Origin of the sequence: Pseudomonas zeae (assembly GCF_014268485.2) — a bacterium.
Classification (GTDB): domain Bacteria; phylum Pseudomonadota; class Gammaproteobacteria; order Pseudomonadales; family Pseudomonadaceae; genus Aquipseudomonas; species Aquipseudomonas neuropathica.
The window spans coordinates 6,230,172-6,345,514 of sequence record NZ_CP077090.1; the positions used below are offsets into that span (position 1 = coordinate 6,230,172).

General features: G+C 58.0%; 95 protein-coding genes (2 of these 95 cut by a window edge). 50 read left to right on the top strand and 45 right to left on the bottom strand.

Annotation, left to right across the window (positions count from 1 at the left end; translation table 11 throughout):
* From HU754_RS27510 to HU754_RS27530, 5 genes are all read left to right on the top strand, one after another.
* Positions 1-1,288, top strand: partial view of a bifunctional diguanylate cyclase/phosphodiesterase gene (locus tag HU754_RS27510; protein WP_186619906.1) — the final stretch only. It extends 2,459 nt beyond the left edge of the window; the window shows 1,288 of its 3,747 coding nt (coding positions 2,460-3,747); its start codon lies beyond the left edge, outside the window; it ends in the stop codon at positions 1,286-1,288.
* A 736-nt stretch (positions 1,289-2,024) separates the two neighbouring features.
* Positions 2,025-3,572: a class I SAM-dependent DNA methyltransferase gene (locus tag HU754_RS27515; RefSeq protein ID WP_186619913.1), complete on the top strand. Its 1,548-nt coding sequence runs from the start codon at positions 2,025-2,027 to the stop codon at positions 3,570-3,572.
* On the top strand, positions 3,565-5,283 hold the full coding sequence (locus HU754_RS27520) for a restriction endonuclease subunit S (protein WP_186619920.1): 1,719 nt from the start codon (positions 3,565-3,567) through the stop codon (positions 5,281-5,283). The genes HU754_RS27515 and HU754_RS27520 overlap by 8 nt, the downstream gene beginning before the upstream one ends.
* An 11-nt stretch (positions 5,284-5,294) precedes the next feature.
* Positions 5,295-6,878 carry an AAA family ATPase gene (locus HU754_RS27525; protein ID WP_186619922.1) on the top strand — a complete coding sequence of 528 codons (1,584 nt, stop codon included), beginning with the start codon at positions 5,295-5,297 and terminating at the stop codon, positions 6,876-6,878.
* Positions 6,878-7,687 carry an HNH endonuclease family protein gene (locus tag HU754_RS27530; protein ID WP_186619924.1) on the top strand — a complete coding sequence of 270 codons (810 nt, stop codon included), beginning with the start codon at positions 6,878-6,880 and terminating at the stop codon, positions 7,685-7,687. Before HU754_RS27525 ends, HU754_RS27530 begins: the two co-directional genes overlap by 1 nt.
* Positions 7,688-7,907: 220 nt before the next feature.
* On the opposite strand, the gene HU754_RS29715 is transcribed toward HU754_RS27530, so the two are convergent.
* A complete protein-coding gene (locus HU754_RS29715) occupies positions 7,908-8,354 on the bottom strand; it encodes an HAD domain-containing protein (RefSeq protein ID WP_186619926.1) in 447 nt (148 codons plus the stop codon).
* A gap of 258 nt (positions 8,355-8,612) precedes the next feature.
* Positions 8,613-9,254 carry an Xre family toxin-antitoxin system antitoxin gene (locus tag HU754_RS27540; protein ID WP_225919951.1) on the bottom strand — a complete coding sequence of 214 codons (642 nt, stop codon included), beginning with the start codon at positions 9,252-9,254 and terminating at the stop codon, positions 8,613-8,615.
* Positions 9,255-9,527: 273 nt separating this feature from the next.
* Between HU754_RS27540 and HU754_RS27545 the strand changes: the two genes are divergently transcribed.
* The 13 genes from HU754_RS27545 to HU754_RS27605 all read left to right on the top strand — a co-directional run bounded on the left by HU754_RS27545 (position 9,528) and on the right by HU754_RS27605 (position 26,284).
* The gene (locus HU754_RS27545; protein WP_186619928.1) at positions 9,528-10,835 is read left to right on the top strand and encodes a tyrosine-type recombinase/integrase; all 1,308 of its coding nucleotides are present in this window, start codon (positions 9,528-9,530) and stop codon (positions 10,833-10,835) included.
* Entirely contained in the window at positions 10,819-13,896 is a 3,078-nt protein-coding gene (locus HU754_RS27550) for a hypothetical protein (protein WP_186619930.1), read from the top strand. The genes HU754_RS27545 and HU754_RS27550 overlap by 17 nt, the downstream gene beginning before the upstream one ends.
* A complete protein-coding gene (locus HU754_RS27555) occupies positions 13,889-14,452 on the top strand; it encodes a hypothetical protein (protein ID WP_186619934.1) in 564 nt (187 codons plus the stop codon). The genes HU754_RS27550 and HU754_RS27555 overlap by 8 nt, the downstream gene beginning before the upstream one ends.
* 904 nt (positions 14,453-15,356) lie before the next feature.
* Positions 15,357-15,818, top strand: a complete 462-nt coding sequence (locus HU754_RS27560) for an Lrp/AsnC family transcriptional regulator (RefSeq protein ID WP_186619936.1) — start codon at positions 15,357-15,359, stop codon at positions 15,816-15,818.
* 223 nt (positions 15,819-16,041) lie between these two features.
* Positions 16,042-17,724 (top strand): flavin monoamine oxidase family protein, encoded by a 1,683-nt coding sequence (locus tag HU754_RS27565; protein ID WP_093429957.1) that lies wholly within the window; start codon positions 16,042-16,044, stop codon positions 17,722-17,724.
* A gap of 12 nt (positions 17,725-17,736) precedes the next feature.
* Positions 17,737-18,531, top strand: a complete 795-nt coding sequence (locus HU754_RS27570; protein WP_093429956.1) for a carbon-nitrogen hydrolase family protein — start codon at positions 17,737-17,739, stop codon at positions 18,529-18,531.
* A gap of 38 nt (positions 18,532-18,569) precedes the next feature.
* Positions 18,570-20,984 carry a pyrroloquinoline quinone biosynthesis protein PqqF gene (pqqF, locus tag HU754_RS27575; protein ID WP_186619938.1) on the top strand — a complete coding sequence of 805 codons (2,415 nt, stop codon included), beginning with the start codon at positions 18,570-18,572 and terminating at the stop codon, positions 20,982-20,984.
* Positions 20,985-21,140: 156 nt separating this feature from the next.
* On the top strand, positions 21,141-21,215 hold the full coding sequence (pqqA, locus tag HU754_RS27580) for a pyrroloquinoline quinone precursor peptide PqqA (RefSeq protein WP_003422658.1): 75 nt from the start codon (positions 21,141-21,143) through the stop codon (positions 21,213-21,215).
* 81 nt (positions 21,216-21,296) lie between these two features.
* On the top strand, positions 21,297-22,208 hold the full coding sequence (gene pqqB / locus HU754_RS27585; protein ID WP_108225161.1) for a pyrroloquinoline quinone biosynthesis protein PqqB: 912 nt from the start codon (positions 21,297-21,299) through the stop codon (positions 22,206-22,208).
* A 142-nt stretch (positions 22,209-22,350) separates the two neighbouring features.
* On the top strand, positions 22,351-23,103 hold the full coding sequence (gene pqqC / locus HU754_RS27590) for a pyrroloquinoline-quinone synthase PqqC (protein ID WP_186619940.1): 753 nt from the start codon (positions 22,351-22,353) through the stop codon (positions 23,101-23,103).
* Entirely contained in the window at positions 23,100-23,375 is a 276-nt protein-coding gene (gene pqqD / locus HU754_RS27595; RefSeq protein ID WP_007910068.1) for a pyrroloquinoline quinone biosynthesis peptide chaperone PqqD, read from the top strand. Before pqqC ends, pqqD begins: the two co-directional genes overlap by 4 nt.
* A complete protein-coding gene (gene pqqE, locus HU754_RS27600) occupies positions 23,368-24,507 on the top strand; it encodes a pyrroloquinoline quinone biosynthesis protein PqqE (protein ID WP_016983158.1) in 1,140 nt (379 codons plus the stop codon). The genes pqqD and pqqE overlap by 8 nt, the downstream gene beginning before the upstream one ends.
* Positions 24,473-26,284 (top strand): S9 family peptidase, encoded by a 1,812-nt coding sequence (locus tag HU754_RS27605; RefSeq protein WP_186619942.1) that lies wholly within the window; start codon positions 24,473-24,475, stop codon positions 26,282-26,284. The genes pqqE and HU754_RS27605 overlap by 35 nt, the downstream gene beginning before the upstream one ends.
* A 133-nt stretch (positions 26,285-26,417) precedes the next feature.
* On the opposite strand, the gene HU754_RS27610 is transcribed toward HU754_RS27605, so the two are convergent.
* From HU754_RS27610 to HU754_RS27625, 4 genes are all read right to left on the bottom strand, one after another.
* Positions 26,418-26,576, bottom strand: a complete 159-nt coding sequence (locus HU754_RS27610) for a YqaE/Pmp3 family membrane protein (RefSeq protein ID WP_003228885.1) — start codon at positions 26,574-26,576, stop codon at positions 26,418-26,420.
* A gap of 109 nt (positions 26,577-26,685) precedes the next feature.
* On the bottom strand, positions 26,686-27,006 hold the full coding sequence (locus HU754_RS27615) for a helix-turn-helix domain-containing protein (RefSeq protein WP_186619944.1): 321 nt from the start codon (positions 27,004-27,006) through the stop codon (positions 26,686-26,688).
* On the bottom strand, positions 26,999-27,355 hold the full coding sequence (locus HU754_RS27620) for a type II toxin-antitoxin system RelE/ParE family toxin (protein ID WP_186619946.1): 357 nt from the start codon (positions 27,353-27,355) through the stop codon (positions 26,999-27,001). Before HU754_RS27620 ends, HU754_RS27615 begins: the two co-directional genes overlap by 8 nt.
* Positions 27,356-27,607: 252 nt before the next feature.
* Positions 27,608-28,891 carry an aspartate aminotransferase family protein gene (locus HU754_RS27625; RefSeq protein WP_186619947.1) on the bottom strand — a complete coding sequence of 428 codons (1,284 nt, stop codon included), beginning with the start codon at positions 28,889-28,891 and terminating at the stop codon, positions 27,608-27,610.
* Between the two features lie 169 nt (positions 28,892-29,060).
* Between HU754_RS27625 and HU754_RS27630 the strand changes: the two genes are divergently transcribed.
* Entirely contained in the window at positions 29,061-29,975 is a 915-nt protein-coding gene (locus HU754_RS27630; RefSeq protein ID WP_186619948.1) for a LysR family transcriptional regulator, read from the top strand.
* Positions 29,976-30,202: 227 nt separating this feature from the next.
* Here the strand turns inward: HU754_RS27630 and HU754_RS27635 are convergent, their stop codons facing one another.
* The 11 genes from HU754_RS27635 to bioB all read right to left on the bottom strand — a co-directional run bounded on the left by HU754_RS27635 (position 30,203) and on the right by bioB (position 45,025).
* The gene (locus tag HU754_RS27635) at positions 30,203-31,981 is read right to left on the bottom strand and encodes an acyl-CoA dehydrogenase C-terminal domain-containing protein (RefSeq protein ID WP_093429949.1); all 1,779 of its coding nucleotides are present in this window, start codon (positions 31,979-31,981) and stop codon (positions 30,203-30,205) included.
* 212 nt (positions 31,982-32,193) lie between these two features.
* Positions 32,194-33,990 carry an acyl-CoA dehydrogenase C-terminal domain-containing protein gene (locus tag HU754_RS27640; RefSeq protein WP_186619949.1) on the bottom strand — a complete coding sequence of 599 codons (1,797 nt, stop codon included), beginning with the start codon at positions 33,988-33,990 and terminating at the stop codon, positions 32,194-32,196.
* Between the two features lie 90 nt (positions 33,991-34,080).
* Complete coding sequence (locus tag HU754_RS27645) at positions 34,081-35,370, bottom strand: GGDEF domain-containing protein (RefSeq protein ID WP_093429947.1); 1,290 nt, start codon at positions 35,368-35,370, stop codon at positions 34,081-34,083.
* Between the two features lie 198 nt (positions 35,371-35,568).
* Positions 35,569-37,671 carry a cytochrome-c peroxidase gene (locus tag HU754_RS27650; protein ID WP_099757345.1) on the bottom strand — a complete coding sequence of 701 codons (2,103 nt, stop codon included), beginning with the start codon at positions 37,669-37,671 and terminating at the stop codon, positions 35,569-35,571.
* A gap of 273 nt (positions 37,672-37,944) precedes the next feature.
* Complete coding sequence (locus HU754_RS27655) at positions 37,945-39,750, bottom strand: phenylacyl-CoA dehydrogenase (protein WP_007910048.1); 1,806 nt, start codon at positions 39,748-39,750, stop codon at positions 37,945-37,947.
* A gap of 273 nt (positions 39,751-40,023) precedes the next feature.
* Complete coding sequence (locus HU754_RS27660; RefSeq protein WP_093429944.1) at positions 40,024-40,320, bottom strand: pyrroloquinoline quinone biosynthesis protein PqqE; 297 nt, start codon at positions 40,318-40,320, stop codon at positions 40,024-40,026.
* A 107-nt stretch (positions 40,321-40,427) separates the two neighbouring features.
* On the bottom strand, positions 40,428-41,108 hold the full coding sequence (gene bioD / locus HU754_RS27665; protein WP_095050294.1) for a dethiobiotin synthase: 681 nt from the start codon (positions 41,106-41,108) through the stop codon (positions 40,428-40,430).
* Positions 41,105-41,914, bottom strand: coding sequence for a malonyl-ACP O-methyltransferase BioC (gene bioC / locus HU754_RS27670; RefSeq protein WP_186619950.1), 810 nt, complete (start codon positions 41,912-41,914; stop codon positions 41,105-41,107). The genes bioD and bioC overlap by 4 nt, the downstream gene beginning before the upstream one ends.
* Entirely contained in the window at positions 41,907-42,638 is a 732-nt protein-coding gene (locus tag HU754_RS27675; RefSeq protein ID WP_186619951.1) for an alpha/beta fold hydrolase, read from the bottom strand. Before HU754_RS27675 ends, bioC begins: the two co-directional genes overlap by 8 nt.
* Entirely contained in the window at positions 42,631-43,809 is a 1,179-nt protein-coding gene (gene bioF, locus HU754_RS27680; RefSeq protein WP_186619952.1) for an 8-amino-7-oxononanoate synthase, read from the bottom strand. The genes HU754_RS27675 and bioF overlap by 8 nt, the downstream gene beginning before the upstream one ends.
* A 160-nt stretch (positions 43,810-43,969) precedes the next feature.
* On the bottom strand, positions 43,970-45,025 hold the full coding sequence (gene bioB / locus HU754_RS27685) for a biotin synthase BioB (RefSeq protein ID WP_007910031.1): 1,056 nt from the start codon (positions 45,023-45,025) through the stop codon (positions 43,970-43,972).
* A 91-nt stretch (positions 45,026-45,116) separates the two neighbouring features.
* Here bioB and HU754_RS27690 point away from each other — a divergent pair, with 91 nt between their 5' ends.
* The 5 genes from HU754_RS27690 to rarD all read left to right on the top strand — a co-directional run bounded on the left by HU754_RS27690 (position 45,117) and on the right by rarD (position 51,011).
* Positions 45,117-45,851 (top strand): ComFC family protein, encoded by a 735-nt coding sequence (locus HU754_RS27690; protein WP_186619953.1) that lies wholly within the window; start codon positions 45,117-45,119, stop codon positions 45,849-45,851.
* A gap of 185 nt (positions 45,852-46,036) precedes the next feature.
* Complete coding sequence (locus HU754_RS27695; RefSeq protein ID WP_186619955.1) at positions 46,037-46,801, top strand: TOBE domain-containing protein; 765 nt, start codon at positions 46,037-46,039, stop codon at positions 46,799-46,801.
* Positions 46,802-46,871: 70 nt separating this feature from the next.
* A complete protein-coding gene (locus HU754_RS27700) occupies positions 46,872-48,773 on the top strand; it encodes a PhoX family protein (RefSeq protein WP_116254369.1) in 1,902 nt (633 codons plus the stop codon).
* Positions 48,774-48,943: 170 nt separating this feature from the next.
* Positions 48,944-49,918, top strand: coding sequence for a serine/threonine protein kinase (locus HU754_RS27705; protein WP_093429937.1), 975 nt, complete (start codon positions 48,944-48,946; stop codon positions 49,916-49,918).
* Positions 49,919-50,123: 205 nt separating this feature from the next.
* On the top strand, positions 50,124-51,011 hold the full coding sequence (gene rarD / locus HU754_RS27710) for an EamA family transporter RarD (protein WP_093429936.1): 888 nt from the start codon (positions 50,124-50,126) through the stop codon (positions 51,009-51,011).
* A gap of 223 nt (positions 51,012-51,234) precedes the next feature.
* Here the strand turns inward: rarD and HU754_RS27715 are convergent, their stop codons facing one another.
* Positions 51,235-51,753 carry a glycine cleavage system transcriptional repressor gene (locus HU754_RS27715; protein ID WP_093429935.1) on the bottom strand — a complete coding sequence of 173 codons (519 nt, stop codon included), beginning with the start codon at positions 51,751-51,753 and terminating at the stop codon, positions 51,235-51,237.
* Positions 51,754-52,206: 453 nt separating this feature from the next.
* Here HU754_RS27715 and HU754_RS27720 point away from each other — a divergent pair, with 453 nt between their 5' ends.
* The gene (locus tag HU754_RS27720) at positions 52,207-54,384 is read left to right on the top strand and encodes a malate synthase G (RefSeq protein ID WP_186619956.1); all 2,178 of its coding nucleotides are present in this window, start codon (positions 52,207-52,209) and stop codon (positions 54,382-54,384) included.
* 400 nt (positions 54,385-54,784) lie between these two features.
* Here HU754_RS27720 and HU754_RS27725 read toward each other — a convergent pair whose 3' ends face one another.
* Positions 54,785-55,231: a response regulator gene (locus tag HU754_RS27725; RefSeq protein WP_034155034.1), complete on the bottom strand. Its 447-nt coding sequence runs from the start codon at positions 55,229-55,231 to the stop codon at positions 54,785-54,787.
* A gap of 259 nt (positions 55,232-55,490) precedes the next feature.
* On the opposite strand from HU754_RS27725, the gene HU754_RS27730 reads away from it, so the two are divergent.
* The 8 genes from HU754_RS27730 to HU754_RS27765 all read left to right on the top strand — a co-directional run bounded on the left by HU754_RS27730 (position 55,491) and on the right by HU754_RS27765 (position 64,767).
* The gene (locus HU754_RS27730) at positions 55,491-57,425 is read left to right on the top strand and encodes a putative nucleotidyltransferase substrate binding domain-containing protein (protein ID WP_302473218.1); all 1,935 of its coding nucleotides are present in this window, start codon (positions 55,491-55,493) and stop codon (positions 57,423-57,425) included.
* A complete protein-coding gene (locus HU754_RS27735; RefSeq protein WP_186619960.1) occupies positions 57,422-58,129 on the top strand; it encodes a 3'-5' exonuclease in 708 nt (235 codons plus the stop codon). The genes HU754_RS27730 and HU754_RS27735 overlap by 4 nt, the downstream gene beginning before the upstream one ends.
* A 353-nt stretch (positions 58,130-58,482) precedes the next feature.
* Positions 58,483-58,959 (top strand): RNA polymerase sigma factor, encoded by a 477-nt coding sequence (locus HU754_RS27740; RefSeq protein WP_189661312.1) that lies wholly within the window; start codon positions 58,483-58,485, stop codon positions 58,957-58,959.
* Positions 58,956-59,930 (top strand): FecR domain-containing protein, encoded by a 975-nt coding sequence (locus HU754_RS27745; RefSeq protein WP_186619962.1) that lies wholly within the window; start codon positions 58,956-58,958, stop codon positions 59,928-59,930. Before HU754_RS27740 ends, HU754_RS27745 begins: the two co-directional genes overlap by 4 nt.
* Before the next feature lie 208 nt (positions 59,931-60,138).
* Positions 60,139-62,574, top strand: a complete 2,436-nt coding sequence (locus HU754_RS27750) for a TonB-dependent siderophore receptor (RefSeq protein WP_186619964.1) — start codon at positions 60,139-60,141, stop codon at positions 62,572-62,574.
* 74 nt (positions 62,575-62,648) lie between these two features.
* Positions 62,649-63,779, top strand: a complete 1,131-nt coding sequence (locus tag HU754_RS27755) for a PepSY-associated TM helix domain-containing protein (RefSeq protein ID WP_186619966.1) — start codon at positions 62,649-62,651, stop codon at positions 63,777-63,779.
* Entirely contained in the window at positions 63,776-63,955 is a 180-nt protein-coding gene (locus tag HU754_RS27760) for a hypothetical protein (protein WP_186619968.1), read from the top strand. The genes HU754_RS27755 and HU754_RS27760 overlap by 4 nt, the downstream gene beginning before the upstream one ends.
* Before the next feature lie 182 nt (positions 63,956-64,137).
* Positions 64,138-64,767: a glutathione S-transferase gene (locus tag HU754_RS27765; RefSeq protein WP_093429925.1), complete on the top strand. Its 630-nt coding sequence runs from the start codon at positions 64,138-64,140 to the stop codon at positions 64,765-64,767.
* Between the two features lie 208 nt (positions 64,768-64,975).
* On the opposite strand, the gene creD is transcribed toward HU754_RS27765, so the two are convergent.
* The 4 genes from creD to rloA2 all read right to left on the bottom strand — a co-directional run bounded on the left by creD (position 64,976) and on the right by rloA2 (position 69,197).
* The gene (gene creD / locus HU754_RS27770; RefSeq protein ID WP_186619973.1) at positions 64,976-66,346 is read right to left on the bottom strand and encodes a cell envelope integrity protein CreD; all 1,371 of its coding nucleotides are present in this window, start codon (positions 66,344-66,346) and stop codon (positions 64,976-64,978) included.
* Positions 66,347-66,521: 175 nt separating this feature from the next.
* Positions 66,522-67,940, bottom strand: a complete 1,419-nt coding sequence (creC, locus tag HU754_RS27775) for a two-component system sensor histidine kinase CreC (protein WP_186619974.1) — start codon at positions 67,938-67,940, stop codon at positions 66,522-66,524.
* Complete coding sequence (gene creB / locus HU754_RS27780; protein ID WP_186619975.1) at positions 67,940-68,620, bottom strand: two-component system response regulator CreB; 681 nt, start codon at positions 68,618-68,620, stop codon at positions 67,940-67,942. The genes creC and creB overlap by 1 nt, the downstream gene beginning before the upstream one ends.
* A 73-nt stretch (positions 68,621-68,693) precedes the next feature.
* The gene (rloA2, locus tag HU754_RS27785) at positions 68,694-69,197 is read right to left on the bottom strand and encodes a retropepsin-like aspartic peptidase RloA2 (protein ID WP_007909997.1); all 504 of its coding nucleotides are present in this window, start codon (positions 69,195-69,197) and stop codon (positions 68,694-68,696) included.
* Positions 69,198-69,503: 306 nt separating this feature from the next.
* On the opposite strand from rloA2, the gene yihG reads away from it, so the two are divergent.
* On the top strand, positions 69,504-70,391 hold the full coding sequence (gene yihG / locus HU754_RS27790; RefSeq protein ID WP_116254358.1) for a 1-acylglycerol-3-phosphate O-acyltransferase, YihG family: 888 nt from the start codon (positions 69,504-69,506) through the stop codon (positions 70,389-70,391).
* A gap of 1 nt (position 70,392) precedes the next feature.
* On the opposite strand, the gene HU754_RS27795 is transcribed toward yihG, so the two are convergent.
* Positions 70,393-70,950, bottom strand: coding sequence for a DUF2780 domain-containing protein (locus HU754_RS27795; protein WP_099757364.1), 558 nt, complete (start codon positions 70,948-70,950; stop codon positions 70,393-70,395).
* A gap of 150 nt (positions 70,951-71,100) precedes the next feature.
* Here HU754_RS27795 and HU754_RS27800 point away from each other — a divergent pair, with 150 nt between their 5' ends.
* The 4 genes from HU754_RS27800 (at position 71,101) to HU754_RS27815 (ending at position 73,425) form a co-directional block, all read left to right on the top strand.
* Complete coding sequence (locus HU754_RS27800; protein ID WP_093429918.1) at positions 71,101-71,736, top strand: RNA polymerase sigma factor; 636 nt, start codon at positions 71,101-71,103, stop codon at positions 71,734-71,736.
* The gene (locus HU754_RS27805; protein WP_186619977.1) at positions 71,733-72,407 is read left to right on the top strand and encodes an anti-sigma factor; all 675 of its coding nucleotides are present in this window, start codon (positions 71,733-71,735) and stop codon (positions 72,405-72,407) included. Before HU754_RS27800 ends, HU754_RS27805 begins: the two co-directional genes overlap by 4 nt.
* 532 nt (positions 72,408-72,939) lie before the next feature.
* Positions 72,940-73,125 (top strand): hypothetical protein, encoded by a 186-nt coding sequence (locus HU754_RS27810; RefSeq protein ID WP_186619978.1) that lies wholly within the window; start codon positions 72,940-72,942, stop codon positions 73,123-73,125.
* Between the two features lie 69 nt (positions 73,126-73,194).
* Positions 73,195-73,425, top strand: a complete 231-nt coding sequence (locus tag HU754_RS27815) for a cold-shock protein (protein ID WP_186619979.1) — start codon at positions 73,195-73,197, stop codon at positions 73,423-73,425.
* A 56-nt stretch (positions 73,426-73,481) separates the two neighbouring features.
* Here the strand turns inward: HU754_RS27815 and fdhA are convergent, their stop codons facing one another.
* The 8 genes from fdhA to HU754_RS27855 all read right to left on the bottom strand — a co-directional run bounded on the left by fdhA (position 73,482) and on the right by HU754_RS27855 (position 83,630).
* Positions 73,482-74,681, bottom strand: coding sequence for a formaldehyde dehydrogenase, glutathione-independent (gene fdhA / locus HU754_RS27820; protein WP_093429915.1), 1,200 nt, complete (start codon positions 74,679-74,681; stop codon positions 73,482-73,484).
* 203 nt (positions 74,682-74,884) lie between these two features.
* Positions 74,885-75,742 carry a formyltetrahydrofolate deformylase gene (gene purU, locus HU754_RS27825; protein WP_064589552.1) on the bottom strand — a complete coding sequence of 286 codons (858 nt, stop codon included), beginning with the start codon at positions 75,740-75,742 and terminating at the stop codon, positions 74,885-74,887.
* 226 nt (positions 75,743-75,968) lie between these two features.
* Complete coding sequence (locus HU754_RS27830) at positions 75,969-76,601, bottom strand: sarcosine oxidase subunit gamma (protein WP_008086919.1); 633 nt, start codon at positions 76,599-76,601, stop codon at positions 75,969-75,971.
* Between the two features lie 143 nt (positions 76,602-76,744).
* Positions 76,745-79,762 carry a sarcosine oxidase subunit alpha gene (locus HU754_RS27835; RefSeq protein ID WP_186619980.1) on the bottom strand — a complete coding sequence of 1,006 codons (3,018 nt, stop codon included), beginning with the start codon at positions 79,760-79,762 and terminating at the stop codon, positions 76,745-76,747.
* Positions 79,759-80,088: a sarcosine oxidase subunit delta gene (locus HU754_RS27840; protein ID WP_007913119.1), complete on the bottom strand. Its 330-nt coding sequence runs from the start codon at positions 80,086-80,088 to the stop codon at positions 79,759-79,761. The genes HU754_RS27835 and HU754_RS27840 overlap by 4 nt, the downstream gene beginning before the upstream one ends.
* A gap of 14 nt (positions 80,089-80,102) precedes the next feature.
* A complete protein-coding gene (locus HU754_RS27845; RefSeq protein ID WP_034155011.1) occupies positions 80,103-81,353 on the bottom strand; it encodes a sarcosine oxidase subunit beta in 1,251 nt (416 codons plus the stop codon).
* Positions 81,354-81,373: 20 nt separating this feature from the next.
* On the bottom strand, positions 81,374-82,627 hold the full coding sequence (locus HU754_RS27850) for a serine hydroxymethyltransferase (protein WP_007913117.1): 1,254 nt from the start codon (positions 82,625-82,627) through the stop codon (positions 81,374-81,376).
* Between the two features lie 274 nt (positions 82,628-82,901).
* Positions 82,902-83,630 (bottom strand): TraX family protein, encoded by a 729-nt coding sequence (locus HU754_RS27855; protein WP_186619981.1) that lies wholly within the window; start codon positions 83,628-83,630, stop codon positions 82,902-82,904.
* 126 nt (positions 83,631-83,756) lie between these two features.
* On the opposite strand from HU754_RS27855, the gene HU754_RS27860 reads away from it, so the two are divergent.
* Both HU754_RS27860 and HU754_RS27865 read left to right on the top strand, forming a co-directional pair.
* The gene (locus HU754_RS27860) at positions 83,757-84,797 is read left to right on the top strand and encodes a threonine aldolase family protein (RefSeq protein ID WP_186619982.1); all 1,041 of its coding nucleotides are present in this window, start codon (positions 83,757-83,759) and stop codon (positions 84,795-84,797) included.
* A 203-nt stretch (positions 84,798-85,000) separates the two neighbouring features.
* Positions 85,001-85,825, top strand: coding sequence for an SDR family oxidoreductase (locus HU754_RS27865; protein ID WP_186619983.1), 825 nt, complete (start codon positions 85,001-85,003; stop codon positions 85,823-85,825).
* A 209-nt stretch (positions 85,826-86,034) separates the two neighbouring features.
* Here the strand turns inward: HU754_RS27865 and gbcB are convergent, their stop codons facing one another.
* Positions 86,035-87,135 carry a glycine betaine monooxygenase reductase subunit gene (gene gbcB, locus HU754_RS27870; protein ID WP_093429907.1) on the bottom strand — a complete coding sequence of 367 codons (1,101 nt, stop codon included), beginning with the start codon at positions 87,133-87,135 and terminating at the stop codon, positions 86,035-86,037.
* A 297-nt stretch (positions 87,136-87,432) separates the two neighbouring features.
* Here gbcB and gbca point away from each other — a divergent pair, with 297 nt between their 5' ends.
* Positions 87,433-88,728, top strand: coding sequence for a glycine betaine monooxygenase oxygenase subunit (gene gbca, locus HU754_RS27875; RefSeq protein WP_093429906.1), 1,296 nt, complete (start codon positions 87,433-87,435; stop codon positions 88,726-88,728).
* A gap of 96 nt (positions 88,729-88,824) precedes the next feature.
* On the opposite strand, the gene HU754_RS27880 is transcribed toward gbca, so the two are convergent.
* The 9 genes from HU754_RS27880 to HU754_RS27920 all read right to left on the bottom strand — a co-directional run bounded on the left by HU754_RS27880 (position 88,825) and on the right by HU754_RS27920 (position 104,528).
* On the bottom strand, positions 88,825-90,069 hold the full coding sequence (locus tag HU754_RS27880; protein ID WP_116254353.1) for a metallophosphoesterase family protein: 1,245 nt from the start codon (positions 90,067-90,069) through the stop codon (positions 88,825-88,827).
* Positions 90,070-90,093: 24 nt separating this feature from the next.
* Positions 90,094-91,962, bottom strand: coding sequence for a c-type cytochrome (locus HU754_RS27885; RefSeq protein WP_186619984.1), 1,869 nt, complete (start codon positions 91,960-91,962; stop codon positions 90,094-90,096).
* A gap of 164 nt (positions 91,963-92,126) precedes the next feature.
* Positions 92,127-95,579 carry a GMC family oxidoreductase gene (locus HU754_RS27890; RefSeq protein WP_186619985.1) on the bottom strand — a complete coding sequence of 1,151 codons (3,453 nt, stop codon included), beginning with the start codon at positions 95,577-95,579 and terminating at the stop codon, positions 92,127-92,129.
* 1,144 nt (positions 95,580-96,723) lie between these two features.
* The gene (etfB, locus tag HU754_RS27895) at positions 96,724-97,494 is read right to left on the bottom strand and encodes an electron transfer flavoprotein subunit beta (protein WP_186619986.1); all 771 of its coding nucleotides are present in this window, start codon (positions 97,492-97,494) and stop codon (positions 96,724-96,726) included.
* Positions 97,495-97,503: 9 nt separating this feature from the next.
* Entirely contained in the window at positions 97,504-98,724 is a 1,221-nt protein-coding gene (etfA, locus tag HU754_RS27900) for an electron transfer flavoprotein subunit alpha (protein ID WP_186619987.1), read from the bottom strand.
* Positions 98,724-100,673, bottom strand: coding sequence for a dimethylglycine demethylation protein DgcB (gene dgcB, locus HU754_RS27905; RefSeq protein ID WP_186619988.1), 1,950 nt, complete (start codon positions 100,671-100,673; stop codon positions 98,724-98,726). Before dgcB ends, etfA begins: the two co-directional genes overlap by 1 nt.
* A gap of 164 nt (positions 100,674-100,837) precedes the next feature.
* The gene (dgcA, locus tag HU754_RS27910) at positions 100,838-102,898 is read right to left on the bottom strand and encodes a dimethylglycine demethylation protein DgcA (RefSeq protein ID WP_099757377.1); all 2,061 of its coding nucleotides are present in this window, start codon (positions 102,896-102,898) and stop codon (positions 100,838-100,840) included.
* Positions 102,899-102,913: 15 nt separating this feature from the next.
* Positions 102,914-103,444, bottom strand: a complete 531-nt coding sequence (locus tag HU754_RS27915) for a DUF5943 domain-containing protein (protein ID WP_005792152.1) — start codon at positions 103,442-103,444, stop codon at positions 102,914-102,916.
* A gap of 106 nt (positions 103,445-103,550) precedes the next feature.
* Positions 103,551-104,528 (bottom strand): dipeptidase, encoded by a 978-nt coding sequence (locus tag HU754_RS27920; RefSeq protein ID WP_093429898.1) that lies wholly within the window; start codon positions 104,526-104,528, stop codon positions 103,551-103,553.
* 234 nt (positions 104,529-104,762) lie between these two features.
* On the opposite strand from HU754_RS27920, the gene HU754_RS27925 reads away from it, so the two are divergent.
* Both HU754_RS27925 and HU754_RS27930 read left to right on the top strand, forming a co-directional pair.
* Positions 104,763-105,164 (top strand): lysozyme inhibitor LprI family protein, encoded by a 402-nt coding sequence (locus HU754_RS27925; protein WP_186619990.1) that lies wholly within the window; start codon positions 104,763-104,765, stop codon positions 105,162-105,164.
* A gap of 102 nt (positions 105,165-105,266) precedes the next feature.
* Positions 105,267-105,590, top strand: coding sequence for a helix-turn-helix domain-containing protein (locus HU754_RS27930; RefSeq protein WP_186619991.1), 324 nt, complete (start codon positions 105,267-105,269; stop codon positions 105,588-105,590).
* 63 nt (positions 105,591-105,653) lie between these two features.
* On the opposite strand, the gene HU754_RS27935 is transcribed toward HU754_RS27930, so the two are convergent.
* A complete protein-coding gene (locus HU754_RS27935; RefSeq protein WP_186619992.1) occupies positions 105,654-106,619 on the bottom strand; it encodes a tyrosinase family protein in 966 nt (321 codons plus the stop codon).
* A 229-nt stretch (positions 106,620-106,848) separates the two neighbouring features.
* Here HU754_RS27935 and HU754_RS27940 point away from each other — a divergent pair, with 229 nt between their 5' ends.
* Positions 106,849-107,265, top strand: a complete 417-nt coding sequence (locus tag HU754_RS27940) for a DUF3010 family protein (protein WP_186619993.1) — start codon at positions 106,849-106,851, stop codon at positions 107,263-107,265.
* 140 nt (positions 107,266-107,405) lie between these two features.
* Here HU754_RS27940 and HU754_RS27945 read toward each other — a convergent pair whose 3' ends face one another.
* Entirely contained in the window at positions 107,406-108,350 is a 945-nt protein-coding gene (locus HU754_RS27945) for a GlxA family transcriptional regulator (protein ID WP_093429895.1), read from the bottom strand.
* Between the two features lie 206 nt (positions 108,351-108,556).
* Here HU754_RS27945 and HU754_RS27950 point away from each other — a divergent pair, with 206 nt between their 5' ends.
* From HU754_RS27950 to HU754_RS27975, 6 genes are all read left to right on the top strand, one after another.
* Positions 108,557-109,501, top strand: coding sequence for a choline ABC transporter substrate-binding protein (locus tag HU754_RS27950; protein ID WP_186619994.1), 945 nt, complete (start codon positions 108,557-108,559; stop codon positions 109,499-109,501).
* Positions 109,502-109,610: 109 nt separating this feature from the next.
* Positions 109,611-110,498 carry a 3-dehydrocarnitine:acetyl-CoA trimethylamine transferase CdhC gene (cdhC, locus tag HU754_RS27955; RefSeq protein ID WP_129395840.1) on the top strand — a complete coding sequence of 296 codons (888 nt, stop codon included), beginning with the start codon at positions 109,611-109,613 and terminating at the stop codon, positions 110,496-110,498.
* Positions 110,499-110,639: 141 nt separating this feature from the next.
* Positions 110,640-111,605 carry an L-carnitine dehydrogenase gene (locus HU754_RS27960; RefSeq protein WP_116254346.1) on the top strand — a complete coding sequence of 322 codons (966 nt, stop codon included), beginning with the start codon at positions 110,640-110,642 and terminating at the stop codon, positions 111,603-111,605.
* Between the two features lie 337 nt (positions 111,606-111,942).
* Entirely contained in the window at positions 111,943-112,419 is a 477-nt protein-coding gene (locus tag HU754_RS27965; RefSeq protein ID WP_186619995.1) for a thioesterase family protein, read from the top strand.
* Positions 112,420-112,442: 23 nt separating this feature from the next.
* Positions 112,443-113,606, top strand: a complete 1,164-nt coding sequence (locus tag HU754_RS27970; RefSeq protein ID WP_186619996.1) for a gamma-butyrobetaine dioxygenase — start codon at positions 112,443-112,445, stop codon at positions 113,604-113,606.
* Positions 113,607-113,993: 387 nt separating this feature from the next.
* Positions 113,994-114,257 (top strand): hypothetical protein, encoded by a 264-nt coding sequence (locus tag HU754_RS27975; RefSeq protein ID WP_095050250.1) that lies wholly within the window; start codon positions 113,994-113,996, stop codon positions 114,255-114,257.
* A gap of 125 nt (positions 114,258-114,382) precedes the next feature.
* On the opposite strand, the gene gbdR is transcribed toward HU754_RS27975, so the two are convergent.
* On the bottom strand, positions 114,383-115,343 hold the 3' portion of the coding sequence (gbdR, locus tag HU754_RS27980; protein ID WP_007949927.1) for a choline metabolism transcriptional regulator GbdR. 143 nt of this gene lie beyond the right edge of the window; 961 of the gene's 1,104 nt are visible here — the last part of the coding sequence; its start codon lies beyond the right edge, outside the window — the gene reads right to left on this strand; its stop codon occupies positions 114,383-114,385.

Sequence of the window (115,343 nt, forward strand, 5' to 3'; positions counted from 1 at the left end):
GCTGTTCGAAAACCGCTTGCTGATGGCACTGAACAGCCAGCAGGAAAACGGCAGTCAGGGCGCCGTGCTGTTTCTCGATCTCGACCGCTTCAAACACATCAATGACAGCCTCGGCCACCCGGTCGGCGATCTGCTGCTCAAGGGCATCGCCGTGCGCCTGAAGGAGCAATTGCGAGACATCGATACCGTGGCGCGTCTGGGCGGTGACGAATTCATCATTCTGTTACCCGGCCTGCAACAGGCCAGCGACGCCGATAACATCGCCACCAAACTGCTCAACTGCTTCGGTGCGCCATTCCAGGCCGGTGAACATGAATTCTTCATCAGTGCCAGCATCGGCACCAGCCTCTATCCTCGAGACGGTTGCGACGTCGCCACACTGGTGAAAAACGCCGACGCGGCGATGTACCGCTCCAAGGCCAAGGGCCGCAACCGCGTCGAGAGCTACACCCGCGACCTCACCGCCCAGGCCAGCGAGCGCATTGCGCTGGAGCATGAACTGCGTCGGGCCATTGAACGTGATGAACTGTTCCTCTACTACCAACCGAAAATCAGCCTCGACGATCATCGCCTGGTCGGTGCCGAGGCGCTGATCCGCTGGCGTCACCCGACCTTCGGCGACGTGCCGCCAGAGCACTTCATTCCGCTGGCCGAAGAGAACGGCATGATCCTGCAGATTGGTGACTGGGTGCTCGAGACGGCGTGCCGGCAAATGTTCGAATGGAGTCAGGTCTACGACAGCCTCGGCCCGCTGTCGGTGAACCTCGCCGGTGCGCAATTGCGTCAGCCGAATCTGCTCGGACGCATCGAACAGCTGCTCAACGACAACCGCCTGCAGCCGGATTTACTGCAACTGGAAATTACCGAGAATTTCATCATGAGTCAGGCCGAAGAGGCGTTGGCGGTGTTACACCAGCTCAAACACCTTGGCGTTCAATTGGCGATTGATGACTTCGGCACCGGATATTCTTCGCTCAGTTACCTCAAACGGCTGCCGCTGGACATCCTCAAAATCGACCAGTCGTTTGTCCGCGGACTGCCCGATGACCCCCACGATGCAGCCATCGTCAGGGCGATCATCGCACTGGGCCGGAGCATGCAATTCACGGTTATCGCCGAAGGTGTGGAAACCCAGGCACAACAACAATTTCTCGCCGCCGAAGGCTGTGAACAGATCCAGGGCTACATCGTCAGCCTGCCGCTGCCGCCAGAAGAATTCGCCGCGACGTTTCTTCGTGTAACCGTATCGGATTTTTCGGATAGCACAGCCGAGAAACCGTCGCTATAATCCGCGACCTACTGAGGGCCTATAGCTCAGTTGGTTAGAGCAGAGGACTCATAATCCTTTGGTCCACGGTTCTTATGTTGACTTGATTTTTTGTGCACGTATCCTACCGACCCGTGCCACAAAGTAGTATTTTGGGCCTCTAGCTCATGTTGGTTAGAGCAGCGGACTTAACGGTTTTGAACCTAACCTCCCAATGGAGCATGGTGATAAACAGATGGGTTGCCTTGGGGTAAGTTCGCTCTGTCCCTTGGTAGAATCGCTCAAATTCGGGGAAGCCTCTGCTGAAGCGTGGTAATCCCGAGCCAAGCCTTGAGAAATCAAGGAAGGTGTAGAGACTGTACGGGCGAGCCGAAAGGTAAGAGACAGTCCAGACCACAAACTCGAAAGGGGCAGTGAAAACTGAAGTGGTACGCATAATCCGTTGGTGCCCGGTTCGACTCCGGGGAGGCCCACCATTTTTAAGCCAGACCCATTAGGTCTGGCTTTTTTGTTTCTATTACGGTGGCTTTGCCATTATTCCATTGCTCAGCGAGAGCTGCGAAAGTACATAGGCACAAAGCTCACGCTGGTTCAGAGAAAAATCGCTACTGCCGCGAGCCGGAAATGACCTGAACGAGCTTTCTGCCAGATCAGTACCCAATTTCTAGCACCTCCCTGGCTTAATTGAGCTGTAAGCCCTCGAGCCAGCCCAATATGGGAGCTGCTTAAGCCTTGTAACATATTTTTGAGCGCCAGAATGACTAACAGCGACATCGTCCAGAAGCTCTGGAATCTATGCGACGTCCTCCGCGACGACGGCATCAATTACAGCGACTACGTCACTGAATTGGTTCTCCTACTTTTTATCAAAATGGAGTACGAGCAAGTCCAGAATAATGACAGCTTTAGCCATAAGCTCCCAGAGGGAGCGCGCTGGCCCGATCTGTCCGGAAAATCGGGTAGCGAACTACTGGATTACTATCGGCAAATGTTGCTCGACTTGGGAACAAACAAGGATCGTGTGATCGCAGCGATCTATGCTGACGCCCAGACACGCTTGAAAGAACCGCACCATCTAGAGCATTTGATAAAAAGCCTTGATGGCATCGACTGGTTCAGCGCTCGAGAAGACGGTCTCGGAGATCTTTATGAAGGGTTGCTTGAGAAAAATGCCAACGAAACGAAATCAGGCGCAGGCCAGTATTTCACGCCGCGCCCGCTTATCGACAGCATTATCAAATGTATCAAACCCCAACCTGGGGAGACCATTCAAGACCCCGCTGCTGGAACTGCTGGATTCTTAATCGCCGCTGACACTTACATTAAAAATAATGCGGATAGTCAGGGCAAGCCCTACGAAAAAGCCCGGACCTTTCAGCGTAATCAGGCATTCATTGGAGTCGAGCTGGTACCTGGTACACGCCGCCTCGCATTGATGAATACAATGCTACATGGAATGGAAGGTGAAAAAGACGGTGTAGTACGGCTGGGAAACGCTTTGGGCGAAGTCGGCGCGAACCTTCCTAAAGTGGACCTAATCCTATCCAATCCGCCATTTGGTACAGCGAAAGGTGGAGGCGGGCCAACACGTACAGATCTTCCATACAAGACGAGCAATAAGCAGCTGTCCTTCCTGCAACACATCTACCTAGGCCTTAAACCAGGGGGCCGAGCAGCTGTCGTGCTGCCCGACAACGCTCTGTTTGAAGGTGGCGTCGGTACTGAAGTTCGGCGAGATTTACTCGACAAATGCAATTTACACACGCTACTCCGGCTTCCCACAGGGATTTTCTACGCCCATGGCGTGAAAACCAACGTTCTCTTTTTCCAGAAAGGCAGCCAAGCTAACCCGCGCCAAGAAACCGACTGCACAAAACGTGTCTGGGTTTATGACATGCGCAGCAACATGCCAAACTTTGGCAAGCGCTCACCTTTCAACGCCGAACACCTATCTCCGTTTGAATTAGCTTATGGCGAAGATGCGAACGGTAATAGCACTCGCAGCGAAAATGTCGGCGGCATAGGCGACCAAAGTCGTTTTAGGGTATTCACTAGGGATCAAATACGTGATCGTTCAGACTCACTAGATTTGAGCTGGCTTAAGGATTCTAATAGCCTCAATGTCGACGAGCTCCCTTCTCCTGAAGCTCTTGCCAGCGAAGCAATGGCGGAACTTACAGACGCACTGCGCGAACTCGAACAGCTTATGAACGCGTTGGGAGCAAAAGATGAAGCCGAGGCGCAAAAGCATATTTTGGCTGACGTGCTAGGCTTAACCGTAGCTCAGGAGATTATGGATGAGTGAGTTACCTGGCGGATGGATCACTGCAACCCTCGGAGACGTAGCAGAGTCAATCCTAGGAGGGGGAACGCCTTCGAAAAATGTCGCAGGTAATTTTTCTGGTGATATTCCCTTCATGACTGTAAAAGACATGAAGACTTCTAGACCTTCAGATACACAGGACAAGATTACCAATGAAGCGCTCCTGTCTTCATCTAGCAATTTAATACCTGCTGGCACTCCAATCGTCTGTACTCGAATGGGATTAGGAAAAATTGTCGTCGCAGATTTTCATACTGCGATCAATCAAGATCTAAAAGCAATATTCCTGAATCAAGATGTAATACATAGAGATTATTTCGAGTATTGGTATAGAAGCATTGCTAAAGAACTTGTAGCAATGGGCACCGGAACAACGGTTAAAGGCATCACGCTAAAACAACTCAAGTCAATTGAACTGCCAGTTCCTGCCTTAAATGAGCAAATTTACATCGCAAGCAAACTTGAAGATCTACTTGCGCAGATAGGCTCTATCAAGTCTCGAATCGACGAACTTCCGAGTCTAATCAAACGCTTTCGTCAATCAGTATTTGCTGCGGCTGTATCGGGGCGTTTGACTGCCGAATGGCGCCTAAGCAATCTCGAACAAGCAATTGAATTAGATGAGCTATGCGATGTGCCAAAGACAAGGCGCGGCGTTCCGGACACAGTAAAATTCCCAGAAATTCTGGATGAGTTAGAAATACCTAATACTTGGGTATGGGCTCCGGCAGCCAAGCTATTAAAAAAAGGAATACTTCTCGACTTGAAAGACGGGAACCATGGCGCTAACCATCCTAAAACCAGCGAATTTTCCGCCGAAGGCTTGCCATTTATTACCGCTGCGAATGTTTCCAGACTGGGAAGCATAGACTATCTTAATGCTCCAAAAATCTCTGGAGATGCATTAGCAAGATTACGAGTAGGTTTTTCCGAGCCAGGTGACGTAATTTTCACTCACAAAGGAACGGTGGGCCGAGTCGCAATAAATACAAAAGAGTGCGTTCTCACGCCTCAAACGACTTACTACAGAACAAATAAAAAAATACTTTCAAATGAATACTTGTGGATTTTTCTACAATCCGACAGATTCCAAATCCAGACCAATGAAATAAAATCACAAACCACTCGCGACTTTATTCCGATCACCGCTCAATATGAACTTTTTCATTTAATCCCCCCAATTCAAGAGCAACTTGAAATAGCTAAACGAGTCGAATTTTTATTTACAATTTCTAACGAATTAGAAATTAGAATAGACAACGCTCTAAAACTACTGAACAAGTTACCACATAGTACCTTATCCAAAGCATTTCAGGGGCATCTTTCAGCTGATTGGCGTACAGCAAACCCGTCACTCGTTAGTGGCGACAACTCGGCCAGCTCTTTATTGAGCAAATCAAAAGGTCAAACATTAACTCGTGCACAATCTATAAATGGCACGGAGAAAATATCAAAACAGGCGAAGGGTCTTCCGATGGCCAAAGGTATAATTAAAATATCTGCAGCTCTTGAAGCTGCGGGAAAACCTCTTAGTGGCCAAGAATTGTTAGAGGCCGCCGGTTACCCAAGTGATAGCGGAATAGATTCATTAGAGTCTTTTTTCTTAGATATCAGGGAGTCGCTAGAAGAGGGAGCAATTATAAAACTCCCTCGTGACGAAGATAGCCAAGATTGGTTCGCCATCAGTAAGTAAAAGGGAAAAAAATGAAAGTTGATAAACTTCATATTCGGTCACGTTTTAAGAACCTTGAAAACGTGACAATCGATTTCGATGAACACAACCTTATGACCGTAGTCGTAGGTCGAAACGGCTCAGGAAAATCGAACGTATTAGAGGCTTTAGTTTCAATCTTTCGCAACCTTGATCTTGGTGAAGCCCCTCCCTTTTCATATCACCTCACATATCGTCTAGGTCAAAAGAATACAAATTCTTGGCAGGAGATTCAGGTCGATGCAGATCCATCACGCGGCAGTTTAGCCAAACAATACGAAATCAAGACCAAAGACCTGAACGCCAAAGACGATGAACAACCTGAGGGCTCCCTCTCAAACTGGAAATCCGTTCCTTTTTCACAAGTTAAGAGGGATAAAGAAAGTCATGCCTCTTATCTTCCAAACTATGTTTTTGCATATTACTCCGGCCCAAGCGACCGACTAGAAAATTACTTTCGTAAGCATCGAACTGACTTTTACCGAAAACTCCTCAAGGAGGAGTTAGACTTAAAAGGTGAAATCAGACCGCTTTTTTATGCAAAGCCACATCACAGCCAATTTGTACTTTTAGCATTTTTCTTATCTGAGCAAGACAGCGTTGAAAAAGATTTTTTACGCGAGCACTTAGGAATAGTGGGGCTCGATAGCATTCACTTTGTAATGCGCCAACCAGGCTGGGCTAGGCAAAAAGGAGAATTATTTTGGGGAGCGCGCGGCGTAGTACGTAGATTCTTAGATGATTTGATTAAGCATACAATAGCTCCGGTCAAGGTCACACGATTCGAAAATGCCTCATTGACGGGAAACAGCATTCGCAACGAATTTCTTCATCTATTTTTACCAGACCTTACGTCTCTGCGCTCCTTTGCGAAGGATCTCAGCCCTGACGAACTCTTTAAAATGCTAGAAAGCACATTACTTTCAGAGATTATATCTGAGGTAAGTATTCGAGTTAAGGTAGCTCGTAGTGATGTTCCCCTAACCTTCAGAGAATTGAGCGAAGGCGAGCAACAATTGCTAACGGTTCTCGGCTTGTTGAAATTCACAGGAGGAAAGGACTCGTTATTTCTACTCGATGAGCCCGATACTCATCTGAATCCATCGTGGGCTGTCAAATACTTAAGCTTCCTAAGAAAGTTTGTACCAAACCATGAAACAAGCCATCTTCTGATGGTTACACACCACCCATTGGCGATCGCTGAGCTAGAAAAGCAGCAAGTACAAGTGATGTGGTCAGATCCTGAAAATCAAGTTTACGCTAAGGAGCCAGATGAAAGTCCAAGAGGCATGGGAATAAACCTAATTCTTCGCAGCGATATGTTTGGACTTCGTACCACGCTTGACGACATCACTCAAAACAAACTGGACGCCCGAAACAAGCTCGCAAGCAAGGAAAAACTATCAACTGAACGTATTCAGCGAGAGCCGAACCAAGAACCAGAGACAGAGCTTGAATATTTAACAAGGATAAATGTTGAGCTTGCGGGGCTTGGTTTCAAATTATCCACTGACGACGCAGACTTCATGGATTACCTAAAGAAGAAGTATCACCAGCCTTCGGATGAGGTGCAATAATGCGATGGATCTGCAAGGATGACGTTGAACTTTGTCTCACTCAGGCATGGAGGGACTCTGCCCTACTAGCGAAGCAAAAACTTCTGAACGAGCAGGATCCTAAAGAAAGAAAAAAAATATTAGAAAAAGCTTCTTCTTCTAATGTTTGGCGTGCGTTCTATGCCCTATTATCAGAAAATCTCAAGAAAAAATGCTGGTACTGTGAAATCGAAGATGTCCGGGCGGATACTCCTGTTGATCATTTTCGCCCAAAAAACAAAGTAGATACTGAGCTAGAACATCAAGGTTACTGGTGGCTAGCATTCGATTGGGAAAATTACAGATGCGCCTGTAATTTTTGCAACAGCAGACGAGTCTTTGATGAAACGGAGGGAGGAAAAGCTTGTAAATTTCCTTTAGTCAATCCTGACACGAGAGCGTTCAACCCAACGGAAAATCAAAAGCTGCTTGATGAAATTCCAGACTTTCTGGATCCATTTAATCCAGACGATGAAAAACTATTGTGGTTTGACGGTGATGGTAAGCCGGTACCAAAACCCGAAGCTACAGAAGCCGAAGTTAGAAAAGTCATAAACTCTATAGATATTTTTCATTTACATGAAACTCGCATAGCAAGAGCCAGAAACAAAATCAGAATTGATATTGAAACAGAAATAACAAACATTAGAACAGGCAAAGATGTAATATTAGCCAAAACCAAATTGCGCAAAATGGTACGCACTAGCGAAGAGTTATCTCGAGCAGCTGTAGTTTATCTAAGCCTTCACCGCGACTTAGTAGAAGTCCAAGAAATCTTACAGATTTATTAGATCACAATTGCGACCACAGTCTGGCTTCACTATTAGCCAGACTTTATACCAAGCCAAAAACCACTATCAGCTAATCAGCTAGCCTCACAAAAATACATTACCACCATTGAAACACACTGCAGTGAATTAACGATATATTTCATTACTAATGCAATACTCTCTACAAGATCTACTCAGCTAAAACCACTTCCTCAGCTGAAGCACTAGCAGTACAACGGAGTCAGCTATCTAACAACTCGTAGCTAAGAGCACAACGGAGTTGAGCGTCCTCTTCACTGCGAAAACCGTCATTACAAAAAATCAGTTTTGACATACTAAACCAACAAACAGCGCAATCATCCAAAGCGATCCAGCTTTTGTGTTCGGGGTGGGAATCTAGCCAACTCATTGCCTCAGCCTCACGACCGCCTGGTCGACGAGAGTCAGGAAAAGATGGAGTTGCTCCTATGATTTGAGATTGCAGATCTTGGGGGAACAATGATCGGAGCTCGTCCAGAGTACGACGAACGCGCCAGGTACTACTGATCACGACCTTCGTAGATGGGAAATCACGAAGCACCGCTGAAAATCGTGGCAGATATGCAAGCGGTTCGGATTCGCTGGGAGGTCGATCTCGACGAGGGAAGAGAGGATGCAGAACACCGTCAATATCTAGAAAAATTATCACTTTGACGTCCTCCAACGGTAGCAACCGATCTAAAAAGTATGAAAACGCTTCGGTACGCTAAGCGTAGTGAGACCAACCGAGAGTCATATCGTCTATCTGCCTTTCCCAAGCTCAGCTCCTATCTGTGCGGTTCGAATTGGGCTTACTAGCCCAGACTCCGCCCCTTGGATCAATGGCACTACGTTTCGTCTTGAATACGCCCTACCTGTGCATCCAGGTGTGGGGAACCGCTGGTTGTTGATAGCTTACCTTTTAGACTTAAAAGGCCATGCCTTCAGCTATCTGAATCAGCATTCTCTCAACCTGCTGTAATCCAGGCGTGGAGGAGAGCAACCTGTAGGGACATTTGTCTGAAAAACGTACTTTAGGGGTAGATAGCCAGTGCTTTGCTTTATCCATCTCACCAAAGATCACCTCTGCGAGCGCATAAATGTGCACAAAACGAAATAGGCGATCACTCTCATCGCTGCTCAAACGTTGTTTAGATACTTTTTTCTTCGCGAGGACTTTGGGATTAATAATTACCTCGCATTCTTTAGCACTTATATCATGAACGCGACAAAATACAGCAAGCTGCTTTACTGAAAAGCCAACTTCAATCAATTGATGAACAATATCATCTGATGCATGAGGCGGAATATTAAGGAACGTTTCGAGTCTCCCTTGATAATGGCTTAAGTCTTCATCGCACATTGCTCCAGCGAGCACTGCGCGCGGTGCTAATGAGCATCTTGAAGGTGCCAGCATAATCGCGTCACCCGTAAACGAAACTATCAGCTCGTCGCCTATAACAACTCCGATTTCGGATATTAGATCTGATGGAAGTGAAACGACAACGCCGCCGTTTTTGTCGTTAATTCCCAAGCACTTAACTCGCCATGTTTTACGCCTGACCATCATCGCAGCCTCAGTTGATATTTCAATAATCAGTGGCTCTACGTCGCCTTAGCTGATGGCTACTCAAAGCCATATCATACCTACACCAATAATATGACTCATAACAAAGTAATGCGCACGTCATTATCATTTCTATTCGATATAATATACCAATACCAGATCTATAAACCCTATTCGTTGGCAAGAGTTTGCTAACCGATGGAAGGCAACATCGTGACTTTTTTGCTTATTGCTTAACCGTCATCTAAGGTGTTTATAGGCTGGCGGAGAATACCCATGAAGCTGCTCACACTAGTTGGAAAACCAAGACGACAGAAACTCCTCAATCCGACAGGAGAGGAGCTTGCTTTTTTTTCTCAATTTAGAGATGAGCTGTTCACAAACTCGGGACTTTCAAACAATACAATAAAATCATACTTAGGACACATCGCTCGATTCATCGAGTTCATACATGCCTGTCAAATTGTTTGTACAAGAAAAAATGAATCAATTAACGCGATACTTCCTGCTTTTGAGGAATACCTGCTTGGGCCTGTACACATGAGCACCAGTCCTGCCCTTCAAGCACGCGAACTAACCCGACGCACATCTAAAGCCAAACCAATAAGTTTGATACCTGTGGAGGCTGCAATTCACCGTTTCCTATGGTATGCGGGTATTTCATCAGATCGCAGCTTGAGGCTAGACCATTATATTGACACAGCAAATCGTACTCGCGAATTTACTCAGCATGAAATCTGCGCATTAAGAAACAAATCAGAATCATATGGATTGTACTCAAACAGAAAGGATTCCGGTGGAAAAAAAGCTCGGCGAAATATATTCATATTCAAATCCACTTCGCTCATTGGTCGTAACCATGATGAACTTGCTTGGGTTCCCCAAAAGGCAATGCCCACTGAAAAAATCGCTAGGTTTATTGACGCACTTCCTACTTATCGTGATAGAGCGATAGCCTGTCTGAAAATAGCATCAGGTATTCGCTCTCATGAAGCACTACAACTAACAGACGATGAAATCGATATCGCGAGCCGGACTGTATGGATCATAAGTGATGTGAGTAACAAGAGAGTAGGACTAACCGCCGCCGATCTTGATAAATATGCAAATAAGGGCAGAGAGACTTCTGAAACATGGTGCCATGAACCTTGGATCTCTTGGTTTTTCGAGAATTTATTAGCGTACACAAAATTTGAGCGTTTACCTGGTGTGGGTCATAAGTTCTGTTTTCAAATCTTGCACGGTGTAAACAAAGGGAGGCCGCTTTTCACTGCTCATCGTTCTTCATTAAATAGAATATTTCACCGAGCGGCAAAAGCCGCCGAAATTATTTTAGTTCCGGGTATAGCCGAACATTCAATGCGCCATCATTATGGTGTTTGGTGTAAACATTTTGCCCCTACGCTTGCAGGTAATGGGTTTCCAGAGTTAGTTGTACAAACATACATGGGACATAAAAGCCTCAGCAGCACCAAAAAATACATAAAAAAAACGGATCGTGAATGGCTTGACACTAGTAACGAGATCATAAATCGAACCAATACGAAAATACGCATTGGAGATGTAAATGAATCTCACGAATAAAATAAAATTCATGATCGATGACACTGAACTAAATATCGCCATCAAATGTGCATTAAAGAAAACTTGCAATCATATTTTTACTCAGTCGTTTCCAGAACAGGACATACTTTCCTATGATAGGAATCAGATTACCGCGAACAATCGCAACCCACACTCCAAACTATCTTTTCTAAGATTCTTTTTAGGCAGCGAGAATAATTATGATCGAGATTGGGTTGAGAAAGTTCACCACAACCTCACCTCTTATGATCGTAGATATATCTACGATAATGGCAGAACAATCCTGAATTCGCTTGATATTTATACTACACCAGAACCGCCAAAAAATATGGCATTCATTGCGATTCGTGACTTACATATTTTTCTAATTGCACTATGGGCTGCTAAGGCAATTCAGCTTCCTATGTACTTTCAACTTCCACAGACAGTGAAAAATAGAAAAAACAATCAAAAGAAAACATATAGAATTGATAGCGCCTACGATTTATACCCACCTATATTAAAATTGACGAGACGCCCATATCAGAGTGAAATTGAAGACAAAGCGACACCAAACATTATGGAGTTTATTCCTCCCCTTTCACAGTCAACGTTTAAATACTTAGCTTGGCGTCCTATCCTTGCTAGCTCATGGAGTAATATATCGGACATTACAATCGAGGAACTGAGAGAGCTATTTGCCTTTATCTATACAAAAAGACATAGCAATGAAATCTTCATGGCTCATAACCTTTCGCCAGTAGCATGGTTAAGGCCATATCTAGAATTCAACCCTATGCTCTGCAAGTTCTCTTTGGAAGAAATTAAAAATTTATCGAAATCCATTCCAAGCACTTCGTTGAAGGACAATCAACTTTTTCATTCTAGATACCAACGACAGCGTCATGCATGGAGCCGGTGGATTGACGACTACCGTCGTATGCTTTTAGAAACAGGGAGAGTTAAAACTCTAAGACCAATCAACCGAAGTTTATCTCTACTTTTAAAATATATCTTCGACAATCTAGCCCAAAGCGGTATAACACCACCATGCCCAGATGAAGTGATGCGCTGCCATATAGATGGATATGGCGCGACCGAACCTCTTAGAACAGTCATAACTCATAACATAGACATCAGTAATATACGTGCGTTCTTTGACTATGTTGAAACCATCTCAGCAACAGGGAATGGAAATTTTAGAAACCCCTTAACCAGATATGATAAGCACTTTGAGCCTCGCCCAACAAAGACCAACAAGAAAACATTTGAGTTCAACGATTTTAGATTTTTCTTTGCGCTCTCTTACTCCCTTCTAAATTTCATTCAGTACTTACTAGAAAAATGCATTCAAGATCCTGAAAATAGTTGGCAAGCACAGCTTAGAGCTTTGGGGAATAACGAGCTAGTACTCGAAACTTCTAAGGTAGGTTTCGTTCCTTTAGTTTCATATATTGACATACAAGGTAGCCGCCACACCTTTCCCTTACACTGGATACCCTATCCGCTGTTAGCAATGGAATACGTGCCCCTCAAAAACTTTAAGTCCTCGAGATATGTCCGCATTCCAACACCGGATGCGCTAGTAACGATCATAACAGCGCTGGAAACATCCATCCGATTTGTTCATATAAGGTGGCTAGATAAAAAACTGTTCCAGCATAGTAACGTCAATGCTAACGATTATTTTTTTGACCTATATGTAAATACGGATAAAAGCGGTACACCTTGGGTGCGAGGGACATCAGTAAGAGTACTACACGCTCTTAACCTCGTAACTGGCTATAAACAACACATCCACCGAAGCCACTATGATACGCCGCTAAAATACACAAACCATCTACAAACCCACTACCCTTTGATCATCCCTATTTTTTGCACCAACCATAAAAGCACCGTTATTAGCGAGGCCAGTTATAGAGGCTACTTTAAAGAGCTGTTTTACTATTTTAATCAGTTGAAAATAATGGCTCATCAGCCCGCACTATGTTCACTGCCGGTTGAAAACGTTGATTTTTCGCAAGGAGATCATTTCAGACAAGCCGTATATCTGCGAAGACTTTTCAAATCAGATCATACTCCGCACGGACTAAGAGCCACAGTTATATCGCTGAGCTCTACCTTCCTCACACAGGATCACATCGGAGAAAAAATCAGTGGGCATAGATCTCGCTCCAACATCAATAGGTACTGCGTAATCAACAAACAGTTATTAAATGATGTGAAGGAATTAAATGAAGGAATGATGATAAATTCCCTGCTATTGGCTAATACAGTACACTCAACAATTTCACCCTTATCACCAGATCAACTTTTACACAATGCTTTTTCTGTCCAGGCACCTGATGGCCATATTCTTTCAAATAATGAAATATTAGAGCGGCAGCATATGCTAACTGTATTCTCCACCCACTTCTGTTTGGCAGGAGGAAGATGTCCTGACGACATCCTTAAGTCAATTGGAAAGCGACGCTGCGGACAGTGCTATTTAGGCCTTAAATCTATCGACCATATACCCGCAATTTTAGCTTTAATTAGAAAACTTGGCGCGGACCTTGACCGAATTAGATCGAGACTTAAGTACTGCGCCGCGAAGGATAAATCCGCGCCAGAAGCAGTGCTATTGGAAGAGCAGTTTTCCGATTTAGTAAATGAGTACAGTGCGTGGACACTTACTGCCGATCATATGATGAAAAACACCCGCCACATTCGAGGGCGTTTTTTTGCGATAGAACAGGATCATCGCACGATGTATTTAGCGGAGATGCCTACAGAACATGCCTTAGTTGACATCCTCACGAGGATTAATGACACTGCCACTTATCCAGAGCTCACAAACTCCTGCCTTAAAGCGGACGTTTTTAGGTTAAGCGCAAAGCTAATAAGTCTCGACAAATCTTTTGAAAGTCTTTTTTCCATTGAAAATGAAAACACCCTCTACTCCGAATTTAGAGGAAAGATCCATGGAATTATCTTGGCAACAAACCTCACTTTAGCAGAACTAGACTTGCGTCTAATGGAAAAGCCGATGTTACCGCCAAATCTATTGCCCGAAAATCTGCTAGGAAGATCCGATGGATAGCATTGAGAAAAGAGGCGAAACCTTATACTACTTAAATCATGCTATTCAGATAGCAAATGAATGCGAAATTCGTTTTAAAAATAGAACTGGACTAGCTAAATTCTGCGTCGAGTTTATAAACGCTCATACTGCACGCCAAAAGCGTCTATCAGTGTCAACCCTTACTAGAAGTGCGGTTTATCGCCCCTTACTGGAACAATTTATTAGTTCGACCTCGCCAACGGACAATCATCTGTTGTTACTAGAATTGAAAATTGAACTATCTAATATTAAGGAAGAAAATAAACGCCTCAAACTTCACCTAGAGACTTTGGAAAATCCAGAGCAACACATAGAAACCAGCCTCAACTCGAAACAAGCTTTACTCTCACCTTCTTTTAATTCGGGCAGTTACATAAAAATCATTGACGTCTTACTGGAGCACTTTCATGATCACGTTCATGCAGATATGCATTCGGAGGAATTCATTTGTCCATATGCTATCAGCACTTCTAAACGTACTATCGTTCCTCGACGAATAGCAAAAAGCTACTTTTCCTTTAAACGCGATTTTTAGTGTTTTTTCTAAAACCATTGATTGCTTCCTTTAGAGGGGATCGCTTGGTTGCGCTCCCAGCTCTTCTCGACAACTGCTTACCACGATACATTCCTACAAGCCGCGAGGCAGTTCCCGCTATGGAAATTTTGATTTTCCTCAAGATGTGTGCATATCTATGTGCATCTTCTTTTGAATGATTTTCTAAAAAAATCAGTAGCTTGACGTGTTGATGAAGCTCGAGCGAGAATCAAAGTCTACATAAGAGTTCAAGTCCGTGTGGGCCCACCAAATTGAAAGCCGCGCATTGCGCGGCTTTTTCTTGGGCGATGGATTAGGGTTCGACGTCTTGGCGAGCGCAATGTACGAAGGGCATTGTTAGGAATACAACCGCAAGATCTGTAGGAATGTTCCCAAGCTAGGTTTTCTCCCCTCTCCGCGCGTTGTTGACCGTTTCTCCAGACGAGTAATCTCCGGACGCCTCCGCCCGTCCAGGATCGATTTCATGCTCGTGAACGCTGCGCCACTGATAAAGGAAGCAGCCGACCAGCAAACCTGGATCGACCTCGCCTTACCCGATCTCTGAAGACAAAGAAAAGGGCAGCCATCTGGCTGCCCTTAATATTTGAATCCTGATATTTGCATCCTCAGGAAATGGGATGAAGAGGTCTCACCTTACACCGATGTTGCAGCATCGCTGAGGTACCTACGTCCACTAATGCCCTGCAAGGCAGCGGATTTCGCGCTCTTGCCGGCATTCTTGATAAATAGGCCAACCAAGTCAAATCAAATATCCGATGTATTGTTTCAGCGCAACGATGGCATCGATTCTTGGGTGAACAATTCAAACATCGCCTGCAAGCGTGTTGCTGACAGTGCCTGTAACATGCGTACTCACCGCCCCCACACCCATGGAGCCGCACCCTTGCCCGACACCCGCCCACCCGCGCTCGATGAGATCGACCGTCAACTGATCGCGTCCCTGCAAATCAACGCCCGCGAAAGCGTTGCCATGCTTGCCCGGCAGTTGGGCATTGCGCGCACCACCGTGACCTCACGATTGGCACGTCTGGAGAAGGCCAAAGTGATCACCGGTTACGGCGTGCGTCTGGGTCAGCGGGTGGTCGATGGCGGTTTGCAGGCTTACGTGGGGATCAAGGTGCAGCCGCGTTCCGGCAAAGAGGTGGTGCGTCGGTTGAGTGCGATGGCGCAGGTGCAGCAGCTGTGTGCGGTGAGTGGCGAGTTTGATTATGTGGCGTGGTTGCGCACTGATTCGCCGGAGCAGCTCGATCAGTTGCTGGATCAGATTGGCGGGGTGGATGGGGTGGAGAAGACGACGACTTCGATTATTTTGAGTAGCAAGGTTGATCGGGGCCAGCCGGTTTGAGAGTTGGCCATATCATTTCGGTTGGCTGATAAGGCCTCTTCGCGGGCAAGCCCACTCCCACATTTTGGTCGGTGTGCAGCCCGCAATCGTCAGATTGATCAGGTTATTGGCAAAACGACGACACTTTGCGTCTTATTAACGTGTTCCACGCTCCCTAGAATGGCTGGCATCTTTTCCTATACTCAGACGCGCATCCTGCGTCGGGTCGCCAGCAAGGTCAGCCATGAACAAGAACAATCGCCATCCTGCAGACGGTAAGAAACCAGTCACCATTTTCGGCCCGGACTTTCCGTTCGCGTTCGACGATTGGATCGAACATCCGGCCGGTCTCGGCACTATTCCTGAACATCATCATGGCGCTGAAGTGGCGATCGTCGGCGCTGGCATCGCCGGCCTGGTAGCGGCTTACGAGCTGATGAAGCTCGGCCTGAAACCGGTGGTCTACGAGGCTTCGAAGCTCGGCGGGCGTCTGCGCTCGCAAGCGTTCAACGGCACTGACGGCATCGTCGCAGAACTGGGCGGCATGCGCTTCCCGGTGTCCTCCACCGCGTTCTATCACTACGTCGACAAGCTCGGCCTGGAAACCAAACCTTTCCCGAACCCGCTGACGCCGGCCTCCGGCAGCACCGTGATCGACCTGGAAGGCAAAACCCATTACGCACAAAAACTGGCGGATCTTCCTGCACTGTTTCAGGAAGTGGCTGACGCCTGGGCGGACGCACTGGAAGCCGGCTCGCAGTTCGCCGATATCCAGCAAGCCATCCGCGATCGCGATGTGCCACGCCTGAAAGAACTTTGGAATACCCTGGTGCCGCTGTGGGACGACCGAACGTTCTACGACTTCGTCGCCACCTCCGAAGCCTTCGCCAAACTGTCGTTCCATCACCGCGAAGTGTTCGGGCAGGTCGGTTTCGGCACCGGCGGCTGGGATTCCGACTTCCCCAACTCGATGCTGGAAATCTTCCGCGTGGTGATGACCAACTGCGACGATCACCAGCACCTGGTGGTCGGTGGCGTCGAGCAAGTCCCACAAGGCATCTGGCGGCATGTGCCGGAGCGTTGCGTGCACTGGCCGGAAGGCACCAGCCTGAAATCCCTGCACCGTGGTGCGCCACGCTCGGGGGTGAAGAAAATCGCTCACGCGCCCGATGGCCGTTTCGCGGTCACCGACAATAATGGCGACACTCGCGAATACACCGCTGTGCTGACCACTTGCCAGAGCTGGCTGCTGACCACCCAGATCGAATGCGACGAAACCCTGTTCTCGCAGAAGATGTGGATGGCCCTCGACCGCACCCGTTATATGCAATCGTCGAAGACTTTCGTGATGGTCGACCGGCCATTCTGGAAAGACAAAGACCCGGAAACCGGCCGCGACCTGATGAGCATGACCCTCACCGATCGCCTGACCCGTGGCACTTATCTGTTCGACAACGGCGACGACAAACCGGGGGTGATCTGCCTGTCGTACTCGTGGATGAGCGACGCCTTGAAGATGCTTCCGCACCCAGTGGAAAAACGCGTTGAGCTGGCGTTGAATGCGTTGAAAAAGATTTATCCGAAAGTCGACATCGCCGCGCGCATCATCGGCGATCCGATCACCGTGTCGTGGGAAGCCGATCCGTACTTTCTCGGTGCGTTCAAGGGCGCCCTGCCCGGCCACTATCGCTACAACCAGCGCATGTACGCGCACTTCATGCAGGACGAGATGCCCGCCGAGCAGCGCGGGATTTTCATCGCTGGCGACGATGTGTCGTGGACACCGGCGTGGGTGGAAGGCGCAGTGCAGACATCGCTCAACGCGGTGTGGGGGATCATGAAGCATTTCGGCGGTTCGACACATAAAGCGAACCCGGGCCCGGGTGATGTGTTCAAAGACATCGGCCCTATCGCCCTGCCCGAGTAAGAGGAATCCCTGATGCGTGTAGCCCTTTACCAATGTCCACCGCTGCCCCTGGACCCCGCCGCCAACCTGCAACGCCTGCATCAAGTGGCGATGGAGGCCAAAGGCGCCGATCTGCTGGTGCTGCCGGAGATGTTCATGACCGGCTACAACATTGGCGCCGAAGCGGTCGGCACCCTGGCCGAGGTCTACAACGGGGAATGGGCGCAACAGATCGGCCGCATTGCCAAGTCGGCCGGTTTGGCGATTCTCTACGGTTACCCCGAGCGCACGGCGGACGGGCAGATCTACAACGCCGTGCAGTTGATAGACGCCAACGGTGAGCGCCTGTGCAATTACCGCAAGACGCACCTGTTCGGTGACCTTGATCGCTCGATGTTCAGCCCCGGTGAAGGCGATTTTCCGGTGGTTGAACTGAACGGCTGGAAACTCGGTTTCCTGATCTGCTACGACCTGGAATTCCCGGAAAACGCCCGACGCCTGGCCCTCGACGGCGCCGAGCTGATTCTGGTGCCGACGGCGAACATGATTCCGTTCGATTTTATCGCCGATGTCTCCGTACGCGCCCGCGCCTTCGAAAACCAATGCTACGTGGCCTACGCCAACTACTGCGGCCATGAAGGCGATATCCATTATTGCGGGCAAAGCAGCATCGCCGCGCCTGACGGCAGCCGTATTGCTCAGGCCGGTCTGGACGAAGCGTTGATCGTCGGCGAACTGGATCGGCAGTTGATGGTCGATTCCCGCGCGGCCAATCGCTACCTCAGCGACCGCCGCCCGGAGCTTTACGGCGCGCTGAACAAGCGCTAATCCGCTAGCATGGGCACTTCACTGTTCTGGAAGTGCCCATGCCTGCGCCGACTCACCCCCGCCCCCACACCGAAACCCTGGCCAACGGCTTGCGCGTGACCCTGCGTCATGTGCCAGGCCTCAAGCGCAGTGCCGCTGCCCTGCGGGTGGCTGCCGGTAGTCATGACGCGCCATTGGCGTGGCCCGGGCTGGCGCATTTCCTCGAGCATTTGCTGTTTCTCGGCACTGAGCGTTTTCCGGCGGACGAAGGGTTGATGGCCTACGTGCAGCGCCACGGTGGCAAAGTGAATGCTAGCACTGGCGAACGCACCACTGACTTTTTCTTTGAGCTGCCGACGCGCTCGTTCAGCGAGGGGTTGGAGCGTCTGTCAGACATGCTCGCCAAGCCGCGTATGAATCTGGACGATCAGCTGCGGGAACGAGAAGTGTTGCAGGCGGAATTTGTCGCCTGGTCGCAAGATCCTGCGGCTCAGCAGCAGTTTGCGTTGTATGAGGGTTTACCGGCAGAGCATCCGTTGCGCGGATTTCATGCGGGGAATCGGGATAGCCTGAAAGTCGAATTGCCAGCGTTTCAACAAGCGTTGAAGGATTTCCACCAGCAGTTCTATCGCACCGGACAAATGAGCTTGAGCCTGGTGGGGCCGCAGAGCCTTGAAGAGCTGCGCGCACTGGCCGAGCAGTTCGCAGCGGCTTTACCGGCTGGGGATAAAATTGTGCAGGCTGCGCCCCTGCAACTGGCGGTGAAAAGTTATCAACAGGCCGCTGAGCGACGCGCCAATCTGCTGTTTGCGTTCGATGATTTGCCGGAGTCTTCCGCCGAGGCAATGGCATTCCTCTGCCACTGGCTGAACAGTGCCAAGCCCGGTGGGTTGCTGGCGCATCTGCAGGAGCAGAATCTGGCGGATGATCTGAAAGCCGCACCACTGTACTGCTTTGCCGGGCAAGCCTTGCTGCATCTGGCATTCATCGCACCAGCCGAATCGATGAACGTCATTAGCGAACGCGCAAAGGATTGGCTGAGCTTCTTCGCGCAACAGGATTGGACGCCGCTGCGGGCGGAATACATGGCCCTGGTTCAGCGCCAGCAACAAGTCAGCGGTGCGCTGCAACTGGCACGAGTCGACAGCGAGCGACAAGAGAGTGGGCTGTCCGACAGCGGCATCAGCGCCCTCAAACACCTGCTCCGTGAAATCGGTGTTGTGGATAACTTCAGCGCCCACTGGCGATTACCTGCTGCCAATCCATTTCTGCGCGCCAGCGAACCGCTCGCCAATGCGGGCCTGATTCGCGGCCAGACCAGCGCCCACCGTGGCCTTCGTACATTTGCTCAGGATCGCTCGCGCGGCCGTCGCGAACGCTCGCCGATGCAGTTCAGCCAGGTCTTGCCGGACAGCGGCGATGAAGGCGCGATTTATCTGCGTTGGCAGGTTGAGTCTGCCGCCAGCCCTGATCTGCAATCGAGATTGCAACGCAGTCTCCGGCAAACTCAGCAAGACGCGCGCGAGGCTGGAGTCGAGTTGTCTTTCAGCACCACAGGGCATCAATGGTTGCTCAAGCTCAACGGCCTGCAGGAGCCAATGCCCAGCGTCCTGGAGCATGCGCTGAAATGTCTGACGCAAGTTGACGCCGATTCGTTGCGTAGTGAGGCGGAAACGCCGCTGATCCCCATTCGCCAGTTGCTGAAAGCGCTGCCGGAACAGGCGCTGGAATCAGCTAAAACCAGCGACGACGCCCCACAGCTGTGGACAACTTCGCATTGGGACGGCCTCGCGCTGGGACTGAGCCAACAGACCCAGTCCGCCATGGGCCTGGCCCTGAGCCGGGTTCCCGGCATCCCGGACAACCATCTGGCAGCGCCGGCGGCAATCACCGCGCAAAAACACTGGCGCCATGTCGATACCGCCTCCAGCGAACACGCCGTGCTGTTGTTCTGCCCCGCCGCCAGCCGCGACATCGTCGAGGACGCCGCGTGGCGACTGTTGGCGCAGGTGTGCCAGACGCCGTTCTACCAGCGCCTGCGCGTCGAATTGCAATTGGGCTACGCGGTGTTCAGTGCGCTTCGCCAGATGAATGGCCAAACCGCCCTGCTGTTCGGCGTGCAATCTCCGAGCGCCAGACCTGCGGAGTTGCTCGAGCACATTCAACAGTTCCTCAAAGGTATGCCCGCGCTGATCGAACAACTTGATGAGGTCAGCCTCAACCAGCGGCGGCAAAACCTCGCGGATCAATTCGACGACGCCAATCTATCCAGCAAAGATGCTGCCGAGTTGCTCTGGCAGGCCAGACTCGCAGGCCACTCGTCGGATCATCTTGGGCAATTACTCGCCGCCATTGGCCAACTCGATCGCCAGGCGTTGTTTAACGCAGCGCAGCGCTTGATCAACGCCGAAGGCGGCTGGCTCTGTCTCGCCAGCGCCCCCGCACCCGGTAACCCATGGCAAACGACAAATTGATCATTACCGAGGCTGCAAGGAGCTTTCTCGAATATTCACGGGCAAACCCGGTGAAATTTTGAGTAACATAGCCGCCTAACTATTTGGAACATCTTTGCGCTGCCGTGGACTATACCTATGGACAGCGCTATCCCACCCACCCTGAAGGAGACACCCATGTCCTGGACAAAACCTGCTTACACCGACCTGCGTATCGGCTTCGAAGTCACCATGTACTTCGCCAGCCGCTGAGTTCTGCTTACGTAGAATTGCAGTGCAACGCCTCGGCTCGCCGGGGCGTTTTATTTTCCGCGTAGAAATGATGGAGCGTTCATGTTCGTCCAGATTCTGGGTTCGGCCGCCGGTGGCGGTTTTCCGCAGTGGAACTGCAACTGCGTCAACTGCGCAGGTTTTCGCGACGGCAGCCTGAATGCCAAGGCCCGCACCCAATCGTCCATCGCGATTTCCGATGACGGCGTGAACTGGGTGTTGTGCAACGCCTCGCCGGACATCCGCGCACAGTTGCAAAGCTTCGCCCCGATGCAACCGGGCCGCGCCCTGCGTGACACCGGCATCAGCGCGATCATCCTGATGGACAGCCAGATCGACCACACCACCGGCCTGCTCAGCCTGCGCGAAGGCTGCCCGCATCAGGTCTGGTGCACGGACATGGTTCACGAAGACCTCAGCACCGGTTTTCCGCTGTTCAAGATGCTCACCCATTGGAACGGCGGGCTGGACTGGAACCGCATCGAACTCGACCAGAGTTTCACCGTGGCAGCGTGCCCGAACCTGCGTTTCACCCCGCTGCCCCTGCGCAGCGCGGCGCCGCCGTACTCGCCGCATCGCTTTGATCCGCACCCGGGGGACAACATCGGTTTGATCGTTGAAGACCTGAACACCGGCGGCAAATTGTTCTACGCGCCGGGCCTGGGCAAGGTCGATGCGCCGTTGCTGGAGATCATGGCGGGCAGCGATTGCCTGTTGGTCGACGGCACGATGTGGGATGACGATGAAATGCAGCGCCGTGGCGTCGGCACCCGCACCGGTCGTGAGATGGGCCATCTGGCACAGAACGGGCCTGGCGGCATGCTCGAAGTGCTGGAGCAGTTGCCTGAGCAGCGCAAAGTACTTATCCACATCAACAACACCAACCCGATTCTCGACGAAGATTCGCCGGAGCGTGCCGAGTTGGCCCGGCGTAATGTAGAAGTGGCGTTCGATGGCATGAGTATTGTGTTGTAAGCCGTAGATACCGATGCGCGGCCCTTCGCGAGCAGGCTCGCTCCCACATTTGGAATGCGATCAACCTGTGGGAGCGAGCCTGCTCGCGAAGCGGCCAGTGCAAACAGAAAAGATTTCTAGGGTTGTTCCCCGGAGAACAAACATGACTGACACGCCAATGTCCCCCACCGAATTCGAAGCCGCCCTGCGCGCCAAAGGCGCCTACTACCACATCTACCACCCGTATCACGTGGCGATGTACCAAGGCCGCGCCACCCGCGAACAGATTCAGGGCTGGGTCGCCAACCGCTTCTACTATCAGGTGAACATCCCCCTGAAAGACGCGGCGATCCTCGCCAATTGCCCCGACCGGGAAATCCGCCGCGAGTGGATTCAACGCCTGCTCGATCACGACGGTGCCCCCGGTGAAGACGGCGGCATCGAAGCCTGGCTGCGACTCGGTCAAGCGGTCGGTCTCGACCCGGATCAACTGCGCTCCCAGGAACTGGTGCTGCCCGGCGTGCGTTTCGCCGTCGATGCCTACGTCAACTTCGCCCGCAGGGCCAGTTGGCAGGAAGCCGCCAGCAGCTCGCTGACTGAACTGTTCGCACCGCAGATCCACCAGTCGCGTCTCGACAGCTGGCCGCAGCATTACCCGTGGATCGACCCGGCCGGTTACGAATATTTCCGCACCCGCCTCGGTCAGGCCCGGCGTGATGTCGAGCATGGTCTGGCGATCACGCTTGAGCACTACAAGACCCGCGAAGGCCAGGAACGCATGCTGGAAATTCTCCAGTTCAAACTCGACATTCTTTGGAGCATGCTCGATGCCATGAGCATGGCCTACGAACTGAACCGCCCGCCGTATCACAGCGTCACCGAACAACGCGTCTGGCATAAAGGAATCACCTTATGAGTTTCGACCGCAGCAAAGTCCCGACCTGGCGTCCCGGCTACCGCTTCCAGTACGAGCCGGCGCAGAAAGGTCACGTGCTGCTCTACCCCGAAGGCATGATCAAACTCAACGACAGCGCCGCGCTGATCGGCGGCTTGATCGACGGCGAACGCGACGTTGCGGCGATTATTGCCAAACTCGATGAGCAGTTCCCCGGCGTGCCCGAGCTCGGTGACGACATCGAGCAATTCATGGAGGTTGCCCGTGCGCAGCACTGGATCGAACTTGCCTGATCTGCCGCCCAAGCCTGAAGTCGGCCTGCCGCTGTGGCTGCTCGCCGAGCTGACCTACCGCTGCCCGCTGCAATGCCCGTACTGCTCCAATCCGCTGGATTTCGCCGAGCAGGGCAAAGAGCTGAGCACCGAACAGTGGATCAAGGTGTTCCGCGAAGCGCGGGAGATGGGTGCGGCGCAACTGGGCTTTTCCGGCGGCGAGCCGCTGGTGCGTCAGGATCTCGCCGAGCTGATTCATGAAGCGCGGCAGTTGGGTTTCTACACCAACCTGATCACCTCCGGCATCGGCCTGACCGAGCAGAAAATCAGCGACTTCAAAAAGGCTGGCCTTGATCACATCCAGATCAGTTTCCAGGCCAGCGACGAGCAAGTGAACAACCTGCTCGCCGGCTCGAAAAAGGCCTTCGCGCAAAAGCTGGAAATGGCCCGCGCAGTGAAGGCCCACGGCTATCCGATGGTGCTGAACTTCGTCACCCACCGGCACAACATCGACAAGATCGACCGCATCATCGAGCTGTGCATTGCGCTCGAAGCGGATTTTGTCGAACTCGCCACCTGCCAGTTTTACGGTTGGGCACAGCTCAATCGTGTCGGTCTGTTGCCGACCAAAGAGCAACTGGTCCGTGCCGAGCGCATCACCAACGAATACCGCGCGAAGCTGGAAGCCGAAGGGCATCCGTGCAAGCTGATTTTCGTCACCCCGGATTACTACGAAGAACGCCCGAAGGCCTGCATGAACGGCTGGGGCAGTATTTTTCTGACGGTCACCCCGGACGGCACCGCCTTGCCCTGCCATGGTGCCCGACAGCTGCCGGTGCAATTTCCCAATGTGCGCGATCACAGCATGCAGCACATCTGGTACGACTCGTTCGGCTTCAACCGCTTCCGTGGTTACGACTGGATGCCCGAGCCGTGCCGTTCGTGCGACGAGAAAGAAAAAGACTTCGGCGGCTGCCGCTGTCAGGCGTTCATGCTCACCGGTGATGCGAGTAATGCCGACCCGGTGTGCAGCAAGTCCGAACATCACGGCGTGATTCTCAAGGCCCGCGAAGAAGCCGAGACTGCCACTCAAACCATCGAACAACTGGCCTTCCGCAATGAACGAAACTCGCGCCTCATCGCCAAAGGCTGAGCCTTTCAGCGCCTCGCAAGCCGTCGCTGCCGGGATGGACTTTGCCGAACTGCAGCTCGGTGCCAACGGGCTGTTCTGGAATGAATATCGTCCTGAAGATGCCGCCTGCCGGATCTGGCATTGGCGCGATGGATTGGCGAAATGTCTGACGCCGAATGGTTTTAGCGTGCGCAGTCGCGTGTACGAATATGGCGGCGGTGCGTTTGGTCTGACACCCGATGGGGTGGTTTTCGTTGCTGAGGCGGATCAGCAGTTGTATCGCCAAAACCTCGATGGCGAGCCTGAAGCATTGACGTCGGGCGAGTGCCGTTATGGCGATCTGCATTTTGCTTTCGGCCAGGTGCTGGCGGTCGAAGAACAGCAAGATCAGCATCGGCTCGTCGCCATTGATCTGGCTGACGGAACGCGGCATTTATTGGCTGAAGGCGCGGATTTTTATGCGGCGCCAATCCTTAGTGTGGATGGCCAGCGTTTGGCCTGGATCGAGTGGAGTCGGCCGCATCAGCCGTGGACGTCGACCCGGTTGATGGTGGCTGAGCGTTCGACTGACGGTGCATTTAGTTCGCCGCAATGCATTGCCGGCACCGAGGTTGAAGAGTCCATTCAGCAACCGCGATTCGATGCCGACAATCGCCTTTATTGCCTGACCGATCGTGGTGGATTCTGGCAGCCGTGGGCTGAGACTTCCGACGGTTTGGAGCGATTACCTGCTGCGCAAGCCGATCACGCGCCAGCACCGTGGCAACTGGGCGGCTGCACTTGGTTGCCTGTTGAAAATTCGGTTTTAGCCAGTTGGAGTGAAGGCGGTTTCGGCCGTCTGACATTAGGCGATGACGACTTCACCGGCGACTACAGTCGCTTCCGTCATCTCGCTTTTGATGCACAATTTATTTACTGCATTGCAGCTTCGCCGATCAGTCCTTCTGCGGTCATCGCCATTGATCGGGCGACGCGCAAAGTGAACGTGCTGGCCGGCGGCGTGGCGCCTTTACCCGCAGAGCGCATCAGCCGTCCGCAAACCCTGTGCTACCCAAGCGGTTCGGGCGAAGCGCATGGGTTCTTTTATCCGGCCATGAGCGGCGAGACAAACCCGCCGCTGGTGGTGTTCATCCACGGCGGCCCGACATCGGCCTGCTACCCGATGCTCGACCCGCGCATTCAATACTGGACGCAACGCGGCTTCGCCGTGGCCGATCTCAACTATCGCGGCAGCAGTGGTTATGGCCGCGAATATCGGCAGGCCTTGCATCTGAGCTGGGGTGAGGTGGATGTCGAGGATGCTTGTGCGGTGGTGAGTCATCTCGCCGGCCAGGGTTTGATCGACGGTGATCGCGCATTCATTCGTGGCGGCAGCGCAGGTGGCTACACCACGTTATGTGCGCTGGCGTTCAAGCAAGTCTTCCGCGCTGGAGCGAGTTTGTACGGCGTCAGCGATCCGGTTGCATTAGCTCGAGCTACGCACAAATTTGAAGGTGATTATCTGGACTGGCTGATTGGCGATCCCGAGCAAGACGCCGAACGCTACGCTGCCCGCACGCCGTTGTTGCACGCAAACAACATCCGCGTACCGGTGATTTTCTTTCAGGGTGAACTGGACGCCGTGGTCGTGCCACAACAGACCCGCGACATGGTCACGGCGCTGGAGCAGAACGACATCCCCGTCGAAGCGCATTACTACCCCGACGAACGCCACGGCTTCCGCCGCGCGGCCAATCAGGCGCATGCGCTGGAGCAGGAGTGGAAGTTCTATCGGCGGGTGATGGGATTGGCGGACTGATCACCGCGCCCCGTTCAAAACCGAGTTGCCCCATTCGCGAGCAGGCTCGCTCCCACATTGGATCTGTGTTGTTCACAAATCCCCTGTGGGAGCGAGCCTGCTCGCGAAAGCTATCTATCAGGCGCAGCAATACTCAACGCTTGGCGATGATGTACACCGCATGCACGATCCCCGGAATATACCCGCACAACGTCAGCAGAATGTTCAACCAGAACGCCCCGCCAAACCCGACCTGCAGAAACACACCCAGTGGCGGCAACAGAATGGCGATGATGATGCGAATGAAGTCCATGGGTCAGCTCCTGAATGGGGGTTGGCTCACATGAGCCATACAAGCTAATCGACCTGCGCCGTTCGTCAGGGTTCAGTGCTAATCACGGTGTCGGTATCAAACTGCTAGCTCAGCCAAGAATTTGCAGTCCGTGCTTCTGCACGATGCTCAGTAACTTCAGCGCCATTCCGCTGGGGTGTTTGTCTCCCGACTCCCATTGTTTGACTGTCGACGCGCTCGTGTTCAAGTAGCGAGCGAATACCGGCTGGCTAACATTATTGCGCTCACGCAGAGCCTTGATCTGTTCCGCCGGGATCGCTTCAGGAACCGTTGCCAGACACGACTCATCAAACTCCCGCATTGTTGCCTTGCTGATTGCGCCGACAGCCAGTAGAGCGCTGGCTGATTCGTGTATCGATTCAAAAACTTCACTTTTGAATTTCTTACTCATGAAATATCTCCACAAACTCCTTCATTGCCAACAAATCCCGGATCTGCTCCTCGGTCAGTTGAGCATAGGCTTTGGCTAACTTTCGTAAATCCTTCAATTCAGATGTTGTGATGTTGCTCTGATCTTTCTTGGCGAACAGCACTTGATAGATCCAGTAACGCCCGCCCTTAGCCAAAACAATCGAACGATGACGGTTGGCGTTCAACCGCTTCTTCCAGACGCCACCACCAAGATTGTCAGCCTGACCTTCAAGCATCTCGCAAAACGCTTCCCGGAGCTCCGCGTCGCTGATCCAAGCCTTGCCGGCTCGTATCGCAAAACCCTTGGTTTTGAACAGCCTGAATGACATCGGTATCCCTTCCAAAAAACATACCACCCAGTGGTATAGATTGCCAAGCCATCCGTCTCGAAAATATCGATCGGTCTGCCCCCGCATTCCCTGCAGGGACTTTCTAAAAAACCATTCGCACGACGAACTCTCAAGCACTAAACGCCATCTGCAAAACCCGGCCACAAAAAAACGCCCCACGCCAAAAGAATCAGGCGTGGGGCGTGCGTTATACCGCGAGACGGTTCTGGAAATCGGGTAGGAAAGTTCAGCTCAGACGGCAATCCCTTTACGGCATTGCAGTTGCGCGGTGCGCACTCGCGAGAACGCGCGGCCCAGGCGCAGGAGCATTTCGTCGATGTTGGTTTTGCTGACGGTAAGGGCCGGGGTGAAGCGCAAACAGTTGGCTTGCGGGGCGTTGAGCAGCAGGCCTTCGTGCAGGGCTGCATGGACCACAGCATCGGCGGAATCGTCCGACAGGGTCAGACCATAGAACAGGCCTTGGCCGCGCAATTCGCCGTTGTCGTAGCGGTGCGCCAATCGGGCCAGGCCTTCGCGCAGATGCTGGCCATTATCGTTGACCTGCTGCAGGAAGCTGCAGTCGTACACGCTGTCGAGCACCACGAGACCAGCCGCTGTCATCAGCGCATTGCCGTGATGCGTGCCGCCCAGTTCACCCGCGTCGAAACAACACGCCTTGCCTCGCGCCAGCAGCGCCGCCAAGGGCACACCGCCGCCAAGGCCTTTGCCGAGCACGACGATATCGGCGCGTACGCCATAGGACTGTTCGGCAAGCAAGGTGCCACAGCGACCGATGCCGGTTTGCACTTCATCGAGAATCAGCAGAATGCCCAGCTCTCGGCACAGACGTTCAACACCTTTTAGATAATGCCCGGTCGCCGGCACCACCCCCGCATCGCTCTGGATCGGTTCAAGCATGATCGCCACGGTTTGCGCATCGACCGCGGCGTGCAGCGCGGGCAAGTCGTTGAACGGCACCAGATCGAAACCCGGCAGCAACGGCGCGAAACGGTTGTGCAGGTTGCAGCTGTCGGAGGCAGAAATCGTCGCCAGACTGCGGCCATGGCAACCCTGCTTCGCAACAATGATTCGCGAGGCGCCGCCACGACGCAGTTGGCCCCACTTGCGCGCGAGTTTGATCGCCGCTTCACAGGCTTCGCTGCCGCTGTTGAGTAGATAGGCCTGATCGCTACCGGTGCTGGCGCACAGACGTTCGGCGAGGCTGAGCATGCCGCGATTGTGCAGATTGAAGCCAGGATTGATCAGTGCCTGCGCCTGACTGCTGATGGCTTTGACCAATGCCGAAGGACTGTGACCAAGGCTGTTGGCGCCACCGGCCTGGGAAAAGTCGAGGTACGCACGATCGTTGCTGTCCCACAACCAGGAACCCTGACCACGAACGAACACCTGTTGCGGCCGTTCGACGCTGGGCATCAGGCGTTCGGTGCTCAGATTTTCGTTGATATCAGAAGGATCAGCCTCAAAGGCGAGGTCATCAAGACTCGGCGTCTGGCGCCGCAAACTGAACAGATTCATTGAAAAACACCGCGTTTAAGGTGTTTTGAACTGCCTATGCAAACACTGTCGAAGCGAACGCTATTCATCGCGCTTTCTGGCCCTGTAAGCCTTGTGAATGCGGTTAGACTAGGCTCACTGAGGCCTGCGGGCCATTTCGATTTACCAGCATTTTCGATAAGCATTACTTATGGATTTCAAACAACTGCGTTATTTCGTCGCGGTCTACGAAGAAGGCCATGTCGGTCGCGCCGCCGAACGCCTGTCGATCTCGCAACCGGCACTGTCGCAGCAGATCCGCCAGCTCGAACAGAACCTCGACGTTACCCTGTTCGAGCGCAGCAGCAAGCGTCTGCTGCCAACCCTCGCCGCGCACACGTTGTACAACCACGCCTTGCCGCTGCTCGACGGATTGCAGCGGGCGCGTGAGGCGTTGGGCAACTTCAAGGGCCAGGCTTTGCGCACACTGGCAATTGGCGTGCTGCAAACGGTTCACACCAGTCTCGTTCCGCAAATGCTTGAGCGGGTGCGCAAGGCACAGCCACATCTGGTGGTGCAGATCTATGAATTGACCGGACTTGAGATCGAGCGGCGGCTGCTCAACGGCTCTTTGGACATCGGCATCAGTTACCTGCCGCCGCGCCAACCCGGCCTGCACGGCGTGATGCTCTACGAAGATGAGCTGACGCTGGTCATCCCGGCGGATCATCCGCTGCGTGAATTCAAGAAAGTTTCGATGCGCCAGGCGGCTGAACTGCCGATGTTGCTGCTGGGCGAAGAGTTTCAGATCCGCCAGATCTGGCAGGCGCAACTGAGCAACCTCGGACGACGCCCGCAGGTGCAGGCCGAACTGAACAATATGGTGGGGATACTCGACAGTCTGCCGCACACCAAACTGGCGACGGTGCTGCCGGGGCGTTCGCAGAAGGAATACGACGATCAGGATCTGCTCTGGAAACCGTTGAGCGAACCGCGCGTGCCGCTGAAAGTTGGGTTGGTCTGTCGCGATGTGCAGCGCCAGCAGGCACCTTTGGCGCTATTGCAGACATTGCTGGAGGAAGTGATGGAGCGTGAAGTGCGGCCAGAGAGAGATCCTCTGGTCTGAGCACTTTTCTTCAGGCAAAAGAAAACCCCGCCGAAGCGGGGCTTTGCAGACTGTTTCCCTGACATCCATTTCACTCCGCCACCCTGGCAGAATCCTACGTGTCCGTGTTGTTGCTTTGCGCTTCCTGCGCGACGTCCATGAAATGTAGATTAGCCGTGGATCCAATCTACGCATATGGGAGAACAGCAGCACGTCATGTAAGAGAATGCTTACATGACGTCATCGCGTCAGAATTGCGCCGCATCCAGCAGGAATAGCGACTCGCTACCGGCCTTCACCGACGCACTCAACGAGTGGATACGCGGCAGCAAACGGGCGAAGTAGAAGCGCGCGGTGCCCAGTTTGCTGGCATAGAAATCGTCTTGCGCTTCTTTGCCCAGCGAAGCTTTGGCCATCAATGCCCACATGTAGGCGTACGCTGTGTATCCGAATGCTTGCAAATATTCGACCGAAGCCGCGCCGATTTCGTTCGGATTGGTTTTCGCCCGGTCCAGCAGCCACGAGGTCAGCTCGTCGAGAGTGTCGACGGCATCGTTCAGCGGCTTGGTGAATTCACCCAGATCGGCGCTGGCCGTCGCGGTGAAATGGCGGATCTCGTCAGCGAACAGCTTGTAGAAAGCGCCACCGCTGCCGACGATCTTGCGCCCGACCAGGTCCAGCGCCTGAATGCCGTTGGTGCCTTCATAGATCTGGGTGATGCGCACGTCACGTACCAGTTGCTCCTGACCCCACTCGCGGATGTAGCCGTGGCCGCCGAAAATCTGCTGGCCGTGCACGGTGGTTTCCAGACCCAGGTCGGTGAGGAATGCCTTGGCCACCGGCGTCAGCAACGCGACCAGATCTTCCGCACGTTTGCGGGTGGTGGCGTCTTCGCTGAACTTGGCGGTGTCGAGCTGCATCGCTACGTAGGTGGAGAACGCACGGCCGCCCTCGTTCGAGGCTTTCATGGTCAGCAACATGCGCCGCACGTCCGGATGGACGATGATCGGGTCAGCGACTTTTTCTTTGTTCTGCGCGCCAGTCGGCGAACGGCTTTGCAGACGGTCGCGGGCGTATTCGACGGCGTTCTGATAGGAGCGCTCGCCGGTGGCCAGACCTTGGATGCCGACGCCCAAACGCTCGTAGTTCATCATGGTGAACATCGCGGCCAGACCTTTGTTCGGCTCACCGACCAGATAGCCCACGGCTTCATCGAAGTTCATCACACAGGTCGCGGACGCCTGGATGCCCATTTTGTGTTCGATCGAACCGCAGTTCGCCGGGTTGCGCGCGCCGAGGCTGCCGTCGGCGTTGACCATGAACTTCGGCACGAGGAACAGCGAGATGCCCTTAGGACCGGCCGGGGCGTCCGGCAGCTTGGCCAGCACCAGGTGAATGATGTTTTCGGTGAGGTCGTGTTCGCCTCCAGTGATGAAGATCTTGGTGCCGCTGACTTTGTAGGAGCCGTCGGCCTGAGGCTCGGCCTTGGTACGAATAATCCCCAGGTCGGTGCCGGCGTGCGGCTCGGTCAGGCACATCGAGCCGGCCCAGACGCCAGCGTACATGTTCGGCAGGTATGCGGCTTTCAGCTCTTCGCTGGCGTGAGCGTTGATCGACAGGCAGGCACCGGCGGTCAGCATCGGGTACAGACCGAACGACAGGCTGGCGGAGTTGACCATTTCTTCGACTTGCGCCGACACGGCTTTGGGCATGCCCATGCCGCCGTATTGCGGATCGCCACCGACGCCAACCCAGCCGCCTTCAGCGTACGTCTGATAAGCCTGTGGGAAACCGGCCGGCGTGGTGACGGCACCGTCCTTCCAGTGGCAGCCTTCTTCGTCGGCAGCGCGGCTCAGAGGTGCGATGCTTTTGCTGGTGACTTTGCCGGCCTCTTCGAGAATGGCTTCAACGGTTTCGGCGTCGACGGTCTCGGCCAAGGCCGGCAGTTCGGCCCATAGTTTGGCGACTTCGAACACTTCATTGAGGACGAAGCGCATATCGCGCAGCGGCGCTTTGTAGTCAGCCATGGCAAACCTCGCAAGATCTAAACAGGTGATTCGTGGAATGTTGTTTTCTGAGCCCGAGTGTACCTCAACAACTTTTGCGACACATAGGGTCAACCGGTGACCGATTTGTTATTTTTAGTCACCGCAAAAAAGATCGCAGCCTGCGGCAGCTCCTACAGATAAAACTCGGTCCCATGTAGGAGCTGCCGCAGGCTGCGATCTTTTGATCTTCCTTAAAGCGCAAACATTTCAGCCGGCAACTTCATCAAGCAATCACTGCCCGCCTCGATCGCCGCACGATGCGCCGCCGTACGCGGCAACAAGCGCTTGAAGTAAAACTCGCACGTCGCCAATTTCCCGCGCAAGTAATCCCTCTCGCCCTCGCCCGCCTCCAGTTGCGCCTGCGCCACCAGGCCCATGCGCAACCACAGATAGCCAAGGATGATGTAACCGCTGTACATCAGGTAATCCACCGACGCCGCGCCCACTTCATCCGGGTTCTTCATCGCCGCCATCCCGACCTTCATCGTCAGGTCGCCCCACTGCTGGTTCAGCTCATTGAGCTGCGCAACGAAACCGCCCAACTGCGGGTGCTCAGCGTTGGCTGAGCAGAACTTATGGACGATTTTGGTGAAACCGCGCAGCAACTTGCCCTGACTGCCCAGCACCTTGCGTCCGAGCAGGTCCAGCGCCTGAATGCCGTTGGTGCCTTCATAGATCGGTGCAATCCGGCAATCGCGCACCAGTTGCTCCATGCCCCATTCGCGAATGAAACCGTGGCCGCCGAACACCTGCATGCCGTGGTTGGTCACTTCCAGGCCGGTGTCGGTCATGAACGCTTTGCAGATTGGCGTGAGGAACGCCAGCAAATCCTCGGCCTCCTGCCGTGCTTCGGCATCACCGCTCAGATGCGCGACATCGAGCAACTGCGCGGTGAAGTAGGTCAGCGCCCGATTGCCTTCGTTAAAGGCTTTCATGGTCAGCAGCATGCGCCGCACGTCCGGGTGGACAATGATCGGGTCGGCAGGTTTATCCGGGGCTTTGGCGCCGGTCAGCGCGCGCATCTGCAAGCGGTCGTTAGCGTATTTGATCGCGCCCTGGAAGCTTGCTTCGCCCAGACACAAACCCTGCATACCGGTGCCTAGCCGCGCGTGATTCATCATGGTGAACATGCAGTTCAGGCCCTTGTTCGGCTCACCGATCAGATAGCCCTTGGCGCTATCGAAGTTCAGCACACAAGTGGCCGAAGCCTTGATGCCCATCTTGTGTTCGATCGAACCACAGGAAACACCGTTGCGCTCGCCCGCTTCACCCGTCGTATCCGGCAAGAATTTCGGCACGATAAACAGCGAAATCCCTTTGGTCCCGTCTGGAGCGTCGGGCAATTTGGCCAACACCAGATGGATGATGTTGTCGCTCATGTCGTGCTCGCCGGCAGAGATGAAAATCTTACTGCCGGTAACCGCGTAACTGCCATCAGCCTGAGGCACGGCGCGGGTCTTGATGATGCCCAGATCGGTGCCGCAATGGGCTTCGGTCAGGCACATGGTGCCGGTCCACTGGCCGGAGGTGAGTTTGCTCAGGTAGGTTTCTTTTTGCTCGGAGCTGCCGTGGGCATGAATCGCCGACATCGCGCCGTGAGTCAGCCCCGGGTACATGCCCCAGGAAGTGTTGCTGGAGCCGACCATCTCGCTGATCACCAGCCCAAGCGAACTCGGCAGGCCTTGGCCGCCGTAAGCCGGATCCGCCGCCAGACCGTGCCAGCCGCCTTCCACGTATTGTGCGAAGGCTTGCTTGAAGCCTGCAGGCGTTGTCACCACGCCGTTGTCGAAATGGCAGCCCTCTTCATCACCGCTGCGATTGAGCGGCGCCAGAACGTTCTCACAGAACTTCGCGCCCTCTTCGAGGATCGCGTTGATCATGTCAGGGCTGGCGTCGTGCGCGCCAAGGGCGGCGTAATTGCTGTGGAAGTCGAAGACGTGATCGATCAGAAAGCGCATGTCGCGCAAGGGAGCTTTGTACTCAGGCATGGTGGCTTCTCCGTCAGCAGATTTCTCCAACCTACTGCCGGCCACCACACCCCACAATCATTGTGCAGACGCTGAATGCGCCGTCATCACTCAACCTGCGGCCGTGTCCATGCGCACCGCGCCACGGCGGTTTTGTCCGTATGCCATCACGCAGTTACGCCCCGCGCCTTTTGCGGCATAGAGCGCCTCGTCGGCGGACTTCAGCACTTGTTCCGGGTTGCGTTGCTCCACTCGTTCGGCAACGCCGATGCTGACCGTGACCGAAACGCTGGAAGCACCAGAGCCGGCGCGGCGCTGACGACCTTGCTGATCATCCTGCGGGCGGTTTTCCTGATTGCGCAGTTGAATGTTGTAGGACGCAATCGACTCGCGGATCACCTCAAGGTGCGGCATGCATTCCTCAAGGGTTTTGCCTGCGAACACCAGGGCGAATTCCTCACCGCCATAGCGATACGCCCTACCGCCACCGCTGATTTTCGACAGCTTGCTGGCGACCAGACGCAGTACCTGGTCACCGACATCGTGACCGTGGGTGTCGTTGAATTTCTTGAAGTGATCGACGTCGCTCATCGCCAATACATAGTTGCGACCCAAGCGCTGCATGCGTTCGTTGAGCGCGCGGCGGCCCGGCAGACCGGTGAGTTCGTCGCGGAAGGCCATCTGATAAGCCTCGTGCGCAACCGCAGCGGCAATCATCAACATCACCTGGCTGCACATGATGTTCAGGGTGAACGGCAGGATGAAGGTTTTCGGCAGCATCCAGAACACGCCGAGCAGGCCGACCAATTGCGCCGCATGCAGCGGACGTGGATTGCGCCAGTATTGCCAGGCCAATAGCAGGAACGCCGAGATGAACACTGGATACGAGAGCTGGATCAGACTCATCCACGCGCCGTGCAGCGCCGGCCAGCGAATTTCCGAGAGCCACATCAGCAATGCCTGGGGATAACTTTGCTCAAGCCCCAATGCCACGCTGCCAAAGGCCAGTAACACGGCGAAACGCGCGACCATGTCCTGGAACAGATGTGTACGTTCCTGCCATGCGGCGAACAAGCCGAACAACAACGGCAACAGCAGGCATACGAGGTGGAAGACCACCGCAGCGTCTTCGCGGACCTTGCCGTTGTCGCGGTAATAGTCGGTCTGGGTGTCGAGCAGAAAGTAGGCGATGTACACCGTGAGCATCAGAAACAGCTCGCGCTGACGGCGATAAACCGCGCAATACGCGCCGCCCAGCAACAGCACCAACGTCGGCAACACGTTGAACAGCGAAGTGAAGAACACGCTGAGGTCTTTGACGTACGCAGCCGCCAACCCCGCTAGTAACAACAGCAGTGATGGCAGGAAATGACTGAAACGTACAGCGGAAGAACGCGGCAAGGGTAAAGCTCCGACCCGTCATAGCAAAGAGATGGCATTGTGCCTGCAATGCGTGCAGTTAAGCACACACAATGTGATCCAGATCACACGCAGTCTCTTTAACGGCAGAAAACCTGACTATCTGAGCGATTTGCCAAGTTTTTTGCCCGATTTGCCATGCTGGCCACCATCACTGATGGCCAGGCCTGGAAATATTCCTCACAAATCGTTGTAGAACGGCAGTAATGGCCCCTCCGCCGTGCTGCGCCCCTCGGCGCCGTAGGGCTTGAGATTGAGTGAAGCGTCCGCTGCCTGGCGGGTGGTGACTTTCGGACTGGCCGGACGTTGGGTCACGGCATTTTCATCACCGATATGGCCCTGCGGGATGACCAGCGACGGATGATCGAACGGCGCCCGCTCCCAGGCCACGCGCGGATCGGTCAGGCCGACTTCCATGAATTTCACCAGTGCGTCGATCTCATCCGGCGTCAGGTTGAGATTGGTCATGTCCGGATCGAGATTTGAGGTGTTGTGCTGATTCGCCGAAGGATGCTCGAAACCGCTGGTGTTGTTGGCGTCTTCGCCACGACGGTCGCCGCCACGGTTGTAGAACTCCATCACCTGTTTAAGCGTGGCGCGGCTGCCGTTGTGGAAGTACGGCCCGGTCAGCGCGATGTTGCGCAAGGTCGGCGTCTTGAAGGCGCCGTCGACCGAATCACGGAAGTTGACGTTGGGCTTGAGCGTGGCGTCGCACGGAATCGCTGCGCTCAGCGGCGCCTCGAAGGTGCAGACATCGACGTCCAGCGGATCGGGGATGCTGCCGCCTTGCAACAGCTTGTTGTACTGGCGGCTGAACGACCATGGGTTACCCCAGGCATCCGAGCCACCGAGCGCGAGGTCTTCTGAGGTCGGACGCACACCGGTGTTGTAGAAACCGTTGTCGTAAAGGGTGATCAGGTTATCGGCCATGACCATGCGTTCGATGCGTTCACGCGGGTGCATCAGCAGGCGGCTGGCCGCGTTGGTCAGCTCCGCGCCGCCGTGGCAATTGACGCATTTGCCCTTGCCGAGGAACAGATTCATGCCCTGAACCTGCTGCGCGTTCATCGCGGCTGAATCGCCTTGCAGATAGGCATCAATCGGCGCCTGGTCAGAGATCAGGGTGGATTCGTACATCTGAATCGCCAACCCGAAGAACAGCGGGAAGTTGGCTTCCATCTGTGTATACGGTGCACCGCCCACCAGCACATTTTGCGTGGCGTTCCACAGGCGTGGCTGGAAGGCATTTTTGATCAATTCGCGATATGTCGGACGCCGCGCGCCGGATACCGAAGCGAGCACGGAGTCGTTGGAAGAAATCCGCTGTTGCTTGAGCATCAACTGATCAAGCATGCGCCGGCCGATGTCGGCGAAAGTGCGGCCACCGCAGGACATTTCCACCCCGCTCCCGGGCGGACCTACTGCTTGCGACGCCGCAGAAGCATCGTTGAGCGCCAGCCGGACTTTGCTTGCCACGGTGCTGCGCTCGCTGGTCACGTAAATCGCCGCATCAGGGTCACGATTGCCGAACGGCGAGAAGCCGTTAAACACGTTATTCGCCCTTCCGTCCCAAAAGTTGCGCACATTGAACGCTGCGTTGATCACCGACGGCGCGTTGCGCCCGGTGCTGCGGCGCACGTTGATGCCGCCGACCTGGAAGATGCCATCAGGCTGCTGAGTGCATTTGTCGAAACGTGGCTGGTTGGGTTTGACGAAATTGGCGTCGAACACGCCTTGGGAGCCGATCACGTCGTCCGTCGAGTAAACAATCGGCGAGTTGCGCTCCAGTGGATTACTCAGCACATGGGTCGGGAAGTCGTTTTTCTTCAGTGTGTAGTTCGGCCCGCCCTTGCCGCCGGACAGCGTCGCGTAGGACGCCACATCGCCGGGAATATCCGACGCTACAAAGGGTTTGTTGAAGATCGAAGCGACGTTGGCATTGGTGTGCGCCTGGCCGGGGTTGAGCTGGTTGGTGATGCGGTGATCGACGCCGGCGTGGTAATGGCAGGACGCACACGCCGTGGCGCCGTCGCTGCCGACTTCCATGTCCCAGAACAGCGCTTTGCCCAGCAGGATTGCGGCGGACCGGTTGAGCACGTAGTCGGTCATCAGGTCGACTTTACGGCCACCCTCGGTTCCTGAGGGATCAGGCGGAACCATGCCTCGCAGTGATTGCAGGCTCGGCACTTGCGGCACCGGCGGATCCACTTCCACAGGATCAGCCGCCATGGCGCCGCAGGCACTTAGCGTGAGGGTTAACCCGACAAGTCGACAGATGTTCATATTCTTCACCCTGACGTTGTTGTTATGAGTTCGCCGGGCGAGAGGCGTCGTGAAACAGGACAGGATTTCTCGTGAGCGCCGGTTAATCTGCGCTGTGCAATTAATTGGCCAGCCTTCCGAGAAACATTTTGAATCAATAAACGCTGGCGCTGCGCGCTGTCAGCTCACCGTTTCTGCTGGGGAAACGTCCCCAGTGTTGGGGGTAAATCCAGCGCAAAAAAAAAACCGCCGCCCCCCAAGGAGCAGCGGTTTTTCAAAAGACCGCGTTAAGGCTTAGTAGCCCAGTGCGAAGTCTTCTTCTTTCATGTCCATCAGGTTGTTGGCGCCCGACAGCATGGTGGCCACGTGAGTACGGGTGCGTGGCAGGATGCGCTGGAAGTAGAAGCGCGCGGTTTGCAGCTTGGCGGTGTAGAACGCCGCGTCGCCACTGCCTTCTGCCAGCTTTTCAGCAGCCAGACGCGCCATGTCGGCCCAGAAGTAAGCCAGGCAGGCATAACCGGAGTACATCAGGTAGTCCACGGAGGCCGCGCCGACTTCTTCGCGATCTTTCATGGCAGCCATACCGACCTTCATGGTCAGCTCGCCCCACTCTTTATTGATTGCCGCCAGCGGTGCGACGAACTCTGCAACGGCTTCGTTGCCTTCGTTGTTCTGGCAGAACTTGTGGACGATCTTGGTGAAGCCTTTCAGGGCCTCGCCTTGCGTCATCAGCACTTTACGGCCCAGCAGATCGAGTGCCTGGATACCGGTGGTGCCTTCGTACAGCATCGAAATGCGGCTGTCGCGAACGTTCTGCTCCATGCCCCACTCGGCGATGAAGCCGTGGCCGCCGTAGATCTGTACGCCGTGGTTGGCGGATTCAAAACCGACTTCGGTCATGAACGCCTTGGCGATCGGGGTCATGAAGGCCAGCAATGCGTCGGCTTTCTTTTTCTCTTCTTCATCGACGCCATATTTGACGATGTCGACCTGTTTGGCGGTGAAGTACACCATCGCACGGTTGCCTTCGGCGAAAGCCTTCATGGTCAACAGCATGCGGCGTACGTCAGGGTGCACGATGATCGGGTCAGCGGCTTTGTCCGGCGCTTTCGGGCCAGTCAGGGAGCGCATTTGCAGACGGTCGCGAGCGTATTTCAGACCGCCCTGGAAACCGATTTCGGCGTGGGCCAGACCTTGCAGCGCGGTACCCAGACGTGCGGTGTTCATAAAGGTGAACATGCAGTTCAGGCCTTTGTTCGCCGGGCCGATCAGGTAACCGGTGGCGCCGTCGAAGTTCATCACGCAAGTGGCATTGCCGTGGATGCCCATCTTGTGTTCCAGCGAGCCGCAACTCACTGCGTTGCGTGCACCGACGGTGCCATCAGCATTGGGCATGAACTTTGGAACGATGAACAGCGAGATGCCTTTGGTGCCGGCCGGTGCATCCGGCAGGCGGGCCAGTACGATGTGGACGATGTTGTCGGCCATATCGTGTTCACCGGCCGAGATGAAGATCTTGGTGCCGGAAACTTTGTAAGAACCATCGGCCTGAGGTTCGGCCTTGGTGCGCAGCATGCCCAGGTCGGTGCCGCAGTGCGGTTCGGTCAGGCACATGGTGCCGGTCCATTCGCCGGAAACCAGTTTGGTCAGATAGGCTTCTTGCTGCTCAGGGGTGCCGTGCTCGGAGATGGTGTTCATCGCACCGTGCGACAGGCCTGGGTACATGCCCCACGACCAGTTGGCTTCGCCAACCATCTCGCTCACTGCCAGACCCAGCGACTCCGGCAAGCCTTGGCCGCCGTGCTCAACGTCGTGAGCGAGGCTTGGCCAGCCGCCTTCGACGAATTGCTTGTAAGCCTCTTTGAAGCCGGTCGGGGTTTTCACGCCGGACTCGCTCCAGGTGCAACCTTCGAGGTCGCCCACGCGGTTCAGCGGCGCCAGTACCTGCTCACAAAACTTGGCGCCTTCTTCGAGAATGGCGTCAACCATGTCTGGAGTTGCGTCTGCGCAAGCCGGAAGGCTCTGATAGTGCGCTTCGTAGCCGAGCAGTTCGTCACGAACGAAGCGAATATCACGCAAGGGGGCCTTGTAGTCAGGCATAGCGATAAACCTCTGCTGATGTAACCGGGAATGAACGACCGTGTTGATTTGTTGTGACGGTCAAACAGTTGTTTGAAACATACGTTTACGCCGAAATCTTGTCAAGCATCGATCTTTTGCCGTTCGTCATCGCATCTTTCAAACGCCGGACACAGCAAACCGCCATGCGCTCGATCGAGTCACGGGTGCTGAAAAAAGATTAGTTGAGGTAGAAGGACTTACAACGAAAAACGCCGCGACAAAGCGCGGCGTTCAGGGGCAGATGGCAAAAAATCAGGCAAAGGTGTCGATGATCGTACCGAGCATTTCGTCGGAAGCTTTGGCGACTTTTACGCCCAGCTCCACTTGAAACTTGCCTTGGGCCATTTGCACCATGTCGCTGCCCAGGTCCATTTGCTGGCTGCGATCAACGCCACGCAGACGATCGACCTGCGCTTCCGAAGACTGGCTGGTGACCGAACGCTCAATGGTGTTGTTGGCAATCTGGCTGGCGGCCTGATCAACGCGGTTCTGCCCGCTCTGAATCGAGCTCAGACCTGCATAAAAAGCTGTGTTACCGGAGATTTCCATAACAGTTCTCATCCTTGGGAAGGATCAATGGCGCCATTGAACCAGAGGCGCCAGAAAAACACCCGTCAAAAACACTAATGGCACAGTGCCTGCCCATAGAGAAAAGCTTAGTCGAGCAGATCCAGTTGCAAATGATCCGCTACCGCTTCGGCACTCAAGCTCTTGAGTTTCGGCACGCGCCCAAGGCATGGCGCCGGAATTCGCTCGGCCAATGTGGCGAGGTTCTCCTCAAGCCGCGAAGTCTTCGGATCGATGATATTCGCCACCCACCCGGCCAATTGCAGCCCATCACGGGCAATCGCCTCGGCCGTCAGCAAGGCATGACTGATGCACCCCAGCCGCACACCCACCACCAGAATCACCGGCAGCTTCAACGCAATCGCCAGATCCGACAGATTGTCCTGATCCGCCAACGGCACCCGCCAGCCACCCGCGCCCTCGATCAAGGTGAAATCGGCGTTCATCGCCAGAATCTCGCGCATCGGCGCCAGCAACGATTGCACGGTCAACGCTACTCCGGCCTCACGCGCTGCCAGGTGCGGAGCGATCGCAGGCTCGAACGCCACGGGATTGACCTGTTGATAAGTCAGCGGCAGCGAACATTCGGCCAACAGCGCCAACGCATCGGAATTGCGCAGCCCCTTCGGCGTGACTTCGCACCCTGACGCCACCGGTTTGCCCGCCGCGGTACTCAAGCCTGCTGATCGCGCCGCATGCAGCAACCCGGCAGCCACGGTGGTCTTGCCGACGTCAGTGTCCGTTCCGGTGATGAAATAGGCTGCGCTCATACGGGTTTCTCCAACACGGCGTAGACCACCTGATAAGTCGCCGGCAATCCCGACGCTTCACGGAACTGCTCGTAAGCTTCCACCAGCCCGAGAATCCGCGCCCGTCCGGTCAAACCACCGGGCCGTCCGGGATTCAGATTGTGCGCACCCAAGGCCTTCAATTCATGGGTCAGGCTGCGCACATCGGGGTAATGCAGCACGTGAGACTGATTCTCCAGGCTCAACGTACGCAAGCCACTGGCCGTACACAGTTGCTCATAACGGGTGAACTCGCGGAAGCGGTTGACGTGCACCATCCCGTCGACCTGCCGCCAACTGTCGCGCAACTCGAACAACGTCCCTACACAAAGACTAGCAAACGCAAAAATCCCACCCGGTTTCAGTACGCGAAAGGCTTCGCTGAGCACCGCATCGAAGTCCGCGCACCATTGCACCGCCAGGCTGGAGAAGATCAAGTCGCAAGTCGAGTCCTGCAACGGCAGACGCTCCGCATCGCCAGCAATGAAGTACTCAGCGCCGCCCAACGGCCGCGCGTGATCGAGCATGCCCTCGGCAATGTCCAGCGCCAGACCATGGCCCTCGGCAAAATGCGCGGCCAGTGCCCGGGTGAAATAACCGGTGCCACAGCCCAGATCCAGCCAGCGCGACGGTGAAAAATCCGCCGGCAAGCGTTGAAGCAATTGCGTACCCACATCACGTTGCAACTCGGCGACGCTGTCGTAGCTGGCCGCCGCACGAGAGAAAGAGGCCGCGACCTGACGCTTGTCAGGCAAGCCGCCAGGCAGCACAAGAGACAAATCAGTCATCACCGCACTCATGTAAAAAAGCCTGGATAGCGCCCGCCAGTCCGTGGGGGTCTTCCAGAAGAAACGCATGACAGGCCTGTTCGATCAGACCTATTTCGATGTCCGGCAACAGGACGAACAACGCCCCCGCCGCTTCCGCCGGAACGAGAGCGTCCTGTCCGGCGAACAGATGAAATTGCGGGCCGCGAAATGCTTGCAGTGCTTCGCGGGTATCCAGTTGCGCGAGCAGTTCCAGGCCCGCCATCAACGCCGACGGCGCCGTGTGCGGTGCGCCGCCGAGCATCAACCGCGACAAGCCGCGCGCATCTTGTGCACCTTGAGCACAGAGCAGCGAAAAACGTTTGAGGGTCAGCCGGGGATCGGCTTGGCAACCGGCGAGAAACGCATCGAAAGTCTCGCCGGGCATCGCGGTTGGCCACTGTTCATGGGCAACGAAGGAAGGATTGCTCGCCAGCGTCAGCAATCCGCAGCAACGCTCGCCACGGCGCGCCGCCAGTTCGGACGCGAGCATGCCGCCCAGCGACCAGCCACCGAGCCAGACGTCTTGTGGAATGCGTTCATCGAGTTCATCGAGCCAGTCTTGCAGGTCGCTGGAATCCAGCTCCGGCAGCGGCTCGATTTCCACTTTCAGATGCTCGTCGAGCCCTTGCAAAGCGGCGGCCAAAGGCTCCATCGGCGACACACCGAGGCCCCAGCCGGGCAGCAGAATCAGGCGATCACGCATGGCTTGGCTCCGACGACAGTTGGGCAAAGCAATCGGCCAGCCCCTCTAACAATAGCTGCACCTGCGCCTCGCTGTGGGCGGCGGTCAGGGTCACGCGCAAGCGCGCGCTGCCGGCGGGCACGGTCGGAGGGCGGATGGCGGTAACCATCAGCCCGCGCTCGCGCAACATTTGCGAGAACCGCACCGCACGACCGGCATCGCCGATCATGATCGGCTGGATCGGCGTGAAGCTGTCCATCAACTCCAGGCCGATCTGCTCGGCGCCCTGGCGGAACTGGCGGATCAAGGTCTGCAGATGCTCACGGCGCCAGTGTTCAGTGCGCAGCAGCTCCAGACTTTTCAGGGTCGCGCAGGCCAGCGCTGGTGGCTGGCTGGTGGTGTAGATGTACGGACGGGCGAACTGGATCAGGCTTTCGATCAGCTCTTCACTGCCAGCAACAAATGCCCCTGCCGTGCCGAACGCTTTACCGAGGGTGCCAACCAGTACCGGCACATCTTCCTGGCTCAAACCGAAATGCTCGACGATGCCGCCACCGTTCGCACCCAGCGGCCCAAAACCGTGAGCGTCATCGACCATCAGCCACGCGCCTTTGGCCTTGGCTTCACGAGCCAATGCCGGCAGGTCAGCGAGATCGCCGTCCATGCTGAACACACCGTCGGTGACTACCAGCGTATTGCCGGTGGCTTTCTCAAGACGCTTGGCCAGGCTCACCGCGTCGTTGTGCAGATAACGATTGAAACGCGCGCCGGACAACAGACCCGCGTCCAGCAGCGAAGCGTGATTGAGGCGGTCTTCCAGCACCGTATCGCCCTGCCCGACCAGCGCCGTGACCGCGCCGATATTAGCCATGTAGCCGGTGGTAAAGAGCAATGCACGCGGTCGACCGGTGAGATCGGCCAGCGCTTCTTCCAGTGCGTGATGCGGGCCACTGTGGCCAATCACCAGATGCGAGGCACCGCCACCGACGCCCCAGCGTTCAGCACCGGCGCGCCAGGCTTCGATCACTTGCGGATGATTGGCCAAGCCTAGGTAATCGTTGTTGCAGAAGGCGAGCAACGGTTTGCCGTCGACCACCACTTCAGGCCCCTGCGGGGACTCAAGCAGCGGTCGCTGGCGATAGAGATTTTCGGCACGACGGGCAGCAAGGCGTGCGGCGAGATCGAAAGACATGCAGGCCTCGACTTTCAAGTGACACAGATCCCTTGTGGGAGCGAGCCTGCTCGCGAATAGGCCTTCACATCCAACATCAATGTCGACTGAGGCACCGCTTTCGCGAGCAGGCTCGCTCCCACAAGGGGTTTTGCATTCCTTCAGAGGAATCCGCGCAGCTTTAAACCGCGGCGTTGTAGAACTGCTCGCTGCTCTTCTGCTCCACCAGCGCCTGTTCGATTGCGGCCTGGTGAACCTCATCGGAATGTTCTTCACGAGCTTCCGGCTGAATGCCCAGACGCGCGAACAACTGCATGTCCTTGTCCGCCTGCGGGTTGGCGGTGGTCAGCAGTTTGTCGCCGTAGAAAATCGAGTTGGCGCCGGCGAAGAAGGCCAGGGCCTGCATCTGCTCGTTCATCGCTTCGCGGCCGGCGGACAGGCGCACGTGGGATTGCGGCATGAGGATGCGGGCCACGGCGAGCATGCGGATGAAGTCGAACGGATCGACGTCTTCGGCGTTTTCCAGCGGGGTGCCGGCAACTTTCACCAACATGTTGATCGGCACCGATTCCGGATGCTCCGGCAGGTTGGCCAACTGGATCAGCAGATTGGCGCGGTCATCCAGCGACTCGCCCATGCCGAGAATGCCGCCGGAGCAGATCTTCATCCCCGATTCACGCACATAGGCCAGCGTTTGCAGACGTTCGCTGTAAGTACGGGTGGTGATGATGCTGCCGTAGAACTCGGGCGACGTGTCGAGGTTGTGGTTGTAGTAATCGAGCCCGGCCTTGGCCAGTGCCTCGGTCTGATCCTGATCGAGACGGCCGAGGGTCATGCAGGTTTCCAGGCCCATGGCCTTCACGCCTTCGACCATTTTCAGCACGTACGGCATGTCTTTGGCCGACGGATGTTTCCACGCCGCGCCCATGCAGAAACGTGTCGAACCGATGGCCTTGGCGCGTGCTGCCTCTTCGAGGACTTTCTGCACTTCCATCAACTTTTCTTTTTCAAGGCCGGTGTTGTAGTGACCGGACTGCGGGCAGTACTTGCAGTCTTCCGGGCAGGCGCCGGTCTTGATCGACAGCAGTGTCGACACCTGAACGCGGTTGGCGTTGAAATGTGCGCGGTGCACCGTTTGCGCCTGGAACAGCAAGTCGTTGAATGGCTGTACGAAGAGTGCTTTGACTTCGGCCAGAGACCAGTCGTGACGCAGGGTGGCGGTGGTGCTCGCGCTCATGGGTAGTTCCTTGGTTATGCTTGGCTGGCGGCTGCGGGAACGGAATACCCACAGGCGCGACACGGATGTTCGGCATATTTAAGGAAGAGTCATGCGCTGTCAACCACGATACGAAGGACAGGTTTACATCTGTTTAAATAATGTACAGACCTGCTTACTTTGCGATGAGCCGGCAGAAGCAGAAATGCCAATCTGCGTGGCCTGCGAAACGGATTTGCCCTGGCTCGGCGACCACTGCCAGACCTGCGCCCTGCCACTCTCTGCCGCCGACCTGACCTGTGGCGAGTGCCTGCTAGAGCCGCCGGCGTTCGAACAGGTGGTGGTGCCGTGGCGCTATGGCTTCCCGGTCGACAGTTTGATTACGCGTTTTAAACACAACGCAAAATGGCCGTTTGGCCACCTGCTCGCCGACGTTCTCGGGCAATACCTGCAACATCACTTCGATGAGGGGTTGCCGAGGCCTGATGTGTTGTTGCCGGTGCCGCTGGCGAACAAACGTCTGCGTCAACGCGGGTTCAACCAGGCTGCGATGCTGGCGCGGTGGTTGAGTCAGTCACTGGATCTGCCGTGCGAAGAACGGGTTCTGCGGCGAATCAAGGATACCGATGCTCAGCAGGATCTCGACGCCAAGGCGCGTAAAGGTAATCTGCGCAATGCCTTCAGCCTCATGCCGGATGCGCGCATAAAAGACCGACATCTCGCGCTGGTTGACGACGTATTGACCACTGGCGCGACCGCACAGGCTCTCGCCCGGTTGCTGATAAACGCTGGCGCCGCCCGGGTCGATGTCTATTGCTTGGCCCGCACGCCGAAACCCGGAGCCTGAATATTGCGCAATCCCCTGTGGGAGCGAGCCTGCTCGCGAAGGGGCCAGCACATTCAACATTTTTGCTGGCTGACACTCCGCTTTCGCGAGCAGGCTCGCTCCCACTGGGAGACTTGTGTCGGACTTGACTCTCGCGTCGCTAGCGGCCAACTTCCACGTCCACCGCCACAAAAAAGCACCCATTCATGTCCATGCCTTCCCTGCTCTCCCAGCACATCGTCCGCCGTCCGCAGCGCATCGCCCTGCTGCAACATATCGCCGAACAGGGCTCGATCACCCGCGCGGCGAAAAGTGCTGGCCTGAGCTACAAAGCGGCATGGGACGCCATCGATGAGCTGAACAACCTCGCGCAGAAACCGCTGGTCGAGCGCGCCGTCGGCGGCAAGGGTGGCGGCGGTGCGAAACTCTCCAGCGAAGGCGAGCGCGTTTTGCGCCTGTACCAAAAACTGCAGGCCTTGCAGGCCCAGGTGCTGGAGGCAGCGGAAGACGCCAGTGATCTGGATCTGCTCGGTCGTTTGATGCTCAGAACCAGCGCACGCAATCAGTTGCACGGCAAGGTCGTGGCGATCGAAGCGCAGGGCCGCAATGACCTGATCCGTCTCGAACTGGCCGAAGGCCTGTGCCTCGACGCGCAGATCACCCATGACAGCACCGTGCACCTGGAGCTGCAAGCCGGCACCGAAGTGGTCGCCCTGATCAAGGCCGGCTGGCTGGAATTGCTCAGCAATGAGCAGCCTGCAACGTTTGGTCACAATCTTCTCAACGGCACCATCGAAGCGATCCTCGACGCCGAGGATGGCCCGAGCGAAGTGCGCATTGCCCTGCCCAACGGCCATATCCTCTGTGCCCTGGCGGAACCGTTGGACCTGCGCACTCGCGGGTTGGGCCTCGCACAACCAGTGCAGGTGCAGTTTTCGCCGTCCAACGTGCTGCTCGGCACGCCGCTGTAATCAGGCGCTGCAACGAAAGCGTCATCGACGCTCATTAAGGTGGCTGCCAAAACCAAGCAGGGAGCCTGATGTGAGCCTATTAGAAGAAAACCAATCCACTGACCTGGAAAAAATGGTCGGCCTCAGCCGTCGCGGTTTCATCGGCGCCGGTGCGCTGTGCGGCGCGGCGATGTTCCTCGGCGGCAGCCTGTTGAGCCGCAGCGCGCTGGCCACTGGCGTCAGTGCCGGCAACAGCCGTCTGCTCGGTTTCGAGAGTATTCCGGCGGCAACCACCGACGTCATCACACTGCCCAAAGGCTACAAGTCTTCGGTGCTGATCAGTTGGGGCCAGCCCCTGCAAAAGAACGGCCCGGCCTTCGACCCGAGTGGCAACGGCACCGCTGCCGCACAAGAAGTGCAATTCGGCGACAACAACGACGGCATGAGCCTGTTCGCCTTCCCCGACGACCGCAATCGCGCGCTGATGGCGATCAACAACGAATACACCAACTACCGCTACCTCTATCCGCACGGCGGCATGCCGCAATCGGCCGAAGACGTGCGCAAGGCGCTGGCCTGCGAAGGCGTCTCGGTGATTGAAGTGCAACGCAAGAACGGTCAATGGCAGTTCGTTCAGGGTTCGCGCTACAACCGCCGCATTCACGGCAACTCACCGCTGCGCATCAGCGGCCCGGCGGCCGGTCACGACTTGATGAAAACGGCGGCCGACAAACACGGCAAGAAAGTCCTCGGCACCTTCCAGAACTGCGCCAACGGCAAAACGCCGTGGGGTACTTACCTGACCTGCGAAGAAAACTTCACCGACTGTTTCGGCAGCAGCAATGCCCAGCAACAGTTCGACCCGGCGCAGAAGCGTTACGGTGTCTCCGTCGCCAGCCGCGAGATCAACTGGCACCCGTACGACCCGCGCTTCGACATGGCGAAAAACCCCAACGAACTCAACCGACACGGCTGGGTGGTCGAGATCGATCCGTTCGATCCGCAATCGACCCCGGTCAAGCGCACAGCGCTGGGCCGCTTCAAGCATGAAAACGCCGCACTGGCCGAGACCGACGACGGTCGCGCCGTGGTGTACATGGGCGACGACGAGCGTGGCGAGTTCATCTATAAATTCGTCAGCCGCGACCGCATCAACCATCGCAACGCCAAGGCCAACCGCGACATCCTCGATCACGGCACCCTGTACGTGGCCAAGTTCGATAATGGCGACAGCAACCCCGACCACCCGAAAGGCCAGGGCCAGTGGATCGAACTGACCCACGGCAAAAACGGCATCGACGCCAGCAGCGGTTTCGCCGATCAGGCCGAAGTGCTGATCCACGCGCGCCTCGCCGCCAGCGTGGTTGGCGCGACGCGCATGGACCGTCCGGAGTGGATCGTCGTCAGTCCGAAGGACGGTCAGGTCTATTGCACCCTGACCAACAACGCCAAGCGCGGCGAAGACGGGCAGCCGGTGGGCGGGCCGAACCCGCGCGAGAAAAACGTCTACGGGCAGATTCTGCGCTGGCGCACCGACCGTGACGATCACGCCTCGAAGACGTTTGCCTGGGATCTGTTTGTGGTCGCTGGCAACCCGGGCGTGCATGCAGGGACGCCGAAGGGCGGCTCAAAGAACATCACCCCGCAGAACATGTTCAACAGCCCGGATGGCTTGGGTTTCGACAAGGCCGGACGCTTGTGGATTCTCACCGACGGTGATTCGAGCAACACCGGCGACTTCGCCGGGATGGGCAATAACCAGATGCTTTGCGCCGATCCGAAGACCGGTGAAATTCGCCGATTCATGGTCGGGCCGATTGGTTGTGAGGTGACGGGAATCAGCTTTTCGCCGGATCAGAAAACCCTGTTTGTCGGGATTCAGCATCCGGGGGAGAACGGCGGTTCGACCTTCCCCGAGCATCTGCCGAATGGCAAGCCGCGGTCTTCGGTGATGGCGATCACTCGCGAGGATGGTGGAATCGTCGGCGCCTGACAGGCCCTCATCGCGAGCAGGCTCACTCCTACATTTGGAATGCGTGCGTTCCCCTGTAGGAGTGAGCCTGCTCGCGATAGCGTCAGCACAGACACCAACCACCTCCCCCGCTGCCATCTGCGCTACCATGCTGGGCCGGACGCGGCAGCCTGCTGCGCGCAGGAGTCAGCATGGCCCACCCGTTTGAAACCCTTACCCCCGACCTCGTGCTCGATGCCGTTGAAAGCATCGGCTTTCTCAGTGATGCGCGCATTCTGGCGCTCAACAGCTACGAAAACCGCGTCTATCAGGTCGGCATCGAAGACTCCGAACCGCTGATCGCCAAGTTCTACCGCCCGCAACGCTGGACCAACGAAGCCATCCTCGAAGAACATCAATTCACCTTCGAACTGGCCAACGTCGACATCCCGGTGGTAGCGCCGCTGATCCACAACGGCGAAACCCTGCACGAGCATGCCGGTTTTCGCTTCACTCTGTTCCCGCGTCGCGGCGGGCGGGCGCCGGAGCCGGGCAACCTTGATCAGTTGTATCGCCTCGGCCAGTTGCTCGGGCGCATCCACGCGGTCGGCGCGACCAAGCCGTTCGAACACCGTGAAGCCCTCGCGGTGCAGAACTTCGGCCACGCTTCGCTGAACACCTTGCTCGAAGGCAACTTCATTCCGAAAAGCCTGCTGCCGGCCTACGAGTCCGTCGCCCGCGACCTGCTCAAACGCGTGGAAGATGCCTACGCCAACACACCGCACCAGAACATCCGCATGCACGGCGATTGCCACCCCGGCAACATGATGTGCCGTGACGAGATGTTCCACATCGTCGACCTCGACGACTGCCGCATGGGCCCAGCGGTGCAGGACATCTGGATGATGCTCGCCGGTGATCGTCAGGAATGCCTCGGACAACTGTCGGAATTGATGGACGGCTATAACGAGTTCCACGACTTCGATCCGCGCGAACTGGCACTGATCGAGCCGCTGCGCGCCTTGCGCCTGATGCACTACAGCGCCTGGCTGGCGCGGCGCTGGGATGACCCGGCGTTCCCGCACAGTTTTCCGTGGTTTGGTACCGAGCGTTATTGGGGTGATCAAGTGTTGGCGTTGCGTGAGCAACTGTCCGCGCTGAATGAAGAGCCACTGAAACTCTTCTGATCCACCAATATCCTTGTGGGAGCGAGCCTGCTCGCGAATACGGACTGACATTCAACAGTGATGTCGACTGAAACGACGCCTTCGCAAGCAGGCTCGCTCCCACAATTGTCCGGTGTTCACAATTTCCCGACCATTGCGCTACGGCATTCGTAGACAAATCTCCTTACAATCCCTCCTTTGTTAGCTGCCTAAGCAAGGATTCTGCATGCAAGCCGCCAACCCGCGTCGCGGGTACATTCTGGGCCTGAGCGCCTACATCATCTGGGGCCTGTTCCCGATCTACTTCAAAGCCATCGCCGAAGTGCCGGCCGTTGAAATCATCATCCATCGAGTGTTGTGGTCGGCGCTGTTTGGTGCGTTGTTGCTGATGGTGTGGAAACACCCAGGCTGGTTGCGCGAACTGCTCGACAACCCTAAACGCCTGGCGATTCTGGCCCTGAGCGGCACGTTGATCGCGGCCAACTGGCTGACCTACGTGTGGTCGGTGAATAACGGGCGCATGCTCGAAGCGAGCCTCGGCTACTACATCAACCCATTGGTAAACGTGCTGCTGGGGATGTTGATTCTCGGTGAACGCTTGCGGCGGATGCAGTGGCTCGCGGTCGGCCTGGCGGCGGTTGGTGTGGCGCAGCAGGTCTGGCAGGTCGGCAGTCTGCCGTGGGTATCGCTGGTGCTGGCGTTGACGTTCGGCTTCTACGGTCTGATCCGCAAACAGGCGCCGGTCAAGGCGTTACCGGGGCTGGTGGTGGAAACCTGGATGCTGGTACCGATCGCGATTGCCTGGCTGCTGTTCAATCAGACCGCGACCAGCGCCCAACCGGAGTTCTGGACCACCTCGCAAGCCTGGTGGCTGGTAGCAGCCGGCCCGGTGACATTGGTGCCGCTGGTGTGTTTCAACGCTGCCACGCGTCACTTGCCCTACACCACCATCGGCTTCCTGCAATACCTGGCGCCGACTTTGGTGCTGCTGCAAGCCGTGCTGCTGTTCGGTGAGCATCTATCGTCCAGCACACTGGTGGCGTTTATCTTCATTTGGGCCGGCCTGGCCGTTTACAGCGTCGATGCCGTGATCAGTTTGCGCCGGCGTAGCTGATCAAAAAACGTACAAACCCTTACAGGCCACGGTTCTCGTGGCCTGCATCGTTCCTTCCCAAGGTTATCCACAGCGTGATCCCCGCCGTTTGTGTGCAAGTCACTGAATGTTGGCGATTTTTTGATCAGCTCCGCGCAAGCCCCGGCCGGCCTGACGCTGCGCCCGGTCTCTACAGGTTATCCACAGGCAGGTGCACGTTAAAACTGGATAACCCGGTCAGCGCTTAACTGTCTGTGCGTAACACCAGTTCGACCATCAGATCATCAGCCAGGGTTTCCAGCCGCGACTGCAATACATCCAGCGACAGGGTTAGCGGTACCGCGAGAATCGCTTCGGCGTGGAACAGCGGTTCGCTGCTCATCGGTGCCGGACGCACTTCAGTCACCAGCCGCTCAAGGTTGACGCCCTGCTCGCTCAACAGCCGGGTGATGTCGCGGACGATACCGGGCCGGTCATTGCCCACCAACTCCATGGCGATCGGCTTCCAGGTACAGGATTGTTCGATACCGCTCTCGGCGATCAGCACGCGAATGCCGTGCGTCGACAATGCTTGTAAGGCATCGACTAATTCGTCGTAAGCCTCTGCCGGCACCCCGACCCGAAGAATCCCGGCGAACTGCCCGGCCATCCGCGACATGCGGCTTTCCAGCCAGTTACCGCCGTGTTCGGCAATGCATTGGGCGATGCGCTCGACCTGCCCAGGCTTGTCCGGGGCGAATACGGTGAGTACGAGATGGTCCATGGCGCAGCCCTCTTGTCATGACTTTTGTTGTAGAAGGGGAAGTATAGGCAAGGGATGGTCCGCCGCCTCAGACGCCCGAAACAACAAATCGTGTACAACTTTTTATATTTAGCTGGAACAATCCATCTGTTTTTTGAGAACATCCCGTTCCGCGATGTGACCGCAATGCGACATGAGGTCGCAGAACGACGTAATTAGTCTGATTTTCACAAGCGCAACTCATCATGTAGTATGCCGCAGCGCGCACTACATAACGCTGAATCGATGTCTGCCCAAAGCCTGTTCGCAACCCTGAAAGCCCCGTCAGCAAGGCCCCAAGCCGTTGATTGGTCCCAGCCCAGCCGCCAGCAATGGCATGTACTGGTCGGCAGGTTTGTGGTTTAAATGGCCAGAGGCTTCATTGTCAAATTGAAGAGCTGAAAAGCGAAATAGCTGAGCAGAGTGAGGCAAGCAATGACTGAACACGTTCAAGTCGGTGGCCTGCAGGTCGCCAAAGTCCTGTTCGACTTCGTGAACAACGAAGCCATTCCCGGTACCGGCCTCACCGCCGAAAAATTCTGGGAAGGTGCCGACAAGGTCATTCATGACCTGGCGCCGAAGAACAAAGCCCTACTCGCCAAACGCGATGACTTCCAGGCTCGCATTGATGCCTGGCACCAGGAACGCAACGGTCAGGCGCACGACGCCGTGGCCTATAAAGCCTTCCTGCAAGAAATCGGTTATCTGCTGCCAGAAGCGGCTGATTTCCAGGCAACGACGCAAAATGTCGATGATGAAATCGCCCGTACCGCCGGTCCGCAACTCGTTGTGCCCGTGATGAACGCCCGCTTCGCTCTCAATGCCTCGAATGCCCGCTGGGGTTCGCTGTATGACGCCCTCTACGGCACCGACGCGATCAGCGAAGACGGTGGCGCGGAAAAAGGCAAAGGCTACAACAAGGTGCGTGGCGACAAAGTCATCGCCTTCGCCCGTGCCTTCCTCGACGAAGCCGCACCATTGGCTGCTGGCTCCCACGTCGATTCGACCGCCTACAAAATCGCTGACGGCAAACTGCTGGTCACCCTCAAGGGCGGCAGCAACACCGGCCTGCGCGACGATGCACAACTGATCGGTTTCCAGGGCGACGCCAACGCGCCAATCGCCATTCTGCTGAAACACAACGGTCTGCACTTCGAAATCCAGGTCGACGCCACTACCCCGGTTGGCCAGACCGACGCGGCCGGCGTCAAAGACATCCTGATGGAAGCAGCGCTGACCACCATCATGGACTGCGAAGACTCCGTGGCCGCCGTCGATGCCGACGACAAAGTGGTGATCTACCGTAACTGGCTCGGCCTGATGAAGGGCGATCTGTCGGAATCCGTTTCCAAGGGCGGTCAGACCTTCACCCGCACCATGAACCCGGATCGCACCTACACCGCGCCAAATGGCGGTGAAGTGACGTTGCACGGTCGTTCACTGCTGTTCGTGCGCAACGTTGGCCACTTGATGACCATCGACGCGATCCTCGACAAAGACGGCAACGAAGTTCCGGAAGGCATCCTCGACGGTCTGGTCACTTGCCTGGCGGCGATGCACAACCTCAACGGCAACACTTCGCGCCGCAACACCCGCACCGGTTCGGTCTACATCGTTAAACCGAAGATGCACGGCCCGGAAGAAGCAGCGTTCACCAACGAGCTGTTCGGTCGCATCGAAGACGTGTTGGGCCTTACGCGCAATACGCTGAAAGTCGGGATCATGGACGAGGAGCGCCGCACCACGGTCAATCTCAAGGCCTGCATCAAGGCGGCCAGCGAGCGCGTGGTGTTCATTAACACCGGTTTCCTCGATCGCACTGGCGACGAAATCCACACCTCCATGGAAGCCGGCCCGGTGGTACGCAAGGCCGACATGAAGGCTGAGAAGTGGATCGGCGCTTACGAAAACTGGAACGTCGATATCGGTCTGAGCACCGGCCTGCAAGGTCGCGCGCAAATCGGTAAAGGCATGTGGGCGATGCCCGACCTGATGGCCGCGATGCTTGAGCAGAAAATCGCGCACCCGTTGGCCGGTGCCAACACCGCTTGGGTGCCGTCGCCGACTGCTGCTGCGCTGCATGCGCTGCACTACCACAAGGTCGACGTGTTCGCCCGTCAGGCCGAACTGGCCAAACGTGCTCGCGCCTCGGTGGACGACATCCTGACCATCCCGCTGGCGGTCAATCCGAACTGGACGCCAGAGCAGATCAAGAACGAACTGGACAACAATTCCCAGGGCATTCTTGGTTATGTGGTGCGCTGGATCGACCAGGGTGTGGGCTGCTCGAAAGTGCCGGACATCAATGACGTCGGCCTGATGGAAGACCGTGCCACGCTGCGTATCTCCAGCCAGCACATCGCCAACTGGCTGCGCCACGGTGTCGTCACCGAAGCGCAAGTGATGGAAAGCCTCAAGCGCATGGCGCCGGTGGTGGATCGTCAGAACGCCAACGACCCGCTGTACCGTCCGCTGGCACCGAACTTCGACAGTAACATCGCCTTCCAGGCGGCGGTCGAACTGGTGATCGAAGGCACCAAACAGCCGAACGGCTACACCGAGCCGGTGCTGCACCGTCGTCGTCGCGAGTTCAAGAAGGCCAACGGCCTGTAACTTGCGCTGAATGCCGGACATGAAAAAGCCCTGATCGAAAGATCAGGGCTTTTTTGTTTGTGCTGTGGATTGGATTTTTGTGGCGGGCTTGAGATCCATCCCCCTCACCCCAGCCCTCTCCCCCAAGGGGTAGAGGGGGAAAGGGGGCCGATCTATGTGCTTTTCAAAATCTGAGCCCGGCTCAGGAATTGCCAAGAGTAGAGGGGGAAAGGGAGCAGATTTATATGCTTATCAAAATCTGAGCTCGGCTCAGGAATTGCCAAGGGTTGAGGAGAAAGGGAGCAGATATTGGTGCTTTTCAAAATCTGAGTTCGACTTAGGAATTTCAAGTCGGTGGACCTTGCACATCCACCGCGGTCAGTCCCCTCTCCCCCTGGGAGAGGGCTAGGGTGAGGGGCTTCTAAGGCTCGATACCCAATTCATGTTTCACCAACGCCAACAACTTGCCCGTATCAATCGGCTTGAGCAAAAAATCCACCACGCTCAAATGCATCGCCGCAATCGCATCTTTCACATCCGCATCGCCGGACACGATGATGATCGGCAGCGCCGCCCTTACCGATTCACGCACCTGGCGAATAAGCTCAAGGCCACCGACATGGCCCATGCGTAGATCGGTAATCACCAGCCCGATCGACGGTTTTTCTTCGAGCATCTTCAGCGCCGTCTCACCACTGGCAGCGGTCATGCAACGAATGCCATCCAACGCGAGAATCTCCGACAACAGCTCCCGGGCGTCCTTGTCGTCATCGACGATCAGTACACGCTGCGGCGGCAAATCGGGTTCGAGCATTACAGCGCTGAGCGCTTCACGCTCGGCGTCGCTCAAAATATCGTGGTCGGACATGGCGTTCTCTACGTTTTCAAATCAATCACCTGGCACAGTCGTCAGACATCGCTAAGCAGAGCTTCAATGTGCACTTCGTCGGATTTTTTTCCAAGAGGCTGGCGGGCGAATTTCCGACTGTTTTTGTAGGGCACTTCCCAAATGTGCCCAACGGCAGCTCAAACCTAGACTTACGTCCAATGGGCACCCCGCCCGCAGGGGTCGACCATGGCTGCAACGATCCGACAACAACAATTCGAAAAAGACTGCGGTAATGGTTATGAGTAAAGCGGACGCCTTCACCCAGGCAGGGAAAACCGCGGTATTGCAGAACATTCAGGGCACCCTGCAATTCCTCCAGCGCTTCCCGCCCTTCAATCAGATGGAATACGCCCACCTGGCTTATCTGGTGGAACAATGTCAGCTGCGTTTCTACGGCCAGGGCGAAAGCATCATCAAACCCGCCGACGGCCCGGTTGAACACTTCTATATCGTCAAGCAAGGTCGGGTGGTCGGCGAACGTCAGCACATCACCAAGCCCGGCACCGAGACCACGTTTGAAATCACCACCGGCGAATGCTTTCCGCTGGCCGCGTTGCTCGGCGAACGCGCGACCCGCACCGAACACCTGGCCGGCGAAGACACCTTCTGCCTGCAACTGAACAAACTGGCATTCATCAAGCTGTTCGCCCTCTCCAACGCCTTCCGCGACTTCGCGTTACGCGGGGTCAGCAGCCTGCTGGATCAAGTCAATCAGCAAGTGCAGCAGAAAGCCGTGGAAACCCTTGGCACCCAGTATTCGCTGAACACCCGACTGGGCGAACTGGCGATGCGTCACCCGGTCACCTGCAGCCCCGACACGCCATTGCGTGAAGCGGTGAAGCTGATGCACGAGCAGCAGGTCGGCAGCATCGTTGCAGTGGATGCACACAAGGCGCCACTGGGCATTTTCACCCTGCGCGATCTGCGTCATGTCGTGGCAGCGGGCGTCGGTGATTTCAGCGAGGCTATCGAGCGCCACATGACGCCTTCGCCCTTTTATCTTTCGCCGGATCACAGTGCGTTCGATGCGGCGATTGCCATGACCGAACGGCATATCGCCCACGTCTGTCTGGTCAAGGATCAGCGTTTGTGTGGCGTGGTCTCCGAGCGCGATCTGTTTTCCCTGCAACGGGTCGACCTGGTGCACCTGGCCCGGACGATTCGCAGCGCCCAGCGCGTCGAACAACTGGTCGGCCTGCGCGGTGAGATCGGCCAACTGGTCGAACGCATGCTCGCCCACGGCGCGTCCTCGACGCAGATCACCTACATCATCACCCTGCTCAACGACCACACCGTGTGCCGCGTGATCGAACTGACCCTCGCGGAAAAAGGCGATCCCGGCGTGCCATTCAGTTGGTTGTGCTTCGGCAGCGAAGGCCGTCGCGAGCAGACGCTGCACACCGATCAGGACAACGGCATTCTGTTCGACGCCCGCGATGCTGCGCATGCAGCGGAGATTCGCGGCAAGCTGCTGCCGATTGCCCAGCAGATCAACCAGAGTCTGGCGCAGTGCGGTTTCACTCTGTGCAAGGGCAACATCATGGCCGGCAATCCCGAGCTGTGTCTGTCACGAGCAGAATGGGCGCGGCGTTTTGCGGCGTTCATTCGTGAGGCGACGCCGGAGAATCTGCTCGGTTCGAGTATTTACTTCGATCTGCGCGTGGTCTGGGGCGATGAAAAAGGCTGCGAACAATTGCGCCGCGGCATTCTCGATCAGGTCGGTGACAACCGTTTGTTCCAGCGCATGATGGCCGAGAACGCCCTGCGCAACCGTCCACCGGTGGGGCGTTTCCGCGAGTTTGTGCTGGCGCGCAAGAATGGCGAAAAAGCCACGCTGGACCTCAAGGTGCAGGGGCTGACGCCGTTCGTGGATGGCGCACGCTTGCTCGCGCTGGCCAACGGCATCGACGCCAACAATACCCTCGAGCGCTTCCGTCAGTTGGTCGAGAAAGAAGTCATCGAGCGACTGGATGGCGCGGCGTATGAAGAGGCCTATCACTTCATTCAGCAAACGCGCATGCAACAGCATCAACTGCAGACGCGGGAGAACCTGCCCTATTCCAACCGCGTTGACCCGGACAGCCTCAATCACCTCGACCGGCGCATCCTGCGTGAATCCCTGCGCCAGGCCCAGCGTCTGCAAAGCAGCCTGATGTTGCGGTATCAGCTATGAGCCTGTTCTCGTGGCTGCGTCCGGCCAGCCCGGTATTGCCGGTGGAGTGGCAACAGCGTCTGGCGAAGCTGCCAGCGATCACCGAGCTGCGCGAATGCACGTTGCGCGAACAACGCTGGGTGGTGCTGGATCTGGAAACCACCGGGCTGAATCTGAACAAGGACCGTGTGTTGTCGATTGGCGCGGTGGTGATCGAGGACGGCGCGATCGATTTCAGTCAGCAGTTCGAACGCACGCTGCAATGTCGCGAGCTGAAGCTCAGTCCGAGCGTGTTGATTCACGGGTTGGGGCCGAATGCGATTGCGGCGGGCAGTGAGCCGGTCGAGGCGTTGCTGGAACTCATGGAATTTATCGGCGACAGCCCGGTGCTGGCGTTTCATGCGCCGTTTGATCAGCACATGCTCGGGCGTGCGCTGAAGGAACATCTGGGGCACAAGTTGCAGCAGGTGTTCCTGGATGTCGCCGACATTGCACCGCTAGTGTGCCCGCAAGCGAACATTCGTGAGGCCGGGCTGGATGAGTGGATTGAGTGGTTCAAGCTTGAGGTGTTCGAGCGGCATAACGCGAGCGCCGATGCGCTGGCCACTGCGGAGTTGGCGTTGATTCTGTTCAGCCGGGCGCGGGGGCAGCAGATTCATAGTCCGTTGAATTTGCAGCAGCGGTTGAGTCAGTGGAAGCGGCGGCAGCAGGCGCCTTCGTTCTGAAATTGAGTCAAGTCCAAGATCCATCGCCCTCACCCCAGCCCTCTCCCAGAGGGAGAGGGAGCCTACCGAGGTGTCTCGGGCTCTTCATCGACCTGAGAAATCGGGTCGATTATGGATTCCCTGAAGTTCGCTCAGGTCGGTGTACCTCCAGAATATCCCCCGATCGATCCCCTCTCCCTCTGGGAGAGGGCTAGGGTGAGGGTCTGCCTTTACATGCCCACCTGACCAGTGGCCAATTGCTAACCATTCCCACCTCTGCCACAATCGCGAACAATTCGCGTTAGTTAATATTTCCCAATCGGTGATGTCCGGTGTCGTCAGTCCCAAGCCCTAACAGTGAGCTCGTCGGTGCGATGTATCGTGACCATCGCGGTTGGCTGCTGGCGTGGCTGCGGCGCAATGTGGCCTGCCCGCAACGTGCCGAGGACCTCAGTCAGGACACCTTCGTCCGCTTGCTCGGTCGCGACGACATGCTGACACCCCGTGAGCCGCGCGCCTTTCTGGTGGCGATCGCCAAAGGCTTGCTGTTCGACTACTTCCGCCGTGCGGCGCTGGAACAGGCCTACCTCACCGAACTGATGCTGATCCCCGAAGGCGAACAACCGTCGGTGGAAGAACAGCAAATGATTCTCGAAGACCTCAAAGCCATCGACCGCTTGCTCGGCAAACTGTCGACCAAGGCCCGCGCCGCGTTCCTTTATAACCGCCTCGATGGCCTCAGCCATGCCGAGATCGCCGACAAGCTTGGCGTCTCGGTGCCGCGCGTGCGCCAGTATCTGGCGCAAGGCATTCGTCAGTGCTACATCGCGCTGTACGGTGAGCCGACGTGAGCCCGGCCGGTTCCAGACCGGTGCCGGCGCATGTGCTGGACGCGGCGATTGCCTGGCAACTGACCCTCGATTCGAGCAGCCCGCTGGAGCGCGAGGAATTCGCCAAATGGCATGCGGCCCATGAAGAACACGCCCGCGCGTGGCGGCAACTGGGCATGCTCGATCAGCGCTTCAGCGTGGCCAAAGGTCCGGCCCGCAGTGCCTTGCTGCAGTCGCGCGAAGGCATTCGCCTCCGGGTGCGCAGACTGGGCAGCGGGCTGGCCAGCGTTGTGGTGCTGGTCGGTGTGGGGCTGTTCGCCAGCGAACGCTTTCTGCCACTGGATTACTGGCTCGCCGATCAACGCACCGCGACCGGTGAGCAGCGCACTGTGCGTCTAGCGGACGGCACTGTGTTGAATCTGAACACCCACAGTGCGGTGGATGTGCGGTTCGATGGCAAGCGCCGGTTGATCGTGTTGCAGGAAGGCGAAATTCTCGTCGAAACCGGGCATGGCGATGCGCGACCCTTTATCGTCGAAACCCGCGAAGGCAGCATGCGCGCGCTGGGTACGCGGTTCCTGGTCAAGCGTGAAGACCAAGGCACGCGCCTGAGTGTGTTGCAGTCGGCGGTCGCGGCGCACCCGCAATCCAACCCTGAAGAGCAAATTCTCCATGAAGGCCAGCAAGTGCTGCTGCGCCGTGATGGATTGGGTTCGATCGTCGCGCTCAACCCCGGCGCCGATGCCTGGACGCGCGGCATGCTGGTGGTCGATAACGCGCGGTTGGGCGATCTGGTGCACGAACTCGGGCGTTATCGTCGCGGGCATCTGGGCGTGGCGCCGGACGTGGCTGACCTGCGGATTACCGGTAGCTTCCCGCTGCATGACACCGATAAGGCCCTGAGCGCATTGCTGCCGACCCTGCCGGTGCAGATCGAGCGGCATACGCCGTATTGGGTCACAGTCGCTAAGGCCGATATAAAGCCTGAATAACAGGCCGGCAGAACCACCGCTTTCGCGAGCAGGCTCGCTCCCACAGGAGAATGCATTCCAAGTGTGGGAGCGAGCCTGCTCGCGAAGGCGTCATCCTCCACAACACTACCTCCAGTTAATCGAAATTATTTTCATCCAGCCCTATCACTTTTCGAATTTCATCCGGCACACAGGCAATTGAGAAATATTTCCATTCAGGAGCCGCCGTATGTCCCGTTCGCTAGACACCTTGTTGCGCCCCGGTCTGCTGGCCGTCGCCATCGCGCTCAGCGCGCCGCTGATCAGCAGTCCGTTGCTCGCCGCTGAACAAGCGTCCAGCGTGCGCGCCTACAACCTGCCGGCGGCGCCACTGTCGACCACCCTGAACCAGATCGCCAGCCAGGGCGGCATTGCGCTGTCGCTGAATCCGTCGCTGGCGGCGGGCAAGACCTCGGCACCGGTCAATGGCCAGTACGATGCGGCCGGTGCCTTGCGCGCGGCCCTGCGTGGCACCGGTCTGCAACTGGAACAAAGCAATACCGGCACCTACACCCTGGTTGCCGTGCCTGAAGGGACGTTGGCCCTGCCGGAAACTTCCGTCATCGGTGTAGAAAACTTCGAAAGCGCCTGGGGCCCGGTCGAGGGCTACACCGCCACCCGCACCGCCGCTGGCACCAAGACCGACACCGCACTGGTCGAAGCGCCGCGTTCGATCTCCGTCGCGACTCGCCAGCAAATGGACGACCGCAGCGTGCACAGCCTCGATGACGCCGTGCGCTACATGCCGGGTATCACCGCCAGCAGCTACGGCAGCGACACCCGTGCCGACTGGTTGCGTGTGCGCGGTTTCGAACCGACCCAGTTCCTCGACGGCCTGCCACTGCCAAAAGGCGTGTACGCCAACCCGAAACAGGAAACCTGGAACCTCGACCGCCTCGCCCTGCTGCGCGGCCCGGCCTCCTCGGTTTACGGCCAGACGCCACCGGGTGGCCTGCTGGATATGGTCAGCCGTCGCCCAAGTGCTGAAGCCAGCAGCGAAATCCAGTTGCAATACGGCAGCGACAACCACCGTCAGATCAACTTCGCCAGCACCGGCAAAATTGACGACGCTGGCCAGTTTCTCTATGGCCTCAGCGGTGTGGTGCGCGACAGCGGCACGCAGGTCGATCACGTCGACAACAAGCGCTACAACATCGCGCCGAGCCTGACCTGGAACATCGACGACGACACCAAGCTCACCCTGCTGAGCCAGTTCACCCGCGACGATACCGGCATCACCAGCCAGTTCCTGCCGGTGCAGGGCACCAAGATCAAATCGCCGTTCGGTGATATTTCCCACCACAAGAATCTGGGTGATCCGGACTGGGAATATTACGATCGCACCTACTACGCGCTGGGCTATGCCTTCGAACATCGTCTGAACGATGTCTGGCAGTTCAAGCAGAACCTGCGCTACACCAAGTCGGACCTGTCGTTCCAGTCGCTGACGCCGGGTTCCTACCCGTTCACCGAAGTGGATGATCAAGGCAACGTCGGGCGCACCAGCACCAGCGTCGAAGAAGACATCAGCCAGTTCGCCGTGGACAACAACTTCCAGGCCGACTTCGCCACTGGCGATATCCGCCACACTCTGTTGTTGGGCCTGGACCATCAGCGCAGCAACACCAACTACACCTCGATCTTCGGCTTTTCGGATACCACTCCGGGCACCAATGTGATCACCCCGATCTACGGCCAGCCGATCATTCGTCCAGCGCGCTCCACCGCGTTTTACGATTACGACCAGAAGACCTACCAGACCGGCCTGTACATCCAGGATCAGATGGCCCTCGACCAGTGGCGCCTGACCCTCGGTGGCCGTGAAGACTGGGTGCACACCAGCACCCAGTTCATCAACAAGGGCGATGCCACCAACACCCAGCGTGACAAGGCCTTCAGCGGCAACGCCGCGCTCAGCTACGTCTTCGACAACGGTTTCGTGCCGTACCTGTCGTACGCCGAATCCTTCCAGCCGACCACGGGCGCCGACGCCACCTCGACCGGTTCGCTCAAGCCGACCGAAGGCAAGCAGTGGGAACTGGGCATCAAGTACCAGCCACCGGGCAGCAAAACCCTGCTGACCGCTGCCGTATACGACCTCACCCAGAAGAACGTTTCGGTCAACACCTTCGTCAACAATGTGTCCATCACCAGCCAGACCGGCGAAGTGAAAGTCAAAGGCCTGGAGCTGGAAGCGGTTTCCGACGTCACCGACAACCTCAAAGTCATCGCTGCCTACACCCTGGCAAAATCGGAAGTACAAAATGGCGTCGACAAGGGCAATCGCCTGCAACTGATGCCGAACCAGCAAGCGTCGCTGTGGACTGACTACACCTGGCACGCCGGCGTGCTCGACGGCTTCGGCATTGGCGGTGGCGTGCGTTACACCGGCAACACCTACGGCGACAAGGCCAATACCTGGCTGGGCAAGGCGGACGCCTACACCGTGTTCGACGCTTCGGTGCATTACGACCTCGGCCGCCTGGACAACAGCCTCAAAGGCGCGTCGCTGGCACTCAACGCGACCAACCTGTTCGACAAGGAATACATTTCCACCTGCGACAGCTTCTACTGCTACTACGGCGACACGCGCAGTGTCGTCGCCAGCGCCACTTACAAGTGGTAAGCGCTTGAGCTGAAACAGGCCCTGTGACCAGGCCGTCCCTCGGGGACGGCTTTGGTGTTTTTGAAGGTCATGAAATGAAAAGTAAAACAATCCGCCGCTGGTCGTTCATCCACACCTGGACCAGCCTGATCTGCACGGTGTTTTTGCTGATGCTGGCACTGACCGGTCTGCCGTTGATCTTCCATCACGAGATCGAGCACCTGCTCGGCGATGCGCCCCAAGTGCGCGAGATGCCGGCCGACACGCCTCGCCTGAATCTGGCGCAACTGGTGCAAGCCGCCGAAAAACATCGCCCGGATGACGTGGTGCAGTATTTCGGTTTCGACGACGATGAGCCGAACGCCGTGCTGACGATCATGGCGAAAACCGCCGGCACCGAACCGAATTCCTCGCACACGTTCATGCTCGATGCGCGAACCGGGGAAGCGCTGGAAACGCCTTCGGCCAATGGCGGCTTGATGCTGTTCATCCTGCGCCTGCATGTCGACATGTTCGCCGGGCTGCCGGGCAAGTTGCTGCTGGCGTTCATGGGACTGCTGTTTGTCGTGGCCATCGTATCCGGGACAGTGTTGTACCTGCCGTTCATGCGCCGCTTGAAGTTCGGCACCGTGCGTCAGGACAAATCCACCCGCCTGCGCTGGCTCGACCTGCACAACCTGATCGGTGTCGTCACCCTGACCTGGGCGCTGGTGGTGGGCGTGACCGGCGTGATCAGCGCGTGCGCCGACTTGTTGATCGCGGCCTGGCGCAACGATGCACTGAACACCTTGATCGCACCTTATCGCGATGCCCCGCCACTGACACATCTGGCGCCGGCCACGCGTTTGCTCGATATCGCTGCTGAAGTTGCGCCGGAGATGAAACCGGATTTCATTGCCTTCCCCGGCACACGCTTTTCCAGCGAACACCATTACTCGGTGTTCATGAAGGGCGGCACGCACCTGACTTCGCATCTGCTGACGCCGGTGCTGATCGATGCGACCACGCTGCAGGTCACCGCCGTGGCCGAACGGCCCTGGTACATGGACGCCATGGGCATGTCGCAGCCGCTGCACTTCGGTGATTACGGCGGCATGCCGATGAAGATTCTCTGGGCCACGCTTGATGTGCTGACCATCATTGTGCTCGGCAGTGGCGTGTATTTGTGGGTGGTTCGGCGCAGAGCGGCCAGGCCTGTGCTGGAAACGGCGGAGGCCTCTGCATGAAGCCGCGTCAGTCGAGTTTCTGGAAGGTGTTCAGCACGCCGATCGTAATTGCGTTGCTCAGTGCAGCGGGGTTGTTTGCGGCGTTGCTTGGGGATGGGGTTTGGGATGCGTTGAGCTGGGTTGGGCTGGGTGTGCCGGCGTTTCTGGCCATAAGAGGATTGTTGCTGCGCGGGTGAAATCTGTGTTGCCTGGGATGGCCCCTTCGCGAGCAAGCTCGCTCCCACATTTGAAATGCGTTCCCCTGTGGGAGCGAGCTTGCTCGCGAAGGCGGCAGTAATTACACCATCAATTCCTCGCCAGCCTCGCCGCATCTGGCTAGGCTAACCTCCTGCTCTTCGACGATCACCGAGGTTTACCAATGTCCGCCCCCAGCATGACCCTGTACCACAACACGCTCTCCCCGTTCGTGCGCAAAGTGATGGTGTTGCTGCACGAAACCGGCCAGCAGGATCGCGTCTCTTTGCAAGATTGCGTGCTCAGCCCGGTCAGCCCGAGCGCTGAGCTCAATGTCGACAACCCGCTGGGCAAGATCCCCGCCCTGCGCCTGGCCGATGGCAACGTCATCCATGACAGCCGCGTGATCCTCGAATACCTCGATCAACAACACGTCGGCAATCCGCTGATCCCCCGCGAAGGCGCGGCCCGCTGGCGGCGTCTGACCCTGGCCTCGATGGCCGACGGGATCATGGATGCGTCGGTGATGGTGCGTTATGAAATGGTCCTGCGCGCGCCGGAAAAGCATTGGGACGAATGGCTCGAGGCTCAGCGTGACAAGATCCGCCGCGCCCTCGCAGTGTTGGAGCGCGACGCGATTGCCGAGCTGACCAGCCACTTTGATGTGGCGGCGATCAGCGTGGCGTGTGCGCTGGGTTATCTCGATTTGCGCTTCCCGGATCTGGGCTGGCGGGATGCCAACCCGCAATTGGCCAACTGGTTCTTTGAAGTGAGTCAGCGACCTTCCATGATCGCCACGATGCCCAAGCCTTAAATCGGCGGCGCTTGTTCCGGCCTCTTCGCGAGCAGGCTCGCTCCCACATTGTTTTTGGCTATGGCAGAAATCTCTGTTCCAACACCCATCCTGTGGGAGCGAGCCTGCTCGCGAATGCACCACCTCGGTTCCACAGGCAAAAACCCGATAATCCGCGTCAGCAACTCATCCTTCCAGCACCGATCCTCACGCAAGCCCAGCGACCGGCTCATTGCATCGCCCCCACATCAAACTCCAACGGCTTGCCCGGCTTCTGCCCAATCCCGTACCAATCCAGCTTGCGCGTTAGCACCATGAACACACCGAGCAGACCGAACAGCAACAACGAGCCCATCAACAACGCGTAATCCTCGGCACTCAGCAAGCCATAGAGCAGGCCATACAACGCCGCCAGCCCCGCCGAAAAGCTCAAACCGTGACGCACACTGCGTAGCACATGGCAGACATAAAACCCGATCAACACCACACAAGCACTGGCCGACAACAGATACGCCAGGGCGAAGCCGATGTGTTCCGACAACGACAGCAACAACAGATAAAAGAACGCCAGCGCCACACCGACCAACGCGTATTGCACCGGGTGCACGGCCAGACTCTTGAGCACTTCGAACAGGAAGAAACCAGCGAACGTCAGGACAATGAACAGCAGCGCATATTTGATCGCCCGGTCACTCTTCAGATATTGATCCACCGGATCGATAAAGCTCACACCGAAGCTGCGACCGTTGAACGCCTCGCAATCATTGCTGCTCACGCAGCGGCTCATAGCATCTTGCAGGTTGGTGGAGAAAAACGTGGTCTGCCAATCGGCGCTGAAACCTTGATCATTGATTTCACGTTTGCCCGGCAGGAAGTTGCCGACAAAACTTGGATGCGGCCAGTTGGCGGTGAGGCTGACGCTGCTGCTCTTGCCCACCGGCAGCACCTGCAATGAACCGGTGCCTTGCAGACGCAGGTCGAAGCCGAAGCTCAGTTCCGTGGTTTTACTGGTGTCGAGCAACGGCAGCGTGACCCGCACACCTTCACCGAGCCAACCGACTTGCGTACCCGGAACGAAATCGAGGCGCTGGCCATCGAGCTCGAGTTTCAGCGCATTTTCGATACCGCGAATATCGCTGATACCGACCGCGAGAAACGGTGCATCGAACTGGTAGTCGCTGAAGTCTTCCTTGATGCCCAATTGCGCCGGCAATGAGAAATGGCCGTTGATGCGGTTATCGGCGTGGAACAGCCGCGCCTCATAAATGCCCCGCGCACGCAGTTCGGTTTGCACCTGGCCGTCGAGTTCGAAACGCTCCGGCAGGAAGTACAAACGGCCGCGCTCTTCGCTCGGTTCGTCGTAACGCTGGTTGGTTTTATCGTTGGTTTTCCAGTTGTGAATCACTTTGCGATACGGCACCACCATCACCGGGCCGCTCAGTTGCTGGCTGTAGCTGGAGCTGCGGGCAATGTCTTCGAGCACACCGTCGCGCAGCTGTTGGCGCTCGTCGATGACGCCGTCGATCATCAGCAGCGGGATCAGCAACAGCAGGATCAGCAGGGCGATGGCGCCGAGCTTTATCGTCAGATTCTTGTTCATGGGACTCTCCCTGTTTGGATGGGCAGAGTCTGCTGAGTGGGTGTGGGGGTTTTGTGGGGGGAATGTGGAGATTGTGTGGAGACTTCACCGGCCCTATCGCGAGCAGGCTCACTCCTACATTTGGAATGCGCTCCCCTGTAGGAGTGAGCCTGCTCGCGATGGCCGCAACTCGGTATCAAGGCAAGCGCAATGTCACTTCAACCCCGTTTTCAACATTGCGAATCTGCATCGCCCCACCATGCAACTTGATCACTTCTTCAACGAAGTTAAGCCCCAACCCCGTGCTTTTGCGCCCACTGTCCGGGCGCGGCAATGAGTAAAAACGCTCGGTCAACCGCGGCAAAGCGTAATCGGGAATCGGCGCCGTCTCATTGAACAATCGACATTCGATTTGCTCGCCAACCCGCTCGGCACTGAACCGCAGCAGCCCCTCAACCGGGGTGAAATCCAGTGCGTTTTCCAGCAGATTGCCCAACGCCTGACGCAACAGAAACGGCTCGCCAATCAACAGCAGATCCGCGGCAATCGTCTGTTGGATGCGCAACTGCTTACCTTCAATCCGCGCCGCCTGCCCTTGCAGCAACTCATCGACCAACACGGCCAACGGCACGGCGACCCGCTCTTCAAGGCCCTGACGTTGTTCCACCTGCGCCAGATTCAGCAACCGTTCGATCAACTGCTGCATCCGCGCACTTTCGCTGTCGATGTTGCCGACAAAGCGCAGGCGCTGAACCGCCGGCATGTCGCCTTGCAGCAACTCCGCCGCACCGCGAATCGCCGCCAGCGGACTTTTCAGTTCATGGGTCAGCGTGTGCACATAACGCTCGACATAGGCCTTGCCTTCCAGTTGCGTGCGCATTTGTTCCACGGCGGTAGCCAGTTGTTCCAGTTCACCGCCACGGTAATGCGGCACTTCCACCCGCCGGCCTTCGCTCACCGCCTGTGCATAACCGGTCAGACGGTGCAGCGCACGGCTCAGCCACCACGACAACAAAGCACCAAACAGCAGACCTAGGCCGATCAACCCGGCGCCGTAAAACAGCAAGCGCCGTTCGGTGCGATCGACGTAGGGCTGCAATGAGCTGTTCGGCTTGGCCACGGTGACCACACCGATGATCTGGCCGTTGTCGCGGATCGGCGCGCCGACGTGCATCACCGACGAGCTGGCGTCATCCGGATCACTGCGGCTCGAACGTGCGCCGTACTCACCGCGCAGGGTCAGGTAGACGTCGTTCCAGCGCGAGTAATCCTGACCGACCGCGACACCACTGGAATCGAGCACGACGATGCCTTTCGCGTCGGTGACGTAGATACGGTGGTTGACCTGGTTTTTCGGCAAGCCCCAGATCGTTGCTTGCGGCTGGCGCTCGCCATAGGCGCGCAGCAACTCGGGCCAGCGGTTCTCGCTAAGGGTGCCGGCCTTGAAATCATCACGGAGGATTTCCGCCATCAGGTTGGCGGTATCGACCAGGGTTTCTTCGGTGGACTGGCGCACGCCGGGGCGGATTTCTTCCATCACCGTGTTGAGCACAAAGTAACCGGTGAGGCCGACAAACAGCACATACACCAGAAAGATCCGCAGCCCCAGCGACATCAGCTGTGCCCCGGGCTGTAGCTGTAACCGAGGCCGCGATGGGTCTGGATCGGCTCGGCGTCGGCCCGCACCAGACGCAGTTTGGCGCGCACGCTTTTGATATGACTGTCGATGCTGCGCTCGTAGCCGGCGTCGGCAGCGACGCCCAGCGCATCGAGCAATTGCTCACGGCTGAACACCCGTTCGGGTTGTTCGAGCAGGCATTGCAACAGGCGGAATTCGTGGCGGGTCAGGCTTAACGTCTGGCCGCGATAAATGATTTGAATCCGCTCGGGATCGATGCGAAACAGCGCCGAAGAGGCTTCAATCACTGGACGCGGCGCCATGCGTTTAAGGATGGCCTTCACTCGCGCCGCGACTTCACGCGGGCTGAACGGCTTGACCACGTAGTCGTCGGCGCCGATCTCCAGCCCGACCACGCGATCAATCTCGGCATCGCGGGCGCTGAGGAACAGCACCGGCACGTCGCTGAAGCGCCGCAACTGCTTGCAGGTCTCGAAGCCGCTGATGTCCGGCAGGCCGATGTCGAGGATGATCAGATCGGCCGGCGTCTGCCGCTGATGCTCCAGCGCCGCCGCGCCGAGGCTCAGCCACGTGGTGCCGAACCCCTCGCCTTGCAGGGCAAAAATCAGCGTATCGGCAATCGCCGCTTCGTCTTCGACAATCAGGATATGAGGCATGGCGTCCGAGCCCGTGGGTTAGGTGCGCGAACGGTGCCCCAAGCCTGACGTTACGTCAATGAGACCACTTGGTTCAGCAGTCCGGCTTGTCGGCGGTGAAGCGCCGCGCCGGGTTCACTGCCGCGCCGAACTCGCGCAAGGCCTTGGCACCGATCAGCAGCGGGTAATTGAAGTTGCTGCGGTCGGTCAGGTTGACCTCGACGGTACGCTTGACGTTACCCAGGCACAGCTCCAGATCGACCACCGGGCGCTTGGCGACTTCGGTGCTTTCGCCCTCATCCTCTTCATCCGAGCGGCTCTTGATCTTGCTGATCCGTGCAACCTTGTGTTCGTAGACCTTGTTACTGGCGTCCTTGGTGCCGAGGCGGAAACGCACCCATTCGTCGCCATCGCGGGTGAAGGTCTCGATGTCCTTGGCCGACAGCGAGGCGGTCAGCGCACCGGTGTCCATCTTGGCCTTGAGCACTTCACCACCGATTTCCGGCAGCGCGATGTATTCATAGCGCCCGTACAGGGTCGGCTCGGCGGCCATGACCGGCAGGGCGACGAGGGCAAACAGTGCAAGGAGGGATTTCACGTAAGGGGCTTCCTTGGAAAATGAGGGCGGCAGACTGGGATTTTAGACACCCATTGATTCATTCGTTCGCCTTGAAATTGCTTTCGCGAGCAGGCTCGCTCCCACAGGGTTTTGTACTGAGCACACATTTTCAATGCACCTGAATCCAGAGTGGGAGCGAGCCTGCTCGCGAAGAGGCCAGCACATTCAACACAACGCTTGAGCAAAGCATACCCAGCCAAAAGTGAAACATTCGTCACCACCGATTTGGCCTGCCGCGCGAAGCTGCTTATCATGACGCGCCCATCCGTTTGCAAAGAGTTGCTTATGCGCCGCCTGCTCACCGGCTGTTTCGTCACCCTGCTGCTGTTGCTCAACACCCTGATCCTGATCGGGCCGTTGCTGGTATTTGCTCTGCTCAAACTGATCGCACCAGGCCGCTGGCGCGATTATGCCTCGTGGGCGGTGATGTGGATCGCCGAGACTTGGGCCGAGATCGACAAGCTGATTTTCCGCCTGTGCATCCCCACCCAATGGGACATTCGCGGTGGCGAAGACTTGCGCAGTGACACTTCGTATCTGGTGGTCAGTAACCACCAGTCGTGGGTCGACATTCCGGCGCTGATCCAGACCCTCAACCGCCGTACGCCGTTCTTCAAATTCTTCCTCAAGAAAGAACTGATCTGGGTGCCGTTTCTCGGACTGGCGTGGTGGGCGCTGGATTACCCCTTCATGAAACGCTACACCAAGGCATTTCTGGCAAAACATCCGGAGCTGGCCGGCAAGGATCTGGAAATCACCAAACAGGCCTGCGAGCTGTTCAAGCGTCAGCCGGTGACCGTGGTCAATTATCTGGAAGGCACGCGCTACACCGCGGCAAAAAGCGCCCAGCAGCAATCACCGTTCAAGCACTTGCTCAAGCCCAAGGCTGGCGGCGTGGCATTTGTGTTGGCGGCGATGGGTGAACAACTGGATGCGATTCTCGACGTCACCGTGGTTTATCCACAGGCGAACATCCCGGGTTTCTGGGATTTGATCAGCGGCAACGTGCCGCGCGTGATCGTCGATATCAAGACCCGCGAACTCGACCCGGCACTGTGGCAGGGTGATTACGAGAATGATCCGGCGTTTCGTCAGACGGTCCAGAGCTGGGTCAACCAGCTCTGGAACGAGAAGGATCAGCGCATCGCCGAACTGCGCGGCGAACGCGGCTGAATCAGCTACCGGTGCCGGCGCCCCAGATGCTGCCGAGGCTTTGCAGCAGCGGGCCGCCGACGCCCTGATCACCCAAGTACTTGAGCAGCACCGGGGCAAACTGGCCAACCATGCCACTGTCCATGCCCAGCGCGCCGAAGGCATTGTTCAGGTCATTGGTGTCCTTGACGTTGCCCAGCGCGTTTTCGAGTCCGGCTGACTTGCCCGACGAGCCCAACAAGCCGCTCAGCGCCGCCAGGTTGCCGCCACCGCCCGACAGTTTGTCGATGCCCGGTACTTCTTTGGCCAACTGTGAATAATCGGTGCTGCTCAACTGGTTCTTGGCCAGGCCAAGCATGGCGCTGGTGCCGCCGACGGCTTGCTGCGGGGTAACCCCCAGACCAGTGACGGCTTGCAGCAGACCGGCGGTTTCCGAGGTCGGCGCCGCGGCGGTGGCAGCATTGCCGCCCTGCATGCTCGAAGCCGCCTTGGTCACGTCGTCCAGACTGAAACCGGCGAACACCGGGCTGGCCGCAAGGGTCATCAGTGAAGCCAAGGCAATACCGCGTGAAATCTTCATTCAGACATCCTCTTGCGCTGTGAAAACCACCCGTTGAACGGGCAGTGAAACTGCCGGTTTGACCGGGTATCCGCCGGCATGTTCCGGCGCGGCGCATCCATTTTCGTCCGGCCTGCGTATATAAAACGTGAAATCCCGGACACCTTCGCGATGAATGGCACAACCGCTATCACTGAACTAGCCTGTGAACAGTCCGAGCCCAGCCCTCGTCGCTCTACCTTTGCCTGGAGAGTCGTCATTTCCATCGCCGACACCGATCAGTTGCGCCAGCTGTTGGCCCAGTGTGCACTGGGCGATCGTCGCGCCTTCGAAACGCTGTACCGCAGCGTCGGCCCGCGTCTGCATGGTGTCGCTCTGCGGTTTATGCGCCGCACCGATCTGGCCGAGGAAGTGCTGCAGGAAAGCTTCGTGCGCATCTGGAACAACGCCTCGCGCTACGAAGCGCACCTGTCGGCGCCGCTGACCTGGATGATCAACATCACCCGCAATCAGGCCATCGATCAGTTGCGTAAACATCGCGAAAGGCCACTGACTGATCTGGAACAGGACACACTGCCGGACGAAAGCCCCTCGGCTCACGAGCAACTGAACAGCGCCCGCGAGGCCAACGCGCTGAACCGATGCCTCGAAACCCTCGAAAGCATGCAGCGCCAGTCAATCACCGTGGCCTACTTTCAAGGATTGTCGTGCACGGAACTCGCCGAACATCTCGCCACGCCACTGGGGACAGTCAAATCGTGGATTCGCCGTGGTATGGAACGCCTGCGCCGGTGCCTTGAATCATGAACTACCAGACCCCTGCCCTTCGCCGCGCCCTCGCTGCCGATTACGCCATCGGCCTGATGTCTGCACCTGCGCGGCGGCGCTTTGAACAATTGCTACTGGATGACGCGGCATTAAGGGCTGAACTGGCGCAATGGCAGGAAAGCCTCGCCACTCTCACCGAAGCGCTGCCGGAACATCCGGTGCCCGACCGCGTGTGGCACGGCATCACCGCGCGCATCGAACCACAGGTTCTGCATGTGCCTGAGAAACGGCCATTCTGGAACTGGCTGCGACTCACCGCTGCGATCTGCTCCATTGCCGTGCTGGTGTTCCTCGGCTCGCTGTACAACCGCGACGACGCCCGCTACCGCGCCACCCTGCTGACCGCCGATGCGCAACCGGCGCTGAAGGTCGAAGCGCATGCGGATTATCTGCAAGTTGAGCCGCTGACGCTGGCGGCGGTTGATGCGGATCGCAGCCTGGAACTGTGGGCGATTCCAGCTGACGGCAAACCGGTTTCCCTCGGCGTTATTCCGGCGGGAGGCAAAGGCAAGGTTGAGCTGAGCGAGGTGCAGAAAACGTTGATCGGTAAACCGATTGCGCTGGCAGTGAGTCTGGAGCCGAAAGGTGGTTCGCCGACCGGGCAGCCGACAGGGCCGGTGCTGTATCAAGGGACGTTGGCGACCCTTTGAAGCAAAGCCCCTCACCCTAGCCCTCTCCCAGAGGGAGAGGGGACTGACCGTGGGATATTTACGCAATACACCGACTTGAAAGACTTGCGCTGAATCCATAGTCGACTCGATCTTTCAGGTCGATATACGACGCAAGACACCTCGGTCGGCCCCCTCTCCCTCGGGGAGAGGGCTGGGGTGAGGGTAGCTTTTGACTTTGCCTTCCCACAAAAAACGGCGACCCTAAGGTCGCCGTTTTGTATTGCGCTTAAGCCTTACGCCGCACTAAAAAACTTATGCGGATCAATCACAAACTTCTTCGGCACGCCCGCATCGAACTTCCCACAGGACCTTAATCCTCCCGAAACAACCGAAGGCTGCGGTTTTTTTAGGTCATTATTTTCTTGTCGTGAAAATCAATATTTCAAAAAGAACTAGACACCTGTCAGATCTGACAGGTGTCTAGCGATCCGGGCTGGAATAGGCTCCTGGTGTGTCAATTGTTCGAAGAAAGCGAGGTGCAACTAACGGTCATTCAACGGGAGATACGGTGATGGAAAAGCAATGCAGTCCGCGCGATCAACTGCTCGAACCAGATGTCCCGCCGATCATCTTTTGCATCAGCCCGGACGATCCGATCATCAAATACATCAAAGCGGGGCAGAAGGTTACTTATGACCTTAAGCGCGGTGATAACGGAAAAAACTACGCGGTAAACATTCAAATCGAAGACGACTGACAGGCTGGAAAATCAATACGGCAACATGTGTGAAATGAAGTTCTTCATAAATAGACAGGAAGCAAGGACATGACACAAGAATCAGGCGGAAAACCAAGAAAAAACGGATCGGTTAAATGGTTTAACGACGATAAAGGCTTTGGTTTTATTACACCGGTCGGTGGCGGTGATGACCTCTTCGTTCATTTCAAGGCGATCGAATCCGATGGATTCAAATCCTTAAAAGAAGGACAAAAAGTTTCCTTTGTTGAAGGAAAGGGGCAAAAAGGACTGCAAGCCGAGCAAGTCCGCCCTGAATGAACCATAAACAAAAAAACGGCGACCCTGAGGTCGCCGTTTTGTATTGCGCTTAAGCGTTACGCCGCACTAAACAACTTATGCGGATCAATCACAAACTTCTTCGGCACGCCCGCATCGAACTCGCCATACCCTTCCGGCGCCTGGTCGAGACTGATCACCTGCACGCCCACCACTTCGGCGATGTTGATGCGATCCCACATAATCGCCTGCATCAGTTGGCGGTTGTACTTCATCACTGGGGTTTGCCCGGTGTGGAAGCTGTGCGACTTGGCCCAGCCCAGGCCGAAGCGAATGCTCAGGCTGCCCATTTTTGCGGCGGCGTCGACGGCGCCCGGATCTTCGGTGACGTACAGACCCGGGATACCGATCTTGCCGGCAACACGCACCACGCCCATCAGCGAGTTGAGTACGGTGGCCGGCGCTTCGGCTTTGACCCCGTCGTGGCCATGGCCGCGCGCTTCGAAACCGACGCAGTCCACCGCACAATCCACTTCCGGTTCGCCCAGCAGTGCGGCGATCTGTTCGTGCAGCGGCGTGTCCTTGGACAGGTCGACGATTTCAAAACCCTGCGCCTTGGCGTGGGCCAGGCGGATGGTGTTGACGTCGCCGACGATCACCACCGCCGCACCGAGCAGACGCGCGGAAGCGGCTGCGGCCAGACCGACCGGGCCGGCGCCGGCAATGTAAACGGTGCTGCCCGGGCCAACGCCGGCAGTGACGGCGCCGTGGTAACCGGTAGGGAGGATGTCGGAGAGGCAGGTCAGGTCGCGGATTTTCTCCATGGCCTTGTCGCGGTCCGGCAATTTCAGCAGGTTGAAGTCGGCGTATGGCACCAGCACGTATTCGGCCTGGCCACCGGTCCAGTCGCCCATGTCGACGTAACCGTAAGCACCGCCAGCACGGGCCGGATTGACGGTCAGGCAGACGCCGGTGTGTTGCTCTTTGCAGGAACGGCAGCGCCCGCAAGCGACGTTGAACGGTACGGAGACCAGGTCACCGATTTTCAGGTTTTCGACGTCGGAGCCTTTTTCGATCACCTCGCCGGTGATCTCGTGCCCCAGCACCAGACCGGTTTGCGCCGTGGTACGGCCGCGCACCATGTGTTGGTCGGAGCCGCAGATGTTGGTGGAAACCACTTTGAGAATGACCCCGTGCTCGATCTTGCGACCGCGCGGGTCCTGCATTTTCGGATAGTCGATTTTCTGTACTTCGACCTTGCCAGCGCCGAGATACACCACACCACGATTGCCAGACATGCTTTCACCTCGCTGTTGTTTTTATGGAACCGCGTTGCCCAGGCAGGCAGCGCGTTGAATGCTCGGGTATTGCTTGTTGGTCTTGCGTTGTCAGTTATGGCCCCTTCGCGAGCAGGCTCGCTCCCACAGTTGATCTTTGGTGTGACAGAGACCTGTGTTTCAACACAAATCCCTGTGGGAGCGAGCCTGCTCGCGAAAGCGATCTAAAGAACGACGGTTCTATTGGCGTTCAAAAACACTCTTCTTTCAATGTGATACCCAACCGCCCGCGCCAACGTCAGGCCTTCAATATCCCGCCCCTTGGCAATCAGATCCTCAGGGTAATGACTGTGATCCACCGCCTCGACGCCTTGGGCAATGATCGGCCCTTCGTCGAGATCGTTATTGATGTAATGCGCCGTCGCGCCAACCAGTTTCACGCCTTTGTTGTAGGCCTGGTGATACGGCTTGGCGCCTTTGAAACCCGGCAGCAGCGAGTGATGAATGTTGATCGCCTTACCATCGAGCTTGCGGCACAACTCCGGCGACAGCACCTGCATATAGCGGGCGAGGATCACCAGTTCGGCGCCGGACTCTTCGATCACCTGCCACACCTGACGTTCCTGCGACGGTTTGTCGTTGGGGTCGAGGGGGAAATGGTAGTAGGGAATCTGATGCCAGTCGGCCAGCGGTTTCAGATCCGGATGGTTGGAGACGACGGCAGCAACGTCCATCGACAACTGGCCGATGCGCTGGCGGTAGAGCAAGTCGTTGAGGCAGTGATCGGCCTTGGAGACCATGATCACCACTTTCGGCCGGTAGTTCGGCGCGGTCAGTTCGAAGACCATGCCGAAGGCCTGACCACGTTCGGCTAAACCCGCGCGGAAGGATTGCTCGTCGAAACCGTCGGGTTGACGGAATTCCACGCGGATGAAGAAACGCCCGGAGAGGCGGTCATCGAACGAGTGGTGCTCGGTGACGTAGCAGCCCTGCTCGAACAGAAAACGCGTCACCGCGTCCACCGTGCCGAGGACGCTGGGGCAGTCGGCGGTCAGAATCCATGTGTCTGGGGCGCGGCTCATGGTGCGGTGACTCCTGTTCTTTTGTGCGCGGTGTCTGGGGGATTTTTGCCCCTCACCCTAGCCCTCTCCCGGAGGTAGAGGGGACTGACCGAGGTGTTCTTTCGAGCTACGCCGACCTGAAATATCGCGGGTGAATATAGATCACAAAAACACCCGAGATCGGCTCCCTTTCCCCCTCTCCCCCCTGGGGTAGAGGGCTGGGGTGAGGGGGTTAGCTTTTGATCTTTCAGGCCTGAACGCTCAACCCGTATTCAGCCGAAGCATCCTGCAACCACAACCACCAGTAATCCGAAAAACTGCGACGAATCAGCAATTCCCAGGTGTCTTCGGCCGTGTGGCGAATCATCAACTGCGACTTGGCGAATACCGTGCCGACCGCTTTACCCACCGGGAAATTGTTCGGGTGCACGTCGTAGCTGGTGGACTTCATCAGCACCTGACGCACGTTCGGCCCGCTCAGTTCGAGCACTTGCTGGCCGCCGCTGACATTGACGATCGCGATGTGCAGATCGCCCAGGGCTTCACGCAGTTTCTGTTCGGCGGCGAATTCCTCACCGCTTGGCACGATCAGCAGCCACTCGTCCGGGCCCATCCATTGCAGGCTGGTTTCACCTTTGACGATCACGCTCAGAGCGCCGGGCAGTTCGATACCCAGGGCCTTGTGCACACCGGCGGCGAACGCGGCATCGTGACCATCGCCACGAATGGTCAGGTGACCGAGGAGTTTCTTTTCCCGCACGATCACGCCGGCGTTCTTGCGGCCCTTGCCGACCAGGCTGGCGAGGTCGGCATGGTGCAGCGACGACTCGGCCTTGGCGCCGGTGGTCGGGCGTTGTTGGTAAACATTGGCTGTGGTCATAAAGCACCTTCCTGAATTCTGTTGGTTCCTGCGGTGGCTGATCTGCCGCTTTCGCGAGCAGGCTCGCTCCCACAGGGGAACGCGGTCGAATGTGGGAGCGAGCCTGCTCGCGAATAGCCGCCCGCCCACAGTTCTTGAGGCCGTCAAATGTTCTGGCGATCACCCTTCGGATCGAAGAACACCGAAGAAACAATCTCCGCCTCGATCACGCTGCCGTCGGCCAGCGGTGCAAACACCCGCTCACCGAGGCGCTTCAGACCGCCCTTGACCACACCCATGGCAAACGAATAACCGAGGGAGTTGTGCGCGTAGCTGGACGTCACGTGGCCGACCATGGTCATCGGGATCGCCTGCTTGGTGTTGAACACCAGTTGCGCACCTTCCGGCAGCCACACGTTCGGATCGATCGGTTTCAAGCCGACCAACTGCTTACGCTGATCCTTCACGCAATCTTCACGGTTCATCCCACGCTGGCCGATCCACGAGAACGGTTTGGTGCGACCCACACACCAGCCCATATTCAAGTCGTCCGGGGTCATCGAGCCGTCCGTGTCCTGACCGACAATGATGAAGCCCTTCTCGGCACGCAGGACGTGCATGGTTTCAGTGCCGTACGGGGTCAGGTTGTACTGCTTGCCGGCCTCGACGATTTTCTCCAGCACGCCCATCGCATAGTCGGCCTGGACGTTGACTTCGTACGACAGCTCACCGGTGAACGAGATGCGGAACACCCGCGCCGGCACGCCGCCGACCAGACCTTCTTTCCAGGTCATGAACGGGAACGCTTCGTTGCTCAGATCAATGTCGGTCACGGCGCTGAGCAGCTTGCGGCTGTTCGGCCCGGACAGGGTCATGGTCGCCCAGTGGTCGGTGACGGAGGTGAAGTAAACCTTCATGTCCGGCCATTCAGTCTGGTGGTACAGCTCCAGCCACTGCAGCACGCGAGCCGCGCCGCCGGTGGTGGTGGTCATGACGAAATGGTTGTCCGCCAGGCACGCCGTCACACCGTCGTCGAAGACCATGCCGTCTTCTTTGCACATCAAACCGTAGCGAGCCTTGCCCACGTCGAGCTTGGTCCAGGCGTTGGTGTACACGCGGTTGAGGAACTCGCGGGCATCCGGGCCTTGAATGTCGATCTTGCCGAGAGTCGAGGCGTCGAGCAGGCCGACGCTGTCGCGCACGGCTTTGCATTCGCGCTTCACGGCGGTGTGCAGGTCTTCACCGTTTTTCGGGAAGTACCATGGGCGTTTCCACTGACCGACGTCTTCAAACTCTGCGCCGTTCTTCACATGCCAGGCATGCAGCGCGGTGTGACGCACCGGCTCGAAGATGTGCCCACAGTGACGACCGGCCACGGCGCCGAAAGTCACCGGCGTGTAGTTCGGGCGGAACATCGTGGTGCCCATCTGCGGGATGGTCACGTTCAGCGAACGGGCGGCGATGGCCAGACCGTTGACGTTGCCGAGCTTGCCCTGATCGGTGCCGAAGCCCAGCGCGGTGTAGCGTTTGACGTGCTCCACCGACTCGAAACCTTCGCGGGTTGCCAGTTCGATGGCGGCGGCGGTCACGTCGTTTTGCAGGTCGACGAATTGCTTCGGCGCCCGTGCGGTGTTCTTTTCATGCGGCACCTGGAACAGCGCCAGCGTCGGCTCTTCGAGACGGCTCAGGGCTTTTGGCAGCACGCCTTCGACGGTCTGGAAACCGGCTTCAGCGGCAGCGCGCACGCCACCTTCAAAACCGTCAGCGAGCGAATCGCCGAGACCGTACACGCCGTTGATGCCACCAACGCACACGCGCTTCTGCGGTGCTTCGCCCGGTACGAAACCGAGGATGTCTTCACGCCAGGTCGGCTTGCCACCAAGGTGCGAGGCCAAGTGAACGACCGGGCTGTAACCGCCGGAACTGGCGATCACATCGCAGTCGAGCCATTCGCCCGGGCTGGTCACGGCGTGCGCTTTGACATCGATCGCGGCAACGCGGGCAGCGGTGACACGCTTGCTGCCACGGGCTTCGATCACGGCGCTGCCGGTGAGGATGCGGATGCCTTTGGCGCGCGCTTCTTCTACCAGCGCACCACGCGGATTGCTGCGCGCATCGGCGATGGCCACCACTTGCAGGCTGGCGTCGAGCCAGTCCAGAGCAACGCGGTACGCGTGATCGTTGTTGGTGCTGAGGACAAGCTTCTTGCCCGGTGCCACACCGTAGCGACGCACGTAAGTCGACACCGCACCGGCAAGCATGTTGCCCGGCACGTCGTTGTTGCCGTAAACCAGCGGACGTTCGCAAGCACCGGTCGCCAGCACGACACGCTTGGCGCGGACACGGTGAATACGCTGACGCACCTGACCGATTGGCGCACGGTCACCGAGGTGATCGGTGAGGCGTTCGTGAATGGTCAGAAAGTTGTGGTCGTGGTAACCGTTGACCGTGGCGCGCGGCAACAGCAGCACGTCCGGGGTGTTCTTCAGTTCAGTGATGACGCTGGCGACCCAGTCCATCGCCGGTTTGCCGTCGAGGCTTTCGCGCGAGTCGAGCAGGCTGCCACCGAACTCTTCCTGCTCATCGGCAAGAATCACTCGGGCACCGCTGCGCGCAGCGGCCAGGGCAGCGGCGAGACCGGCCGGGCCAGCGCCGACGATCAGCACGTCGCAATGCTGGTTCATGTAATCGTAGGTGTCCGGATCGACTTCGGTCGGCGAACGGCCCAGACCGGCAGCCTTACGAATGTACTTCTCGTAGGTCATCCAGAACGATTGCGGGTACATAAAGGTTTTGTAGTAGAAACCCGGCGGCATCAGCTTGCCGCCGACCTTGCCGAGAATACCCATCATGTCGTTGTTGACGCTCGGCCAGCCGTTGGTGCTGGTCGCAACCAGACCTTGATACAGCGCCTGTTGCGTGGCGCGCACGTTGGGAATCTGCGTGGCTTCGGTAGCACCGATCTGCAGCACCGCGTTCGGCTCTTCGGCACCGGCGGCGAAGATCCCGCGAGGACGCGAATACTTGAAGCTGCGGCCAATGATGTCGACGCCGTTGGCGATCAGTGCGGCGGCCAGCGAGTCACCCTCGAAGCCTTTGTAGCTCTGACCGTTGAAGGTGAAGCTCAGCACTTTGTTGCGGTCGATCCGTCCACCGTTGGACAGGCGATTGGTCTGGCTCATACCTTCTCTCCCAGCGCCGTCGTGGCTGTTTTCGCCGAATCAGCCTTGTCGGTGAATTGCGGCTTGGTGCCGATCTTGTAGGTTTCGAGAATCTCGTAGGTCACGGTGTCGCGGGTGACGTTGAAGTACTGGCGGCAACCGGCGACGTGATCCCACAGTTCGTGGTGCAGACCGCGCGGGTTATCGCGGAAGAACATGTAGTCGCCCCACTCCTCGTCGGTGCAGGCGCCAGGGTCGAGCGGGCGCGGAATGTGCGCCTGACCGGATGCGTGGAATTCCTCTTCGGAGCGCAGTTCGCCGCAGTGAGGACAGAAGATATGCAACATGGGGATTTCTCCTGTTAGTGGGCGACGGCAGCAGCGCCGTGTTCGTCGATGAGTGCGCCGTTGTGGAAACGGTCGATGGAAAACGGGGCGGCCAACGGGTGCATTTCACCCTTGGCCAGACTCGCGGCAAACACGTTGCCCGAGCCAGGTGTGGCCTTGAAGCCGCCGGTGCCCCAACCGCAGTTGAAGAACATGTTCGGTACCGGGGTTTTCGAAATGATCGGGCAAGCGTCCGGCGTGGTGTCGACGATGCCGCCCCACTGCCGGTTCATGCGTACCCGCGACAGCACCGGGAACATCTCGACGATGGCCTGGATGGTGTGCTCGATCACCGGATACGAACCGCGCTGGCCGTAGCCGTTGTAGCCGTCGATACCGGCGCCGATCACCAGATCGCCCTTGTCGGACTGGCTGATGTAACCGTGTACGGCGTTGGACATGATCACGCTGTCGATAATCGGCTTGATCGGCTCGGACACCAGCGCTTGCAGCGGGTGGGATTCGATCGGCAGACGGAAACCGGCGAGTTTGGCCATGTGCCCGGAGTTACCGGCCGTGACCACGCCGACGCGCTTGGCGCCAATGAAACCCTTGTTGGTTTCAACGCCGATGCACACGCCGTTTTCCTTGCGGAAGCCGATCACTTCGGTCTGCTGGATCAAGTCGACACCGAGGGCGTCAGCGGCACGGGCAAAGCCCCAGGCCACGGCATCGTGACGGGCAACGCCGCCGCGACGCTGAACAGTCGCGCCCAACACTGGGTAGCGAGTGTTTTTCGAGCAGTCGAGGTACGGAATCTCGTCAGCGACCTGCTTGGCGTTGAGCAGTTCGCCATCGACGCCATTGAGGCGGTTGGCGCTGACCCGACGCTCGGAATCACGGATGTCCTGCAGGGTGTGGCACAGGTTGTAGACGCCACGCTGGGAGAACATCACGTTGTAGTTGAGATCCTGGGACAGGCCTTCCCACAATTTCATCGCGTGTTCGTAGAGGTGCGCCGACTCGTCCCACAGGTAGTTGGAGCGAACGATAGTGGTGTTGCGTGCGGTGTTCCCGCCGCCCAGCCAGCCTTTTTCGACCACGGCGACGTTGGTGATGCCGTGCTCTTTGGCCAGATAGTAGGCAGTCGCCAGACCGTGCCCGCCGCCGCCGACGATGACCACGTCGTAGACCTTCTTCGGCGTTGGCGTGCGCCACATGCGCTGCCAGTTTTCGTGGTGGCTGAGGGAGTGTTTGAAGAGGCCGAAGCCCGAATAGCGTTGCATAGTCATTTACTCCAGAACGCTCAGCGATAAACCGGGAAGTCTGCGCACAGGGCCGACACTTGCTGGGCAACATTGGCCTCGACATCGGCATCACCGAGGTTGTCGAGGATGTCGCAAATCCAGCCAGCCAACACTTCGCACTGGGTCACCTTGAAGCCGCGAGTTGTCACGGCCGGGGTGCCGATGCGCAGGCCCGAGGTCACGAACGGCGATTGCGGGTCGTTCGGCACGGCGTTCTTGTTGACGGTGATGTGCGCGCGGCCAAGGGCGGCGTCGGCGTCTTTGCCGGTCAGGCCCTGACGGATCAGGCTGACCAGGAACAAGTGGTTGTCGGTGCCGCCGGACACTACATCGTAGCCACGTTTGATAAACACGCTGGCCATCGCCTGAGCGTTGTCGATCACTTGTTGCTGATATGCCTTGAAGCCGGGCTCCAGCGCTTCCTTGAAGCACACGGCTTTACCGGCGATGACGTGCATCAGCGGGCCGCCCTGGGCGCCGGGGAACACGGCAGCGTTGAGCTTCTTCTCGATCTCTTCGTTGGACTTGGCCAGGATCAGCCCGCCACGTGGACCGCGCAGGGTTTTGTGCGTGGTGGTGGTGACCACGTCGGCGTACGGCAGTGGGTTCGGGTACAGACCGGCGGCGACCAGACCGGCAACGTGGGCCATGTCGACAAACAGCAGCGCACCGACCTTGTCAGCGATCTGACGGAAGCGCGGGAAGTCCAGCGTCTTCGAGTAAGCGGAGAAACCGGCGACGATCATTTTCGGCTTGGACTCGACGGCCAGACGCTCGACTTCGTCGTAATCGATCAGCCCGGTGTCGGTGTTGATGCCGTACTGCACGGCGTTGTAGAGCTTGCCCGAAGACGACACCTTGGCGCCGTGGGTCAGGTGCCCGCCGTGGGCCAGGCTCATGCCGAGGATGGTGTCGCCCGGCTGGATCAGCGCCAGGTACACGGCGCTGTTGGCCGAAGAACCGGAGTGCGGCTGGACGTTGGCGTAATCGGCGCCGAACAGTTGCTTGGCGCGTTCGATGGCCAGCGCTTCGACTTTATCCACATGCTCGCAGCCACCGTAGTAGCGCTTGCCCGGATAACCTTCGGCGTATTTGTTGGTCAGGCCGCTGCCTTGCGCTTGCATGACGCGTTTGCTGGTGTAGTTCTCCGACGCGATCAGCTCGATGTGATCTTCCTGACGTTGCTCCTCGGCATTCATCGCCGCCAGCAGTGCATCGTCGTAACCCTGGATCTGGTCTTGCTTGCTGAACATCGCGTCTCTCCCAGCGGCATCTGTGCGCCATTCGTCTCGGTAAGGCACTGGCATTGAAGGCAGTGCCCTTTGATGCCGATGGTATGACCGGCGCAGACAGCTCAAATGCCTGCGCGCGCCACGCAAAGGTGCGTTTACGACATGGCTGGAAATGGCTTATTCGAAACGCCGTAGATCCCCTGTGGGAGCGAGCCTGCTCGCGAAAGCGGTCGGTCAGCCAACTTCTATGTTGGATGTGCCGGCCTCTTCGCGAGCAGGCTCGCTCCCACAGGTGTCAGGTGTATGCCGCGCGGATGGCGAGCAGCAGGAGGAAATGTGCGGGATAGAATGCATACGCCCAACGGCGCATGGGGGGTGGCTGGAGATGTCGCACATGTCGCACATGTCGCATATGTCGCAACAGGAACATTCCGAGCATTGGCGCAAACAGACAGGTGGCAATGCCAAGAATGGCGACGCTACTGCCGAACCTCGCCGAGTCGTACAGGACTTGCCATTGGTTGGCCGCCAAACACACCAACCCCGGCAGCAGGCTGAAATACCACGGCCGGCGAAATACCAGCAGCATCGCCAGCGGCAACAGAATCCCGAACAAGCCGAACATCAGTCGTTCCGGAAACATGGCGGCCAGCACCAGCGCAGCAACACCGAGCAATCGCGACATGGCCGATGGACCCTGCCACCCCCGCGCAACCAGCAGCCCAAGCGCCAGCGTCGGCATCACGTTCAACGTATCGGGATCAGGAATGTACATTCGGTAGGGAATTTCACTGACTGCACTGAACAGCAACAACCAGCCCAGATACCGCCACTCCATCCTCCGCGACCCGTCGCGCGCCAGATTCGCCGCCATCGCCAGGCAAAACCACGGAAACGCCAGCCGCCCAGGCACATACAGCCAATCGGCGGAGAACCCGGCATATCGCAGGTGATCGAGCAACATGCACAGGAGCGCCAGCCACTTGAGCAGATCCAGTGCGCCGTCGCGTTTGCTCAGGTGCATAATCGTCCTACAAACTGGTAATTTCCTGAACGTGACATCCCGTGTGCTCCCCGGAAGATCTTCGGTAAAGTGCGCACCCTCATTGACCACGAGCCTTCACAAGAGTCTCGACCACGGAAGCCGGCCATGACCGACAAGAGCCAACAATTCGCCAGCGACAACTATTCCGGAATCTGCCCTGAAGCCTGGGCTGCGATGGAACAGGCCAACCACGGCCACCAGCGCGCGTATGGCGACGATGAATGGACCGCACGCGCGGCCGACCATTTCCGCCAATTGTTTGAAACCGACTGCGAAGTGTTCTTCGCCTTCAACGGCACCGCCGCCAACTCGCTGGCCCTGTCGTCGCTGTGCCAGAGTTACCACAGCGTGATCTGCTCGGAAACCGCCCACGTCGAAACCGACGAATGCGGCGCCCCGGAATTCTTCTCCAACGGCTCGAAACTGCTGATCGCTGGCACCGAAAACGGCAAGATCACCCCGCAATCGATCCGCGAAGTCGCGCTCAAGCGCCAGGACATCCATTACCCGAAACCGCGCGTTGTAACGCTGACCCAGGCCACTGAAGTCGGCAGCGTCTACACCCCGGAAGAAGTCCGCGCCATCAGCGCCACCTGCAAAGAGCTGGGTCTGCACCTGCACATGGACGGCGCGCGGTTCTCCAACGCCTGCGCCTTCCTCGGCTGCTCGCCGGCGGATCTGACCTGGAAGGCCGGCGTCGATGTACTGTGCTTTGGCGGCACCAAGAACGGCATGGCCGTGGGTGAAGCGATCCTGTTCTTCAACCACAAACTGGCCGAAGACTTCGATTACCGCTGCAAACAGGCCGGGCAACTGGCGTCGAAAATGCGTTTCCTCTCGGCACCCTGGGTCGGCATTCTCGAAAACGGCGCCTGGCTGAAATACGCCCGCCACGCCAACCACTGCGCGCAATTGCTGGCCGAGCTGGTCAGCGACATTCCAGGCGTGGAACTGATGTTCCCGGTGCAGGCCAACGGCGTGTTCCTGCAACTGTCGGAACCGGCCATCGCCGCGCTGACCACGAAGAACTGGCGCTTCTACACCTTCATCGGCAAGGGCGGCGCGCGCTTCATGTGCTCCTGGGACACCGAAGAAGAACGCGTCCGCGAACTGGCTCGCGACATCCGCGAAGTCATGTCCGCCTGATAGACCCCCTCCCCTGTGGGAGCGAGCCTGCTCGCGAAGAGGCCGTGTCAAACAACACAGATGTTGAATGACACACCGCTTTCGCGAGCAGGCTCGCTCCCACAAAAACTCGCCCACTCAGCCCTCCTCGTTCGCACCTGAAGACTTGGTCTACATTGTCTGTCGAGCCCTCCGCTCACATAACAATAAGCAGGAGCATCGGCATGTCGTTACAAGGCAAAACCCTGTTCATCACCGGCGCCAGCCGTGGCATTGGCCGTGAGATTGCGCTGCGGGCCGCGAGGGACGGGGCCAATATCGTGATTGCGGCGAAGAGCGCCGAAGCCCACGCCAAGTTACCCGGGACCATTCACAGCGTCGCAGCGGAAGTCGAAGCAGCGGGCGGCAAGGCTTTGGCCCTGCAAGTCGATGTGCGTGATGAAGACGCCGTACGCCAGGCACTGGCTCAGGCCAACGAACATTTCGGCGGCATCGATGCACTGGTGAACAACGCCGGGGCGATCAAACTCACCGGTGTGCAACACATCGAGCTCAAACGCTTCGACCTGATGCACCAGATCAACACCCGCGCGGTGTTGCTGTGCAGCCAGGCCGCCCTGCCTTATCTGAAGAAATCTGCCGGGCACATTCTCAACCTGTCGCCACCGCTGAATCTGGCAAGCAAGTGGTTTGCCCAGTTCAGCCCTTACACCGTGACCAAATACGGCATGAGCATGCTGACGATCGGGATGAGCGAGGAATTTGCCAGTTACGGGATCAGTGTCAATTCGTTGTGGCCGCAGACGATGATTGCGACGGCGGCGATTGAATTTCAGCTGGGGAATCGGGAGTCGTTCAAGCAGGCGCGAACGCCAGCGATCATGGCGGATGCGGCGCATGTGATTCTGGATAGCAGCGGGCGGCAGATTACCGGGCGGTTGTTGATTGATGAGGATATTTTGCGGGAGAGCGGCGTTGGCGAGTTTGAGCATTACCGGTTTGAACCGGGGAGTAATGCGGCGTTGATGACGGATTTGTTTATCGACTGAAAAGCCCCTCACCCTAGCCCTCTCCCGGAGGGAGAGGGGACTGATTGGGAGATATTTGAGAATTACGCCGACGTGAAACTGCTTTACTGAATCCATAGTCGACTCGATCTTTCAGGTCGATGGTTCCCTCAAGACACCTCGGTCGGCCCCCTCTCCCTCTGGGAGAGGGCTGGGGTGAGGGGCATGCCGTACGCAAAAATTCGCCCCACTCAAAAATCGATTCGCACATCCCCTTTAGGCACACTGCAGCACGACAAGATAAACCCTTCAGCCTCGTCATCCTCGGTAATCCCGCCGTTGTGTTCCATCTCCACCTCGCCGCCCAGCTTCATCACCTTGCACGTGCCGCAAATCCCCATCCCGCACGCCTTCGGAATCATCAGCCCCAGCTTGGCCGCCGCCGCATGCACCGTCTCACCCGGTGCCACACGAATGCTCTTGCCAGACGAAGTGAATTCGACCTGATGCAAATCCGCTGCATCGATTTCCGGCGCATCGGCTGCCTGTTCGGCTTGCTCGACCGCATCGGCACGAGCTTCCGGTGGCGTAGCGCCGAAGGATTCCTCGTGATAACGCGACATGTCGTAACCGGCCACTTCCAGCAGGCGCTTGACCGCGTTCATGTACGGCGTCGGGCCGCAGCAGAACACTTCGCGCTCAAGGAAGTCGGGAACCATCAGCTCGAGCATCTTGTGATTGAGGTAGCCGCGATAGCCGGCCCACGGCTCGCCCAGCCCGTGCTTCTCGCAAATCAGGTGCAGGCTGAAGTTGTCGATCCGCGACGCCATGTGTTCCAGCTCGCGGTGGTAAATGATGTCTTTCGGCGAGCGCGCGCTGTGGATAAAGGTCATGTCGACGTTGGCGTTGGTGTCGTAGAACCAGCGCGCCATCGACATGCACGGCGTGATCCCGACGCCGCCGCTCAGGTACAGGACTTTCGGGCTCGGGAAATCGATGGCATTGAACAGCCCAACCGGCCCGTGCACCGCCAGCTCTTGCCCCTCATGAAGTGTGTCGTGCAACCAGTTGGAGACCTTGCCGCCCGGCACACGTTTGATCGTTACCGAAAAGCTGTACGGCACCGACGGCGAACTGGAGATCGTGTACGAACGCATGATCGGCTGGCCTTCGATTTCCAGCTCCAGGGTCACGAACTGCCCGGGTTTGAAGAAGAACAGAATCGGCTGGTCGGCCATAAAGCAGAAGGTGCGCACGTCCCAGGTTTCCTGGATGACTTTGACGCAACGGACGATGTGTCGGCCATTGGCCCAGGTCTGGGTGGTGACCGGATTCAGGAAGCTGTTGGACATGCTGTTCTCCACGGCCGACTGTCGGCCTCATGTCGGCGATTCTGCGTATAGCGTGAACCGTCCGTTTACCTATCCGCGACATCGGCATACTTATCGCGACCAGCCCCCAACCACCGGGGGTTGCGCGTCGGGAACAGATTGCACCATGTCGCCCATGGATAAGGTTCGCGGCAGCGCCGGCCCCACACTCGCCCCAACACCAATACAGATTCTTTACACCTTGCGTAGCAACCGTTAGCAGCACACCTGATCAGCCACTTTTCGCCGGCCACGCAGATGGCCATGAGGATCACATCGATGGACGTCACCGCAAAAATCAGCCTGGGCGATCCGCTGGAACCCGCACGCAAGGCCACCGCACAAATGCTCCAGGAGCGCGAGCGGACGTTCTCGCTACCACAACCGTTCTATAGCGACGAGCGGCTGTTCGATATCGACATGCAGGAGATCTTCCAGAAAGAGTGGTTGATCGCCGGCATGACCTGCGAGATCCCGGCCAAGGGCAACTACCTGACCCTGCAGGTCGGCAAAAACCCGATCATCGTCATTCGTGGCGCCGAGGGCGTGGTCCACGCCTTCCACAACGTCTGCCGCCATCGTGGCTCGCGCCTGTGCACCAGCGAAAAAGGCAAGGTTGCCAAACTGGTCTGCCACTACCACCAGTGGACCTATGAGCTGGACGGGCGCCTGCTGTTCGCCGGTACCGAAATGGGCGCCGACTTCGACATGAAGCAGTACGGCCTCAAACCGGTGAACGTGAAAACGGCCGGCGGCTACATTTTCATCAGCCTGGCCGAGAACCCGCCAGCCATCGATGACTTCCTGTCGACGCTGAACCATTACATGGAACCGTACGACATGGAGAACACCAAGGTGGCGATCACCACCACCTTGATGGAAAAGGCCAACTGGAAACTGGTGCTGGAAAACAACCGCGAGTGCTACCACTGCAACGCGTCGCACCCGGAACTGCTGAAAACCCTGCTGGAGTGGGACGACGTCACCGACCCGCGCGCCGATCAGGCGTTCAAGGATCACGTCGCCGCCTCCGCCGCTGCCTGGGAAGCCGAGAAGATTCCTTACGCCCACGCCAGCTTCGGCCTGCGCAACCGCATCGTGCGCATGCCGCTGCTCAAGGGCACCGTGTCGATGACCCTCGACGGCAAACAGGGCTGCGCGAAACTGATGGGCCGCATCAAGAACCCGGATCTGGGTTCGATGCGCATCCTGCACCTGCCGCACTCGTGGAACCACTGCATGGGCGACCACATCATCGTCTTCACCGTGTGGCCGATCAGCGCGCAGGAAACCATGGTTACCACCAAGTGGATCGTGCACAAGGACGCCGTTGAAGGCGTGGATTACGACGTCGACCGTATGCGCCAGGTGTGGGACGCGACCAACGATCAGGACCGTCGTCTGGCGGAAGAGAACCAGCGCGGGATCAACTCCACCGCCTACCAGCCCGGGCCTTACTCCAAGACTTATGAGTTTGGCGTGGTTAACTTCGTCGACTGGTACAGCGAGCGCCTGTTGAGCAACCTCGGCGCCGAGCCTGCGCCGTACCTAAAAGGTGTCCCGGTCCAAGGCTAAAAGCAAAAGCTTCGCGAGCAGGCTCACTCCTACAGGGGAACGCATTCCAATTGTAGGAGTGAGCCTGCTCGCGATGGCGTCATTACAATCGCTGCATCACTTCGATGACCACCTCACCGATCCATCCTCACCAATAAACTCCTCAAATATCTCCTCCCCCACCAACCTGATTTTTGCGTACCCGTTCAACACCCGCAGCGGATATGCCGGGTCCTTGGCATCCTGCGTCTCCGACCACAACACCCGCGAATGCCCGTCCAGCTCGCTGGCATTGCCATACGGAATCGCCCCGTGCCCGGCACAACGCGCATGCAAACCGCCCTGCTGCGCGTACACGATGCCGTTGTGTAGATGCCCCCAATACCAGTAATCCGGCTCGCGCCCCAGCGCATCGCACACCGGTTGATACAGCGCGGTCTTGTTGTGCCCGGAAATATCGAAGCCCTGATGATGGCTGAGCACCATGAGCTTTTTGCGTTTTGGCAGGCCTTTCATCCACGCGATCTGCGGCTCGTTCAAGGTGCCGTCCATGTACAGATTCATCGCGTCCGACGCATAGGCGGAATCCAGCCCGACCACCAACCAGTCATCATTGATCAGCGCAAAATAACTGGTGCCCTGCTGCCCCGGAAAACGCTTGGCCAGTTCCTTGAAATAGCCGTGGGCGCCGCTGTACATCTCGTGGTTGGAGTTGAGGGTGAATGAGCCATGGGTGCCCATTGGCCAACCGGCCATGTCGACGTCTTCCTGTGAATGGCTGCCGGCGTAATACACATCGCCGAGGTGAATGGTGAAATCCGCCTGAGCCAGTTGCATCTGATTGGCCACCGACACCGCCGGCGCATGGCTGTCGAACGGCCCGGTGCCCCAGTCGCCGGCAATCGCCAGGGTCACGTCGCGATCCATTTGCACCACCGCCGGGTCAGTACCGAAGGTCGCGTGATGGCGCAGGTTTTCGATCCACTTCAGCAGCGCCTCGCTCCACAGCAAATCGAGCAACTCCCACTTGCGACACCCGAGCAGCGTGCCGTCCTTCAGCACCCGGGTCGCCAGTTGATCGGGCGATTGCGGCAACGGTGCGGCGTTGCCGATGCGCAGGATCGACAGACCGTGGGACAGCTCCCAGGGTACGCTCGGTTCGTCGTCCGGCAACTCGCCGTTCTTCAGCACGTACTGCGCCTGATCATGTCCGCGTTGCAGCAGCTTGATGATCGCCTGAAACTCCTGCGGCTCCAGCTCGCTGATGAGTTTCATCCAGGCCATTTCCATGCGCGTGAACAAGCCGTGAATGCGCACTTTGACCTTGTCGTACTCGTGTTCCCAATGACTGACCAGTGACATGGCGTAATCCTCTTTCCGTAAGGTTCACAGGGTTTTCATGAATTCGATCAGCGCGCGTTTGTCGTCGTCCGACAGCGTCGTGCCGTACAGGTGGCCGCTGTTGTGATTGCCCTCCTGGCGCGTGTCGTATTTGAAGTCCGCCGAGGCTTTGGCCTGAGCGCCGCTGGTGACGAAACCGACGTTGACCGGGTCGTAAATATCCGAGCCGGTGATAAACACCTGCGGACGTTTTTCCGGCGGTTGCAGCAAGTCCCACAGGGTCGGCACTGAGCCGTTGTGCAGGTACGGCGCGCGCAACCAGACGCCGTCGGTGGGCGTGTTGCTGTAGCTCTGGGTCTTGCGGTAGGCGCCGAAATCGAACGGCGGTTTTTTGAAGGTGTGGAACGCGGCGACCAGCCCCGTGGTGAACGAGTCGAGCCGGTGCGGATCAGTGCCGAGCTGATCGATGTTGGTCGTGACCTGCCCGGTATCGGCGCGCCCGAAGTCATGACAAGCCGCGCAGTTAGCCTCCCAGATCGGTTTGCCCTGCGCGACTTTCGCTTGATCCAGCGCCCACGGCCACGCCGGTGCCTTGTGCCCGAGCAGCCAGTTGGTCACGCGATTGAAGCTCGGCGGCAGCACCGAGTCCGGCGTCGCGCCCACGGCCATCGCGGCGGCGTAGTTACGTTCGTGAATCTTGTTGTTATTGCCGTCCCAGTGCAGGTACATCGATTCGCGGGGTTTCTGGTTCCATACTTGCGGCAGGTCGACGGTGCCGATCGTCGAGTCATCCGGGAAGCCGAACACGACCATTTTCGTCGGATTGAAGGTGTCGGTGCGCCCCGGGCCTTGTTGCGGACGCAGCTTCTGCCAGGCGTAAGCCTGCTTCTGCTTGAGCAGTGCGCTTTTGGCCATCGGCATGATCAGGTAGCGGTTGTAGAGCTTCTCGAAGAAGCCCAACTGAAACTTGCTGTTGATCGCCGCCATCACCGCGTCGGTGGTGAATTTCGGATCGCTGGCGCAATCGTAAGCGAACCACTGGAAGGCTTGCAGTTGCAGGGTGTTGGCCGGCGCGCTGGGCACATTGACGGCGACGTCGCTGGCATTGGCGCGGTAGGAGCCGGTGTGGCACAGCGCGCAGTTCGGCTCTACCGTCGGGTAACCGATCTGCCGCTTGGCCATGCCGATCGGCAGGTCCTTGCCGTTTTCAAAGAGGAAGCCGAAAACCTCCCAGCCACCGGGTTTGGGCATTTTCTCCGGGCACATCTGCGGCAGCACGGCGAACAGGTAATACGGGATCCGTGCTTCGATGCCGAGGCCAATGGCGGCGTACTTGTAGTGATCTTCGTCGGAGGCGTATTCCTGCTCCGGCACCACGCGCAGCATCTGATACCAGGTCTCGTAACCGATGAAACCGAGTACCGCGACGACAATCAGCGTGCCAACCTTGAAGGTGTGACTCTGCCATTGCCGCTGCCACGCCGCGTGCCACTCGCGCCAGCCATCGCAAAGCAATGCCCAAGGGCGGTTCTCCGGCGCGGTGCCGAGGTAGAGCAGAATGCCGAGGATCAGGAAAAAGCTCAGATCGCCCATCAGCATTGGCACGAATACTGAGCCTTGAGAGCTGGTGTTGATCAGGTAGATCCAGAACACTACGGCGATCAACCGCGTCAGCACACAGAGCCAGGAATGCACCACGTAGCGCGGCGCGTTGAAACCCGACGGCATGTAAAACACGCTGATGCCGACCAGCAGCATCCCGGCGTTCTCCAGCCATGGGTCAGAGAGTTGCGGCGGCAGCCCGACCACCGATGTCAGCAAGCCCGGCGCGAACAGCGCGGGGATGGCGAACACCATGTTCATCGCAATGCCGATCCAGATGAAGCGTTGAAACCCGCGGATGTAGCTGTCCATGTCATCCATTTCCTTGTGCAGACCTGAGAGGTGTAGTGCCTGATGCACCGCTTTCGCGAGCAGGCTCGCTCCCACATTGGATTGGGGATGCCCACTGGTTTTGTGACTGGCACAAAACCCTGTGGGAGCGAGCCTGCTCGCGAAGCGGTCGCCTCGGTCTAACGTCAGCCGAGGGCTGTTTTCTCAAGGTGTTCAAGGATGATCGGGTAGACATCGACCACTGCGTTCTTGCCGAACATGCAGTCGATGTGGCCATAGCCCGGCACCACTTGTCGGCTGTAACGCTCTGGCCCGTGCATGTCGCACAAACGCTGGTAGGTCTTGAGGGTGCTTTCCGGCAGGTAACACTGGTTGTCGGCACCGCTGATGAAGCAGATCGGCATGGTCAGGCGATCAAAGTGCGGCATGTACACATCGTTGCCTTTGAAATCCACCAGGTGCCCTTTGCGCACGATCAGCGCCAGGTGCTCGAAGGTCTCGATATTCGACTCGCCGAACAACTCGTGCAGGTTGTCGTGCAGGGTTTCGTTGAGGGTGTCGTGGCGATACAGCGACGCGTACATGAAGGTGATGCGGTGGCACACCGGGTTGGTGCAATAACCCTGCGCCTCGATCCGCGCGTAGCCGTTGAGGGCCTTGTCGTAGAGTTTGTTGAACCAGTTTTCCTTGCTGTCGGCGTAAGCGGTCATCGACTTGATGCCGATCGCATCGAGCATCCCCGGCAGGTGCAATCCGGCCTTCAGCCCTGTGGCAGTGGCAACTACGGTGTCAGCGGCAATCTGCGAGCAGACCACCGAACGCACACCCTGCAAACCGGCGAGCAACGACATGAAGAAGGTCGTTGCGCCGTAGCAATGCACCACGCACTGCACGTCCTTGGCCTGGGTCTGCTGCTGAATCTGCGCGATGGCAGCCTTGAAATCGTATTGGGCAATCTGGTCGCCGTTCCACTCCTTCTTGCTCGCCGGCAGCAAAATGCTCACGCGGAAATCCAGCAACCACACGTCGTAATCGTGCTTGCACAGATATTCCAGCAGGTTCGTCTGGATGGTATCGGTGGAGAAGATATTCGAGCCGACGCCCAAACCATGCACCAGCATCACCGGACCTTTGCTCCCGGCCTGATACCGGGTCAGCCGCAATTCAACGCCGTCTTCTGTGGGGAAGAAATGCACCGCCGGCGTCGGCGCATCCAAGGGCCGTTTCAACCGTGGCGGCGCGTCGGGATTGAAGTAGATATCCCCGGCAAACACCCCGCCGTAACTTTCCCAGAGGATCCCGGCGAAGAACTTGCCGAACCGCGCCAAGCCTTCAATGCGCTCGCGCTCGTTGCGCGCATTGAGGACTTTCATGGTGGTCATCTGCTTGGCGAAATCGGTCGGATGAATATGCATCACCCCGGAACCGATCACTTCGCCGGTCTTGTCCGGCCCGCGATACAGCGTCACGTAAAGCGTGCTGGTGTCGTGCCAGATATTCAGCACGCCGTTGTCTTCCGGCACGGTTTTGAAGGCGCTGAAGAAATAGTCGTTACCGTCCTCGGCGGTCAGTCTCATGTCGTACTTCATGTGGCGCGTATCGACCTGTTGCTCGAATTGCTCGAACAGGTTGAACACGCCATTGCTGGCGGTCAGCGGTTGTGGCGACAGTGCCGGAGCATTCACCGTGCCGACAATGGTTGCCGCGTGCTCGGGCTCCTTGATCATGCGGTTGAGGTCGTTGGCGGTGATGGTCAGGGTGAAGTCGATCGGCGAATTGTCCGCCTCGCCGCGTTTGGCCGCTGCTTCGTAGACTTTCAGGTCGGTGCTTTGCGCCGCAGTGAAAGCCCGGGAGAAATAGCCCTTCATGGTTTCGGTGAACTGCACGCCGAGGGTTGGCGGTGCCACTGGTTTACGCGGTGCGGATGGCAGCGTGTAGTCGATCTGCCAGCCACGGTCGGCGGCAAGCAGGCCCATGTTGCGCTCACTCACCGCGGAGATGGTCAACAGCGGATTGACCGCCAGCGAGGTCGGAATCACCGCGCCATCGGTCACGTACAGGTTGGCGTAGACATCGCTGCCACTGGCACCGCTGAACACCTGCCCCTTGTGATTGACCACGCCTTGCGCCGCGTCTTCACCCATCACGCAACCGCCCAACGGGTGCACCGAGACGATGCTGTGCTTGAGCAGTTTGGTCCAGATCGGGTTCTCCACCCACACGCCACCCAGTGCCTTGGTGCTCTGCTGCAGACGTTCGTTGCCGAGCTTGAAGTTCTCCTGCTCGCCAACGCCCGGCCAGTCGATGCGCAGTTGATCCTTGCTGTCGAGGACCATCCGCCCCTGGCCGCTGTCATGGCTCATGATCAGGTAAGTCTGCATGTTGTGCAGTGCGCCGTAATACGGGCCGCGCAGAAAGCTTTCCGCTTCGCGCTCCTTGTATTTCACCTTGCCGCTGAAGCTGTCATCCGTGGCCACGCCAATCATCTCGGCAAACCCGGCCATGGCCGGCACCATCGGCCGGCCGAGCGCGCCGGGGATCGAGCCCTCCTCGATGACCATGCGGCTGCGCCAATCGCCCTCGGTGCGCATGTCGATCACCGAGGTGATGCACGGGCCGACCGGGTGCAGTTCCTTGGCCGGGTGCGCACCGAAACCGATGCCGTTGATGGTCTGCTCGCAGTTGTGGCCGAAGCCGAGGATGTCGCCGTTGCCGCTCATGTTCTCGCCGAGCTGGGCGGACATCACCACACCTTTGTCGCGCGTGCGCAGAAGAATTTCCGTGGAGCCGAGGGTGCCGGCGGAGACCACGACGATGTCGGCCTTCACGAACAACGTCGGCGCGCTGAACATCTCCCGCCCGCTGTCGAGGTACTGGAAGTGCACGATCCAGCCTTCACCATCACGCTCCAGGTGCCGCACTTCGGCCTGACAGAAAATCTCCGCGCCGTGATTCCAGGCGTCCGGCAGATAGTTCATCAGCGTGGTGTTCTTGGCCTTGTTGTTACAGCCCGAAACGCAGTCGCCGCACTGGTTGCACGGCAGTTGCTCGACGCCGACATGGTTGAGGTTGTTCGGCAGCTTGTCGAAGGTCACGTTGATCGGCGGCTTGTAGAAGTGCGCGCCTTGCTTGAGGTAATCCGCGGATTTCTTGTTGGCGTCGAGTTTGGGCAGGTTCGGCGCAGTGTTCGGGTAAGGATTGGGTTTGAGCATTTCCCGGGCGCGGGCATAACCGTCCTTGAGCAGCGTATCGCGGTGTTCACGCACCGCTTGCGGCCAGCGCGGATCATCGAATACGCCCGGCTCCGGTTCGAGGGCCACGTTGGCATTGATCAGCGACGTGCCGCCGAGGCCGCAACCGACCACGACGTTCTGCTGGGCATTCACATGTAAATCGAACAGCCCGGTGCGCGAGCCGATATGGCCATCCGGGTCATGCACCTGCAGTTCCTCGGTGGCGGCGATCATGGTGTTGGGGTATTCGCCGGGCTGGATTTCCCGACCGCGTTCGAGCAGGCACACACGTTTGCCGGCACGGGACAGGCGCGAGGCAGCAATGCCGCCGCCGTAGCCTGAACCAATGACAATCACATCGTAGTGTTCCTTGATCTCGCTGATGGGCGTTGCGATCCGTGTCATGAGGTGGTTCCTCTAATCAGGCAGATGGGGGCAACTCTGCGGTTGCCTGCAATCAATGGGCGGACGGGCACCTGGCCACCGGATCAAGTCCGGCGACAGCACAGCGGTCTGGCAGGTGGGGCGCGCTACAGGCGAGCGTGCTGATTGGCGGCGCGCCGTAGCGTGCGCTTGCGTGGCGAGGGCGGGGGGCGGTGCGGCTGACTATCCATCATGCGTTCTCCCAGAACCTGATGTGGATAAGTGACGGCTGTCCTTGTGCCATTGCAGTGAAGACAGCGCAGGAATCGAAGTCAAGGCAACGTCTTAGAACTGTATGAAATGTGATCAATTGCCGTTTGGACTATGCCGGACGGGGCTTGCGGGGTTTGACGAACAAGTTATCCACATAGCCACCCACAGCAAATGGGGGTAACTGTGGATGACTGGAAAAATAAACCGCTGATTTATCAAGAAAAATCGTGACTTATTCAGAAGAAGGGTTTGCGAGACGCATTGGTTGTTTTTTGATCACAAGCTTGAAAGCCACGTTTTTCATGGCTTTCAGAGGATGGCAAACACGTTATCCACAGAAGCACCAACAGAGATCGGGGGTAACTTTGCCTGTGCTGTGGAAAAGCGTTCCTGACTGTGTGAAATCGGGGTTTACGTGGGAGTTTTGCGTAGAAACAGATGATTTGATTGTTTTTTGATCGATCCTTCGCAGGCCACGTTTTGTATGGCTCGCAGCGGATAGCGAACATCTTATCCACAGAAGCGCCAACAGAGATTGGGGGCAACTTGTTCAGTTATTCAGGAGAAAAAGCCCAGAAAATCCGTGACTTAGGCTGGTTGTTTTTTGATCGGAGGGCTGTAGGGCTTGATTGGCGCGGGGTGCAGGGATGGGCGAACACGTTATCCACAGATCCGCCAACAGGGATTGTGGGTAAACCGCCTACCCTCATCGGAACGCCGCCCGCCTAGCCCTCTCCCAAAGAGAGAGGGAGCCAACCGCATCGCCTATTCAAGCTCCACCGACCTGAACGAACATTGTGATCTCAGGCTTGGCCAAACCAAGGTCACCGCGCAGTCGCAGGTCGATGTAATTAGCCAATACCACTCGGTAGGTCCCCTCTCCCTCTGGGAGAGGGCTAGGGTGAGGGGCTTTTCAGCGGACAACGCCTTCTTCAATCAGTAACTTGAGGATCGCTTCAGCACCGGCCTGAGGGGTAACACCCTTGAGCACTTGCCCCCCGCCCCCACTGGCCTTGGCCGTCGCGGCTTTCATCCGGTCCGCCCCACTCTTGGCCTTGATCACCTTCAAGCGTTTCGGCCGTGGCTTGGCGGGTTGCAGGGTGGCAACCGACAACAACTCATCGTCCACAACTTCCACATCTTCAGCCTGCAAAACACCCCGCCGCGCCGGCCCGTAAGCACTCTGCCGAGGTTTCGGCGCGGCGTTATCCACAGTCGCCAGAAACGGCAGTTTCACTTTCAACCGGCGCCGTTGCCCGCGCGGCAACGCTTGCAGCACCAGCGCCGAACCGTCGTTGATCGACTCGACCTGCGCCAGGCCCACCACCAGCGGCCAGCCCAGACCTTCCGCCAGCAAGAACGGCAACATCCCCGAACCTTCGCCGGTTTCCGCCTGGCTGCCGGTCAGCACCACCTGCGCACCGGCATCACGCAGATACGCGGTCAGCGCCGGCAGCGCATCGGCACCAGCCGGTTGCTCCAGCACATGCATCTGCTCAAGACCCATGCCCAGATAGGCGCGCAACGCCGCTTCCGCAACGTCACCGGCATGCAGCACTTGCAGGTTATCCCCAGCCAGTTGCAGACCCAGTTCCACGGCGCGCGCGTCCTGATCAGCGCGGCGTGGCCGCCCGGAAGTAGGGTGAGCGCCGATTGAAACCAGACTGATTACTTTCGTGTTCATAGCGTTTCCTTAAGCCGCATCGCGCTTGGCTTCGTTGCGGTAAGCCGCCACCGCCTCGATCAACGCCTGAAGAATCTCTGCGCTCTCGCCGATCACGGAGAGGTCTGCACGCTTGATCATGTCGCAACCCGGATCGAGGTTGATCGCCACCACCTTGTCACAGGCACCAATGCCTTGCAGATGCTGGATCGCGCCAGAGATGCCCACAGCCACATAGACCCGCGCGGTAACCCAGGTGCCGGACGCGCCGACCTGGCGATCACGGGCCATGAAGCCATCGTCCACCGCCACCCGCGACGCACCTTCGGTAGCGCCCAGCGCAGCGGCGGTCTCGTGGAACAGCGCCCAGTCCTTGACCCCGTTGCCGCCGGAGAAAATGAACTCCGCTTCGGCCATCGGAATCGCTGCCGGGTCGACCGCCACGGCGCCGAGATCTTCAATCCGCGACAGGCTGCGCGCTACTGTTGTGGATAACTCCACCGGCAACGCTTCATGACGGGTTTCGCTGACCGGTTCGGCGCATTCGGCGGCGGCCAGAATCAACCGTGCGAGCGGACGGGCGAGATCTTGCAGCCCAGCGCCAGCGCGGCCGATGCACTCCTGATCCTTGACCTGCCAGACCCGCGTGGCCGGGCGCTCGCCCAGTGCCGCGGCAAAGCGCCGGCCGAGTTCGCCGCCACCGCTGCGACTGTCTGGGAGCAGCCAGTGACGCGGGTTGAACTGGTTATCCACAGCGCGCAAACCTTGCACGCGTTGCTCCGGTGCATAACCACTAAAGGCTTCGCCTTCGAGCACCAGCAAGCGATCGACGCCTGCTGTGGCGAAGGCATTTTCCTTGTGCTCGCCAAAGACCACCGCCAGCACCGCGCCGTCATTGCCGGCGAGCTGATGAGCGAGGCCGAGCAAGTCGCGATCGTGGCTGCTCAGGCGGCCGCCGACCATGTCCGGAACCACACTGATATAGAACGCCGGGGCCGGCACCTGATGCAGCGGCAATTGCACTTCAACCGTGGCCGAACGTTTGACCGCCCCGCCCTGTTGCGCGCCGCTGCGATCGATCCGCTTGATGCCGTTGGGGCCGATAAAACCAATACCGTGCAGGTTCTTGCGGATGATGCCGTTGGGCCCCATCCAGCTGTGTTGCGCCGGTTGCATCGCCGCGTGCAGCGGATGCAGGCGGTTACGCGCAATCCATTCGGCGCGTGGGTCGCGGCGGATAATGTCGCTCATCAATGGGCCTCCGCTGGTTCACGTTTGGCCGGGGTGGCAGGCTTGTTCGGCGCGGCGTCTTCGAGCAACGCGTCGGCCACCAGTTCGGCGATGTCCTTGATCAGCGGACGCGGTTCGACCACGCCTTCGAGCATCGCCGTGCACTGTGGACAACCCACGGCCACCAGTTCGGCGCCGGTCTCGCGGATGTCTTCCATGCGCATATCAGGAATCCGTTGCTTACCCGGAATGTCGGTGATCGGCGCCCCGCCACCGCCGCCGCAGCAACGCGAGCGGAAGCCGGAACGTTGCATCTCTTTGACCTCGATGCCGAGGGCACGCAGCACTTCGCGCGGCGCTTCGTACTCGCCGTTGTAACGACCGAGGTAGCACGGGTCGTGATAGGTCACGCTGTTGCCTTTGTGCTGACCGAGGTTCAGCGCACCGGCCTGAATGATTTCCGCCATGTAGGTACTGTGGTGCTGCACCAGGTAGTTGCCGTCGAAGGCGCCATATTCGTTTTTCAGCACATGGAAACTGTGCGGATCGCAGGTGACGATGCGGTTGAAGCTGTATTTGGCCAAGGTCTGGATATTGCGTTTGGCGAGCAACTGGAAGGTCGCTTCATCGCCCAGACGACGGGCCACGTCACCGCTGTCACGTTCTTCCAGCCCCAATACGGCGAAGTCGATTTTTGCCGCTTTCAGTACTTTGACGAACGCGCGCAAAGTGCGCTGGTTGCGCATGTCGAAGGCACCGTCGCCGACCCAGAACAGCACGTCAGTGGATTTCTTCTCGCTGAGCAGATTGAGGTTCAAGTCCGCTGCCCAGTTCATCCGTCCGCCCGGGGCAAAACCGCCGGGGTTGTCGGTGGCAATGAGGTTTTCGAGGACTTCTGCGCCCTTGTTCGGGGTTGCGCCTTTTTCCAGGGTCAAATGGCGACGCATGTCGACGATGGCATCGACGTGCTCGATCATCATCGGGCACTCCTCGACGCAGGCACGGCAGGTGGTGCACGACCACAGGGTTTCGGCGTCGACCAGACCGTTGACGATGGGTTGATGGGGATCGCCGCTGTGCTCGCCAATTGGTTTGCCGGGATACGGACTGCCGGCGAACTTGGCATCGGTGCCGCCAGCGAGGCCGACGACCATGTCCTGAATCAGTTTTTTCGGGTTCAACGGCTGGCCGGCGGCGAAGGCCGGGCACGCCGCTTCGCACTTGCCGCACTGCACGCAGGCGTCAAAGCCGAGCAACTGGTTCCAGGTGAAATCCTTGGGTCTCTCAACACCCAACGGCGCTGACGGATCATTGAGATCCAACGGCTTCAAACCCGTGGAACGGCCGCCGCCAAAACGTTCGGCGCGACGGTGCCAGGCCAAGTGCAAGGCACCGGCAAAGGCGTGTTTCATCGGCCCGCCCCAGGTCATGCCGAAGAACAGTTCCGACACGCCCCACAACACGCCGATCCCGAGGATGACCGCGAGTATCCAGCCGCCAAAGTTCACCGGAAGAATTCCGGCCACTGGCAAGGTCAGCAGAAAGAACGACGCCGAGAACGCCAGCAGGCTTTTCGGCAGGCGCATCCACGGGCCTTTCGACAGCCGCGCCGGCGGGTTGCGCCGACGCAGATAAACGAAGATCGCACCGACGAACATCACCGCCGTCATCAGCAGCAAGGCATAACCGAGGATGCGATTGTGCAGGCCAAAACCATGCACCAGCAGCGCCAGCACAATCGACGCCACCGCACCGCCGGCCGTGGCCACGTGGGTGTTGGCGATGTATTTGTCCCGCGCCACGACATGGTGCAAGTCGACCATGTAGCGCTTGGGCATGGCGAACAGGCCGCCGATCAGATCGACCTTCGAGGCCCGGCCCCGACGCCACATCGCTACCCGTCGCAACGCACCAAGGACACCAAGGCCCAGGGCGGCGAACAACAGGATTGGAAGAAGGGTGTTCAACATAGGTGAAGCTCCCAAAGACCGCAGGGTCTTGCAGGTCGAGTTGCCTTACTCGGTCACTGTGGGAGCGAGCTTGCTCGCGAAGGCGGACTGACATTCAACATCGATGTCGACTGATCCACCGCTTTCGCGAGCAAGCTCGCTCCCACAGGGTTGTGTGCAAGCCTTTAGAAGTCTTTACACAGTCTGAGCGCGTCATAGATCGCGGCGTGGGTGTTGCGCTGCGCCACGCAGTCGCCGATGCGGAACAGCAAGTAGCCTTCGCCCGCCTCGCTCAGCGAAGGTTGCGGCTGGATCGCGAACAACGCTTCAACGTCGATCTGGCCCTTGTTGCGCGAACCCTCTTTGAGCGCGTAGTAGATTTCTTCATCCGGACGCACGCCGTTCTCCACCACCACCTGATCGACCACCCGCTCCTCTTTGGCGCCGGTGTATTCGTTTTCCAGCACCGCGACCAGTTTGTCGCCTTCGCGGTAGACCTTCTCCAGCATCATGTCGCCGGTCATGATCACTTCTTTCGGGTACATGCTGCGGTAGTAGGTCGGGAACGACGTACCGCCGATGGCCACGCCCGGTTTGATGTCGTCGGTGACGATCTCGACCTGGCTGCCTTTGTCGGCGAGGAAGTCAGCAACCGACATCCCGGTGAACTCGCAAATGGTGTCGTAGACCAGCACGTTCTTGCCCGGCGCAACCTTGCCGTCGAGCACGTCCCAACTGCTGACCACCAAGCCTTCGGCGGCGCCCCAGTGTTCGTTCTGTTCCAGGTACGGATGCCCGCCGACTGCCAGCACCACTACATCCGGACGCAAGTCCATGATGGTCTCGGCATCGGCCGCCGTGCCCAGGCGCAGATCGACTTTCAGCCGCGCCAGTTCCAGCTGGAACCAGCGGGTAATACCGGCGATCTGGTCACGCTGCGGCGCTTTCGATGCGGTAGTGATCTGCCCGCCGATGAATTCCTTCTTCTCGAACAGGGTCACGTCGTGGCCTCGCTCGGCAGCAACACGTGCCGCTTCCATCCCGGCAGGGCCGGCACCGACGATCACCACTTTGCGTTTCGGCCCGGTGGATTTCTCGATGATGTGCGGCACGCCCATGTATTCGCGGGACGTCGCGGCATTCTGGATGCACAACACGTCGAGGCCTTGATACTGACGGTCGATGCAGTAGTTGGCGCCGACGCACTGTTTGATCTGATCGATCTGGCCCATCTTGATCTTGGCGATCAGGTGCGGATCAGCGATGTGCGCACGGGTCATGCCGACCATGTCGACGTAACCGCCCTCAAGAATCCGTGTGGCCTGGTTCGGGTCCTTGATGTTCTGTGCGTGCAGCACCGGCACCTTGACCACTTCCTTGATCCCAGCGGCCAGATGCAGGAACGGCTCCGGTGGATAACTCATGTTCGGAATCACGTTGGCCAGGGTGTTGTGGGTGTCACAACCCGAGCCGACGACGCCGATGAAATCGAGCATGCCGGTGTCGTCGTAATACTTGGCGATCTGCTTCATGTCCTCGTGGGACAAGCCGTCCGGGTGGAACTCGTCACCGCACAGACGCATGCCCACGCAGAAGTCGTCACCGACCTCGGCGCGCACAGCCTTCAGCACTTCCAGACCGAACTTCATCCGGCCTTCGAAGGTGCCGCCCCATTCGTCGGTACGCTTGTTGACGCGCGGGCTCCAGAACTGGTCGATCATGTGCTGGTGCACCGCCGACAGTTCAACGCCGTCGAGACCACCGGCCTTGGCCCGGCGCGCCGCCTGGGCATAGTTGCCAATCACTCGCCAGATTTCTTCCGGCTCGATGGTTTTGCAGGTGGCGCGGTGTACCGGTTCACGGATGCCCGAGGGCGACATCAGCGTCGGCCAGTTGAAGCCGTCCCAGCGCGAGCGCCGGCCCATGTGGGTAATCTGAATCATGATCTTGGCGCCATGCTTGTGCATGGCGTCGGCCAGGTTCTGGAAATGCGGAATGATGCGGTCGGTGGACAAATTCACCGAGCTCCACCATTCCTGCGGGCTGTCGATGGCGACCACAGAGGAGCCGCCGCAAATCGCCAGGCCGATGCCGCCCTTGGCTTTCTCTTCGTAGTATTTGACGTAGCGGTCGGTGGTCATGCCGCCGTCCGTTGCGTAGACCTCCGCGTGCGCGGTGCTGAGCACGCGGTTGCGGATGGTCAGTTTGCCGATCTGGATCGGCTGGAACATTGCTTCGAAAGCCATGGCGGGTTCCTCGACTTACAACGGCTTGACGGTGAACAGGCCGTCGTCGTGGCCTTCTTCGGAGCCACCGTAGACTTGCTCGGCGACGGTGCGAATCTTGCTGCCGCGAGCCTCAAGAATCTGATCCATGGCCCCGGCAAACCAACCGGTGAACATGTAATCGACTTTGCGCCCGACCTTGCCGTACACGTAGACGAACGCCGAGTGTTCGAGCTTGACGCTGGCAGTGCCTTTGTCGAGGTCGATATCCTGAATCTTGAACAGACCCCAGCCGCGTTGCGACAAGCGCTTCATGTAGTGCTCGAACACCGCGACGCCTTCCAGGCCGTGGCATTCAGCTTCTTTCTCGCACCAGTGCCAGGCGGATTTGTAGCCGGCCTTATAGAGGATTTCGGCGTAGGCGTCGGCGCCCAAAACTTCTTCGATGCCCATGTGGTTATTGACGAAGAAGTGACGCGGTACGTAGAGCATCGGCAGGGCGTCGGAGGTCCAGACACCGGTTTCGCTGTCAACTTCGATTGGCAATTGCGGGGCGATCTTGGCCATGGAAACTTAACTCCAGAAAAATAGTGGATTCAGTGGTGACCGCTGCCCTCACCCCAGCCCTCTCCCACAGGAGAGGGGGCAGATCGGCGGCGGTCTTGAGTCAGCGTTACTCGCCCCAGACGTCTTTCAGGACGTTGACCCAGTTTTCGCCCATGATCTTGCGCACGACGCGCTCGGAATGGCCGCGCTTGAGCAGGGTTTCGGTCAGGTTCGGGAACTCGCCGACGGTGCGGATGCCCAGCGGGTTGATGATCTTGCCGAAGCTGGTCAGACGGCGGGCGTAGCCCTTGTCGTGGGTCAGGTATTCGAAGAAGTCCTGGCCGTGACCCTGGGTGAAGTCGGTGCCGATGCCGATGGCGTCTTCGCCGACGATGTTCATGGTGTATTCGATCGCTTCGGCGTAGTCGTCGATGGTCGAATCAATGCCCTTGGCGAGAAACGGCGCGAACATGGTCACGCCGACAAAACCGCCGTGGTCAGCGATGAACTTCAATTCTGCATCAGACTTGTTGCGCGGGTGCTCTTTGAGACCCGACGGCAGGCAGTGGGAATAGCAGACCGGTTTTTTCGACTCGAGGATGACTTCTTCGGAAGTCTTCGAGCCGACGTGGGACAGGTCGCACATGACGCCGACGCGGTTCATCTCGGCGACGATCTCGCGACCGAAACCCGACAGGCCGCCGTCACGCTCATAGCAACCGGTGCCGACCAGGTTCTGGGTGTTGTAGCACATCTGCACGATGCCGACGCCGAGCTGCTTGAACACTTCGACATAGCCGATCTGGTCTTCAAACGCGTGAGCATTCTGGAAGCCGAAGAGGATGCCGGTCTTGCCTTGCTCCTTGGCGCGACGGATGTCGGCGGTGGTGCGCACCGGCATCACCAGGTCGCCATTTTCGCGGATCAGCTTCTGGCTGGCGGCAATATTGTTCACGGTCGCCTGAAAGCCTTCCCACACCGACACAGTGCAGTTGGCTGCCGTCAGACCGCCCTTGCGCATGTCTTCGAACAGCTCGCGGTTCCATTTGGCAATGATCAGACCGTCGATAACGATGCTGTCGGCGTGTAATTCGGCTGGGCTCATCAGGCGTCCCCTTATTGGCGATTCATGCGCCGAATCGTCTGCCGGCGCTTTGGGGCCAGCATATGCCTCGGTGCAGGGGCGACCGGGTGCAAAAACGACAGGGGAATTGCCGAAAGCGTCAATCCGCGACAAAGGGTCGCCAGACGCTCCGATCAGCTACCTGTTCAAGCCCGCAAGCTTGAGCCAGAATCTGCCGCATCTTGGAAACACCACTGGATTAGAGCGGCGACAACAATGAAATCGATCTTCCTGGCTTTGGCTTTGCTTGCGACCGGCGTACACGCCGCCGAAGAATCCGACAACAACCCGTGCGACGCCGTCGAAAACGACGTCCAGACCCTGGAATGCTCGACCTACAGCCGCACCACCGCCGAAGACCTGCTCAAGGACAACTACGCCAGCCTCAACGAACGCATGCAGACCGCGTATGGCAAGAACCCGACGCAACTGGCGGACATCACCGCCAAGATCAAGACGGCTCAGCAGCAGTGGTTGAAGACGCGGGACGCGGATTGCGCTGTCGAAGCGTTCCCGGCGACTGAAGGGAGCAAGGCGTTCAAGATTGCGCAGAATGATTGCGTGGCGCGGATGAGTGATGAACGGTCGGAATTTTTGGAGTCGATTGGGCAGGAGTGATCCTGACCACTCGTAACATGCCGTCAATTCTTGTTGATTGGCATTGGGAGAAATATAAGCAAAGATTCTAAAATCTTATAAAAGACTTATATTTCTCCGAATATGAAGTTACCCACAGATATCCAAATCATCAACGACGCCGAGGGCAAACCCGCCTTCGTCGTCATTCCCTATGCGCAATACGTTGCGCAAAAAATGCAGCCCGACCTGATTCCCCATGAGGTCGTCAGCCGGATGGTCGATGGGGCAACACCGATCCGTGCCTGGCGCGAACACCTCAACCTGACTCAGGAAGAAGTCGCTAAACGCATGGGTATTTCGCAACCGGCGTTTGCCCAGCAGGAAACAGTGTCCAAGCCACGAAAAGCAACTCGCGAAAAGATTGCGGCGGCCTTTGGAATCACCTCTGAGCAGCTTGAGCTCTAGCCGGTTATGGCGTGTTTGCCTGCTGCAATAGCCAGGCATTCACACCGCCACCCAGCACCCTCATCAATCCTGAAAAGGAGAACGAGGTTTCACATGATCGAGGATCAGACGTGGCGCCTCGTACTCATACCCCAAGTCAGTGATGTCGCTCACAGTCCGAGCAGACTGCGCAAACGGCTCAAGCACATCATCGTAGTTATGTCCTATCGGACCATTGATCAGAGGCGCGTAATGCGGCGCCCAACGTTCGTTGCTCTGGAGCATCAGCGACTGCCAGTCTGCCCACACTTTGTCGACAAAGCAGTGATGCAGGAAGAACACCGGATCATCTGGAGAGGTCATCGGCAACATATTGCCGCCCACCCAGAGGTGGACGCGATTATGCAGTTGTGAACCCGCAGTGGTTACCTGCGGATCACCGCGCTGGGTGATCCAGCCTTCCAGACGATTTCGGAAGCCACGCACAGTCGGGCCGGAATCATAAGGCGGGGTGTCGTAAAGACTTTCGCGCAAAGCCATTTGCAGATCTTCCGGGGTTGGCAATGAGTTTACAACCAGCCCGAACTGGCGCTTCAAACCAGGACCTGGCAAATCGTCATCCGGATAGGAGGGAACCGGCCATTTACCGTTTTGAACAGCAAACGGACCGGTTGCTACACGCCACTCATCGCTTTCAACACCATTACCGCCCATAAAATCCTCAGCCCACAGCGGAGAGTTGAGCGGATTGGCAGCATCTTCGGTCCAGTTCCAGTAAGGAATCGTGTTGGAGCGGTTAATCGCCTGAAGGTCATTTTCGAACTTCAGTAAAAATGCCCGGTGCCAGGGCAAGAACGAAGGCCCCCGATGAGCGCCATTGCGGTAGTTTGGATCGTTTGGTTCATGTGGCAAAACCGTGGGCTTCATGACTTGGTGATGCAGGTGTACATACTCATCGTATTGACCAGTCTTTTTGAGCTGGAGGCAGGCATCGACGAAGTTGTCTTTTTCGATTGGGGTCAGCGAGCGAATGTTCTTGCGCAGCTTCATGTCTTCAATCCTTTGAGCGAGGTTAGGTGTGGAAAGGGCGACAATCGTCCCAATCCCCCGACAACCAAGCTAGGCGCCAGTCGGAAGGGCGTCTACTGTCAGAAATTACAGGTCAACAACTATTTCCGACCAGCGGTACTGCTCCGCTGCGGCACCGACGCGAGGTGACTTGACCGCCCGACTGCGTCAACATGACCGCCATCCAATTCGCTCATAAGGTCACTCGCCCATGAACATCTGCGGCATCGAAATCAAAGGCAGCGAAGCGATCATCGCCGTGGCCGCTCTCGACGGTTCGAACCTGAGCCACGTTCCCCTCGCCACCAAGAAGATTGCCCTCGAAGACGATGACGAGGCGGCGAACGTGAAGATGTTTGCGGCGCAGGTGGCGTCGTTTGTGCGGGAGAATTCGGTTGACCGGATTGCGATCAAGAAGCGCAGCAAGAAGGGCGAGTTTGCCGGTGGCCCGACGACGTTCAAGATTGAGGGGATTTTGCAGTTGCTGGATGGTTGCGAGGTGACGTTGTTGTCGCCGCAGACGATCAATGCGCAGGCGAAGAAGCATAATTTCGAGCTGCCGGGGACGTTGAACAAGTATCAGCATGAGGCTTATAAAGCGGCGTGTTCGGCGTTAATGAAGAAGTAACCCGATTTCCGAAATCACAGTAAATCCATGTGGGAGCGAGCTTGCTCGCGAAGAGGGAGTGTCAGTCGACAGTTTTTTTGAATGCTTTACCGCATTCGCGAGCAAGCTCGCTCCCACAGGTTTATTTGCTGGTCTCAAGATCAGGCCTGGGCGGTACGGCGGTCTTCACGCGGGCAGCGGGCGAAGCGTGCCCGGTAGCTGCGGGTGAAGTAGGACGGTGATTCGAAGCCGCAGGCGATGCTGACTTCGAGCACGCTCATGTCGGTTTGGCGCAATAACTGCCGGGCTTTTTCCAGCCGTAACCTGAGATAGAAATTGCTCGGTGTATCGTTCAGATGCAGCCGAAACAAGCGCTCCAATTGCCGCCGCGTGACCTTGATCGATTCTGCCAATTGCAAAGTAGTCAGCGGCGGTTCGCTGTGCTGCTCCATCTCGCCGATCACCTGAACCAGCTTCTTGTTATTGATGCCATAACGCGTGGCGACTTCCATGCGCTGGTGATCTTTGCGCGGACGGATGCGCCCCAGCACAAACTGCTCGCTGACCTGAATCGCCAGTTGCGGTCCATGGGCCTGGGCGATCAGATCGAGCATTAAATCGATGGACGCCGTGCCGCCCGCCGAGGTGATGCGCCGGCGGTCGATCTCGAACAGCTCCTGGGTGACGCTGAGCGTTGGATAAGATTCCTTGAATGCGTCGATGGCTTCCCAGTGCAGGGTCAGGCGATGACCGTCGAGCAGACCTGCTTCAGCGAGGACAAAGCTGCCGGTGTCGATAGCACCGAGGGTCACGCCTTCGTTATCCAGCCGCCGCAACCAGTGTTCAAGGGTTGGCGTGGCGAACTTCAGCGGTTCAAACCCGGCCACCACCAACAACGTCGCACCTTTCTTCAGCGGCTCCAGCGCCGCATCGGCGTTGACCGACATGCCATTGCTCGCCAGCACCGCCCCGCCGTCGGCGCTGAGCACGTGCCAGCGGTACAACTCGCCACGAAAGCGGTTGGCCACGCGCAGCGGTTCGATCGCCGAAATAAAGCCGATGGCGGAGAACCCCGGCATCAGCAGAAAGTAGAAATCCTGGGACATGGGCGCACTCGATTCGCGGGTAACGAGAGGGAGGGGAGCGTGGCTCGTTGATACGCCGATTGTCGTCAGCGTTCAAGCGCACAGGTCGCTACAGTGCAAATGCCAGTCGCCGCAGTGCGCTTTCATGGGCGTATAGCTGCGTAACTTTGCATCACCGGCACGACAGATGCCGGAACTCACAATAACGACCTGCCGAGGAACCCGACATGAAACGACTGATCAGCAGCTGTGTTCTTGCACTCAGCGGTACCGCTTTCTTGAGCGCCAGCGTCATGGCGGCCGAACCTGCGTCATGCCAGAACGTACGCATGGGCGTGGTCAACTGGACCGACGTGATCGCCACCAGTGCCATGACCCAGGTCCTGCTCGACGGCCTCGGCTACAACACCAAACAAACCAGCGCGTCCCAGCAAATCATCTTCGCCGGGATCCGCGATCAACGGCTGGACCTGTTCCTCGGTTACTGGAACCCGCTGATGACCCAGACCATCACGCCGTTTGTCGACGCCAATCAGGTCAAAGTCCTCGAAGCGCCAAGCCTGAAAGATGCCCGTGCGACCCTCGCCGTGCCGACTTATCTGGCCGACAAGGGCCTGAAAACCTTCGCCGACATTGCCAAGTTCGAAAAAGAACTGGCCGGCAAGATCTACGGCATCGAGCCAGGCTCGGGCGCCAACACGCAGATCAAGGCAATGATCGCCAAGAACCAGTTCGGCCTCGGCAAGTTCCAGTTGGTCGAGTCGAGCGAGGCCGGCATGCTCGCCGCCGTCGACCGTGCTGTGCGCCGCAAAGAGGCCGTGGTCTTCTTTGGCTGGGCGCCGCACCCGATGAACGTCAACGTCAAGATGACTTATCTGACCGGCAGCGACGACGCCCTCGGCCCTAACGAAGGTATGGCCACGGTTTGGACCGTCACCGCGCCGAAATACGCCGAGCAGTGCCCGAACGTTGGTCGCCTGCTAACCAATCTGACGTTCACCGCCGAGGACGAGAGCCGGATGATGCAGCCGCTGCTCGACCACAAGGACGCTTTCGAATCGGCCAAGCAATGGCTCAAGGATCACCCCGAAGACAAGCAGCGCTGGCTGGAAGGTGTGACCACGTTCGATGGCAAACCGGCGGCTGAAAACCTGCAACTGACCAGCAAATAACCGCCACCCTCACCCTAGCCCTCTCCCGTTGGGAGAGGGAACTGAACGACGCTTCGCAGCCCGGAAAAGGGCTGCGGACAGACCCATCACGCCTGAAGGAAACCGCACCATGAATCACGACGTCATCATCACCTGCGCACTCACCGGTGCTGGCGACACGACCGCCAAGAGCCCGCACGTGCCGGTCACCCCGAAACAAATTGCTGCTGCTGCGGTGGAAGCGGCCAAGGCCGGCGCCACGGTTGTGCACTGCCATGTGCGCGATCCGCAGACCGGCAAGTTCAGCCGTGACGTGGCGCTGTACCGCGAAGTGATGGAGCGCATCCGCGAGGCCGACGTCGACATCATCGTCAACCTCACCGCCGGCATGGGCGGCGACCTGGAAATCGGCGCTGGCGAGAACCCGATGGAGTTTGGCCCGAATACCGATCTGGTCGGCCCGTTGACTCGTCTGGCTCACGTTGAAGCGCTGTTACCGGAAATCTGCACCCTCGATTGCGGCACGCTGAACTTCGGCGATGGCGACACCATTTACGTCTCCACACCGGCGCAACTGCGTGCCGGCGCCAAGCGCATTACCGAGCTGGGCGTGAAGGCCGAGCTGGAGATTTTCGACACCGGTCACCTGTGGTTCGCCAAGCAGCTGATCAAGGAAGGTCTGCTCGATAACCCGTTGTTCCAGCTGTGCCTGGGCATCCCGTGGGGCGCGCCGGCGGATACCACCACGATGAAAGCCATGGTCGACAACCTGCCCGCCGATGCGGTGTGGGCCGGGTTTGGCATTGGCCGCATGCAGATGCCAATGGCCGCGCAAGCAGTGCTGCTCGGCGGCAACGTGCGGGTGGGGCTGGAAGACAACCTGTGGCTGGACAAAGGCGTGCTGGCGACCAACGGCCAACTGGTCGAACGCGCCACCGAAATCCTCAGCCGCCTCGGCGCCCGGGTGCTGACCCCGGCCGAGGGCCGCAAGAAAATGGGCCTGACCCAGCGCGGCTAACGAACTCACCTCAAAACCCTGTGGGAGCGAGCTTGCTCGCGAATGCGATGGCTCTGCTGATGAAGATACTGCGGATGTACCGCCCCCTTCGCGAGCAAGCTCGCTCCCACAGTTGATCGCCGAACTATTCAGGAAATCACCATGAGCTTTATCACCGAAATCAAAACCTTCGCCGCGCTGGGCAGCGGTGTCATCGGCAGTGGCTGGGTATCCCGCGCCCTCGCCCATGGCCTGGATGTGATCGCCTGGGACCCGGCGCCCGGCGCCGAAGCGGCGCTGCGTAAACGCGTAGCCAACGCCTGGGGCGCACTGGAGAAAAGCGGTCTGGCGCCGGGCGCTTCGCAGGATCGTCTGCGCTTCGTCGCGACCATCGAGGAGTGCGTGCGCGATGCCGATTTCATTCAGGAAAGCGCTCCGGAACGCCTGGAACTGAAACTCGATCTGCACAGCAAAATCAGCGCCGCGGCCAAGCCCAATGCGTTGATCGGTTCGAGTACCTCGGGCCTGCTGCCAAGTGAGTTCTACGAGAGTTCAACGCACCCTGAACGCTGCGTGGTCGGCCACCCGTTCAACCCGGTTTATCTGCTGCCGTTGGTCGAAGTCGTGGGTGGCAAGAACACCGCGCCCGAGGCCGTTCAGGCGGCGATGAAAGTCTACGAATCCCTCGGCATGCGTCCGCTGCACGTGCGCAAAGAAGTGCCCGGTTTCATCGCCGACCGCTTGCTTGAAGCGCTGTGGCGTGAGGCGCTGCACCTGGTCAACGATGGTGTCGCGACCACTGGCGAGATCGATGATGCGATCCGCTTTGGCGCCGGCCTGCGCTGGTCGTTCATGGGTACGTTCCTGACTTATACCTTGGCCGGGGGTGATGCCGGGATGCGCCACTTCATGTCGCAATTCGGCCCGGCGCTGCAGTTGCCGTGGACCTATCTGCCGGCGCCGGAACTGACTGACAAGTTGATTGATGATGTGGTTGATGGCACCAGTGATCAGCTTGGTCGTCACAGCATTTCGGCACTGGAGCGCTATCGTGATGATTGCTTGCTGGCGGTGCTTGAGGCGGTGAAGACCACAAAGGAAAAGCATGGGATGGCGTTCAGCGAGTAATGCGTTCGCGTCAGACCGCTGCCCTCACCCTAGCCCTCTCCCAGGGGTAGAGGGGACTGACCGAGTTGAATGTTCGAGCTACGCCGACCTGCACCGCCGAGCCGAACTCAGGACTTGAAACGCTTGAAGATCAGCACCCTTTCTCCTCTCCTCCATTGGGGAAAGGGGACTGACCGCGGTGTTTTTTTCGAGCTACGCCGACTTGATCTATCGAGCCGAACTCAAGTTTTGAAAGGCCCCCGATCTACTCCCTTCCCCCTCTCCCCCTGGGGGAGAGGGCTGGGGTGAGGGGGTAGCTTTTGATCTTGAAGACCACCTAACTGCCGGAACCCAAACCATGCCCCAGCTCACCACGTACCAAACCCGAATCATCCCCGACTGGGTCGACTACAACGGCCACCTGCGCGACGCCTTCTACCTGCTGATTTTCAGCTACGCCACCGACGCCCTGATGGATCGCCTCGGCATGGACAGCAACAACCGCGAAGCCAGCGGCCACTCGCTGTTCACCCTTGAACTGCACCTCAACTATCTGCACGAAGTGAAGCTCGACAGCGAAGTCGAAGTGCGTACGCAAATCATCGGTCACGACAGCAAACGCCTGCACCTCTATCACAGCCTGTACAAGGTCGGTGAGGAACAGGAACTGGCCGGCAACGAACAGATGCTGTTGCACGTCGATCTCGCCGGCCCGCGTTCGGCACCGTTCAGCGCGGACACCCTGAGCCGCCTGCAAAGCATCGTCGCCGATCAGCAAGACTTGCCCGCTCCCGCTTACATCGGCCGCGTTATCGCACTGCCACCCGCCAGGTAATCCATCGATCACAAGGAGCCGCCATGAACACCGCTGCCGCTGTTGCCGATTTCCGTACTTATCCGTTGATCAGCGCGCTCGGTGGCGTGCAGACCCTGGCGGATCGCGTTGCCATTGAATGGGCTGACGGTCGCGTCAGCCCGTTTCACCACGTCTGGTTGCGGGATAACTGCCCGTGCCCGCAGTGCGTCTACAACGTTACCCGCGAGCAGGTGTTCGAGATTGTCGATGTCGCTGAAGACCTCAAACCTGCCGCCGCCCATATCGATACCGACGGCTGCCTGCGCATCGACTGGCAGGACGGTCATCTCAGCCGTTTCGATCCCGGCTGGCTGCGCGCTCATGCCTATGACGATGAATCCCGCGCCGAACGCTTGGCCGGCAAACCTAAGTCTTATCTGTGGCGCAGTGATCTGCAGTTGCCGGTGTTCGAATATGCGGCATTGATGAACGACAACGCCGCCCTGCTGCAATGGCTGCTCGCCGTACGCGACATCGGCCTGACGCAAGTACGCGGCGTGCCCACCGAGTCCGGTTCACTGAAGCTCATCGCGCAACGCATTTCCTTCATTCGCGAGAGCAACTTCGGTGTGCTGTTCAACGTGCAATCCAAAGCCGATGCCGACAGCAATGCCTACACCGCTTTCAACCTGCCGTTGCACACCGATCTACCGACCCGCGAGCTGCAACCGGGGCTGCAATTTCTGCATTGCCTGGTGAATGACGCCGAGGGTGGCGAAAGTATTTTTGTCGACGGTTTTGCGATTGCCGATGCGTTGCGCAGTGAAGACCCTGCATCGTTTCAGGCGCTGTGTGAAATACCGGTGGAGTTTCGCAACAAGGATCGTCATAGCGACTATCGCTGCCTGGCGCCGATCATCGCTTTGGACGCCTTGGGACGCGTGGCGGAAATCCGCATGGCAAACTTTCTGCGCGGAGCGTTCGATACCTCGGTAGAGCAGATGCCACGGTTGTATCGGGCTTATCGACGCTTTATCGCGATGACACGCGAGCCACGGTTTCGGCTGATGCAGCGGCTTAATTCCGGTGAGCTGTGGTGCTTCGATAATCGCCGTACGTTGCACGCGCGTAATGCCTTCGATCCGGCGACCGGGGCGCGGCATTTTCAGGGCTGCTACGTCGACCGGGATGAGTTGTTGTCGCGGATTCTGGTGTTGCAGCGGTAGACCGCGTCATCGTTCTTCGCGAGCAGGCTCGCTCCCACATTTAATCGCATTCCCCTGAATGAACGCGGTCACCTGTGGGAGCGAGCTTGCTCGCGAAAGCGTCAGTCCAGACAACGCGTCACTAACTGAATCACAGACAAAAAAAGCCCCGATACCAGCCGTGACTGGATCGGGGCTCAAGCTACTGTTGAGGAGCTGCCAAGCGAGGGTGACCAAACCTTCGTGTTGCAAGCTGAGTTCAGTGTGCCCACTCCCTTGAGCGGCGAGTTAGCCGAAAACGACCTGTTCATAGCCGTCGCAGCCACTGCGACAAATCGCCCTTGCCGTGCTCCCGCATGGCTACCAGAATCGAGCCACGACCTCCGTTACCGAAGAAGGATGCGCGTCATGATGTATGCCGATTTGATCGATCAGGAAGATTTGTTGGGCCAGCTCAAGGCGTTGGGTATTCAAGTGCCCAGTGGCACTACTGCCGATAAGGCTTGCGAGTGCGCGGTGCGCGGTCTGGATAATGTTCGCGCGTTTGAACTGCGCAAAATGGTCAAGGACATGTACACCAGCGGCGCCAGTATCCAGCCTGCGGTGCGCCAGGCGATCGACAAACAATTACTGCCGGCATTGGCGGACTATCAGCAAAGCCATAGCGCCTGACGTTGCTCACCTGATCGTTCCCACGCTCTGCGTGGGAATGCCTCAACGGACGCTCCGCGTTCGGCCTTTTGGGACGCAGAGCGTCCCGGGCTGCGTTCCCACGCAGAGCGTGGGAACGATCCTCATCAGAGCCTTACGCTGGCAAACGTCGATTCATTGCGCGCCTGACTCAACGCCGACATCGGCCCCGACAGCGGCGACATCACGATGGCCTGCGGCAGCGGCAGCATCGCCACTTGCTGGGTGGTGTTGGACCCTACGCGCTCGTCACGCGGCGGAATGCCGAAGTATTCGCGATAGCACTTGGAAAAGTGCGGCGTGGAGACGAAACCACACACGGACGCCACTTCGATGATCGACATCGGCGTTTGCTTGAGCAACTGCCGGGCGCGGATCAGGCGCAGCTTCAAGTAGTAACGGGACGGCGAGCAGTGCAGGTATTTCTGAAACAGGCGCTCCAGCTGTCGACGCGACACGGCGACGTACACCGCCAGTTCATCGAGGTCGATCGGCTCTTCGAGGTTGGCTTCCATCAGCGCGACGATTTCCTGCAGCTTCGGCTGGTTGGTGCCGAGCATGTGCTTGAGCGGCACACGCTGGTGATCCTGTTCGTTGCGGATACGTTCGTAGACGAACATCTCCGAGATCGCGGCGGACAGTTCACGGCCGTGATCGCGACTGATCAGGTGCAGCATCATGTCCAGCGGCGCGGTACCGCCGGAGCTGGTGAAACGGTTACGGTCGAGGGTGAACAAACGGGTGCTCATGGCCACGCGCGGGAAAGCTTCCTGCATCGCCGCCAGACATTCCCAGTGCACGCTGCAATCGAAACCATCGAGCAACCCGGCGCAGGCCAAAGCCCAACTGCCGGTGCACACCGCGCCGAGACGCTTGGACTGACGCGCCTGGCTTTGCAGCCAGGAAACGTGTTCACGGGTAACAGTGCGTTGAATGCCGATGCCGCCGCAGACAATCACAGTGTCCAGTGGCGGGGCTTTGTGCATGGAGGCGTCTGGCGTGATTTGCAGACCGTCACTGGCCCACACCTGGCCGCCATCGACGGTGAGGGTACTCCAGCGATACAGC

What these genes read in the sequence shown, in the direction of transcription:
- HU754_RS27515 (WP_186619913.1), top strand. Translation starts at nt 2,025, where the DNA reads ATGACTAACAGCGACATCGTCCAGAAGCTCTGGAATCTATGCGACGTC.
- HU754_RS27520 (WP_186619920.1), top strand. Translation starts at nt 3,565, where the DNA reads ATGAGTGAGTTACCTGGCGGATGGATCACTGCAACCCTCGGAGACGTA.
- HU754_RS27525 (WP_186619922.1), top strand. Translation starts at nt 5,295, where the DNA reads ATGAAAGTTGATAAACTTCATATTCGGTCACGTTTTAAGAACCTTGAA.
- HU754_RS27530 (WP_186619924.1), top strand. Translation starts at nt 6,878, where the DNA reads ATGCGATGGATCTGCAAGGATGACGTTGAACTTTGTCTCACTCAGGCA.
- HU754_RS27540 (WP_225919951.1), bottom strand. Translation starts at nt 9,254, where the DNA reads ATGATGGTCAGGCGTAAAACATGGCGAGTTAAGTGCTTGGGAATTAAC.
- HU754_RS27545 (WP_186619928.1), top strand. Translation starts at nt 9,528, where the DNA reads ATGAAGCTGCTCACACTAGTTGGAAAACCAAGACGACAGAAACTCCTC.
- HU754_RS27550 (WP_186619930.1), top strand. Translation starts at nt 10,819, where the DNA reads ATGAATCTCACGAATAAAATAAAATTCATGATCGATGACACTGAACTA.
- HU754_RS27555 (WP_186619934.1), top strand. Translation starts at nt 13,889, where the DNA reads ATGGATAGCATTGAGAAAAGAGGCGAAACCTTATACTACTTAAATCAT.
- HU754_RS27565 (WP_093429957.1), top strand. Translation starts at nt 16,042, where the DNA reads ATGAACAAGAACAATCGCCATCCTGCAGACGGTAAGAAACCAGTCACC.
- HU754_RS27570 (WP_093429956.1), top strand. Translation starts at nt 17,737, where the DNA reads ATGCGTGTAGCCCTTTACCAATGTCCACCGCTGCCCCTGGACCCCGCC.
- pqqF (WP_186619938.1), top strand. Translation starts at nt 18,570, where the DNA reads ATGCCTGCGCCGACTCACCCCCGCCCCCACACCGAAACCCTGGCCAAC.
- pqqB (WP_108225161.1), top strand. Translation starts at nt 21,297, where the DNA reads ATGTTCGTCCAGATTCTGGGTTCGGCCGCCGGTGGCGGTTTTCCGCAG.
- pqqC (WP_186619940.1), top strand. Translation starts at nt 22,351, where the DNA reads ATGACTGACACGCCAATGTCCCCCACCGAATTCGAAGCCGCCCTGCGC.
- pqqD (WP_007910068.1), top strand. Translation starts at nt 23,100, where the DNA reads ATGAGTTTCGACCGCAGCAAAGTCCCGACCTGGCGTCCCGGCTACCGC.
- HU754_RS27605 (WP_186619942.1), top strand. Translation starts at nt 24,473, where the DNA reads ATGAACGAAACTCGCGCCTCATCGCCAAAGGCTGAGCCTTTCAGCGCC.
- HU754_RS27610 (WP_003228885.1), bottom strand. Translation starts at nt 26,576, where the DNA reads ATGGACTTCATTCGCATCATCATCGCCATTCTGTTGCCGCCACTGGGT.
- HU754_RS27615 (WP_186619944.1), bottom strand. Translation starts at nt 27,006, where the DNA reads ATGAGTAAGAAATTCAAAAGTGAAGTTTTTGAATCGATACACGAATCA.
- HU754_RS27620 (WP_186619946.1), bottom strand. Translation starts at nt 27,355, where the DNA reads ATGTCATTCAGGCTGTTCAAAACCAAGGGTTTTGCGATACGAGCCGGC.
- HU754_RS27625 (WP_186619947.1), bottom strand. Translation starts at nt 28,891, where the DNA reads ATGAATCTGTTCAGTTTGCGGCGCCAGACGCCGAGTCTTGATGACCTC.
- HU754_RS27630 (WP_186619948.1), top strand. Translation starts at nt 29,061, where the DNA reads ATGGATTTCAAACAACTGCGTTATTTCGTCGCGGTCTACGAAGAAGGC.
- HU754_RS27635 (WP_093429949.1), bottom strand. Translation starts at nt 31,981, where the DNA reads ATGGCTGACTACAAAGCGCCGCTGCGCGATATGCGCTTCGTCCTCAAT.
- HU754_RS27640 (WP_186619949.1), bottom strand. Translation starts at nt 33,990, where the DNA reads ATGCCTGAGTACAAAGCTCCCTTGCGCGACATGCGCTTTCTGATCGAT.
- HU754_RS27650 (WP_099757345.1), bottom strand. Translation starts at nt 37,671, where the DNA reads ATGAACATCTGTCGACTTGTCGGGTTAACCCTCACGCTAAGTGCCTGC.
- HU754_RS27655 (WP_007910048.1), bottom strand. Translation starts at nt 39,750, where the DNA reads ATGCCTGACTACAAGGCCCCCTTGCGTGATATTCGCTTCGTTCGTGAC.
- HU754_RS27660 (WP_093429944.1), bottom strand. Translation starts at nt 40,320, where the DNA reads ATGGAAATCTCCGGTAACACAGCTTTTTATGCAGGTCTGAGCTCGATT.
- bioD (WP_095050294.1), bottom strand. Translation starts at nt 41,108, where the DNA reads ATGAGCGCAGCCTATTTCATCACCGGAACGGACACTGACGTCGGCAAG.
- bioC (WP_186619950.1), bottom strand. Translation starts at nt 41,914, where the DNA reads ATGACTGATTTGTCTCTTGTGCTGCCTGGCGGCTTGCCTGACAAGCGT.
- HU754_RS27675 (WP_186619951.1), bottom strand. Translation starts at nt 42,638, where the DNA reads ATGCGTGATCGCCTGATTCTGCTGCCCGGCTGGGGCCTCGGTGTGTCG.
- bioF (WP_186619952.1), bottom strand. Translation starts at nt 43,809, where the DNA reads ATGTCTTTCGATCTCGCCGCACGCCTTGCTGCCCGTCGTGCCGAAAAT.
- bioB (WP_007910031.1), bottom strand. Translation starts at nt 45,025, where the DNA reads ATGAGCGCGAGCACCACCGCCACCCTGCGTCACGACTGGTCTCTGGCC.
- HU754_RS27690 (WP_186619953.1), top strand. Translation starts at nt 45,117, where the DNA reads ATGCGCTGTCAACCACGATACGAAGGACAGGTTTACATCTGTTTAAAT.
- HU754_RS27695 (WP_186619955.1), top strand. Translation starts at nt 46,037, where the DNA reads ATGTCCATGCCTTCCCTGCTCTCCCAGCACATCGTCCGCCGTCCGCAG.
- HU754_RS27705 (WP_093429937.1), top strand. Translation starts at nt 48,944, where the DNA reads ATGGCCCACCCGTTTGAAACCCTTACCCCCGACCTCGTGCTCGATGCC.
- rarD (WP_093429936.1), top strand. Translation starts at nt 50,124, where the DNA reads ATGCAAGCCGCCAACCCGCGTCGCGGGTACATTCTGGGCCTGAGCGCC.
- HU754_RS27715 (WP_093429935.1), bottom strand. Translation starts at nt 51,753, where the DNA reads ATGGACCATCTCGTACTCACCGTATTCGCCCCGGACAAGCCTGGGCAG.
- HU754_RS27720 (WP_186619956.1), top strand. Translation starts at nt 52,207, where the DNA reads ATGACTGAACACGTTCAAGTCGGTGGCCTGCAGGTCGCCAAAGTCCTG.
- HU754_RS27725 (WP_034155034.1), bottom strand. Translation starts at nt 55,231, where the DNA reads ATGTCCGACCACGATATTTTGAGCGACGCCGAGCGTGAAGCGCTCAGC.
- HU754_RS27730 (WP_302473218.1), top strand. Translation starts at nt 55,491, where the DNA reads ATGAGTAAAGCGGACGCCTTCACCCAGGCAGGGAAAACCGCGGTATTG.
- HU754_RS27735 (WP_186619960.1), top strand. Translation starts at nt 57,422, where the DNA reads ATGAGCCTGTTCTCGTGGCTGCGTCCGGCCAGCCCGGTATTGCCGGTG.
- HU754_RS27740 (WP_189661312.1), top strand. Translation starts at nt 58,483, where the DNA reads ATGTATCGTGACCATCGCGGTTGGCTGCTGGCGTGGCTGCGGCGCAAT.
- HU754_RS27750 (WP_186619964.1), top strand. Translation starts at nt 60,139, where the DNA reads ATGTCCCGTTCGCTAGACACCTTGTTGCGCCCCGGTCTGCTGGCCGTC.
- HU754_RS27755 (WP_186619966.1), top strand. Translation starts at nt 62,649, where the DNA reads ATGAAAAGTAAAACAATCCGCCGCTGGTCGTTCATCCACACCTGGACC.
- HU754_RS27760 (WP_186619968.1), top strand. Translation starts at nt 63,776, where the DNA reads ATGAAGCCGCGTCAGTCGAGTTTCTGGAAGGTGTTCAGCACGCCGATC.
- HU754_RS27765 (WP_093429925.1), top strand. Translation starts at nt 64,138, where the DNA reads ATGTCCGCCCCCAGCATGACCCTGTACCACAACACGCTCTCCCCGTTC.
- creD (WP_186619973.1), bottom strand. Translation starts at nt 66,346, where the DNA reads ATGAACAAGAATCTGACGATAAAGCTCGGCGCCATCGCCCTGCTGATC.
- creC (WP_186619974.1), bottom strand. Translation starts at nt 67,940, where the DNA reads ATGTCGCTGGGGCTGCGGATCTTTCTGGTGTATGTGCTGTTTGTCGGC.
- creB (WP_186619975.1), bottom strand. Translation starts at nt 68,620, where the DNA reads ATGCCTCATATCCTGATTGTCGAAGACGAAGCGGCGATTGCCGATACG.
- yihG (WP_116254358.1), top strand. Translation starts at nt 69,504, where the DNA reads ATGCGCCGCCTGCTCACCGGCTGTTTCGTCACCCTGCTGCTGTTGCTC.
- HU754_RS27795 (WP_099757364.1), bottom strand. Translation starts at nt 70,950, where the DNA reads ATGAAGATTTCACGCGGTATTGCCTTGGCTTCACTGATGACCCTTGCG.
- HU754_RS27800 (WP_093429918.1), top strand. Translation starts at nt 71,101, where the DNA reads ATGAATGGCACAACCGCTATCACTGAACTAGCCTGTGAACAGTCCGAG.
- HU754_RS27805 (WP_186619977.1), top strand. Translation starts at nt 71,733, where the DNA reads ATGAACTACCAGACCCCTGCCCTTCGCCGCGCCCTCGCTGCCGATTAC.
- HU754_RS27810 (WP_186619978.1), top strand. Translation starts at nt 72,940, where the DNA reads ATGGAAAAGCAATGCAGTCCGCGCGATCAACTGCTCGAACCAGATGTC.
- HU754_RS27815 (WP_186619979.1), top strand. Translation starts at nt 73,195, where the DNA reads ATGACACAAGAATCAGGCGGAAAACCAAGAAAAAACGGATCGGTTAAA.
- fdhA (WP_093429915.1), bottom strand. Translation starts at nt 74,681, where the DNA reads ATGTCTGGCAATCGTGGTGTGGTGTATCTCGGCGCTGGCAAGGTCGAA.
- purU (WP_064589552.1), bottom strand. Translation starts at nt 75,742, where the DNA reads ATGAGCCGCGCCCCAGACACATGGATTCTGACCGCCGACTGCCCCAGC.
- HU754_RS27830 (WP_008086919.1), bottom strand. Translation starts at nt 76,601, where the DNA reads ATGACCACAGCCAATGTTTACCAACAACGCCCGACCACCGGCGCCAAG.
- HU754_RS27835 (WP_186619980.1), bottom strand. Translation starts at nt 79,762, where the DNA reads ATGAGCCAGACCAATCGCCTGTCCAACGGTGGACGGATCGACCGCAAC.
- HU754_RS27840 (WP_007913119.1), bottom strand. Translation starts at nt 80,088, where the DNA reads ATGTTGCATATCTTCTGTCCTCACTGCGGCGAACTGCGCTCCGAAGAG.
- HU754_RS27845 (WP_034155011.1), bottom strand. Translation starts at nt 81,353, where the DNA reads ATGCAACGCTATTCGGGCTTCGGCCTCTTCAAACACTCCCTCAGCCAC.
- HU754_RS27850 (WP_007913117.1), bottom strand. Translation starts at nt 82,627, where the DNA reads ATGTTCAGCAAGCAAGACCAGATCCAGGGTTACGACGATGCACTGCTG.
- HU754_RS27855 (WP_186619981.1), bottom strand. Translation starts at nt 83,630, where the DNA reads ATGCACCTGAGCAAACGCGACGGCGCACTGGATCTGCTCAAGTGGCTG.
- HU754_RS27860 (WP_186619982.1), top strand. Translation starts at nt 83,757, where the DNA reads ATGACCGACAAGAGCCAACAATTCGCCAGCGACAACTATTCCGGAATC.
- HU754_RS27865 (WP_186619983.1), top strand. Translation starts at nt 85,001, where the DNA reads ATGTCGTTACAAGGCAAAACCCTGTTCATCACCGGCGCCAGCCGTGGC.
- gbcB (WP_093429907.1), bottom strand. Translation starts at nt 87,135, where the DNA reads ATGTCCAACAGCTTCCTGAATCCGGTCACCACCCAGACCTGGGCCAAT.
- gbca (WP_093429906.1), top strand. Translation starts at nt 87,433, where the DNA reads ATGGACGTCACCGCAAAAATCAGCCTGGGCGATCCGCTGGAACCCGCA.
- HU754_RS27880 (WP_116254353.1), bottom strand. Translation starts at nt 90,069, where the DNA reads ATGTCACTGGTCAGTCATTGGGAACACGAGTACGACAAGGTCAAAGTG.
- HU754_RS27885 (WP_186619984.1), bottom strand. Translation starts at nt 91,962, where the DNA reads ATGGACAGCTACATCCGCGGGTTTCAACGCTTCATCTGGATCGGCATT.
- HU754_RS27890 (WP_186619985.1), bottom strand. Translation starts at nt 95,579, where the DNA reads ATGACACGGATCGCAACGCCCATCAGCGAGATCAAGGAACACTACGAT.
- etfB (WP_186619986.1), bottom strand. Translation starts at nt 97,494, where the DNA reads ATGAACACGAAAGTAATCAGTCTGGTTTCAATCGGCGCTCACCCTACT.
- etfA (WP_186619987.1), bottom strand. Translation starts at nt 98,724, where the DNA reads ATGAGCGACATTATCCGCCGCGACCCACGCGCCGAATGGATTGCGCGT.
- dgcB (WP_186619988.1), bottom strand. Translation starts at nt 100,673, where the DNA reads ATGTTGAACACCCTTCTTCCAATCCTGTTGTTCGCCGCCCTGGGCCTT.
- dgcA (WP_099757377.1), bottom strand. Translation starts at nt 102,898, where the DNA reads ATGGCTTTCGAAGCAATGTTCCAGCCGATCCAGATCGGCAAACTGACC.
- HU754_RS27915 (WP_005792152.1), bottom strand. Translation starts at nt 103,444, where the DNA reads ATGGCCAAGATCGCCCCGCAATTGCCAATCGAAGTTGACAGCGAAACC.
- HU754_RS27920 (WP_093429898.1), bottom strand. Translation starts at nt 104,528, where the DNA reads ATGAGCCCAGCCGAATTACACGCCGACAGCATCGTTATCGACGGTCTG.
- HU754_RS27925 (WP_186619990.1), top strand. Translation starts at nt 104,763, where the DNA reads ATGAAATCGATCTTCCTGGCTTTGGCTTTGCTTGCGACCGGCGTACAC.
- HU754_RS27930 (WP_186619991.1), top strand. Translation starts at nt 105,267, where the DNA reads ATGAAGTTACCCACAGATATCCAAATCATCAACGACGCCGAGGGCAAA.
- HU754_RS27935 (WP_186619992.1), bottom strand. Translation starts at nt 106,619, where the DNA reads ATGAAGCTGCGCAAGAACATTCGCTCGCTGACCCCAATCGAAAAAGAC.
- HU754_RS27940 (WP_186619993.1), top strand. Translation starts at nt 106,849, where the DNA reads ATGAACATCTGCGGCATCGAAATCAAAGGCAGCGAAGCGATCATCGCC.
- HU754_RS27945 (WP_093429895.1), bottom strand. Translation starts at nt 108,350, where the DNA reads ATGTCCCAGGATTTCTACTTTCTGCTGATGCCGGGGTTCTCCGCCATC.
- HU754_RS27950 (WP_186619994.1), top strand. Translation starts at nt 108,557, where the DNA reads ATGAAACGACTGATCAGCAGCTGTGTTCTTGCACTCAGCGGTACCGCT.
- cdhC (WP_129395840.1), top strand. Translation starts at nt 109,611, where the DNA reads ATGAATCACGACGTCATCATCACCTGCGCACTCACCGGTGCTGGCGAC.
- HU754_RS27960 (WP_116254346.1), top strand. Translation starts at nt 110,640, where the DNA reads ATGAGCTTTATCACCGAAATCAAAACCTTCGCCGCGCTGGGCAGCGGT.
- HU754_RS27965 (WP_186619995.1), top strand. Translation starts at nt 111,943, where the DNA reads ATGCCCCAGCTCACCACGTACCAAACCCGAATCATCCCCGACTGGGTC.
- HU754_RS27970 (WP_186619996.1), top strand. Translation starts at nt 112,443, where the DNA reads ATGAACACCGCTGCCGCTGTTGCCGATTTCCGTACTTATCCGTTGATC.
- HU754_RS27975 (WP_095050250.1), top strand. Translation starts at nt 113,994, where the DNA reads ATGATGTATGCCGATTTGATCGATCAGGAAGATTTGTTGGGCCAGCTC.